Annotated in this window: 105 protein-coding genes and 3 pseudogenes (1 of these 108 cut by a window edge); 48 read left to right on the forward strand and 60 right to left on the reverse strand. The window is 68.2% G+C overall.

Annotated features, from left to right (window positions below; all coding sequences use genetic code 11):
* Positions 1-204: 204 nt before the first annotated feature.
* A complete protein-coding gene (locus ACIBQX_RS40265; RefSeq protein WP_397014671.1) occupies positions 205-1,152 on the reverse strand; it encodes a protein NO VEIN domain-containing protein in 948 nt (315 codons plus the stop codon).
* A gap of 322 nt (positions 1,153-1,474) precedes the next feature.
* Between ACIBQX_RS40265 and ACIBQX_RS40270 the strand changes: the two genes are divergently transcribed.
* Positions 1,475-1,882 carry a very short patch repair endonuclease gene (locus ACIBQX_RS40270; RefSeq protein WP_397014673.1) on the forward strand — a complete coding sequence of 136 codons (408 nt, stop codon included), beginning with the start codon at positions 1,475-1,477 and terminating at the stop codon, positions 1,880-1,882.
* A gap of 426 nt (positions 1,883-2,308) precedes the next feature.
* Here the strand turns inward: ACIBQX_RS40270 and ACIBQX_RS40275 are convergent.
* Both ACIBQX_RS40275 and ACIBQX_RS40280 read right to left on the reverse strand, forming a co-directional pair.
* Positions 2,309-2,461, reverse strand: a pseudogene (locus ACIBQX_RS40275) (transposase); the annotation flags it as partial.
* A 570-nt stretch (positions 2,462-3,031) separates the two neighbouring features.
* Entirely contained in the window at positions 3,032-3,919 is an 888-nt protein-coding gene (locus ACIBQX_RS40280; protein ID WP_397014109.1) for a hypothetical protein, read from the reverse strand.
* An 880-nt stretch (positions 3,920-4,799) separates the two neighbouring features.
* Between ACIBQX_RS40280 and ACIBQX_RS40285 the strand changes: the two genes are divergently transcribed.
* Complete coding sequence (locus ACIBQX_RS40285) at positions 4,800-5,078, forward strand: DEAD/DEAH box helicase family protein (protein ID WP_397014111.1); 279 nt, start codon at positions 4,800-4,802, stop codon at positions 5,076-5,078.
* Positions 5,079-6,046: 968 nt separating this feature from the next.
* On the opposite strand, the gene ACIBQX_RS40290 is transcribed toward ACIBQX_RS40285, so the two are convergent.
* Positions 6,047-6,889 carry a hypothetical protein gene (locus ACIBQX_RS40290; RefSeq protein ID WP_397014113.1) on the reverse strand — a complete coding sequence of 281 codons (843 nt, stop codon included), beginning with the start codon at positions 6,887-6,889 and terminating at the stop codon, positions 6,047-6,049.
* 220 nt (positions 6,890-7,109) lie between these two features.
* On the opposite strand from ACIBQX_RS40290, the gene ACIBQX_RS40295 reads away from it, so the two are divergent.
* Complete coding sequence (locus tag ACIBQX_RS40295) at positions 7,110-7,571, forward strand: hypothetical protein (protein WP_397014115.1); 462 nt, start codon at positions 7,110-7,112, stop codon at positions 7,569-7,571.
* 78 nt (positions 7,572-7,649) lie between these two features.
* On the opposite strand, the gene ACIBQX_RS40300 is transcribed toward ACIBQX_RS40295, so the two are convergent.
* The 11 genes from ACIBQX_RS40300 to ACIBQX_RS40350 form a co-directional block, all read right to left on the reverse strand.
* Positions 7,650-8,123 carry a nucleoside deaminase gene (locus ACIBQX_RS40300; RefSeq protein ID WP_397014117.1) on the reverse strand — a complete coding sequence of 158 codons (474 nt, stop codon included), beginning with the start codon at positions 8,121-8,123 and terminating at the stop codon, positions 7,650-7,652.
* Positions 8,120-9,154, reverse strand: coding sequence for an acetamidase/formamidase family protein (locus tag ACIBQX_RS40305; protein WP_397014119.1), 1,035 nt, complete (start codon positions 9,152-9,154; stop codon positions 8,120-8,122). The genes ACIBQX_RS40300 and ACIBQX_RS40305 overlap by 4 nt, the downstream gene beginning before the upstream one ends.
* Positions 9,151-9,546, reverse strand: coding sequence for a gamma-glutamylcyclotransferase (locus ACIBQX_RS40310; RefSeq protein WP_397014121.1), 396 nt, complete (start codon positions 9,544-9,546; stop codon positions 9,151-9,153). Before ACIBQX_RS40310 ends, ACIBQX_RS40305 begins: the two co-directional genes overlap by 4 nt.
* An 11-nt stretch (positions 9,547-9,557) precedes the next feature.
* Entirely contained in the window at positions 9,558-10,172 is a 615-nt protein-coding gene (locus ACIBQX_RS40315) for a GntR family transcriptional regulator (protein ID WP_397014123.1), read from the reverse strand.
* Entirely contained in the window at positions 10,169-11,008 is an 840-nt protein-coding gene (locus tag ACIBQX_RS40320) for a hypothetical protein (RefSeq protein ID WP_397014125.1), read from the reverse strand. Before ACIBQX_RS40320 ends, ACIBQX_RS40315 begins: the two co-directional genes overlap by 4 nt.
* A complete protein-coding gene (gene allB, locus ACIBQX_RS40325) occupies positions 11,001-12,353 on the reverse strand; it encodes an allantoinase AllB (RefSeq protein WP_397014127.1) in 1,353 nt (450 codons plus the stop codon). Before allB ends, ACIBQX_RS40320 begins: the two co-directional genes overlap by 8 nt.
* A 14-nt stretch (positions 12,354-12,367) precedes the next feature.
* Positions 12,368-13,405 (reverse strand): ABC transporter substrate-binding protein, encoded by a 1,038-nt coding sequence (locus ACIBQX_RS40330; RefSeq protein ID WP_397014129.1) that lies wholly within the window; start codon positions 13,403-13,405, stop codon positions 12,368-12,370.
* Positions 13,402-14,178 carry an ABC transporter permease gene (locus tag ACIBQX_RS40335; RefSeq protein ID WP_397014131.1) on the reverse strand — a complete coding sequence of 259 codons (777 nt, stop codon included), beginning with the start codon at positions 14,176-14,178 and terminating at the stop codon, positions 13,402-13,404. Before ACIBQX_RS40335 ends, ACIBQX_RS40330 begins: the two co-directional genes overlap by 4 nt.
* Positions 14,175-14,909 (reverse strand): ABC transporter permease, encoded by a 735-nt coding sequence (locus ACIBQX_RS40340; protein WP_397014133.1) that lies wholly within the window; start codon positions 14,907-14,909, stop codon positions 14,175-14,177. Before ACIBQX_RS40340 ends, ACIBQX_RS40335 begins: the two co-directional genes overlap by 4 nt.
* A complete protein-coding gene (locus ACIBQX_RS40345) occupies positions 14,906-15,700 on the reverse strand; it encodes an ABC transporter ATP-binding protein (RefSeq protein WP_397014135.1) in 795 nt (264 codons plus the stop codon). Before ACIBQX_RS40345 ends, ACIBQX_RS40340 begins: the two co-directional genes overlap by 4 nt.
* Positions 15,701-16,625: 925 nt before the next feature.
* Entirely contained in the window at positions 16,626-16,856 is a 231-nt protein-coding gene (locus ACIBQX_RS40350; RefSeq protein ID WP_397014137.1) for a hypothetical protein, read from the reverse strand.
* 247 nt (positions 16,857-17,103) lie between these two features.
* On the opposite strand from ACIBQX_RS40350, the gene ACIBQX_RS40355 reads away from it, so the two are divergent.
* Together ACIBQX_RS40355 and ACIBQX_RS40360 are read left to right on the forward strand one after the other, a co-directional pair.
* Positions 17,104-18,165, forward strand: a complete 1,062-nt coding sequence (locus ACIBQX_RS40355; protein ID WP_397014139.1) for a hypothetical protein — start codon at positions 17,104-17,106, stop codon at positions 18,163-18,165.
* Positions 18,166-18,489: 324 nt separating this feature from the next.
* A complete protein-coding gene (locus ACIBQX_RS40360) occupies positions 18,490-21,276 on the forward strand; it encodes a SpoIIE family protein phosphatase (protein ID WP_397014141.1) in 2,787 nt (928 codons plus the stop codon).
* 186 nt (positions 21,277-21,462) lie between these two features.
* Here ACIBQX_RS40360 and ACIBQX_RS40365 read toward each other — a convergent pair whose 3' ends face one another.
* Together ACIBQX_RS40365 and ACIBQX_RS40370 are read right to left on the reverse strand one after the other, a co-directional pair.
* Positions 21,463-23,454, reverse strand: coding sequence for a hypothetical protein (locus ACIBQX_RS40365; RefSeq protein ID WP_397014143.1), 1,992 nt, complete (start codon positions 23,452-23,454; stop codon positions 21,463-21,465).
* Between the two features lie 34 nt (positions 23,455-23,488).
* Positions 23,489-24,220 (reverse strand): response regulator, encoded by a 732-nt coding sequence (locus ACIBQX_RS40370; protein WP_397014145.1) that lies wholly within the window; start codon positions 24,218-24,220, stop codon positions 23,489-23,491.
* A 334-nt stretch (positions 24,221-24,554) separates the two neighbouring features.
* On the opposite strand from ACIBQX_RS40370, the gene ACIBQX_RS40375 reads away from it, so the two are divergent.
* On the forward strand, positions 24,555-25,289 hold the full coding sequence (locus tag ACIBQX_RS40375) for a hypothetical protein (RefSeq protein ID WP_397014147.1): 735 nt from the start codon (positions 24,555-24,557) through the stop codon (positions 25,287-25,289).
* Positions 25,290-25,352: 63 nt separating this feature from the next.
* On the opposite strand, the gene ACIBQX_RS40380 is transcribed toward ACIBQX_RS40375, so the two are convergent.
* The 10 genes from ACIBQX_RS40380 to ACIBQX_RS40425 all read right to left on the reverse strand — a co-directional run bounded on the left by ACIBQX_RS40380 (position 25,353) and on the right by ACIBQX_RS40425 (position 36,181).
* Positions 25,353-26,228 carry a 2-hydroxy-3-oxopropionate reductase gene (locus ACIBQX_RS40380; RefSeq protein WP_397014149.1) on the reverse strand — a complete coding sequence of 292 codons (876 nt, stop codon included), beginning with the start codon at positions 26,226-26,228 and terminating at the stop codon, positions 25,353-25,355.
* Positions 26,225-27,019 carry a hydroxypyruvate isomerase family protein gene (locus tag ACIBQX_RS40385; protein WP_397014151.1) on the reverse strand — a complete coding sequence of 265 codons (795 nt, stop codon included), beginning with the start codon at positions 27,017-27,019 and terminating at the stop codon, positions 26,225-26,227. Before ACIBQX_RS40385 ends, ACIBQX_RS40380 begins: the two co-directional genes overlap by 4 nt.
* Positions 27,016-27,702, reverse strand: coding sequence for a GntR family transcriptional regulator (locus ACIBQX_RS40390; protein WP_397014153.1), 687 nt, complete (start codon positions 27,700-27,702; stop codon positions 27,016-27,018). The genes ACIBQX_RS40385 and ACIBQX_RS40390 overlap by 4 nt, the downstream gene beginning before the upstream one ends.
* Before the next feature lie 48 nt (positions 27,703-27,750).
* Positions 27,751-28,680 (reverse strand): D-2-hydroxyacid dehydrogenase, encoded by a 930-nt coding sequence (locus ACIBQX_RS40395; protein ID WP_397014155.1) that lies wholly within the window; start codon positions 28,678-28,680, stop codon positions 27,751-27,753.
* On the reverse strand, positions 28,677-29,564 hold the full coding sequence (locus tag ACIBQX_RS40400; protein ID WP_397014157.1) for a carbohydrate ABC transporter permease: 888 nt from the start codon (positions 29,562-29,564) through the stop codon (positions 28,677-28,679). The genes ACIBQX_RS40395 and ACIBQX_RS40400 overlap by 4 nt, the downstream gene beginning before the upstream one ends.
* On the reverse strand, positions 29,564-30,454 hold the full coding sequence (locus tag ACIBQX_RS40405) for a carbohydrate ABC transporter permease (RefSeq protein ID WP_397014159.1): 891 nt from the start codon (positions 30,452-30,454) through the stop codon (positions 29,564-29,566). Before ACIBQX_RS40405 ends, ACIBQX_RS40400 begins: the two co-directional genes overlap by 1 nt.
* Before the next feature lie 9 nt (positions 30,455-30,463).
* Positions 30,464-31,750 (reverse strand): ABC transporter substrate-binding protein, encoded by a 1,287-nt coding sequence (locus ACIBQX_RS40410; protein WP_397014161.1) that lies wholly within the window; start codon positions 31,748-31,750, stop codon positions 30,464-30,466.
* On the reverse strand, positions 31,747-33,765 hold the full coding sequence (locus ACIBQX_RS40415; RefSeq protein ID WP_397014163.1) for a beta-galactosidase trimerization domain-containing protein: 2,019 nt from the start codon (positions 33,763-33,765) through the stop codon (positions 31,747-31,749). Before ACIBQX_RS40415 ends, ACIBQX_RS40410 begins: the two co-directional genes overlap by 4 nt.
* Positions 33,762-35,840, reverse strand: coding sequence for a family 10 glycosylhydrolase (locus tag ACIBQX_RS40420; protein WP_397014165.1), 2,079 nt, complete (start codon positions 35,838-35,840; stop codon positions 33,762-33,764). The genes ACIBQX_RS40415 and ACIBQX_RS40420 overlap by 4 nt, the downstream gene beginning before the upstream one ends.
* Positions 35,841-35,983: 143 nt before the next feature.
* The gene (locus ACIBQX_RS40425) at positions 35,984-36,181 is read right to left on the reverse strand and encodes a hypothetical protein (RefSeq protein WP_397014167.1); all 198 of its coding nucleotides are present in this window, start codon (positions 36,179-36,181) and stop codon (positions 35,984-35,986) included.
* An 18-nt stretch (positions 36,182-36,199) separates the two neighbouring features.
* On the opposite strand from ACIBQX_RS40425, the gene ACIBQX_RS40430 reads away from it, so the two are divergent.
* Both ACIBQX_RS40430 and ACIBQX_RS40435 read left to right on the forward strand, forming a co-directional pair.
* Positions 36,200-36,391, forward strand: coding sequence for a hypothetical protein (locus tag ACIBQX_RS40430; RefSeq protein WP_397014169.1), 192 nt, complete (start codon positions 36,200-36,202; stop codon positions 36,389-36,391).
* A 365-nt stretch (positions 36,392-36,756) separates the two neighbouring features.
* Complete coding sequence (locus tag ACIBQX_RS40435; RefSeq protein WP_397014171.1) at positions 36,757-38,076, forward strand: hypothetical protein; 1,320 nt, start codon at positions 36,757-36,759, stop codon at positions 38,074-38,076.
* A 167-nt stretch (positions 38,077-38,243) separates the two neighbouring features.
* Here ACIBQX_RS40435 and ACIBQX_RS40440 read toward each other — a convergent pair whose 3' ends face one another.
* Positions 38,244-39,077 carry a transposase gene (locus tag ACIBQX_RS40440; RefSeq protein WP_397014173.1) on the reverse strand — a complete coding sequence of 278 codons (834 nt, stop codon included), beginning with the start codon at positions 39,075-39,077 and terminating at the stop codon, positions 38,244-38,246.
* Between the two features lie 74 nt (positions 39,078-39,151).
* On the opposite strand from ACIBQX_RS40440, the gene ACIBQX_RS40445 reads away from it, so the two are divergent.
* From ACIBQX_RS40445 to ACIBQX_RS40455, 3 genes are all read left to right on the forward strand, one after another.
* Positions 39,152-39,391, forward strand: coding sequence for a hypothetical protein (locus ACIBQX_RS40445; RefSeq protein WP_397014175.1), 240 nt, complete (start codon positions 39,152-39,154; stop codon positions 39,389-39,391).
* A 2-nt stretch (positions 39,392-39,393) separates the two neighbouring features.
* A complete protein-coding gene (locus tag ACIBQX_RS40450) occupies positions 39,394-39,810 on the forward strand; it encodes a hypothetical protein (protein ID WP_397014177.1) in 417 nt (138 codons plus the stop codon).
* A gap of 673 nt (positions 39,811-40,483) precedes the next feature.
* Complete coding sequence (locus ACIBQX_RS40455; protein WP_397014179.1) at positions 40,484-41,371, forward strand: hypothetical protein; 888 nt, start codon at positions 40,484-40,486, stop codon at positions 41,369-41,371.
* Positions 41,372-41,607: 236 nt separating this feature from the next.
* Here ACIBQX_RS40455 and ACIBQX_RS40460 read toward each other — a convergent pair whose 3' ends face one another.
* Both ACIBQX_RS40460 and ACIBQX_RS40465 read right to left on the reverse strand, forming a co-directional pair.
* Positions 41,608-42,504, reverse strand: a complete 897-nt coding sequence (locus tag ACIBQX_RS40460) for a hypothetical protein (RefSeq protein WP_397014181.1) — start codon at positions 42,502-42,504, stop codon at positions 41,608-41,610.
* 280 nt (positions 42,505-42,784) lie between these two features.
* Positions 42,785-43,648: an NAD(P)-dependent oxidoreductase gene (locus ACIBQX_RS40465; protein WP_397014183.1), complete on the reverse strand. Its 864-nt coding sequence runs from the start codon at positions 43,646-43,648 to the stop codon at positions 42,785-42,787.
* A 577-nt stretch (positions 43,649-44,225) separates the two neighbouring features.
* On the opposite strand from ACIBQX_RS40465, the gene ACIBQX_RS40470 reads away from it, so the two are divergent.
* Together ACIBQX_RS40470 and ACIBQX_RS40475 are read left to right on the forward strand one after the other, a co-directional pair.
* The gene (locus tag ACIBQX_RS40470) at positions 44,226-44,816 is read left to right on the forward strand and encodes a hypothetical protein (RefSeq protein ID WP_397014185.1); all 591 of its coding nucleotides are present in this window, start codon (positions 44,226-44,228) and stop codon (positions 44,814-44,816) included.
* 7 nt (positions 44,817-44,823) lie between these two features.
* On the forward strand, positions 44,824-45,348 hold the full coding sequence (locus ACIBQX_RS40475) for a hypothetical protein (protein ID WP_397014187.1): 525 nt from the start codon (positions 44,824-44,826) through the stop codon (positions 45,346-45,348).
* A gap of 9 nt (positions 45,349-45,357) precedes the next feature.
* Here ACIBQX_RS40475 and ACIBQX_RS40480 read toward each other — a convergent pair whose 3' ends face one another.
* Both ACIBQX_RS40480 and ACIBQX_RS40485 read right to left on the reverse strand, forming a co-directional pair.
* On the reverse strand, positions 45,358-46,020 hold the full coding sequence (locus ACIBQX_RS40480) for a response regulator (RefSeq protein WP_397014189.1): 663 nt from the start codon (positions 46,018-46,020) through the stop codon (positions 45,358-45,360).
* On the reverse strand, positions 46,017-47,132 hold the full coding sequence (locus ACIBQX_RS40485; protein WP_397014191.1) for a sensor histidine kinase: 1,116 nt from the start codon (positions 47,130-47,132) through the stop codon (positions 46,017-46,019). The genes ACIBQX_RS40480 and ACIBQX_RS40485 overlap by 4 nt, the downstream gene beginning before the upstream one ends.
* A gap of 317 nt (positions 47,133-47,449) precedes the next feature.
* Between ACIBQX_RS40485 and ACIBQX_RS40490 the strand changes: the two genes are divergently transcribed.
* Complete coding sequence (locus tag ACIBQX_RS40490; protein WP_397014193.1) at positions 47,450-47,839, forward strand: DUF6223 family protein; 390 nt, start codon at positions 47,450-47,452, stop codon at positions 47,837-47,839.
* A 35-nt stretch (positions 47,840-47,874) separates the two neighbouring features.
* Positions 47,875-48,855, forward strand: a complete 981-nt coding sequence (locus ACIBQX_RS40495) for a TAXI family TRAP transporter solute-binding subunit (RefSeq protein WP_397014195.1) — start codon at positions 47,875-47,877, stop codon at positions 48,853-48,855.
* 33 nt (positions 48,856-48,888) lie between these two features.
* Here the strand turns inward: ACIBQX_RS40495 and ACIBQX_RS40500 are convergent, their stop codons facing one another.
* Together ACIBQX_RS40500 and ACIBQX_RS40505 are read right to left on the reverse strand one after the other, a co-directional pair.
* Positions 48,889-50,295 carry a sensor histidine kinase gene (locus ACIBQX_RS40500; protein ID WP_397014197.1) on the reverse strand — a complete coding sequence of 469 codons (1,407 nt, stop codon included), beginning with the start codon at positions 50,293-50,295 and terminating at the stop codon, positions 48,889-48,891.
* A gap of 7 nt (positions 50,296-50,302) precedes the next feature.
* Positions 50,303-50,986 (reverse strand): response regulator transcription factor, encoded by a 684-nt coding sequence (locus tag ACIBQX_RS40505; protein ID WP_397014199.1) that lies wholly within the window; start codon positions 50,984-50,986, stop codon positions 50,303-50,305.
* Between the two features lie 151 nt (positions 50,987-51,137).
* Between ACIBQX_RS40505 and ACIBQX_RS40510 the strand changes: the two genes are divergently transcribed.
* The 3 genes from ACIBQX_RS40510 to ACIBQX_RS40520 are packed head-to-tail and all read left to right on the forward strand — an operon-like array spanning position 51,138 to position 54,164.
* Complete coding sequence (locus ACIBQX_RS40510) at positions 51,138-52,163, forward strand: tripartite tricarboxylate transporter substrate-binding protein (protein WP_397014201.1); 1,026 nt, start codon at positions 51,138-51,140, stop codon at positions 52,161-52,163.
* Between the two features lies 1 nt (position 52,164).
* Complete coding sequence (locus ACIBQX_RS40515) at positions 52,165-52,626, forward strand: tripartite tricarboxylate transporter TctB family protein (RefSeq protein ID WP_397014203.1); 462 nt, start codon at positions 52,165-52,167, stop codon at positions 52,624-52,626.
* A gap of 32 nt (positions 52,627-52,658) precedes the next feature.
* Positions 52,659-54,164, forward strand: coding sequence for a tripartite tricarboxylate transporter permease (locus ACIBQX_RS40520; protein WP_397014205.1), 1,506 nt, complete (start codon positions 52,659-52,661; stop codon positions 54,162-54,164).
* Positions 54,165-54,192: 28 nt separating this feature from the next.
* On the opposite strand, the gene ACIBQX_RS40525 is transcribed toward ACIBQX_RS40520, so the two are convergent.
* The gene (locus tag ACIBQX_RS40525) at positions 54,193-54,615 is read right to left on the reverse strand and encodes a Rid family hydrolase (RefSeq protein ID WP_397014207.1); all 423 of its coding nucleotides are present in this window, start codon (positions 54,613-54,615) and stop codon (positions 54,193-54,195) included.
* A 92-nt stretch (positions 54,616-54,707) separates the two neighbouring features.
* Here ACIBQX_RS40525 and ACIBQX_RS40530 point away from each other — a divergent pair, with 92 nt between their 5' ends.
* Entirely contained in the window at positions 54,708-55,208 is a 501-nt protein-coding gene (locus ACIBQX_RS40530) for a MarR family winged helix-turn-helix transcriptional regulator (protein WP_397014209.1), read from the forward strand.
* 7 nt (positions 55,209-55,215) lie between these two features.
* Here the strand turns inward: ACIBQX_RS40530 and ACIBQX_RS40535 are convergent, their stop codons facing one another.
* From ACIBQX_RS40535 to ACIBQX_RS40560, 6 genes are all read right to left on the reverse strand, one after another.
* A complete protein-coding gene (locus tag ACIBQX_RS40535; RefSeq protein ID WP_397014211.1) occupies positions 55,216-56,250 on the reverse strand; it encodes a zinc-dependent alcohol dehydrogenase family protein in 1,035 nt (344 codons plus the stop codon).
* 178 nt (positions 56,251-56,428) lie between these two features.
* Positions 56,429-56,731: a hypothetical protein gene (locus ACIBQX_RS40540; RefSeq protein WP_397014213.1), complete on the reverse strand. Its 303-nt coding sequence runs from the start codon at positions 56,729-56,731 to the stop codon at positions 56,429-56,431.
* 2 nt (positions 56,732-56,733) lie between these two features.
* Positions 56,734-57,288, reverse strand: coding sequence for a hypothetical protein (locus ACIBQX_RS40545; protein ID WP_397014214.1), 555 nt, complete (start codon positions 57,286-57,288; stop codon positions 56,734-56,736).
* Positions 57,285-59,087, reverse strand: a complete 1,803-nt coding sequence (locus tag ACIBQX_RS40550) for a hypothetical protein (protein WP_397014216.1) — start codon at positions 59,085-59,087, stop codon at positions 57,285-57,287. Before ACIBQX_RS40550 ends, ACIBQX_RS40545 begins: the two co-directional genes overlap by 4 nt.
* A gap of 539 nt (positions 59,088-59,626) precedes the next feature.
* Positions 59,627-60,220 (reverse strand): LGFP repeat-containing protein, encoded by a 594-nt coding sequence (locus ACIBQX_RS40555; RefSeq protein ID WP_397014218.1) that lies wholly within the window; start codon positions 60,218-60,220, stop codon positions 59,627-59,629.
* A gap of 115 nt (positions 60,221-60,335) precedes the next feature.
* The gene (locus ACIBQX_RS40560; RefSeq protein ID WP_397014220.1) at positions 60,336-60,782 is read right to left on the reverse strand and encodes a nuclear transport factor 2 family protein; all 447 of its coding nucleotides are present in this window, start codon (positions 60,780-60,782) and stop codon (positions 60,336-60,338) included.
* Positions 60,783-61,052: 270 nt separating this feature from the next.
* On the opposite strand from ACIBQX_RS40560, the gene ACIBQX_RS40565 reads away from it, so the two are divergent.
* Positions 61,053-61,532 (forward strand): hypothetical protein, encoded by a 480-nt coding sequence (locus tag ACIBQX_RS40565; RefSeq protein WP_397014222.1) that lies wholly within the window; start codon positions 61,053-61,055, stop codon positions 61,530-61,532.
* Here the strand turns inward: ACIBQX_RS40565 and ACIBQX_RS40570 are convergent.
* A complete protein-coding gene (locus ACIBQX_RS40570) occupies positions 61,484-62,431 on the reverse strand; it encodes an SDR family NAD(P)-dependent oxidoreductase (RefSeq protein WP_397014224.1) in 948 nt (315 codons plus the stop codon). The genes ACIBQX_RS40565 and ACIBQX_RS40570 overlap by 49 nt on opposite strands.
* A 109-nt stretch (positions 62,432-62,540) precedes the next feature.
* Between ACIBQX_RS40570 and ACIBQX_RS40575 the strand changes: the two genes are divergently transcribed.
* The 9 genes from ACIBQX_RS40575 (at position 62,541) to ACIBQX_RS40615 (ending at position 75,620) form a co-directional block, all read left to right on the forward strand.
* A complete protein-coding gene (locus ACIBQX_RS40575; RefSeq protein ID WP_397014226.1) occupies positions 62,541-63,206 on the forward strand; it encodes a TetR/AcrR family transcriptional regulator in 666 nt (221 codons plus the stop codon).
* A gap of 180 nt (positions 63,207-63,386) precedes the next feature.
* Complete coding sequence (locus ACIBQX_RS40580; protein ID WP_397014228.1) at positions 63,387-63,887, forward strand: lamin tail domain-containing protein; 501 nt, start codon at positions 63,387-63,389, stop codon at positions 63,885-63,887.
* Between the two features lie 258 nt (positions 63,888-64,145).
* Positions 64,146-64,853: an SDR family oxidoreductase gene (locus tag ACIBQX_RS40585; protein WP_397014230.1), complete on the forward strand. Its 708-nt coding sequence runs from the start codon at positions 64,146-64,148 to the stop codon at positions 64,851-64,853.
* Between the two features lie 240 nt (positions 64,854-65,093).
* Entirely contained in the window at positions 65,094-67,688 is a 2,595-nt protein-coding gene (locus tag ACIBQX_RS40590) for a glycoside hydrolase family 97 catalytic domain-containing protein (RefSeq protein ID WP_397014232.1), read from the forward strand.
* 124 nt (positions 67,689-67,812) lie between these two features.
* Complete coding sequence (locus ACIBQX_RS40595) at positions 67,813-70,395, forward strand: glycoside hydrolase family 97 catalytic domain-containing protein (RefSeq protein WP_397014234.1); 2,583 nt, start codon at positions 67,813-67,815, stop codon at positions 70,393-70,395.
* A 28-nt stretch (positions 70,396-70,423) separates the two neighbouring features.
* On the forward strand, positions 70,424-71,668 hold the full coding sequence (locus ACIBQX_RS40600) for an ABC transporter substrate-binding protein (protein ID WP_397014236.1): 1,245 nt from the start codon (positions 70,424-70,426) through the stop codon (positions 71,666-71,668).
* A complete protein-coding gene (locus ACIBQX_RS40605; RefSeq protein ID WP_397014238.1) occupies positions 71,665-72,600 on the forward strand; it encodes a carbohydrate ABC transporter permease in 936 nt (311 codons plus the stop codon). Before ACIBQX_RS40600 ends, ACIBQX_RS40605 begins: the two co-directional genes overlap by 4 nt.
* A complete protein-coding gene (locus ACIBQX_RS40610) occupies positions 72,593-73,450 on the forward strand; it encodes a carbohydrate ABC transporter permease (protein WP_397014240.1) in 858 nt (285 codons plus the stop codon). The genes ACIBQX_RS40605 and ACIBQX_RS40610 overlap by 8 nt, the downstream gene beginning before the upstream one ends.
* Positions 73,451-73,460: 10 nt before the next feature.
* Positions 73,461-75,620 carry an alpha-galactosidase gene (locus ACIBQX_RS40615; RefSeq protein ID WP_397014242.1) on the forward strand — a complete coding sequence of 720 codons (2,160 nt, stop codon included), beginning with the start codon at positions 73,461-73,463 and terminating at the stop codon, positions 75,618-75,620.
* Between the two features lie 6 nt (positions 75,621-75,626).
* Here the strand turns inward: ACIBQX_RS40615 and ACIBQX_RS40620 are convergent, their stop codons facing one another.
* The gene (locus ACIBQX_RS40620) at positions 75,627-76,490 is read right to left on the reverse strand and encodes a helix-turn-helix domain-containing protein (protein ID WP_397014244.1); all 864 of its coding nucleotides are present in this window, start codon (positions 76,488-76,490) and stop codon (positions 75,627-75,629) included.
* Positions 76,491-76,614: 124 nt separating this feature from the next.
* On the opposite strand from ACIBQX_RS40620, the gene ACIBQX_RS40625 reads away from it, so the two are divergent.
* The 5 genes from ACIBQX_RS40625 (at position 76,615) to ACIBQX_RS40645 (ending at position 80,926) form a co-directional block, all read left to right on the forward strand.
* Positions 76,615-77,346: an SDR family NAD(P)-dependent oxidoreductase gene (locus ACIBQX_RS40625; RefSeq protein WP_397014246.1), complete on the forward strand. Its 732-nt coding sequence runs from the start codon at positions 76,615-76,617 to the stop codon at positions 77,344-77,346.
* Positions 77,343-78,488: a galactonate dehydratase gene (gene dgoD / locus ACIBQX_RS40630; RefSeq protein ID WP_397014248.1), complete on the forward strand. Its 1,146-nt coding sequence runs from the start codon at positions 77,343-77,345 to the stop codon at positions 78,486-78,488. Before ACIBQX_RS40625 ends, dgoD begins: the two co-directional genes overlap by 4 nt.
* A gap of 122 nt (positions 78,489-78,610) precedes the next feature.
* Positions 78,611-79,309: a hypothetical protein gene (locus ACIBQX_RS40635; protein WP_397014250.1), complete on the forward strand. Its 699-nt coding sequence runs from the start codon at positions 78,611-78,613 to the stop codon at positions 79,307-79,309.
* A gap of 82 nt (positions 79,310-79,391) precedes the next feature.
* The gene (locus tag ACIBQX_RS40640; protein WP_397014675.1) at positions 79,392-79,982 is read left to right on the forward strand and encodes a bifunctional 4-hydroxy-2-oxoglutarate aldolase/2-dehydro-3-deoxy-phosphogluconate aldolase; all 591 of its coding nucleotides are present in this window, start codon (positions 79,392-79,394) and stop codon (positions 79,980-79,982) included.
* Positions 79,979-80,926, forward strand: a complete 948-nt coding sequence (locus ACIBQX_RS40645) for a sugar kinase (RefSeq protein WP_397014252.1) — start codon at positions 79,979-79,981, stop codon at positions 80,924-80,926. The genes ACIBQX_RS40640 and ACIBQX_RS40645 overlap by 4 nt, the downstream gene beginning before the upstream one ends.
* A 6-nt stretch (positions 80,927-80,932) precedes the next feature.
* Here the strand turns inward: ACIBQX_RS40645 and ACIBQX_RS40650 are convergent, their stop codons facing one another.
* Both ACIBQX_RS40650 and ACIBQX_RS40655 read right to left on the reverse strand, forming a co-directional pair.
* Positions 80,933-81,184, reverse strand: coding sequence for a hypothetical protein (locus ACIBQX_RS40650; RefSeq protein WP_397014254.1), 252 nt, complete (start codon positions 81,182-81,184; stop codon positions 80,933-80,935).
* Between the two features lie 38 nt (positions 81,185-81,222).
* A complete protein-coding gene (locus tag ACIBQX_RS40655; RefSeq protein ID WP_397014256.1) occupies positions 81,223-81,441 on the reverse strand; it encodes a hypothetical protein in 219 nt (72 codons plus the stop codon).
* A gap of 95 nt (positions 81,442-81,536) precedes the next feature.
* Here ACIBQX_RS40655 and ACIBQX_RS40660 point away from each other — a divergent pair, with 95 nt between their 5' ends.
* Both ACIBQX_RS40660 and ACIBQX_RS40665 read left to right on the forward strand, forming a co-directional pair.
* Entirely contained in the window at positions 81,537-81,803 is a 267-nt protein-coding gene (locus ACIBQX_RS40660) for a winged helix-turn-helix domain-containing protein (protein ID WP_397014258.1), read from the forward strand.
* Positions 81,804-81,884: 81 nt separating this feature from the next.
* A pseudogene (locus ACIBQX_RS40665) lies at positions 81,885-82,495 on the forward strand (IS5 family transposase); the annotation flags it as partial.
* 15 nt (positions 82,496-82,510) lie between these two features.
* Here the strand turns inward: ACIBQX_RS40665 and ACIBQX_RS40670 are convergent.
* Both ACIBQX_RS40670 and ACIBQX_RS40675 read right to left on the reverse strand, forming a co-directional pair.
* Positions 82,511-82,975: a hypothetical protein gene (locus ACIBQX_RS40670; RefSeq protein WP_397014260.1), complete on the reverse strand. Its 465-nt coding sequence runs from the start codon at positions 82,973-82,975 to the stop codon at positions 82,511-82,513.
* A 436-nt stretch (positions 82,976-83,411) separates the two neighbouring features.
* The gene (locus tag ACIBQX_RS40675; protein WP_397014262.1) at positions 83,412-85,991 is read right to left on the reverse strand and encodes a DUF262 domain-containing protein; all 2,580 of its coding nucleotides are present in this window, start codon (positions 85,989-85,991) and stop codon (positions 83,412-83,414) included.
* 114 nt (positions 85,992-86,105) lie between these two features.
* Between ACIBQX_RS40675 and ACIBQX_RS40680 the strand changes: the two genes are divergently transcribed.
* Positions 86,106-86,252 (forward strand): hypothetical protein, encoded by a 147-nt coding sequence (locus tag ACIBQX_RS40680; protein WP_397014264.1) that lies wholly within the window; start codon positions 86,106-86,108, stop codon positions 86,250-86,252.
* Positions 86,253-86,552: 300 nt separating this feature from the next.
* On the opposite strand, the pseudogene ACIBQX_RS40685 reads toward ACIBQX_RS40680, so the two are convergent.
* Positions 86,553-87,532, reverse strand: a pseudogene (locus ACIBQX_RS40685) (IS5 family transposase).
* A gap of 321 nt (positions 87,533-87,853) precedes the next feature.
* On the opposite strand from ACIBQX_RS40685, the gene ACIBQX_RS40690 reads away from it, so the two are divergent.
* On the forward strand, positions 87,854-89,200 hold the full coding sequence (locus ACIBQX_RS40690) for a competence protein CoiA family protein (protein ID WP_397014266.1): 1,347 nt from the start codon (positions 87,854-87,856) through the stop codon (positions 89,198-89,200).
* A gap of 639 nt (positions 89,201-89,839) precedes the next feature.
* Here the strand turns inward: ACIBQX_RS40690 and ACIBQX_RS40695 are convergent.
* The gene (locus tag ACIBQX_RS40695) at positions 89,840-90,268 is read right to left on the reverse strand and encodes a hypothetical protein (RefSeq protein WP_397014268.1); all 429 of its coding nucleotides are present in this window, start codon (positions 90,266-90,268) and stop codon (positions 89,840-89,842) included.
* A gap of 345 nt (positions 90,269-90,613) precedes the next feature.
* Between ACIBQX_RS40695 and ACIBQX_RS40700 the strand changes: the two genes are divergently transcribed.
* Entirely contained in the window at positions 90,614-90,775 is a 162-nt protein-coding gene (locus tag ACIBQX_RS40700) for a hypothetical protein (RefSeq protein ID WP_397014270.1), read from the forward strand.
* 16 nt (positions 90,776-90,791) lie between these two features.
* Here the strand turns inward: ACIBQX_RS40700 and ACIBQX_RS40705 are convergent, their stop codons facing one another.
* Together ACIBQX_RS40705 and ACIBQX_RS40710 are read right to left on the reverse strand one after the other, a co-directional pair.
* Positions 90,792-93,245: a polysaccharide lyase family 8 super-sandwich domain-containing protein gene (locus ACIBQX_RS40705; RefSeq protein ID WP_397014272.1), complete on the reverse strand. Its 2,454-nt coding sequence runs from the start codon at positions 93,243-93,245 to the stop codon at positions 90,792-90,794.
* Between the two features lie 79 nt (positions 93,246-93,324).
* Positions 93,325-93,921, reverse strand: a complete 597-nt coding sequence (locus ACIBQX_RS40710; RefSeq protein ID WP_397014274.1) for a type II toxin-antitoxin system Phd/YefM family antitoxin — start codon at positions 93,919-93,921, stop codon at positions 93,325-93,327.
* Between the two features lie 80 nt (positions 93,922-94,001).
* On the opposite strand from ACIBQX_RS40710, the gene ACIBQX_RS40715 reads away from it, so the two are divergent.
* From ACIBQX_RS40715 to ACIBQX_RS40730, 4 genes are all read left to right on the forward strand, one after another.
* On the forward strand, positions 94,002-94,376 hold the full coding sequence (locus ACIBQX_RS40715; protein ID WP_397014276.1) for a TraR/DksA family transcriptional regulator: 375 nt from the start codon (positions 94,002-94,004) through the stop codon (positions 94,374-94,376).
* Between the two features lie 54 nt (positions 94,377-94,430).
* Positions 94,431-95,285 (forward strand): alpha/beta fold hydrolase, encoded by an 855-nt coding sequence (locus ACIBQX_RS40720; protein ID WP_397014278.1) that lies wholly within the window; start codon positions 94,431-94,433, stop codon positions 95,283-95,285.
* Positions 95,286-95,408: 123 nt separating this feature from the next.
* A complete protein-coding gene (locus tag ACIBQX_RS40725) occupies positions 95,409-96,428 on the forward strand; it encodes a helix-turn-helix domain-containing protein (RefSeq protein ID WP_397014280.1) in 1,020 nt (339 codons plus the stop codon).
* A gap of 73 nt (positions 96,429-96,501) precedes the next feature.
* Positions 96,502-96,810 carry a hypothetical protein gene (locus ACIBQX_RS40730; RefSeq protein WP_397014282.1) on the forward strand — a complete coding sequence of 103 codons (309 nt, stop codon included), beginning with the start codon at positions 96,502-96,504 and terminating at the stop codon, positions 96,808-96,810.
* A 141-nt stretch (positions 96,811-96,951) separates the two neighbouring features.
* Here ACIBQX_RS40730 and ACIBQX_RS40735 read toward each other — a convergent pair whose 3' ends face one another.
* The 3 genes from ACIBQX_RS40735 to ACIBQX_RS40745 all read right to left on the reverse strand — a co-directional run bounded on the left by ACIBQX_RS40735 (position 96,952) and on the right by ACIBQX_RS40745 (position 102,830).
* Positions 96,952-98,238 (reverse strand): CHAP domain-containing protein, encoded by a 1,287-nt coding sequence (locus ACIBQX_RS40735; RefSeq protein ID WP_397014284.1) that lies wholly within the window; start codon positions 98,236-98,238, stop codon positions 96,952-96,954.
* Positions 98,239-98,260: 22 nt separating this feature from the next.
* A complete protein-coding gene (locus ACIBQX_RS40740) occupies positions 98,261-99,658 on the reverse strand; it encodes a hypothetical protein (protein ID WP_397014286.1) in 1,398 nt (465 codons plus the stop codon).
* Positions 99,659-99,764: 106 nt separating this feature from the next.
* The gene (locus ACIBQX_RS40745; RefSeq protein WP_397014288.1) at positions 99,765-102,830 is read right to left on the reverse strand and encodes a BTAD domain-containing putative transcriptional regulator; all 3,066 of its coding nucleotides are present in this window, start codon (positions 102,828-102,830) and stop codon (positions 99,765-99,767) included.
* Positions 102,831-103,075: 245 nt separating this feature from the next.
* Here ACIBQX_RS40745 and ACIBQX_RS40750 point away from each other — a divergent pair, with 245 nt between their 5' ends.
* Positions 103,076-103,747 carry a M15 family metallopeptidase gene (locus ACIBQX_RS40750; protein WP_397014289.1) on the forward strand — a complete coding sequence of 224 codons (672 nt, stop codon included), beginning with the start codon at positions 103,076-103,078 and terminating at the stop codon, positions 103,745-103,747.
* Between the two features lie 49 nt (positions 103,748-103,796).
* On the opposite strand, the gene ACIBQX_RS40755 is transcribed toward ACIBQX_RS40750, so the two are convergent.
* The 6 genes from ACIBQX_RS40755 to ACIBQX_RS40780 form a co-directional block, all read right to left on the reverse strand.
* Entirely contained in the window at positions 103,797-104,417 is a 621-nt protein-coding gene (locus tag ACIBQX_RS40755; RefSeq protein ID WP_397014290.1) for a response regulator, read from the reverse strand.
* Positions 104,414-105,622: a sensor histidine kinase gene (locus ACIBQX_RS40760; protein WP_397014291.1), complete on the reverse strand. Its 1,209-nt coding sequence runs from the start codon at positions 105,620-105,622 to the stop codon at positions 104,414-104,416. Before ACIBQX_RS40760 ends, ACIBQX_RS40755 begins: the two co-directional genes overlap by 4 nt.
* Positions 105,619-106,143, reverse strand: coding sequence for an ABC transporter permease (locus tag ACIBQX_RS40765; protein ID WP_397014293.1), 525 nt, complete (start codon positions 106,141-106,143; stop codon positions 105,619-105,621). The genes ACIBQX_RS40760 and ACIBQX_RS40765 overlap by 4 nt, the downstream gene beginning before the upstream one ends.
* A 17-nt stretch (positions 106,144-106,160) precedes the next feature.
* Positions 106,161-107,096, reverse strand: a complete 936-nt coding sequence (locus ACIBQX_RS40770) for an ABC transporter ATP-binding protein (protein ID WP_397014295.1) — start codon at positions 107,094-107,096, stop codon at positions 106,161-106,163.
* Between the two features lie 154 nt (positions 107,097-107,250).
* Positions 107,251-107,787, reverse strand: coding sequence for a hypothetical protein (locus ACIBQX_RS40775; protein ID WP_397014297.1), 537 nt, complete (start codon positions 107,785-107,787; stop codon positions 107,251-107,253).
* A gap of 30 nt (positions 107,788-107,817) precedes the next feature.
* The gene (locus tag ACIBQX_RS40780; RefSeq protein ID WP_397014299.1) at positions 107,818-110,184 is read right to left on the reverse strand and encodes an ABC transporter substrate-binding protein; all 2,367 of its coding nucleotides are present in this window, start codon (positions 110,182-110,184) and stop codon (positions 107,818-107,820) included.
* A 364-nt stretch (positions 110,185-110,548) separates the two neighbouring features.
* Between ACIBQX_RS40780 and ACIBQX_RS40785 the strand changes: the two genes are divergently transcribed.
* The 4 genes from ACIBQX_RS40785 to ACIBQX_RS40800 all read left to right on the forward strand — a co-directional run.
* Entirely contained in the window at positions 110,549-111,241 is a 693-nt protein-coding gene (locus ACIBQX_RS40785) for a TetR/AcrR family transcriptional regulator (protein ID WP_397014301.1), read from the forward strand.
* Between the two features lie 102 nt (positions 111,242-111,343).
* Positions 111,344-112,429 carry a PQQ-dependent sugar dehydrogenase gene (locus tag ACIBQX_RS40790; protein WP_397014303.1) on the forward strand — a complete coding sequence of 362 codons (1,086 nt, stop codon included), beginning with the start codon at positions 111,344-111,346 and terminating at the stop codon, positions 112,427-112,429.
* Positions 112,430-112,512: 83 nt separating this feature from the next.
* Positions 112,513-113,022 carry a (2Fe-2S)-binding protein gene (locus ACIBQX_RS40795; RefSeq protein ID WP_397014677.1) on the forward strand — a complete coding sequence of 170 codons (510 nt, stop codon included), beginning with the start codon at positions 112,513-112,515 and terminating at the stop codon, positions 113,020-113,022.
* A 1-nt stretch (position 113,023) separates the two neighbouring features.
* Positions 113,024-113,401: the 5' portion of an FAD binding domain-containing protein gene (locus ACIBQX_RS40800; RefSeq protein ID WP_397014305.1), read on the forward strand. It continues 603 nt past the right edge of the window; 378 of the gene's 981 nt are visible here — the first part of the coding sequence; its start codon is at positions 113,024-113,026; its stop codon lies beyond the right edge, outside the window.

Consider the following 113,401-nt stretch of genomic DNA (forward strand, 5'->3'; position numbering starts at 1 on the left):
CCCAGTCCTCCACCTTGATCACCCTCCAGATTGAACTCTGCAGGGGGTCAGATTTCGGCCGTCGCCTGGGGGTCAGTATTCACGCGCCGTCGACATCTTGCCCGCCACCCACCGCCCAAGCTGGGCGCCGAGGCGCTGACCGCGCTTCTGCCGTTCGCTACGAATCAGAGGTTGGGAAGGGGAGCAATCGTACGCTCAGCGATGCTATTCGGGGAGGGTATAACGGTATCGGGTTGGTTGGAGGGCTTGGTCTGCTGGCTGCCAGTCTGTCCAGCGGCGAAGTCGGCCTCCGTATGTGTGAATGCTGCCATCGGCTTTACGCTCGTAGTTGATCTGGTCGACGACGACAAGGTCGGTCCGGATCGTCCGTGCGTGTGCGACTTCGGCGACGGTGAGTTCCACGTTGTCGACGGTACCGATGGAGCCCTTGACCTCAATGTGAAGTTCTTCGTTGCCTTTGAAAGCCCGAAGGTCATAGGACGCGATGGCGCCAACGTCCATCACGGTGTGGTCGGGGTAGCAGGCCGCCGCGCAGTGCACGGCGTACTGCTCAACCGCGCGTCGTACCAGTGGGTCGGCCTGGTAGCCGGCACCACTCCGCGGGCGCGCTGCTCGTGCTTCGACCTCGAAGGCGGGTCCCTGCTGGGCTCCAAGGCGCAGCTGGCCTGGGAGCACATCTGAAAGCTCGCTGCGAGACTCGGTCGGGCGTGAGAGGTCCGCGGCGAGCCTGGCCGAGTCCGCCAAGCCGTATCCTGGCACGGTCAAGCGCAGGCGGATACGTTTTGTACTGTTGCCACCCTTTACTGCGCCAGCTGCCTGTCCGATCGAGGACTGGGCGGAGCAGAGTTGCAGCCGCAACTCTTCCGCATCGGTACTGGCATCCAACTGAATCGGCGCATCGAACAGTCGACGTTCCTTCTCCTCCAAGGCTCGCGTCACTCTGGAGTCGACCAAGCCCTCCTCAAGCACCGCCCGACGGTCCGCTAGACGGGCCAGCAGCAACCGCAACGCAGGCCGATACTGCACGTTCCGGGCAGCCCGATTGGCCGAGGTCCCAGAGCTGCTCTCCAGAACCAGCGACAGGATGCGCCCACCCGGTTCGGCCTTGACGTCGTACTCGGCATCTAGAACGTGTCCGTCATCATCCATCATGCGCACAGGCCTCAGTCTGCCAAGTACCACCGACACTTACTTGTGATATCGCGACAACCCCGAGGTTCTCGGACTTCACACCGCGTGACCCGATAACGCGGCACTGTCGCAATCTCGCTAACGCCGTTGCTAACCGCTCCTCCGGAGGGTTCTGCGTACTTGGACCGCCCAACATTCTGGAGGGCCGCACAGCGCGTCCTGACCTGACAGCCTGGAAGGCCCTGCTCCTCCGTTGCTTCTGTAGACAACCGTGCCCGAAACGGGGAGGGCATCAGTGGCGCAAAGAATCGCGGACGAGCTGTAGCGTTATGTCGTGGCCACCATGCCTCTTCCCAGTTCGGCCGACGCGTCGGCACGGATGCGCAGGCAACGTCGCAGGGACACTGCCCCTGAGCTCGCCGTCCGGAAGCTGCTGCACGCCCACGGGCTGCGGTATCGAGTGGCCTGGCCAATACCTGGCATGAAACGGCGGACCGTCGACATCGCCTTCACCCGAGCAAAGGTCGCGGTGTTCATAGACGGGTGTTTCTGGCACTCCTGCCCTGAGCACGCCACCCGTCCTGCCGCAAACGACACATGGTGGTCAGAGAAGCTGGCCAAGAACGTCGCTCGCGACGCAGCCACCAACGAGCACCTACATCAGGCAGGATGGCGTGTCATTCGAATATGGGAGCACGAAAAACCATCAGAAGCAGCCACTCGCATCATCAATGAGGTCATTCGGCACTGACGCGCAGGCGGAGCATAAACTACACGTCGCTTTTGCGGTGCAACGGCAGCGAGCATGACCGTCCCAATGCCTATTACACAGTCGCATCGCGCTGGGCATGCACGGGATTATCTTTCCTGCTCGACGAGCCGGGCAGCCTACTTCCGCAGGTCGAACAAGGCAGACCAGCCTTAAAATCCGCGCTCTCCTACAGCAGGGACTGTGTGCCCGCCCGCCTCCTGAGGCCGAAGGCCGACGTATCCCGCTGTGTGGTTCAGGCCCTACCAGCGGACGTAGGCGACTGCGGACCGGCGGGGACCGCTGAGGCGTTTCGGCTACAGGTAGCGCCTGCGGATTGGGACCAGGGTGGGCCCACCAAGGGTAGAGGACAGGGCCGCGGTGATGAGGATGGCGCCGCCGACAGCGAAGGTGGTGGTTGTGTCCACCTGCCCTCAGAACATTAGCGACCCTGCGAAGCCAGCACCTCTGCTCCTTAACCTGCGGGAACACCTCACGCAACGCCGACAAGAACCCGAGCGCGCCATCCCCGATCGCCAGCACTGGCGCTCGCATCCTACGCCGTTTGTGGTCATGGAGCAGATTCATCCTCCTACATCAACAAGCGAACGAACCACATCGCACGTTCGTTTGCTCCTCTCGTCGAAACTACGCTCCCGGATCTCTTGATTTCGCCGAGATCGCCACCTTTACGGTTTTTTCTGTTACCCACAACATATGCGTAATGACTATAGCAGCAAAGGCAACACCGGCGAAGCACACAACGACGGCGACCCTATTCGCACTGGCTTCCCTGTCAATGATTAACGCAAGGAAGGAACAAAGTGTTGTAGCGGCAGTCCATCGCATACTTCTCGTATACGAGTTGAATAGACGTGGCCATTGCCTAGTGCGACGCAGTATTTCGAATCTTGGAGAGCTTGCGAAACTCAACGCGACTGCGACAGTCGCAATTATGAAGCCAAGAAGGCTACCGTGAAGGCTAAGGATCGCTGCATAGATCTCTTTTCGGCGATCCTCTAGAACGCTAAGGATTATAGCGTCAACCGGGGATATCAGCGATAGCCGATACAGAGCAGACGAGGCTAGGGCAAAGACGATGAGTTCACTGGCGAAAGGGGGGACACGCCGACGGACCACCGGTTACACCTCTTAGGGGACATAGTTGGAACCCTCAGAGGACACACTAGCGGACGAGGCCGACAAAAGATCTTCACGCAACTCCACGTAGGCCAAGGTTATCTGACGGTAAGCGTCTTCGCTGTTAAGGTCTCGGGATCGCTCGTTCTGGCGGAGAAATTTCCTCCTGCTAATAAGTTGGTCTTCGAGAAGATTGATCTCATCCGCCCGACCGGTCTCACTATCTACTACCGTCGCTTTGAGCTCCTGAGTCTGGTATCGGAGATCTTGCCTGCGAATGATTCGCCGCAAGAAGGTGATGAGATCGGACTTGAGATCGACTCGTTTGTATGGTTCGGGCTGCAGAGTCAGCCCGACGACCGCGGCGTCGCTTCCGGCAGCGGCAGCATCGAGGGCCTTACCCAGCGACTCATTCGCTTCCTGAATGACTGACGCATACGACCTGCGGACACGAATCGTGAGCTTTCGGACGGACTTTGCCCCTTCTAGCTGCCGTGCAACGTCATTCCGGAGCAGGGCTTCGAGTACGAATGAAGGCGCGGCCCCTGACAACGCATGCGTCATATACGCCGGGAGGCGCTTGGCTCGCGGACCGTAGAAGTTATGCTCAACGCCGATGATTCCGTTGGGGAACAAGCAAATATGGGATGTCTCACAGAGCCCTTCATCATCCCCGAGGTTAAGACGCCGGAGAGTCCCCCGCCTTTCCGACTGGGGGAGCGCATTTCTGCGAATTGTTCCAAGGCGGATTTTAGCTATCTCGCTGGAAGTATCGTCGATCCAGACGCACAAGCTGCTGCCGTCGGCCTGACTCATGTACCGACGGCTGTCGCCTTCGAAGGGAAGATCTTCTATCGCCTTGAGTCCTGCGAGCAGCTCCGCGTCGATGTTCTTAGGCATGCCAGATTCATCGGAGCCAGCGTCTATTCGGTAGAAGTAGACACTGCGCTTGATCGTGGGCAGCTTGGGGCGAGACCGCCGAGGCGGGGATGTCGCGGAGCTCATATGCATAGGATGCCATGAGACAGAAGCCTTTGTACGCATGGCGTAGTTTCATCGGGTATGCTGCAGGCCCCAATATCCCTTTTGTGTCGATCTGGCCCACAGCGTTCCTCTAGGCGCCGTGTTGCTTGCAGAGTTCCTGCGTAGAGCGCCCGGTGGGGTGCTTGTATGCGGGCACCGAACGAGCATCGATGTGTCCATCCAGCTCGAAGATCATTGGGTGCAGGGAACGAATCGAGGTAGGCAAACATCTGGCTGCCCACATGGACACCGCGTCGCCGTGAGCAGTTGACTCTTATGCTTCCCATAGAAGGCGATCTCGTATCTGCAGGCCGTTGCAACGTTCAGGACGTCGCCGCGAATCGGGGCGGCAGCGATCAGGTGGTGGGTGGCCTCATCAGATTCGGGGACAAACGCGGGATGATCTTTCTGATAGCGCGAGCGCCGCAGAGCTTCTACCCAGGTCAGAGCACATAAGGCAGGCGTACAGCCACCGCTCTCCTAAAGCGGGTGCCGCAGGTTCGAATCCTGCCGGGGGCACTCACCCAGATCGGCATTTCAGGCCCCTGACCTGCGGTTTCACAGCCGCAGGTCTTTTACTTTTCGCCCTTGGTAGGCAGCCAACGGTGCCAGCATGCAGCCGGAAGACCATGATCAGGGGACACGCACGGGATGATCTTGATGGCGTTTCCCCAGCTCAGACCCTAATTCTCCGCTACTCGGCCTCCGGTACCCGCTCGGCCATTGGACGAACGCCACGGGTGATCATGCCAAATGCGTGCGGAAACCCATTGAAGGTGCACGCCTACCCGCCAAGTACGTGGTACTCGACTTCGCGCACGTGGACTTCCGCCCGTACTCCTACCAGCGCGAAATCCTCGACGAACTCGACGCCGAGCGGCAGATCCACAACCGGTGGCGCAATCTGGTCGTCATGGCCACCGGCGCCGGCAAGACCGTGGTCGCCGCGCTCGACTACCGGCGACTGCGCGCGACAGGGCAGGCGGAGTCGGTGCTACGTAGGGACGAGGAGACGGGCGGAGCCCCCGCCACTTGACCTTCGGCGCCTTACAGTGGTCAGTCGCTACGCTCGCATGCCGTGAGATGACGGCTCTCGCCCGCCAGGCTTCGGGACAGTGGGCCGAGCAGCAGCGTCAGCCCAGAGAAGACCACGACGGGGCGAGAACCCCCTGAAGGGCCTAGCGCAGCCAGCGGGGGCCGGGAGCGCCGTTCGTCAATCCCATGGTGGCGGCCACGACCACGAGCAGCGAGCACGACGGCCAGGCGAGAGCGAGGACTTAATCGCATGAATCGATTTGCCGACGAATGGATGGTTATGTCCAGAGCCTCATCGCAGAGGCCCGGCAGGAGTGGGTCTACGCGACAACGCTGGGTCCGGCGTGGGGTCCAGGATGGCCGCGACCGATGTGATCAAACTCTTCTCCCAGGCTGAGATTCCCGGTGTGCTTTGGCCGAACAGCAGTCGGGTATCGCCCGGCACCGCGATGCCGGTGGCCACAGGTACCAGTCGACCCACAGCGGGAGTGGACCGATGTTGTACATGGCTCCGGCGTACCCGCCGCCAGCCGCGTTGTTCGGTTGCTCCAGGATGAGCAGGGCGTCGTCCACGGTGGGCGACCATCGACCACGATCAAATCGACATCGCTCCGCACATCGCCGTCGCCACGTCCAAAGGAGCCAGCCAGATACAGCGTCCGGTGCCTGCATCGTGACTGTTTGGGCCACCTCGCGCGCTCACGGGCTGCGGACAGAGCCGCCACGAGGGCGTGGGCCTCCTGGGGATCATAGCGGTGAAGCTATCGGGCGACGCTCGCTGGTGACTGGCAGGAGAGCGGCGCCGCGAGCGCCTGCAAGACTCAGTGCGAGCAGGAACATGGCCGCGCATCTCTTGTTTTGGTCCATGCTGCCAACGTTTTCGTGCGTAGACCTATTTAAGTCGGGGTCCATCAGCGTCTCCATCACCTAGAAATGATTTCAAGCGGTGGCATGAACCTGACTTTTCCGTCAGCGGGCGTGGCGTGATGATGACGTGGTGGGGAAGAGGCGAAAATTATGGTGGGTAGCAGCCGTCGCACTTCTGGTGGCGGCGATCGCCGAGGGTAATTCCACGTTCGGGTGGAACGTCCTGATCGACCCAAGCAATCCGAACGCCAAGTATCTGGGGATCCTCAACCAGACCGTCGGCATCATCGGCGTCTTCAGCAGCATCGCCATCGGGCTGTACCAGATCCGGCTCAGCAGAAGGGCGGGCGGATCCGCCCCGGCCTCTGAAGGGCAGCAGCGACAGGACAGGTCCGGCGAGACCGCCCTCCCGTCCACTCCCGTTCCACGCCGGCAGTCGGGCATCCTTGCGGCCTCGCCGTAGCAGTTCTGACTCGTCGGGAGATCTGCGCCCAGCGGCCGGCTGAGTACCCGAAGAGCCACCTGATTGAGGAGCCTGGTCGATGGCTTGGAGATGGCGACCAGCGCCGTCAGCACGCCGGGCTGGGTCGTCTTGATGAACTCCTCGCCCCACTCCTTACCGAGCCTGCCCGCGCGCTCTGCGTTGGCGTACGCCTCGGCCAGCGGGCCAAGGGCCTCCTTCCCCTCCTTGAGGGTGTCGGGTGGCACTCCCTTGTCCATGGCCGGACCCTTGTTCTTCATCCACTGCATGAACAGCGCGCGGAATTTGTCCGGCCCGAGAGCCGACAGCAACGCGGCAGCGTAGGCAGGGTCGTTCAGTTTCTGCTTGGTCGCCGCCACGGCGGCGGCCACCTTGCGCCAATTCTCCGGCGAGTTCTCGATCTCATACTGCTTGAGCTTCGTGCTGCCCGAACCGGCGCATGTGCTCGTGGGGATTCCGGGCACCGAACCCGGCCACGACGCCGGGCCTGCGGGGAACCGAGATGTGGCTGGCCGTCATCTGGCTGTTCGCGGATCTCGCCGGGGTCTCCGGCGCGCTGGGATATCGGCCGCGCGGTGCGCATCGGCGGCTCGCTTGCATCGAGAGGGTCAGGATCCTTTGCAAGGCTTACGAATTGCCAGGAAATGACGGACTACGAAATCGCCCGGTGACTGATCTCGAAGCGTGCCCGCAGAAGAGCGCAGGGAACGCATCGCGGCCACCGTCGAGGACCGCGGCTTCGTCCACATCGGCGAGCTGTCGAAGTCGCTCGGCATCTCCCGAGTCACCGACCGGGGCGGCGGCACTGTGCGCCCGCTCCAGCACTTCCTCGTCAACCCGCTGGGCACCGGCATCCTGGAGCAAATCAACGCCGACACCGCCTTCCTCGGCTGCGACGGCGTGCACCCGTGCCGGGGCTTCACCAACCTGAACCTGCCCGAGGCGGAGCTGAAGCAGGTCATGATCCGCTCGTCGGCGCGCTGGATCATGGTCACCGACGGCTCGAAGGTGGGCAGGGTCGAACTGGCGCCCCTCTGCGAACTCGACGACGCCGACCTGCTCATCACCGGCGCCTCGGCCGACCGGCAGACCGTCCAGGACTGCCGGGACGCGGGGCTCGACGTCGAAGTGGCCGAAGAGATCTGATCCGCCCGGCTCTTTCCCATCAACAAGAAAGGGAAAGAGCACAAAGGATCTTGGTGATCGGACCCGCGCCGTGCGCTCTCAACGCAACGGGCGCTCCGCGAGCCCCAGGTGCAAGGCGTGCATCTCGTCCGCGAACCGCTCCACCGGGCCCTCGACGAGCACGCCCGGCGCCACCTCCCGCACGGACAGCGGGGCGAGCGGGCCGGGCCCGGTGCGCCAGCGGCCGATCTGGGCCCTGGAGGTCGCGTAGACGATGCGGCCGAGCCCGGCCAGCGCGTGCGCCGCCGCGCACATCGGGCAGTGCTCGCCCGAGGTGTAGACGGTCGTCGCGGCGCGCTGCGCGGGTGACAGGCCAGCCGCGGCCCACCGGGCGATCGCCAGCTCGGGGTGGCGGGTACGGTCGAGGGTGTTCACCTGGTTGCGCTCCTCGTGCAGCACCTGTCCCTCCGGGTCGGCGAGCAGCGCGCCGAACGGCTCGTCGCCGGCGTCGAGCGCCTCGGCGGCCAGGTCCACGCAGCGGCGCAGGAGCCGCAGGTCGGTCTCGGTGATCATGTGAGGCGGCCCGTCCCGTGCGGCTCCCCCGCGATCAGCGACTTGGGGATGCGGCAGTGGACGCCCTGGACGAGATCGACGACCTGGGTGATGGCGAGGTCGCCGGCTCCGCTGAGGTAGAGGTAGGCCTCGTCCGCGCTCATCCCGGTCAGCCCGCTCAGGAGGCGGACGGCCTGGCGCACGCACCCGCGCATGGCCTCGCCGAGGTCCTCGTCCAGGCCGAGCGTGATCCACGCGTCCGGGGTCTCCGCGAGCGGCCAGGCCGGAACGTCGGCGACCGGTGGTGGCGCGGGCGTGAGCGACAGGCGGACGGTGGCCCGCAGTGAGCCCTCCAGCGCGGTGAGCGCGACCTCGCCGTTGCCCTGGGCGAAGTGCGGATCGCCCACGTAGAATCCAGCGCCCTCGCACTGCACGGGCAGGTGGAGGGTGCTGCCCGCAGTCAGCTCGCGCAGGTCGAGGTTGCCGCCGAACGGCCCCGGCGGGATCGTGCCGCGTGCCTCACTGCCGGCCGGGGTGACGCCGCACAGGCCGAGGAACGGCCGGACCTCGATCAGCGCCGTGCCGCCCTGGTGCGGGAAGACGGCGTGCCGGCCGTCGGGGGTCAGCGCGCAGAAGCGGCTGACCAGCGGCTTGCCCGGTAGTTCGCCCGGCAGGGCGCCGCGCCCGTGACGGCTGGAGATCACCCCGTACGGCACGCGCGGCTCGAACCCGAGGAAGTCCACCCGCAGCCAGTCCCCCGGCCGCGCCCCCCGTACCCGCACCGGGCCCAGCACGAGGTGCGGGCCCAGCTCCGGGACGAGCCCGGAGGCGGCGAGCCCGGCCGCCTCCGGCAGTACTCCCCCAGCCGGCACGCCGTACGCCCCGAAGTAGGAGACGGGGTCGCGGCCCTGGTCGGGCATCAGCCCCTCCTGCGACACGGTGTCGAAGACGACCACGTCGCCGTTGTCCACCTCCAGGACCGGCGGGGTGCGTTCGGTGGGCAGCGATCCCCAGGAGACGGTGCCGGGAGCGCAGCCCAGGTGGTGCCTCATCGGGCGGCCCGCTTGGCGAGGTACTCCCGCCAGCCGCCCGGCTCGGTGATCTCGGTGACGCCGGGCAGGCCGGCCGGGTCCGATCGGCAGACCATGCTGAGCGAGCCCCGGCCGTCCTCCAGCTCGATGACGGTCAGCTCCAGTTCGGAGGGTTCCCTGGGCAGGAGCCGTTCGCGCAGGTCGGTGTAGGAGATCTGGTACGTCTCCCCCGGCACGCCCCAGCCTCCCGCGCCGGCCGGCAGCAGTCCCGGGAAGGTGTCGTGGAAGGAGTAGAACCGGTAGCGGGGCGCGGTGCACACCTTCCCGGTGAAGCGGGCCACGGCCAGGGCGTCGTTCAGCTCCCCGCCGCTCATCGCCTGGCCGTTGACGAACATGGTGACGTGCTGGTCCATGAAGGAGGCTCCTAGAGGGTGGAGTTGCCGTGCCCGCGCAGCGCGTGCACGCGTACGGCGCGGACGGCGCGTTCGGCGCCGCCGCTGGACAGGTCGTCGAGCAGGGCCCGGTGCTGGGACACCGGCTCGTGTCCGGACTGCTGGACGTAGTCGTCGGTGGGGTACAGGAACGCCTGGCGTTCCAGGAAACCCGAGGTGATCGTGGAGAAGGCGGCCCGGTTGATCGCCATGTGCAGGTCGAGGTGGGCCATGGAGAACTGCGGGCTCACCATGCCGTGCTCCTCCAGCGCCCGGCCCAAGGGGTCGAGCAGGGCGTACAGCGGCGCCCAGTCCACCTGGCCGACCTTCTCCGCCAGCAAGCGGGCGGCCACCTCGTCGAACGCGACGCGCAGCAGGTGCATCTCGGCCCTGGCCGCGCCGTCGAGTTCGACGACGGTGAGGTGGCCGCGGCGCACCCGCTGGACCAGGCCGTCGCTGGCCAGGCGCTGCAACGCCTCGCGGATGGGGGTGCGGCTCACGCCGAGCTCCTCGGCGATCTGCTCCTCGACCAGGCGGGTGCCGCCGGTGTAGCGGCCGGTGGTGATGCGCTGGCGCAGGTAGCGGTAGACCCGCTCGCGGGCGATCACCGCGCCCGCGCCCCGGCCCGCGCTCTGACCAGGGCGGCGCGGCAGGCGTTGGTCACCCGCTGCATGTACGTGCCGGACATGACGCTCATCCCGGCGCGCAGGGCCAGGCCCTGGAGTGCGGAGGTGCGGTTGTTCAGGTCGAACAGCCGACCGCCCGGCGCGGCGATCGCCTCGAAGGGGAAGGCGAACGGGTTCCGCTCGGAATCCTCGGTCTCGCCCCAGGTCGTGGTGTTGACGATCAGGTCGGCCGGCCGGTCCAGGCCGGCGGGGGCGACGGCCTCGGCGCCGTACGCGCGAGCCCAGGCCGCCAGTGCCGTGGCGTCCCGCGCGCTGCCCACCAGCCGCGCCCGCGGCCAGGCCCGCCGTACGGCGTGCGCGACGGACCCCGCGGAGCCGCCGGAGCCGAGCACCAGCACGGCGGCCGGCTCGTGCCCGACCAGCAGGGTGTCCATCGCCGCCCAGGCCGCCCAGCCGTTGGTGTTGACCCCGGTCAGGCGGTCGCCGTCCCTGACGATCGTGTCGACGACGCCGGTGGCCGCGGCGGCGGGCGTGAGGTCGGTGACCAGCCCTGGCACCGCCTTCTTCCAGGGGCTGAGCACGAGCGCGAGGTCCCAGCCGGCGGCGGCGAGCAGGTCGCCGGGCGACGCGTATGCCGTCGCGCCGGCGACCTCGACCTCCATCCGCTCCATGGCGTCGTGCAGCAGGCGGCCGGACACGGCGTGCGGTGCGGTGGTGCCGATGCCGGCGAGCGAGGCCGTCACCGGGCCGGGGGCGCCGCGGGTCAGGCCGCACTCGGTGAGGCAGCCGTCGACAGCTCGGGCGAGGTTGTCACGCACGGGGCCGCACCTGCCGTCCCACCGGGCCGCCGATAATCCGGCCGCGGTCGAAGACGCGGTGGCCACGCACGTACGTGCCGACGACCGCGCCGATGACCTTCCTGCCTTCGTACGGGGTGACGCCGTGCGCCGACTTCAGCTCCGCGCCCGTGATCACGCCCTCCGCGTGCGGGTCCACCAGCACCAGGTCGGCGTCGGACCCGGGGGTCAGCGCGCCCTTGCCCGGCATCGACCAGCGGCGGGCCGGGGCGTACGAGGCGACCCTGACGATGTCCTCGACGCTCATGCGGCCCTCGGCGGCGGCGGTCAGCAGCAGCGGCAGCATGGTCTCCACCCCGACGAAGCCGCCGTGCGCCCGCCACACGTCCGGCTCGGCCTGCTCGGCGGCGGTGTGCGGGGCGTGGTCGGTGGCGATGACGTCCACGTCGCCCCCGGCCACGCCTTCCCACAGCGCGGCCACGTCCGCGGCCGGGCGGATCGGCGGGTTGAGCTTGATGAGGTTGCCGTGCGTGTCGTACGCCGACTCATCGAAGTGCAGGTGGGCGACCAGCACCTCGACGCTGACGCGGTGCCCCTGGGCGCGCAGGTCGCGGACCCGCTGCAGGCCGGCCCCGGTGGACAGGTGGTGGATGTGCGCCTTGGCGCCAGCCGCGCTCGCCAGCGTGACGAACCTGGTGACGGCCTCGACCTCGACGAACTCCGGCCGGCTGGCCAGGTGGGCGCGCGGATCGGTACGGCCGGCGGCCTTCAGCCGGTCGATGAACAAGCGCAGCAGGTGATCGTTCTCGGCGTGCGCGCCCACCACCAGGCCCGCCGCGGCGGCGGCCTCGAGCCCCTGGTAGATGGAGGCGTCGTCGGGGCAGCGGTTGTCACCGGTGGTCTGGCCCATGAACAGTTTGAAGCCCATGGCGCCCAGCCGGGCCATCTCGGTCATCTCGGCCGCGTTGTCCCGGCCGAGCATGCCGTACAGGCCGAAGTCCACGTACGCCTTGCCGGACACCAAGTCCAGCTTCTCCTGGAAACCCGCGGCGGTGGCCACCGGCGGGACCGTGTTGGGCATGTCCACGACCGTGGTGACGCCGCCCGCGGCGGCGGCCCTGGTGCCGCTGGCGAAATCCTCCTTCTCGGTCATGCCCGGCTCGCGGAAGTGGACGTGCACGTCCACCAGGCCCGGCAGGACCAGCAGGCCGGCGGCGTCCACGACGGGCACGCCTGGGGCCGCGAGCCGGTCGCCGACCGCGACGACCCGGCCGCCGGCGACCGCGACGTCGTGGCGATGACGGCCGTCGTGGGAGACGACGGTACCGCCGGTGATGACAAAGTCCACGCTGTCCGTGGTGCTCATGGTGGTTCTCTCTCTCAGTTCTGGCCGGTCACGGCCAGATCGGGGTCTTCTTGGTAGATCTCGCGGATGGGGCCGAGGTCGAACAGCCGGTCCGCGGTGAGCCGCAGGCCGCCGGCGTTGATCGCCTCGACGTTGCGCGCCGCCTGCTCGTCGGTGATCGCGATGAGCTGCTGGCCGGCCTGCCCGTTGCGGATGAGGTCGTTGCCCGCCTCGCAGCAGTCCAGGGTGGCGGCGGGGTCGAGCTTGAGGTCCTTGCCGTACTCGCCGACGGTCAGGTCGGTCGCGTAGCGCGGGTCGGCGAGCACGTCCCGCCAGCCCTTGATCTCGGCGCGCAGAAACGCCTTGACCTTGTCCCTGTGGCCGTCGAGGTTCTCCTGCGTGGTGATGTACGTCTGCCCGACCAGTGGGAAGCCGACGTCGGCCAGCAGCATCGTGGTGATGTCGTGGCCCAGGTGCCTCAGGTCGATGACCTGGCTGTTGATGAAGCCGAGATATCCGTCGATCTCGCCCTTCGTCATGCCGATGGGGTTGCCCTGGACCGGCACGGTCTTGATGCGGGACTGGTCGAGCCCGAGCGCCGCCAGGAACGTCCGCCACACCGGCTCGCTGGAGGAGGCGCAGCCGATGGTCTTGCCGTACAGGTCCTCGGGGGTCTTGATCGGTTTGGCGGTCATCGACATCACGCAGCCGGCGTAACGGGTGTAGACCGCGCCGATGATCTTCAAGGGGGCTCCCTTGGCGACCGCCGCGCCGACGATCGGCACCTGGGAGACACCGGCGAACGTGCGGCCCAGCACGTCGGACTCGATAGGCGGCGCCGTGGGCCCGCCCGCGACCAGCTCGCTGCCGCCGAACCCCTCCGCCCGGTAGTAACCCTTCTTGTCGGCCACGTAGCTGCCGGCGAACTGGGTGTTCTTGATCCAGGCGAGCCGCTGGGTGGCGATCCCGTGTCTGGCGCCCGCGGCGGCGGGCTCGTCGCCGCCGCCGCAACCGGCCAGCACCAACGGGGACGCCGCGGCGGCCATGAGGAACCGGCGCCGGGGAATGATCATGACGAACTCCTGAGACGGGATTGGACCAGGGTCTCGACGAGGGCGAGCACCTGGTAGACGGCGACGCAGACCACGGTGAGCACGACGACCGACGCCCACAGGCGGTCGAACTGGAACTCGTTGGCGTCGCGCATCATCTGCCCGCCGAGACCGGCGCCGGAGGCCAGCCACTGGGCGAGCAGCGCGCCGACGATCGCGGTCGTGACGGAGATGCGCGCGGCGGTGAACCAGGTCGGCACCGCGTGCGGCAGCGCGACCTTGGTGAAGGCGGTCCAGGCCGTTCCGCCGTACGCGCGGCACAGGTCGAGCCCTGCCGCGGGGGCGGACCGGACGCCGTGCAGCATGGTCAGCAGGGCGGGCACGAGGACGATCGCCGCGCCGATGGCGGCGGTGCCCGCCTCCTCCCGGCCGAAGACCAGCACGACGATCGGGGCGACCGTGACCATCGGGATCGCCCGCAGCGAGGCCAGGGCCGGCAGGAACATCCTCTCGGCGACGCCGGAGAAGGAGAACAGCACTGTGATCGCCGTGGACAGGCCGAGGCCGGCGGCGAAGCCCAGGCCGGCGTCCGCCAGGGTGCGGCCGAGCAGCGGCCACATGGCGGCCCGGTTGGCCGCGCTCGTCAGGTAGGTCCACACGTCCGTCGGCGTCTTGGCCACGAACGGGCTGACGTCCACCACGGCGAGGAACACGGTCCACACCACGACGACGGCGGCGACGGTGCCGACCAGGACGAGCAGCCCGCCGGCCGCCCGCCGTACGAGGGCGCTCACCGCGACGCCTCCGTCCACGGGGTGGCCACGCGCTCGACGGCGGCCACGGCAAGGAAGGCCAGGACGGTCATCAGGCTCGACACCAGCGTGATACCCCAGGTGCGGACGACGTCCGCGCCCTGCTGGGCGACCATCAGTGCGGCGCCCAGGCCGCGCTCCTGGCCCATGAACTCGCCGATGATGGTGCCGAGCACTGCGGCCGGCACCGCGATCTTCAGCGCGGTGAGCACGCTCGGCAGCGCCGAGAGCAACTGCACCTTGCGCAACACGGCCAGCCGGCCGCCGCCGTAGGCGCGCACCAGGTCCTCGCTGGTCCTGTCGGACAGGCGCAGCCCGTTCACGGTGCTGACCAGCGTGGTGAAGAAGACCGACACGCCCGCCATGACCACGCACGCCGTCGGACCGTTGAAGACCGCGGCCAGGATCGGCGCGATCGCCACCAGCGGGATGCAGGCGGAGGCGATCCCGACCTGGAGGACGAGCTTCTCCAACCAGGGCAGCACGATCACCAGCGCGGCGCAGCCGATCGCGGCCAGGTTGCCCCACAGGTAGCCGAGCAGGGCCGAGCCGAGCGTGGCCGGCACGTGCGCGGTGTAGAAGGAGAGGCCGTCGGCGGCCACTCCCGCGACGATCTCCGTGGGCGGCGCGATACCCGGCCCGAGCAGCCCGAGCCCGCCCAGCACCTGCCAGGCCAGCACGATCACCGCGGCGCCGGCGAACCGGGCGGTCATCCCGGGCCTCCCGCGTAGACCGCCTCGCCGAACAGGATCGCCGACAGGCGGTCCACGTACGCGTGGAACTCCGGCGTGCGCGCCAGCTCGGGCGGGCGCGGCCTGGGCAGGTCGATGGTCACGACCTCCCTGACCCGGCCCGGCCTGGCACTCATCACCACGACCGTGTCGGACAGGAATACCGCCTCGGCGATGCTGTGCGTCACCATCAGCGTCGTCGCCGGCCGCTCGGTCCAGATCCGTAGCAGCTCGCCGTTCAGGTTCTGCCTGGTCATGTCGTCCAAGGCGCCGAACGGCTCGTCTAGCAGCAGCACCCGCGGCCGGACGACCAGGGCGCGGGCTATCGCCACCCGCTGACGCATGCCGCCGGAGAGCTGGTCGGGCCGCGCGTTCTCGAATCCCGACAGCCCCACCAGGTCGATCAGCTCCTGGACGAGGTCCTCGTCCGCCGCTCCCTTGCCGATCTCCAGCGGCAGCCGGACGTTCGTCCTGACCGAGCGCCACGGCAGCAGCGCGCTGTCCTGGAAGGCGATGCCCAGGTGGTGCCGCCCGCGCATCTCGGCCGGAGTCTCCCCGTGCACCAGCACCACACCGGAGGTCGGCTCCTCCAGCCCGGCCAGAATCCGCAGGATCGTGCTCTTCCCGCACCCGGACGGCCCCAGCAGGGAGACGAACTCCCCCTCGCCGGAGCTGATGCCGACCCCGTCGAGCGCCACCACCTCGCGACGGCGCGTCGTGAACGTCTTGGTGAGTCTCTCGATGTGGATGCCGGGCGCTGTCGATGCGTCCATGCGTGCTCCTCGATCTCTTGGATCCGAACTTGGATCCAAAGGCGTGTCCCCGAACGTAGGAGCGAGGTGTTACGTCCCTGGAACGGCAGGGGCTTCCCGTGCGTTACCGGTTGCGCACTCCGGCGGTCACCGCCACGGTCAGGCGCCTCACCCGGCCGGTCCTGCACATGTGGGGCCGTGCTCTCCGGACGCCGGCTCACAGCCCCATCCCGCTCGGCCCGTCCCCGCCTGGCACGGTGCCGCCCTCGAGGACGCTCCCGCCTCGGGCGCCATCCTGGACCTAACCGAAAATTCCACGTCAGCCGGGGACCCGACCGACCTGCTTGGCGACGTGGGAAGCCCGCATCTCTTCGTGTGCCGGCAGTGCTCGTCGCTGGCTGCGGGCCGGCCCACCGTCACGCGTTCCCGATTGTCACCGATGGTCGGTGACGACTAGTTTCGTGCCACCAAGTGGCGTGGCCCTCCCTGGAGGGGGTTGAAGGTGGACGGCTCGCACACTGCCTTCCGGCTGGAGCCGGGCTCAACGGGATTCGACTCGCCGAGGCCAGTGACCGATCCCAAGGTGTGTCGTGCCGCTTGGTAAGCCGCGGCCCGGGCTGCCCAGGGGCAGGTCGCGGATTTCGTGAAACGGCAGTATCCGCAGAATTTCACAGCACCACGCTCAACGACCGCGATGGAGCGCATGTTGTGCTGTTCCACGCCCAGTATCCGCTGATCGCCTTCGTGGACGGTCGACGCCACTACTACACCGACGGGTTCCAGGACGCGCCCGCCTGAGCGAGCTCCCTCAACGACTTCGGCTTCACCGTCCTGAGTGCGTCGCTGCTCCTGTCACCGCTGTCGGAGGTGAACACTACTGCTCTGTCCGCCGCGGAGTGGGATCAGATCAAGTACTGGAAGCCGGATAACGTCGGCGCGACGCTCTTCAACTCGTGGGATTGACGGTCGGCCGTTCAGGAGGTTCTCCAGCCGCCGCACCGACGTGAGTGCCCGTTCGGGAGGCAGCCGAGCGAAAGGACGAGATCGCCGACAGGCCCACGCGTACGTCCTCGACCGACACGTCCGCACGTACGGCGCCACTGCGGCGGGCGCGCTTGACGAGCTGGGCCAGCGCTTGCGCCCGCGCGCGCCGGTCGTCGGCGAACGCGGTCCCCATCGTCTACGGTCCGGGACCGGCGGAGCGGGCGCGGGCGTCCCGTCAGCTGTCTTCGCGCAGTGAGGCCGGCGACACGCGTGATCCCGCCGACGGCCCGGCGAACTCGGCTGACGTCGGTACGACAACAGCCGTGACAAGTTCGACGGAAACCGTGGCCTCATCGGCCGGTCGGATGTCACCTTGGTGTACTGCCTGGCCACGTCGACCCTCGGGTACGCCGGCCCCGGACCGATCGGTTGGAGGCGCTGTGAACAGCGACGGAATGTTCCACATCGACGAGTCCGGCCACCTTCTCGCAATGCGTCCGGCGCCGTACGAAGCCGAAGAGGTGCTCCAGGAATTGCTGGCCACTCACCCGGACCTTCTGGCCGGCGGCCAGATGACGCCCGACGCCCCTCGCCGCTGGCTGCTGATCCGGCGGGAGGCCGGCGTCCCGGACCGTGACGGAGGAGGCGGACGGTGGAGTCTCGACCACCTCTTCGTCGACCAGGACGGCATCCCCACCGTGGTCGAGGTCAAGCGCGCCAGTGACAGCCGTATCCGCCGCGAGGTCGTCGGCCAGATGCTCGACTACGCCGCCAACGGCGTCCTCTACTGGCCCGTGCCCGGCCTGCAGGCGCTGTTCGAGCAGACGCAGCGCGAGTACGGCCGCGATCCTCAGGAGATGATCGCCCAGCTCTGCGAGGACGACGCGGTCACTGTGGAGACCTTCTTCGCCAAGGTGGGCGACAACCTGCGAGCAGGCAAGATCCGCATGGTCTTCGTCGCCGATGCCGTGCCCGACCATCTCCGCCGCATCGTGGAGTTCCTCAACGAGCAGATGAATCCCGCAGAGGTCCTCGCGGTGGAGATCAAGCAGTACGTCGCCGAGTCCCACGGATGGCGGACGCTCGCCCCGACAGTGTACGGACGCACCGCGGCCACCTCCGCCAAGTCCGCCGTTGCGCGGCCAAGCCTGAGCGAGCTTCGCGCCAACGCGGACGAAGACGTCCGCACGCTCTGGACCCTGCTTGAGCGGTGGGCTGACGAGGAGGGGCGGCTGCTGTCCCACACCGCTGCGGGCGTCATCGTCTCGGGCCGGAACGACCTGCGCATCGCTCAGCTCTATCCCAAGAATCGAGCGCTGTGCATCAACCTTGACCCGTTTCGAGGACGGGGAGACACGGAACTCGCCGAAGCCTGCCTGGCGACCCTGCGCACGATGACGGGCAAGACGCTGACCCCGGCTTATCCGTTCTTTCCCGCCCCCGATGCCGTCGCCAAGTGGGACGAGGTCGTCAAGATCCTGGATCAACTCGCCACCGCGTAAGTCGTTGAGAGCACCTCCCGATCCAGAGAACGTCCGCCCCCAGGGCCCTGGCAGAGAGGGTGCGGCGTTCCTCGCGGCCGTGGCCGCGCTCACGGCGGCGGCCGTCTCGGCCAGCGGATCCAACCTGTGTACGGCACGGAAGGCGTCCGACTTTTCGGGTTCTTTGTAATGATTTCGCGGCTTATATACGAAATATAGGATCTAGGGCCGCAATATGGGACGGAGGCGAGAAGCGATGCTAGAAGGTGCCTAAGTGCCAATTCTGTGCAAAGGAGGGCCGGAGTCATTGAGACGATCCTTGCGAGATTTCTCAGAGGCGAGCCGGTGGGCGAGAAAGTACCTCATGCCATCCTGAACTCCTGGCGCCGCTGCCAGGCCACCGGCCTCGACCCCGACAAGCTGGACTTCGCCGACCCCGTCGAACTGGACCTCGACAACGAGCTCGTCCAGATGGCCCACCCGGTGATCGAACACTACCGCCCCGTACTCAGCGACACGAAGGCGGTCCTGATCCTCCTGGACGAGCAGGCGAGGCTGCTCCTGCGCTGCGAGGGCGACGCGCAACTGGCGCGAGCGTACGACCGGGCGAAGGCCATCCCCGGCGTGTGCTACTCCGAAGACCTGCTCGGAACCACCGCGGGCGGCACCGCGCTGCTGGCCAGACGGCCGGTCCGGGTCGCGGGCAGCGAGCACCACGCCCGGCGCCTGTACCCCTTCACCGCCACCGGCGTCCCGATCCTGGACCCACTGACCGGCCACGCGCGCGGTGTGCTGACGATCTCCTGTCGCAACGAGAACGAGCATCCGGCGATGGGCCGCCTCGCCCGCGAGATCGCCAGGGCCATCGAGCAGCGGTTCCTGGAGCGGAGCACCGCACGCGAGCGCACCTTGTTCGAGGCGTACCTGCGCACCGGGGACGTCCCCCGCCTCCGGCCGCCTGAGGAGACCGGCCCGCTGCTCCGCGAGCTGACCGGGACCGATCACCTCCTGCTGGAGGAGAAGGCCGCCGAGCTGATCGCGTACGGCAAGCGGGCGGCCGTCGAGGTCGCCCTGTCCCACGGCCGGGTGGCCACCCTGCGGTCGCTGCCGAGAACCGAGCCCGTCGGCGTGGTCGGCGTCGTGGCCCAGGTGAGGATCGAGGGCGGGCCGTGGCGGGAACTCGCCGACGCCTCCGTCCAGCCGGAGCCGGCCCTGCTCGAACGTCCGTCGCGTCCGCTACCGGCGGCGGTGAACACCGGGAACCGACCGGTACCAGCAGCGATGAACACCACGAACCGACCGGTACCAGCAGCGGTGGACACCACGAACCAGCCGGCACTGGCAGCGATGAATACGCCGGTGCCGGCGGCGTCGCCCGGCCCCGAGCCGAAGCCGCACACAGGCACCGACCCCTGGCTGTTCCTGTTCGGCGAGCCCGAGGTCGGCAGGATCGCGGCCACGGCGCGTAAGCGGCTGCGGCTGATGTACGAGGCCATGGCGGAGATCGGCCAGACCCTGGACGTGGCGCGGACGGCCGAGGAGCTCGCCGAGGTGGCCCTCCCCGAGTTCGCCGACATGGTCACGGTGGACCTGCACGACTACGTGACGTCCGGCCAGGAGCCCAGCCCGGAGACCATGGGACTGCGGCGGACGGCGGTCAAGGGAATGCAGCAGCAGACCCTCTCCGTCGCAGCCGGGGAGCCGGTCCACTACCTCGCCTCCTCCGCCCAGGCCCGGTGCCTGTCCGAGGAACAGACGTCGCGATGGCCGGACCCACGCAATCCGGGGCCCGAGACGCCGTGGACGGTGGACCTGGCACCCGCGGCCGGATTCCCCGCAGGCGTCGCCGTCCCGCTGCTGGCGCACGGCAGGGTGCTGGGAGTGGCGACCTTCCTGCGCGCCGCCCCGTCCGGCTCCTTCGACGACGACGAGCTGTGGCTGGCCGAGGAGCTGGCCTCGCGGACCGCGCTGAGCATGGACAACGCCCGCCGCTTCGCCCGGGAGCACGCCATGGTGCTCGCCCTGCGTCGCAGCATGACCCCCTGGGACGTCCCCGAGAGCAGCGCCGTGGAGGTGGCGCACCGCTGCGTGCCCGCGATGACCGGCGCCCGGGGCGACTGGCACGACGTCATCCCCCTGTCGGGGGCTCGGGTCGCCCTGGTGGTGGGCGACGTCGCGGGCCGCGACCTGCACGCCGCGGGCGCCATGGCGCGCCTGCGCACCACCGTCGGCAACTTCGCCGCGCTCGACATGCCGCCCGAGGACATCCTCGGCTACCTCGACGATCTGGTACGCAGCCTGGACCACGGGAAGGCAGGCGAGGGCGAGCGGACGGACCGGACCCACGGCCGCGCCACCGGCACGACCTGCGCGTACGCCGTCTACGACCCCACCTCCCAGCGCTGCGCCATCGCCTCGGCCGGACATCCGGCGCCCGCGGTCGTCCGGCCGGACGGCAGCGTGGAGTTCCTGGACCTGCCGCTGGGGCCGCCGCTCGGACGCGGCGGCTCGGTGTTCGAGACGGCCGAGGTGGACCTGCCTGAGGGAAGCAGCCTCGTGCTCTACACCAGGGGGCTGATCGGCGAGAGCGACGGCAGGAAACGGCGCCTGCGCCAGGCCCTGGCCGGCCCCGGCCGTACGGCGGAGCAGACCTGCGCCGCGGTGCTGGACGCCGTGCCGCCGGCCCACCTGGCGGATGAGTTCACCCTGCTGGTGGCCCGGACCAGCGCCACCCCGGCCGACCACGTCGCCTGCTGGGATGTGTCGCCTGATCCGGCGATGGTCGCCCAGGTGCGCGCCGAGGTCGACCGGCTCCTGGCCGCCTGGGACATGGAGGAGCTCGGCTTCAGCGCCGAACTGGTCTTCAGCGAGCTGGTGACCAACGCCATCCGGTACGGCAGGGAGCCCATCAAGGCGCGGCTGCTGCTGGACAACAGCCTGATCTGCGAGGTCTCCGACGCCGGCGAGACCTCCCCGCGCCCCCGCCGCGCCGCCGACACCGACGAGGGCGGGCGCGGGCTGTACCTGGTGGCGCAGCTCGCCGAGCGCTGGGGCACCCGCTACACCCGCCGCGGCAAGGTCATCTGGGCCGAGCTGTCCCTCACCGATCGCGATCGGCTCATCGAGTCATGACCTAGCGGGCCACGACCGGCGTCTCACCCGGAGGCGGCACGGTCCGGCCGTCACTCCTCCAGGGCTCCCCATGACCGCGTCCTCATGCACACGCCTGTGGTCACCACCGTCCCCCTGGTCACGTACAAAACTCCCGATCTGGGGTCGGCACCCTGCAAGGACCGCCGCAAACGGGGGCGGGCGTGATCAGGGTTTGCGCTTCTTCCGGCGGCCTCGGGCTCCCGGCGGCCGGGTGGGGACGAGGCGGAGGGGATGACGGGCGGTCCTACGGAGCGGCTCGGCCACCAGCTCGCGCAGCTCCCGCAATCCCACGACATCGGGGTGCCCCGACGCGAGGACCGCCTCCACGAACTCGTACGCGTCCCCCATCCCCTTGAGCTGCTCGACAAGCCCCTCAGGCCCCGCGAGCTCCAGCACTGACAGGAAGTTCTCCGCTCCCATCAGCAGGCTCTCCCGCTCGCTCAACGACCCGGGCTCCATCTCTCCGGCATCGATGAGCTGCGTCCATACGGCGGGTCCGAGGATCGGGTCGTGACGCAGGTCGTGCAGAAGCCGCCGTTCGGGCAGGGCGTCGGCCAGAACGCGCAGCATCGCCCCCGTCCTCGTACGGAACGGGCAGTCCCGCGCGGCCTGCAGCAACATCTCGACGTCCTGCCCCGGGCGGGCCAGCCACCCCTGGAGCTCCGCGACGGCGTCCTTGGGCGGATAGTGCTGGGCGAGCACCCCGAGCAGTTCGGCCGGTGGGGCGGTGGCCAGTTCGCCGACGAGGGGAGCGTCGCGGCCTTCGGCGAGGAGGCGGTCGCGGACGCCGCGGACGCCGAGCGAGGTGAGGCGGACCAGCGAGAGGTCGGGCTCGGCGAGGGCGGTGCGCAGGCGGGTGACCGCGTCCGGCGGCAAGGGCTGGTCGCCGTGATCGAGATCGCTCGCGTAGAGGGGGTCGGCGCTGCCTCGGGTGAGCTCCACGGCCCCGAGATCGGACAGGACCTCGAACATGCGCCCCAGGTCCCGAGCGGCCTCGCGGCGCCAGAGATCACGCAGGTGCTCTTCCTCCTGGTCGAGGATGAAGTACTCCTGGCAGGCCAGCCACACCGTCTCTTCGAGCCGGACCACCGGCATCTCGTCCAGCCCGTACATGGAGTTGAGCACGTCCGGGAGGATCTCGTGAAAGATGTCGGCCAGGATGGGCTCGGGCCGCCACGTCGCGACGGGCACGGTGACCGCACGGCCCAGCTCCGGCAGCACCTCGAACGCGCGCCGCCACAGCGCCTCCGGGTCGCGCAGCAGGGGTGCGGCCTTGGCCACGCGGAAGAGCCGGCCCTTGCTGGTGCGGGTCAGGCGCAGCTTCTTGGCCCAGGCGAGCAGCAGGTTGAGCTGGGGCAGATCGGTGGCGCTGCGGACGCGCAGCCGGTCCTCACCGGTGCCCAGCAGGGCCGACGCGTCGAGGGCGTCGGCGACGCGGAGGTTGCCCGCGTCGGTGAGGGCGCGGCCGTCCTTGCCCACCCAATGGGCCAGGGTGATGAGACGCTGGACGGTCTGGCTGCGCGCGGCGGCCTCCGTCAGCTCGGGGGCGGGGGGCAGGGAGACAGGCGGCTGGGGGAAGGCGCGTTCCTCGCCGATGCCGCCGTTCACGAAGCGGTTCTGCATGATCTTGTCGAGCACCTGCTCGTCGTACGGAACGCGACCGGCGTCGAGATCGCGCTTGAACCGCTCGAACGCCCCCGGAACGGTCAGATCGACGCCCTGGTGGAGAGCCGTGTGCGCCCAGAAGGTCGCCAGCCCTCGCAGCGTGGGATCGTCGAGCGCGGCCGCGTACTCCGCCAGCGCCCCGGCGATGATCTCCTCCGCTTCTGCGAACGTGGCGCCGCGCGGGTCGCGAAGGCCCGTGACATCGAGATAGCGCAGGTACGTGCGCAGCACCTCCGGGGCGAGGTCGAGCTCCTTCCGCGGGGCCGTCACCTTGTACGGCACGTACCGCAGCAGGAAGAACCTGATGCGCGCACCGTCCCAGTAAGTCAGCCGGCCGTCACGGCTCTCGTGCCGCGCGTCGACGGCGGCGGAGAGCAGCAGGCCATCGACCGGATGCCCGCGCTCCTCGGCCCAGGTGACACACCGCCGGATCAGCAGATCCTTGGCGGCCTCGAACTCCTCGAACTCTTCAGGCTCGAACCAGGTACGCACGGTCCAAGCCTCCCATCCTTACCGGGTCACCGTCTCACCTGTCAGACGGGAGTCTCCGGCGGCCCAGGCGATGAGAAGGGTGCAGGCCCTCTCGCGACCGGCGTGACTTCACCGGCTGCTCGGCTTGACCAGGCCGGAGTCGTAGGACAGGACGACCGCCTGGGCTGCGGCTGGCGAGTCCCAGCTTGGCCATGAGCCGGTTGAGGTGCGTTTTGACCGTGCCCTCGCTGACCGACAGCCGCTTGGCGATCTCCTTGTTGGACAGCGCGCAGCCTACGAGGCGCAGCACCTCGGTCTCCCGGGCGGTCAGGCGGCCGAGCTCCGGGGAAGGGACGGCCGCCGGCGGGTCGACGAAGGCTTCGATCAGCCGTCTGGTGGCGCTGGGCGCGAGCAGGATGTCGCCGGAGGCGACCGTGTGGATCGCGGCGATGAGGCGCTCGGGCGGCGTGTCCTTGAGCAGGAAGCCGCCCGCGCCCAGCCGCAGCGCGTTGTAGACGTACTCGTCCAGGTCGAAGGTCGTCAGGATGAGGACCTTGGGCGCCGTCGGCTCGGCGGCGGCCAGGATCTGTTCGGTGGCGGTGAGGCCGTCCATCCCCGGCATGCGGATGTCCATGAGAACGACGTCGGGTTTGAGTGTGGCGGCGAGCCGTACCGCTTGCTCACCGTCTTCGGCCTCGCCCACCACGGTCAGTCCCGCCGCGCGCAGGAGTGCCGCCAGGCCCGCGCGGATGAGCACCTGATCGTCGACCACCAGCACACTGATCATGGACCTGTTTCGCTCGACCTCGCCGGGTGGGAGCAGCGGAAGACCGCCAGCACCTCGAAGCCGCCTTGCGGCAACGGGCCCGCCTTGAGGGTGCCCTGATAGAGCCTGACACGCTCAGTCATGCCGATCAAGCCGTTGCCGTCCGGTCCCGGCTCCGGCCGCGCGGAGGCGACGCCGGGGCCGTCGCATCCACAACGCGGGGCACTCGAAGTACTGGGCGACCTTCTCCCTCAGCAAGAAGCACACCGTCGAGTACTGGGTGCAGTACTACAAGTGATCCACTGCAGTGGTGGCTCCGGGTTCCGCCGTCAGGTTGCCGAATCCGGAGCCATGCGTGGTCGTAAGCGGAGCCAGGGCTCAGCCGCGTGGCGCGTACATGATCACCAGGAGCGCCGATCACCACCCCGACCCCTTCACGCCGCCGCATCCGGAGCAAGCACGCAAGCAACGCGTACACGCGTCCTTGTTCCGGATCGCCGAACGGCATGCGGCCACCGACGAGCAGCGCAGCCGGCAGACCCATCCATCGGCCGTCGGCCCGCACGAGGCCGTCAGGCTCGTGTCGTTCCTGCTCAGCGGGGTCGCAAAGCTGGATGACGGCGAGCCGGAGGTGGACCACGCCGACATCACCGCGGCGTTGAGCCTCGTCCCACTGGTCCGCGGGGAGCTGGACGCGCTGGAGGCCGGGCTCCTGCAGATGGCGCGTGGCCGCGGCATGACCTGGCAGGAGATCGCCTTCGGGCTTGGGCTGGGCACCGCGCACCCCTACCCGCTCTCGATCCCGCAGTGGGAGGTCGAGACCACCCGCTGGTCGGTCACCGAGTCGCCGGTCTCGATCCGTCGCTGTTCCTCGCCGGCAAGTCCGTCCTGGTCGACCTGGCCGGGATCCTTCCGAACGACCTCGGTGCCACGCGCGCCCAGCCGATGGACGGCCTGCCTCATGCGATTCTGGTCCGACCGACGGCTACGCGGCCTGGGCGGCGGACACCGCTCCCGGCTTGGACGCCCTCATCGGCAATCCGTGCTGGCCCCTCATGGGGTAGGTCCGCGGAGAGACAGGCCCGTATAGGCGACAGAGAATTCGCAGCTCGCCCCGCCGCGAGAGCACCCAACCGACGCTCGGCCGCGCCCGTTACGACGTCCCGGACAGCCGCTCGACGCCGCGCAGTAGCGCGGAGTGGTCGAGCGCGCCGTCGCCGGTCGCGTTCGCCGAGGCCACCAGTTGGGCGACGAGCGCACCGAGCGGCAGCACGACGCCGGCCTCGCGGGCGGCGGAGGTGACGATGCCCATGTCCTTGTGGTGCAGGGCGATGCGGAAGCCGGGCTCGAAGGAGTGGGCGAGCATGTTGGCGCGCTTCTGCGTCAGCACGGCCGAGCCGGCCAGGCCGCCGCCGAGCACCTCGAGCGCCGCCTCCAGATTCACCCCGTACGCCCGCAGGAACACCACGGCCTCGGCCAGCGCCTCGATGTTGGCGGCGACGATGAGCTGGTTGGCCGCCTTGACCGTCTGGCCGGAGCCGCTCGGCCCGACGTGGACAACCGTCTTGCCGACCACGTCGAAGATCGGCGTGGCGGCGTCGAAGTCGGCGCTCTCGCCGCCCACCATGATCGACAGTGCGGCGTTCCTGGCGCCGGCCTCGCCGCCCGAGACGGGAGCGTCGAGGTAGCGCAGGCCGCGCCGGGCGGCCTCGTCCGCCAGCTCGCGGGTGATGTCGGGGCGGATCGAGGAGAAGTCGATGATCAGCGTGCCGGCGGCGGCGTGTGCGAAGACGCCGTCGTCGCCGGTCAGCACGTCCTGGACGTCGAGAGAGTCGGGGACCATGAGGGCGACGACCTCGGCGCCCGTCACGGCGTCGGCGATGGACGGGGCCACTCGGCCGCCGGCCTCGGCCAGCGGCTTGGTCTTCTCGGGCGAGCGGTTGTAGCCGGTCACGCTGTGCCCGGCCTTGACGAGGTGGACGGCCATGGGGCTGCCCATGATGCCGAGGCCGATGAAGGCTATGGTCACGTTGATCCTTCCGCGCGTCGTTCGCGTGGTAGCCAGTCGAAGGCGCCCGGGCCTTCGACGCGGTATTCGAGGCCGATGTATCCGTCGTATCCGGTGGCGTACACGTCGTCGATCCACTGCTGGATCGGCAGCGTGCCGTCGCCGGGCGCACCCCGGCCAGGGGCGTCGGCGATCTGTACGTGGGCGATGCGCGGCGCGTACCGCTCGATGACGGCCGGTACGTCGTCACCGTTGGTGGCCAGGTGGTAGAAGTCGGCCAGCAGCCCGAGAGCGGGCACGTCACCCAGCCGGTCGAGCACGGCCACGGCGTCCGCGGCCGTCAGCAGCGGGTAGCGCGGCGCGCCGCTGACCGGCTCCAGCAGCACGGTGCCGCGCACACCGCGCGCGCAGGCCGCCAGCATCTCGGCGGCCAGGTCGTCCTGCTCCCTGGGGTCGGCCCCTTCCACGCGGTTGCCGTAGAGGGCGTTGAACATCTCGCAGCCGAGCCGTTCCCCTATGGAGGCCGCCACGGGGATGTTGTCGAGCAGTTCGCGTGAGCGTCCGGGCCACGACACCAGGCCGCGGTCGCCGGCCGGCATGTCGCCGGCGAAGAAGTTGAGCCCGGTCAGCCGTACCCCGGAGTCGTCGACGGCGCGTACGAACGCGTCCACCTCGCGGTCGGTGGGCTCCGCGACCGGCCACGGCCACCAGAATTCGACCGACGTGAACCCGTCGGCCGCCGCCGCGGCAGGACGAGACAGCAGGGGCAGGTCCGTGTAGAGGATCGAGCAGTTGACGGTCCACCTGGTCAAGCGGGGGTCCCTTCCGACTGTTCGCGGCGGAGCTGGCCGACCAGGCGTTCCTGGGCTTGGTCCAGATGATGGGCGAGGCACTGCTGCGCCCGCTCGGGATCCCCGTCGCTGATCGCCTTGAGTATGTCGTCGTGTTCGTGCACCACGTTCGTCGGGTTGGTGGTGCGGTGGGCCTGGAACTGGCCCATGGTGAGGTGCACCTCCCCGAGGATCACCTCGTGCATCCTCGACAGCCGGCGGCTCCCGACGGCGGCGACCAGCGCGGAATGGAAGGCGATGTCGGCCTCCACCTGGTTGGCGAAGGCCATGTCACCGGCCGCGGCCTTCATCGACGCCTGCGCGCGCACGGCCGCGGGTGGCACGGTGGCCGTGCGGGCGAGCGCCGCGACCGCCGCGCGTTCGACGGTCTCGCGGCTGAAGTAGAGGTCGCGGATCTCGTCCTCGTCCAGTTTCGGGACCACGGCGGTCTTGTGCGTGGTACGGCGCAGCAGCCCGAGCGCGGTGAGCCGCTCCAGGCACGCCTTCGCGGTGGGGCGCGCGACGCTGTATTCGCTGGCGATGCGGACCTCGGTGAGCTTCTCCCCGGGGGCGATTTCGCCGTTGACGATGCGTTTGCGTACCGACTCGTAGAGCGCTTCCGTCAGAGACGACGGTCCGAGGGGAAAGCTGTTCTGGCTGTCCACTGAATCCCTTCAAGATCCCCGAAATCGTCAGACAAGTATACCGCCTCATTAATATCCGGCGGTCTTGTCCACGACATTCCGCAGCGGCTCTCCGCGGGTGAATCTGGCCACATTGTCGAGCAGGATGTCGAACCCCCTACGGGTGGTCTCCTGCGTGGTGGCGCCGTTGTGCGGGGTGACGATGATGTTCGGCAACGACCAGAACGGGCTGTCCTGGGGAAGCGGCTCCACGCTGTGCGCGTCCAGCCCCGCCCCTGCGATCTCGCCCCGCCGCAACGCGTCGAGCAGAGCCTCGTCGTCGGCGATCCCGCCGCGCGAGACGCAGACGAAGCACGCCGTACGTTTCATCGCCGCGAACGCCTCCCGGCCGAACTGCCCCGCGGTGGCCGCCGTGAGCGGCGCGGTGACCACCACGAAGTCCGACTCGGCGAGGAAGCGCGGGAACTCGTCCTGGCCGAGCAGTTCGTCCACGCCGGGCGCGGGCGTCCCGGACCTGCGGCGCATGCCGAGCACCCGCATGTGGAACGCCTTGGCCTTGGCCGCCAGGTCGAGGCCGGCGTTGCCCAGCCCGTACAGGCCGACCGTCCGGCCCGCCAGCTCGCCGTGGACGTGGCGGTCCCAGCGGCGCTCGGCCTGGGCGCGCAGCCAGCGCGGCGCGTCCCGGCTCAGCATGAGCAGCAGCATCATCGCGTGCTCGGCCAGCGGGATCGCGCCGTTGCCGGCGGAGGAGGTGAGCGTCACGTCGCTCGCGAGCAGCCCGTCCGACAGGACCGCGTCCACGCCCGCCGCCGGGCTGTGCACCCAGCGCAGCCTGCGGGCCCCGGCCAGCAGCGGGTCCGGCACGTGGCCGACGACCGCGTCCGCGAGCTCGATCACGGGGGGCAGGTCGGTCGTGAACTCGACGCGCGCACCGGTGGCTGCCCGTCGGATGCGGTCGCGGGCCAGGTCGTCGTGGCCGCCGGTGACGATGATTCTCATTTGAGTCCCGTGGTGGCGATGCCGCGAATGAGCTGTTTCTGGGCCACGGCGAAGAAGATGAGCACGGGCAGCAGCGACACGAGCGACATCGCGAACAGCATGCCCACGCCGCTCTGCGACTCCGAGTCCACCATGGAGTTGAGCGCCACCGGCACCGTGAACATCTTCGGAGACGTGAGATAGATCAGCGGCACGAAGAAGTCGTTCCAGGTCCAGATGAAGGTGAAGATCGTGGTGGTCACGAGCGCGGGCCGCATGAGCGGCAGGACCACGTACCAGAAGGTGCGGAAGGGACCCGCGCCGTCGATCCAGGCCGCGCGGTCGAGATCGCGCGGGATGGTCCTGATGAACTGCACCATCAGGTAGATGAAGAACGCGTCGGTGGCCAGGAACTTCGGGACGAGCAGCGGGAAGTACGTGTTCACCAGGTCGAACTGGGAGAAGAAGATGTACTGCGGGATCACCAGCACGTGCATCGGCAGCATCACAGAGACCAGCGTGATGGCGAGATAGAGCTTCCGCATCCTGAAGTCCAGCCTGGCCAGCGCGAACGCGGTCAGCGAGCAGGAGAAGAGGTTGCCGATGATCGAGCCGACGGTGACGACCAGCGAGTTGAGGAAGAAGACGGTGAAGGGGCGGTTGAGCGCGTTCCACCCCTCTACGAAGTTGTCGAAGGTGATCTCGCTGGGGATGATGCCGGGCTCGGTCAGGATCAGGTGGTCGGGCTTGAGCGAGCTGGCGATCATCCAGACCAGCGGATAGAGCATCAGCAGCACGAAGGCGCCGAGGCCGAGGTGCTTGAGCACGTCACGGCGGCCGCGCCGGCGTGCGGCGGCCTTGGCCGGGGTACGCGCGGACTCGAGCGAGGTGGTCGCGGTCGTCATCAGTCGTCTCCGTAGAAGACCCAGTATTTCGACAGGACGAAGTGCACGGCCGTTATCAGGGCGATCGCGCCCATCAGCACCCAGGCCAGTGCCGAGGCGTAGCCCATGTCGAAGTTCATGAAGCCCTGCTGGTAGATGTAGAGCGTGTAGAACAGCGTCGAGTTGGCGGGGCCGCCGGTGCCGCCGCTGATGACGTGGGCCTGGGTGAAGGTCTGGAACGCGCCGATCGTCTGCAGGATCAGGTTGAAGAAGATGATCGGGGTGATCAGCGGGATCGTGACGCGGGTGAACTGCCGCACCACCCCGGCGCCGTCCACCTTGGCGGCCTCGTACAGTTCCTCAGGGACCTGGCGGAGGCCGGCCAGGAAGATGACCATCGGCGAGCCGAACGTCCACACGTTCAGGACGATCAGCGTGGACAGCGACAGGCTGGGGTTCTGCAGCCAGCTCCCGAGCTCCAGCCCGAACAGGGACAGCCCTCGGTCGACGAGGCCGTCGTCGCCGAAGATCTGCCGCCACAGGATCGCCACTGCCACGCTCGTGCCGAGCAGCGAGGGCAGGTAGAAGGCGCTGCGGTAGAAGGCCAGGCCGCGCAGGCCGCGGTCGAGGATCAGGGCGAGCAGCAGCGCGAAGCCCAGTTGTAGCGGGATGGAGACCAGGACGTAAACCGCCGTGACCCGGACGGCGGCCCAGAAGTACTCGTCCTGGAACATCCGCTCGAAGTTCTCCAGACCGTTGAACTCCGGGGTGCTGAGGATGTTGTAGTCGGTGAAGGCCAGGTAGAGGGAGGCGAGCAGCGGCACCGCCGTGACCAGCGCCAGACCGAGCCACCAGGGGATGAGGAACACGTGCGCGGCGCGGCCCTGGTTGAGGAGGCTGCGTTTTGCCACGACGCGCTCCTAACGGGACCGTGAGATGCCGGCCTGGATCTCGTCCAGGAGCCGTTTCGCTCCGTCGGCCGTGCTGAGCCGGCCGAGCGCTATCTCCTCCGCGGCCCTGGACATGGCCGTCCGCCAGGTGTTCGTGCCGGGGGGCGCCTCGAAGCGGGGGCGGCGCTCGGCCTCGCGGCCGGCCTGCACGAGGGTGAGCATCTCCTTCTCGTCGCCGCTCGCGGAGTCGAGCGACTGCTTGAAGACCTTGGGGTTGACCGGCGCGCCCATGGTCATGCCGACGGTCTTGAGCATCGCGGGGTCGTTGGTGTTGTAGTTGACGATCTTGCCGGCGGCCTCGACCTTGTCGTCGTCGATACCTTGATATATCGCCATTCGCGGGAAGTAGAGGAACTGGTGCCCGGCCTGGGCGTCCTTGGCCACGGGCATCGCGCGCAGCTTGAACCGGTAGTCGGGGAACATCTTCGCCTCGTCGATGATGTGGTTGGAGTTGCCCACGTTGGCCAGTACCTTCTTGCCGACCAGGGCCCAGTCGGGGCCGATGCCCTCCTGCTCGCTGAGCGACAGCACGGCGCCCGCCTTGAGCAGCTTGTCCCACCAGTCGAACCAGGCGCGCACGCTGTCCGCGGTGAAGCCGGGCTTACCGTCCTGGGTCCAGAGCTGCTCGCCACGCTGTCGTAGCCACGACTCGAACGGCAGGTCGGCGTCGGGCTCGTACGGCATGCCCTTGCGCTTGTTCGGGTTGTCCTTGGCATACTCGATGAGGAAGGCCGCCCAGGCGTCCCAGTCGGCGCCGGCGGGCGGGAGCTCCACCTCGTCTTCCTGGGCGAACGTCTCGTTGTAGCGCAGGGTGGGGACGAAGATGCCGAACGGCATGGTGTTGAGCTGTCCGCCGAGCTTGTACGACTCCAGGTCCTCCTTGGAGTAGTCGGCCAGGCTCAGGGTCGGGATGTCGTCGAGGCGCCGGTAGAGCTTGTTCTTGTGGTAGGTGAGCACCTGCGGCGAGGCGATCCAGAAGATGTCGGCCACGTCACGGGCGGAGATCTGCGTGGTCATGCGCTCCTGGAAGGCGGCGTAGTCGGCGAACTCCGGCTCGATCTGGACGCCCGGGTTCTTGGCGGCGAACTCCTTGAGGGCCTTCGTGTAGTTCTGCTGCCTGATGTTGTTGCCCCACCAGGCGTACCGCAGTGACGCACCGCCGCTGCCGGAGTCGCCGCCGCACGCCGTGAGGAAAGCCCCCACAGCCCCGGCCCCCGCCAGTTTCAGGAATCCCCGCCGATCGAGTCCGCTCATCATGATTCTCCCATCGTTCTCACAGGGGACCGGCTGCCCTGGTGATGACCTAGTGTCCATTTGTCTGACGAGACCGTCAATAGCTCATGTGTACTTGTTTGACAATTTGCTACCAGCACTTCGTAGAGGCCGAGCTCGGGCAGCCGCACCCGGTTGCCTTCGACCTCCAGCGCGTGGCCCGCGACCAGGGCCCGCACCTGCCACTCCCCGGGCCACGGCAGGTCGAGCCAGGACTCGCCGATCGGCACCGGGCGGCGGAAGCGCTGGTCGGCGTCGCCCGAGCGGTTGAGCAGGTGGATCACGCGCGCCGCCCCTGATCGCGCGGGGACGATCTCCACCTGTTCCGGCAGTCCGGTCTCCACCGCGAGGTCCGGGCCGGCACGGTCGGCGAACAGGTCGCGGTGCGCGCTCAGCCCGGTCTGCCGGTAGCCGCGGCCGACCGTCCACGGCATCAACATGCCCTTACCTTGGCCGTAGGGGGCGCTCAGCCAGCCCGGATGGCCGCTCTCACGGTGGCCGTGGCACTTCTCCGGCGGGCCGTACCTAGCCCTGGACAGCGCGAACAGGCCCGCCTCCGCCTTCTCGTCGGACTCGACCACGTGGAAGGCCCCGATGACCGGCACCATGCCCCTGTCACCGCGCAGATGCAGCGAGCGCACGGACTCCTCGCTCTCCATGCTCGCCAGGCGGCGCACCGCGGGCAGGCAATCGAGCTGCACCTCGTCCACGTCGAAGCCACTCGAACCGGTCGCCAGCACCGACCCGCCCGCCGCCACGTAGGCGTCCAGCACGCGGGCCGACCGGAGCGGGCCGAGGTCCGGCAGCACGATCAGCCGGTAGCGGGACAGATCGGTCACCGGCAGCTTGTCCTCGGGCAGGACGTCGAAGGGGATGTGTCGCTCCAGCAGCGCCAGGTACAGCCCCTGGAACTCGCTGGTCGCGGGGCGTCCGTCCTTCAGCGGGTCGGGCCGGACCAGCAGCGTGCGCGCCTCGGAGACGAGGTCCCGGTAGACGTCGGCGTGGTCGCGGTGGAAGCGGGTGATCTCCGCCGCGATCTCCAGGCACTCATACGGGCTGTCGTCCGGCGTCCCCATGATGTAGGTGGACGGGATCGCGCCTCGCGAGATGGCCTGCAGCAGATACTGCGCGAAGTGGTGCGGTTCCTCCCCCGCCATCCGGTACGGCATGTCCACGAACCCCACCGAGTTGACCAGCACCGGAACGTCCGGCCGGTACGATTTCGCCGCGCTGACGTGCTCGCTGGTGCGGTGGTGCCAGAGCGGCCGGCCGACGGCGTTGTTCGCCTCGTGGAAGACGATGTCGGCGTGCTCGCCCAGGATCAGCGCGGCCTGCGGTCTCCGCCGGGCGATCTCGGCGCGGATCCGGGAGTTGAGATCCTCGATCGTGTCCTGCGCGAACGTGCGCCACCTGAGGTATCCGGGCGAGTCCGGCCCCTCGGGCAGCTCCTCCCCGAACCGGCGGGTGCACGCCAGGCAGTGGCAGACCCCCCAGTACTTACGGCTGTAGTCCACCTCGTTGAACGACATCCAGTTGAGGAAGAACCCGTCGACCTCGTACCTGTCGAGCACCTCGCCGATGACCTCGAACAGCTTGACCTGGTAGTAGTCGCCGCTCGGGCAGACGCTGGCCAGCCCGTTGTAGACCTGGCGAGCGCCGTCGGGGGCCACGAAGCACCACTCGGGATGTTCCTCGGCCCGCCGGTGGTCGATCTTGGAGAAGTCCATCCTGGCCAGCACCCGCACGCCTCTTCGGCGGGCCGCGGCGACCGCGTCGCCGACCAGGTCGCCAGACGGGCGCTCGGCCAGCCGCGGATTGCGCGTCTGGAAATCCAGGCCGGTCGGATAGTTGGACAGGATGCCGCCGACGCTGATCAGCCAGGCATTCGCCCCGAACTCCTCCAGGTAGTCGAGCACCCGCTCCACGTCGAGCCCGGCGTCCACCTCACGGAGGTTGGTCTGGAACATCTGGAACGGCTCGCGCCACCACGCCCCGCTCACGACCGCTCCCAGGTGAGGTGGACGACCTCGATGAGCCCCACGTTCGCCAGTTCCACCTCGACCCGGCCGTCGCATACCACCGTGGCGGCCTCGGCGTCCGCGACCAGCAGGCGCGCCGTGGCCCCCCGGGCGCCGGGCGGCAGCGCGACCGACACCGTCTGGGGCGGCAGCGGGATGGTCTCCCTGATGGCGCCGCGCATGGCCATCGGGTTGGTGAGGTTCACGACGGTCACCGCGACGCCGTGCTCGTCCCGGCGTACGGCGAGGTCGGCCAGGCCGGGCCCGCGTACCGTGGCCTCGGGCTCGCCGCCGAGCGCCCACCGCACCGCGTTGGCGATCAGGAGGCCGTGGTCGGCCTGGAGGGCCTCCCAGAAGATCGCGCCGATGTCGAACGGGATGTAGACGACCCGCCCAGGCCCCTCCCTGGTGATCACTGCGGGGGCGTCCGGCGCCTGCCTGGGGTACAGCTCCTCCATCGGCAGGTCGGGGAAGTCGGGCACGAACCGGAACGGCACCCGCGTGCCCGGCCTGGCCTCGACGCGCAGCAGGTGGCTGCCGCCGATGATCCGTTCGGCGCCCCCGAAGCCGGCGTTCACCGGGTGCTCGCCGGTAAGGGCGATGTAATTGTTCTTCACCGGGCCCCTGACGGGCGCGGTCAGGTCGACGCCGAACACGTCGGCGAGGCCGAAGCCGTCGCGCAGGTCGCCGTGCTCGTCGTACAGGGAGGACTGGTGCGCGGCCACCAGGCCGCCGCCCGCGGCGACGTACTCGCGGATCACCTGGCACTCCGCGTCGCCGAGCTGCTCGGCGTTGGCCAGCACCAGCACCTTGTACGGCCGCAGCCGCTCGGCGGACAGCGCCTGGTCGGCGATGAACTCGAACGGGATCCGGGCCTCGACCAGCGCCTGGTAGAACCCGTTCTCGTCGGGGAAGGTGTGCGCCGCCCCCGTCCTGAGCTGCCCGGCCCTGCTGGGGTCGAGCAGCGCGACCTCGGCGGTGACCGCCGTCTCCGACAGCACCGGCTCCAGCCGCGCGTGCAGGCTGAACGCCTCCACCACCGCCGGCACCCACCGCGGGTCGGAGACGGTGGCGTTGAACTTGGTGAACCACGGGAACGCGCCCTGCGCGAACCCGTCCACGATCCACGTCCGCACCTCCTCGGGCGGGGCCACCGAGTCCTTCCACCGGTGCTGGTGGTGCTCGGGGCCGACTGAGGTGATGAGCCCGATCGGCCGGTCGGGGTACAGGCCGCGGCTGCGCTTGGCCACCCGCCCCGCCGCCCACGGAGCCTCGATCCCCGAGCGGCCCTGCTTGTCCACCACGAACATCGGGTAGACCCGCCGCACCAGCTCGGGCTCGAGGTCGCGGGCCGCGAACATGCCCAGGTTGGGGATGAAGCGGGCGTGCGGCCGCACGTCCTTGACCGCCGTGTCCCAGATCGAGACCAGCTCGCTGAGCTTGCGCCGCCGCCAGGCCACGTACGCGGGCCAGGCGGGGTCGGACGGGTCGTGCTCGCGTTTGGGCAGCTCGAACCCGGTGTCGTCGCGGAACGAGCGCTGCGCGGCCTCACTGTGGGAGATGCCGGCGTAGCCCTCCCACCGATTGGCGAAGATCGCGTCGACGTCGTACTCGCGCACGATCTCGCGGGCCACCTCGGTGATGAACTCGCGGTGGTAGTCGGTGAAGGAGCAGGTGAGCCAGATGTCCGGGTACGCCCAGTGCTCGATGGCCGCCCCCTGCGCGTCGCGCGCCAGCCATTCGGGATGCGCCTCGGCCGCGTCGGCGTGCACGGCGTGGGGGTCCACCCTGGCCATGACGTGCATGTCCAATCCCCTGGCGGCCTCGACCAGGGCGCCGAAGGGGTCAGTGTCACCGAGGTAGGTGCTGCGGTGGTGGAACGGGATGCGGGTCGGATAGTAGGCGATGTAGCCGCCGGCGCTGATGCAGGCCGCGTTGGACCTGCTGTCACGCATCACCGAGGTCCAGAAGTCGACATCGAGATGCGCCGGGTCGTCCTCGGCCAGCGTCAGTTGCGTCCAGCGGGTCGCCGTACGCGGCCAGTCGGGTGTTCGCATTGTGACGCACCTCTCGTCGAAATGATCGTTAGACGAGAAATATTGTTATACAAGAATGCAAGAAAGACAAGGTAAGCCGACCGCCTTCCGGTGGATGACCATGCAGTGCCTTACGCCCGGCTGGAGGACGTCTCAGTCGCGCCTCAGGAACGGGCTGCGGCTCGTAGATCTGTGGTGATCGGGCCGACGGAGGTCGTCAGTCCCTCCAGGGTGAGTTTGAGCGTGGGTGCGATGGTGCCGCCGAAGCCGGCCCGTGCCTGCGCGGCTCCCGCACCTAGGAGATCGCCGCCCTGGTGGGACCGGTAGTTGGCGAAGCTGATCACCTGGAGGTCCGGCAGCACCAGCCAGGCGTAGGCTGGATGCGGCCCAAGCTGACCACCGTGGCACTGCCCCACTACGAGCTGGGTCGCAAGGCCGTGGACGTGCTGTTCACCGACATCGACCGCGATCGTTCCGACCCCGACCGGGTGGGCGAGGTGCATCGGGTCCGAATGCCCGTCCGCAGCCGCGAATCCGTCGCACCGTCGGCCACCGCGGAGTCGCTCGACTGAGCGCCCTCGTCCAGCATGTGAGTCGCTCGACCGAGCACCCTCCACCCCCATGGAGTCGCTCGACCGAGCAACCGCGCTCGCCATCAGCAAGGGCGAGGGTCCTCCACCGGTCGGTCACGCCGGCGATTCCTGAGGCCGTAATCGAGCCTTGACACGGGTGAGGCCGATCGTAATAGTACAGCTAACCCGATTTAGCGTCACTGTAACCAGAGTGGGCTCCAGCGATCCACGGCCCATCCTCCACTGCCTACGTGAGCAGCATCCCCACCCGTCGTGAGCAGGCACCACTGTCACACGTTACTAAATCGATTTAGCACAGTGGGTCACGCGTACGACGCGGCCCACGGCCGGAAAGGAAGTACCGCATGCGTATCCGCAGATGGGTCGGGGCGGTGGCCTCGGCCCTGGCCATGGTCGCCTCGGGCCTGGTCTCCGCCGGGCCCGCCGACGCAAGCAGCGGCCCCGATGCCGGAATCCGCAGCATCACTCCCATCACCACGGTCTACACCTACGGGCAGAAAGTGTCCGCGGTAGCGGTCGAGTACGGCCAGAACGTCAACCCACGGGAACTGGACGCCTCCACCTTCTCGGTCCAGGACACCCTCTACAACTTCCGGTTCAATCCCATCGAGGACCTGCCCAAGCTGACCGACCGCAAGGTCACCCGCGCCTACACCAACGACGCCGCCACCATCCGGGCCGATCACCGTTCGGCGCCGGGCCGGTACGTCATCGTCGAGCTCGACCCCGAGCAGAACGCCGGCTGGACGGTGATCACCTCCAAGTGTCCGAACGGCCGGTGCGCGGTGCGGGTGAACCCGGATCTGCCCACGCGGGTGGTCCAGCGCAAGAACGTCCACGGACAGCCCGGGCATGGCCTCGGCAGGGGGCCGCTGCTGGCCAAGGGGACCCCGAACATCTCCAGAAAGGTGACCGAGAAGCCGGTCAACCTCCTCGTCGACGAGTTCCGCTACGGCTCCTACCTGTCCAACGGGATGGTGCTGCCGTACCACTACCACCTGCCGAAGAACTACGACCCGGCCAAGACGTACCCGCTGATGGTCGTGCTGCCCGGGCACGGCATGGGATGGGACGGGGACAATCTGACGGTCCAGGTGGCCGCGGACATTCCCGCCACGGCCTGGCTGCAGCAGAAGTGGACCGGCGGCACCGAGGACGTCATCGTGCTCGCCCCGCAGCACCAGCGCGTGGGCGGCGCGGCCGAGGCCGATCTCCTGGTCAAGCTGCTCGACCAGTTCCTCAAGGACTACGCCGTCGACAAGCGGCGGGTCTACGCCACCACCGTCTCCTACGGCTCCCAACTGCTGTGGCACGCCTTCGCCAAGCGTCCGGACCTGTTCGCCGGCGGACTGGTGACCGGCGGCTTCGCGGTCAACGCCGAGCAGGCGGCGGCCATCGCCGCCGCGGAGGTCCCACTCTGGGTCACCCACGGTGTACACGACCACCTGCTGAACATCGACCTCGCCCGCACCACTCGGAAACTGCTGCAGGACGCCTACACCGCACGCGGCAAGACTCCCGAGGAGATCGGGACCCTCATGCGCTACACCGAGTACGAGGACGCGGCGTTCGCACTGCCGGACTACCACGCGGCCTACGGACCCACCTACGAGGACGCCGCCATCCTCCAGTGGCTACTGAGCCGGACCAGACCGCGAATCTGACGCACACGATGGCCCCTCGCCGAGACCATGGTGAGGGGTCATCGTCAGATCGCACAGGCGATGGGTGACAATCAGGGAGCACAGCACTCCTGTCAGTGATTCACTCTGATCAACTGTCTTACAGGGCGAGACGGGCGGAGTGGGGTCATGACAGCGGCGCAGCCTGGTCACATGGTCGGCGGACGGTATCGCCTGATCACCGAGCTGGGGTCCGGCGGGTTCGGACGGGTCTGGCGTGCACAGGACGCGTCTTCGTCGATGGCCGTGATCGCTGCTTTGACCTTGAGGTCCAGTTTGGCGGTGATGGAGAAGCGGGTGTCGTTCTCGCGGCAGGCGGCGATGACCTGCGCGCTGTAGAAGGCGCTGTCGCCGCGCAGCATCAGGGTGCCTGAACAGCCCGTCTGCCGGGCGGTGGTGATCGATTCGCGGATCAGGGGTGCGGCGCCGCGGGCGGAGCCGGCGCTGCCGCCACGTAACCGGGTGGCGGCGAGCACGGGGGCGGCCAGCGGCGTGGACAGGGTGACGGCCAGCACGTTCAGGCCACGCACCAGGACGCTCTTACCCTGGATTTTCGTGTGCCCGAAGCCGCTGCCCTGCTTGGCGTAGCCGTAGGTGCGCCGCTGCATCGAGTCGATGTCCAGAAAGGCCAGCACCCGGTTGCCGGGCAGCAGCGGCGTGTGCTCGGCCAGCGCCGGGAGCAGGAGCCGGGCGACCTTGTCCAGTTGGCGGACGTTGCCCCAGGTGAAAGCGCGCAGGAACGAGCCGAGGGTAGAGGGCGCGCGCACGCCGTCGAAGAGTTTGTCCATCCCGCCATGACGCAGCATGTCCAGGTCGTCGATGCTGTCGGCGCCGCAAGCCATCCCGGCCACGATCGTGGTGACCTTCGCCGCCGCGTTGGCCCCCTCAGCAGCGCCCAGGGCCACGTGCTCGCCGGCCAGACGCTCCAGGCCCGCACGCTCGGCCAGTCGCAGCACCGGAGCCAGCCCGCCGTAGGCGATCACGTGCTCATCGTCGAAGATCGCATGCTTTTTGTCAGCGGCGTGGGAGAATCGCACTTACGAGGTGCCCTTTGACTGTGACGGTTGGAAGCGTAGAGAACTCCCATCCTCCCAGTTCGGAGGGCTTCATCTATGAGATAGACGACTGGGGCAACGGTACGCCTGTGAAACACACGGGGCGCGTCAAGTATCCGCTGCCCGAGCAGGAGATCATCTTTACCAAGATCAATCTTGGGCAGATCAGAGGGGCTTGGAAACTAGGCAGGTACGACGAGCCGGACACATGGATCCCGAACCCGAACTACGTACCGAGGTGAGCATGTACAGGCTCGAACTGGTCAGGCTCGCAGACGAGTCGCGGCTGCCATGCGTGGTGACCTTGCGGGATATCGAAGAGGATGACATATGCGAACTCCGCCTCGATCGGCAGGACGCTCCGCCTCTGGTATTCCGATCGCCCGTGGATTTCGAGGACACCCTGATCGAGTTGCGGAAAGAGCTTGAGCGCCAAGGTCTTCTCCTGCTGTGCAACAGGTATCGCCGGAACGCGTTCGTCTCCTCGATGGCCCGCCAGATGAGCACCGGCCTGTCGTGCTATCTGGTGAGCCCGGGAAAGCCGGTGGATCCCAAGAAGCTCGCTGATTCCCTTGGCCCAGCTCCCAGGGAGGACGTGGTCCTCGCCGAGGAAGGCGCGAAGTACATCGACGAATGGATCGCCGGCTTCGACGACGACTAGTTAGACCAGCGCGCCATCATGGACGCGGTCGCCCACGGCGCCGACAGGGCCCTGACGTTCGCCACAGTCATGGTGAACGCCACGCCGCTGCCCTCCGCCAGCAACGAAGCGGTCTAGGTCCTTGGCGACCCGCGTGATCGATTTACCTGCCCCCGCACGATGCGCACCGCGCCCATAAACGGCATCAGGTATGCGGGATGACCAGCACACCAGCCACGGTCATATGGAATCGAGCACCGCAAAAAATAGCATTTCCGGAAGGGGGTAGAGCAAGACATTATCGATGGCTATTGACGGCTCTCCTTCCCCTCGTCCACACTCCTGATGGATTGTCGAACGGCGTCGGCTCGCGCGTTATCGGAATTCACCGTTACAGCAATTGAGCGAATATCCGAACCGATGCGGAGCAACACCGGAACGCCTAAGAGAGGGAGGATAAATGCGATTACCGACAGCCGTACGGCGGGGATCGGGAAACGCTCCACAAAGGAGCTGGTGGTCCGTTTTCGCGGCGGCTCTACTGGTCTGCGCCATCGTCCCGGTTATCGGGTCACCCGCCTGGGCCCGGACTGCAACCACCGGATACGCCTACGTCTGGGCAGACCAGCCCACAACGTCCTCCTACACTCCCGCCGCCGCCTACAGCGCCAACTCTACGAACGCCACCAACACCGTGACCCGCACCGACGTGGGGCGCTACAGCGTCACCATGCCCAATCTCGGGCTCAACGGGGGGATCGCCCATGTGACCAGTGTGGGTTTCGACGCAACGACCTGCAACGTGCAGGACTGGGTCCCCTCCGGGACCGCCCAACTGGTCCGCGTGCAATGCTTCGACCCCGGCGGGGTGTTCGCGGACTCGATGTTCACCGTCTCCTTCGTCAACCTGGCGAGCGCGCAGCGCCACCTCGCCTACGTCTGGGCGGACCAGCCCAGCGCAACCACCTACACGCCCAGCTCGGCGCACCAGTTCAACTCCACGGGGGCCACCAACACGGTGAACCGGGTGGGCCCCGGCTACTACAGCGTCCATCTGCCCGGCATGAAGGACGCCGTGGGCTACCTCCAGGTGACCGCGCAGAACACCACCGCCGGCCGGTGCAAGGCCCACTCGCAAGGCCCGTCGCAGGACTCCGACGCCATGGTCGTGGCCATCTTCTGCACGAACCTCAACGGATCCATGACGGACACCGCTTTCACCTTTTCCTACAGCAGGAACGCCGGTTTCACCGACACGTTGCCGGCGGCGTACGCCCTTCCCAACCAGATCGACGCGGTCACCCCGTACGCCCCCACGCACCGGTTCAACTCCACCGGAGCCACCAATACCGCCACCAGGTTGGCGCCGGGGATCTACCGGCTCGCCACACCCAACATGCCCCTGGACGGCGGTCACGTCCAAGCCGTCGCGTACGGGCCGGGCGGCGACGGATTCTCGAACTACTGCAAGGTGATGTTCTGGACGCCGGACTACATGCCGGGCAGCGGCCTCTACGTCGCCTGCTTCACCGTGGACGGCGCCCCGGCCAACGGCTCGTTCAACGCCGTCTTCCTCGAGTGAGGGCATGAGGTCGTAGGCTGCGGCTCCCCTAGATGCGACTCCGTCGAGAGCCGTGCGTTGCCGACATCGTCATGGGAGGAGGGGAGTTCGCCCGCGCGATCTCCCCTCCTCCCGGCGTTCAGCTCGTGATCACCCAGTCCGGTGCAGGAGACGCGTGGACGCCGGGTGGAGTTTGTAAGAGCACGAGTCCACCAGGCGGCCGTTCGGGCGGCGCCAAAGCCCTTCGACAGCAGGCTCTAACCGGTGGCCGAGACCCGCCTGGCCGCTGCCAGGACCGCGGCGGCGGCCAGGGCGGTGAGGGACGCCAGGAGGGTGGCGGCGGCCAGAGTAAGGGCGTCGGGGTGGATCAAGGGCTGAGCACGCAGGGCCTGCCAGGTGACCAGGGCGATCAGGCCGGTGTAGCCCGCGGCTGCCACGCCGATCAGGCGAGCGCGGATCCGGTCGTCACGTAAGAGGGGATAGCGAGCCGCCAGCGCGGCCAGGAGCAGAGCGGCGATCAGCATGACCTGCAGGCCGTGCAGGCCGACGAAATGGGGGATCCTCAGGTCGCCGCCGGTGGTGCTCCACTGTGTCAGCGGGAGGCCGGGGCCGCCGTCGGGTACGCCCACGCTGTGACCGCTGCTCAGGAATACCCTCTCACCGCTGGTGGTCAGCGCGGTCTCCGCCTTCTCCTGTATGGGGATGAGGAAGCCCAGGGCCATGCCGGCGACGGCCAGGGCCAGGCCTGTGTGGATCGCCCGGCTCATCGCACGGTCGGCGTGGACCCGCTGAAAGGCCAGGATGATGGCGAGCGCGAGGTTGGCCAGCATGATGAAGAGCACGGCATTGCCGAAGATGACCAGCATGATCTTCTCGGCCGCAGCGGTGGACTTGTGGAAATGGCTGAAGGTGCCGCGGGCGGCCTGGATCGCGACGATGACCGTGTCGACGAACCCGGTGACGGCGAAGACGGTGGCCAGCCCGGAGGTCCACCTCCTGCCTCGGTGAGGCAGGGACAGCATCCAGGCGAGGGTGGTTCCGTAGACGGCCATCGACACCGCGAACTTGAACGGCTTGAGCCAGACGGGGGCGCCAAGAAGCACCCGGTCGTCGAGCACGAGCCCGACCGCCGAGACGACCAGCAGAAACAGCATCGAGGCGACCATCAGCATCAGCGGTCGATGCCACCCCATCACTCGGCGACCCGACGCACCAAGAACACTGGACACGGAACCTCCTGGAAACGACCGGAGCCATGGCCCAGACTCCCGGTCGCCGGCCGCGGCCACATTGCCGCACGCCCCCCTTGTCACAGGGAGGTCAGCCCTACCGCCGCGGCGTGTGCTCGCCGTGGTCGCCACCCGTGCGCCGCCGATGAACAGGTCTCGGTACGGTTTCAGCCCCATCGAACCTGTTTCGCCGTGGGCACGCCGTTCATCCTCTACGCACCACTTCCGCGATCGACGCCCAGTCGTGGTCGGCCATGCCCTGGTCGATCGCGGTCTGGAACGTCCGCTGCAGGGCGGACATGGTAGGCAGTTGCAGTCCGATCTTGTCGGCGGCGGCCGCGGCCAGGTTGAGGTCCTTGTCGCCCAGGACGGTGCGGAAACCGGCCGGCAGATACGCACGGTCCGCGATCGCCTTGCCGTAGCCCTCGTACACCGGCCCCGTCAGCAGGGTCTCCGTGATGAGCTCGTGCAGATGGTACGGGTCGATTCCGTGCCGTTCCGCCAGGGTGAAGCCCTCGGCCATGGCCTCCAGCGCGTGGATGATCAGCAGGTTCATGGTGATCTTCACGATGTTGGCCTGCCACGGCTGTTCGCCCACCCTCCAGGTACGCCGGCCGAGCGTCGAGAACACCGGCTCCAGGGACTCGATCATCCCGCTGTCACCGGCGGCGAGCAGGTTCAGCTGTCCCGCCTCCGCGGCGGACGGACGCCCCAGCACCGGGACGCCCAGATAGCCGATGCCGGCGGCCTCGTGCCGCTCGGCCATGACGCGACCGGCGTCGACGGAGATCGTCGACATGCTGACGTGGATGCCGTCCGGGCCCGCCGCGGCGAGCACCGCGTCGTCGAAGACGGCGGCGACGGCGGCGTCGTCGGCCAGCATCGACAGCACCGGCCCGGCGGCGAACAGGTCGGCGACGGACGCGGCGCGCTCGGCGCCCAGCGCGACGAGTTCGTCGACGGCCGCGGGAGACCGGTTCCAGACCGTGACGCCGTGTCCCTCCGCGAGCAGGCGGCGGACCATGCTCTTCCCCATGTTGCCGAGACCGGCGAAAGACACTCGTGCCATGCGATGCTCCTTCCTGATCCTTCAACATCAAAGGGCCAGGTACGCGGCCCGCTCTGGGCGTACCCAGCGGCAGCGAGCAGCACCGAAGGGCCGTTCCCGGTCAAGGGCAGGAAGCCCTGGGTTAGGTGTACTGGCCACGGCCGGCGCGCGGCACATCGCCGATCCGAACCTGACGGTCTGCCTCAAGAAGGGCGCCGACCGAAGCCGAATGACAGCTTTGCCGGAAACCGGATGCTTCCTATTAATCCCGGCAACACTGTGGGCTTTTGTTATGGATGGCCGATAAAAGTACGCCCATAACCCTGCGAGGGCGGCAGTTGATAACTCTGCAAACGCCTGTTGATCGGACCGCTGAGCTGGCGCGTGTAGACGAAATGTAGCTGGAATGAAGCCCGCGAGCACTGAAGCACACGAGGCGGCACAGCACAAGAGGTTGCTTGCCATTCATCAGCGTGAGTAACTGTCGGTCAACGCCCGGCAGAGCCGGGAAGAAGATCCATGAGCTGCACGGACGGGTGCCGCGACCAACGATCCCCGCCCGTGGAGCACCCTTCGATGCAAAGGGAGCCTACCTGCAATGTTGCTGAAACGCACGCTCTGCGCATCCGTGCTCATGGCGCCACTCACGGCGCTGGGCGCGACTCCGGCCTTCGCCGACGATCCTCACCCTCTTCCCGACAATCCCGACATCGTCATCGGCTACGAGAACGAGACGGAGACTTTCCGCGCCAAAGTCACCCCTCCCCTGGTGACCATGGCCTGCCGGCCGGGAAATGTCTCCTACCGGGTCTCCAGTTACAGCAACAGCCACAAGGCGGTTGGCCCGACGCAGTCCAATCACAACGGGACTTCCCGCGCCGCGACATCGACCTTCAGCGCCACCGTCTCGGGAACCATCTCGATCGCCTGGAACGTCTCCGGCAGCCTGAAGGTGGACAGGCTCGTCGCGGGCGCCGAGGTGGCCACGGGCGTCAACCTGTCCGCCAGCCTGACGGCCTCGTTGGGCAACAGCATCGCGGTCCCGACGCCGCCCCGCAGAACGACCACCGCCACGTACGGCGTCTGGCGCAAGAAGACCAAGGGCAGCTACCACGTCTGCCCCCAGAAACCGAGAAAAGTGACCGCGTGGACTCCGTGGCGCGTCGGCTGGTACGTCAAGCAAAGGTGATCTCAACATGACAATCCGACGGGTGGCGCTTCTCCTGATGTCCACCGGCCTCTTGACGGTGGCCTGCACGGCCGGAACACCGGCCGACCCGGTCACGGAGCCGCGAGGCGCCACCTCGTCGGCCGCCCCGACTGAGCCTCCCACCGTGGTCCCCACCCAGACCCCCACCGAGAGCCCCACTGGGACCCCTGCCGAGACCACCGTGGCCACGCCATCAGCCGAACCTTCACGACTCCGCCTACCGGGCATGGACGCCGGCACGAAGACCGTCCTCAAGGCGGGGCCGAGGAAAGGGTCCATGGTCGTCGGGGATGTCCCACCCGGCAAGGACGAACTATGGGTCCTGTTCAAGTGCCGTGGACAGGGCAAGGCGGAGATCATCCTGGAGCCGGGCATCAACATGCCCTTCACCTGCCTCGACGACGTGATCAGCCCCATCATGAACCGCCTCGACCTCGGCGACCGAAAGACCCTGACGGTACGCGTCCAGGCCCCGGACACGGTCGAGTGGGCTCTTCGCGTCACTCGCTGAACGGCGATGTCAGGAGCTACGCGGCACGACCAGGCCGGATTCGTACGCCAGGATCACCAGCTGGGCTCGGTCACGGGCATGCAGCTTGGCCATGGCCCGGTTGACGTGGGTCTTCGCGGTCATCGGGCTGATCAGCATCCGGTCCGCGATCTGGTCGTTGGACAGGCCCTGGGCGACCAGGGCGACGGTCTCGCGTTCGCGGTTGGTCAGCTCTTCCAGGCCCCTGCCGGTGCCCATGGTGAGCGGCTGGGTGACGTACCTGTTGATGAGTTTGCGGGTGATCGACGGGGCGAGCAGCGCGTCACCGCGCGCGGCGACGCGCACGGCGTGCAGGAGGTCTTCGGGCACGATGTCCTTGACCAGGAATCCGGCCGCGCCGGCGCGCAGCGCGTTGAAGACGTATTCGTCGAAGCCGTAGTTGGTCAGGATGACGACGTGGACGGCGGCCAGGGCCGGGTCGGCCGCGATGCGCCGGGTCGCCTCGATGCCGTCGACGACCGGCATCTGGATGTCGACGAGCGCGACGTCAGGCAGATGTTGCCTGGCCAGCGCCACGCCCTGCAGCCCGTCACCGGCCTCGGCCACCACCTCGATGTCGTCCTCGAGGTCGAGAAGCGCGCGGAATCCGCTGCGGATGAGCGGCTGGTCGTCGACCAGCAGGACCCGGATCACGACGTCCGGTCCACGGGGAGTTCGGCCTGGACGGTGAAGCCGCCCTCGTCGCGCGGCTCCGCACGCAGGCGGCCGCCGAGTGCGGTGACGCGTTCGCGCATCCCGAGCAGCCCGACGCCGGGCACCGGGGCGGTGTCCGGGCCGGCCTTGCCGTCGTCGTCGATGCGGATCGCGAGGGCGTCCGGTCGGCAGTCGATCCGGACGGACGCGGTAGCGGCGGCGGCATGGCGGGCGACGTTGGTGAGCGACTCCTGAACGATCCGGTAGACGGTCCGGCCCACCGCGGCCGGCACGTCGTGTGTCTGGCCCTCGATCGTCAGCGTCGCGTCCAAGCCGATGGCACGCGCGCGTTCCACCAGTTCGGGGACGTGGTCGAGCCCGCGTGGCGGGGTCGTGTCGTCGTCGCGCAGTGCCTGCAGGGTGGCGCGCAGCTCCCGGGTCGCCTCCCGCCCGGCCGCCTGAATCGCCAGCAGGGCCTCGGGGACCTGTTCGCCACGCCTGCGGGCCACGTGGACGGCGACTTCGGCCTGCACCTTGATGATCGAGATCTGATGGGTGAGCGAATCGTGCAGTTCGCGCGCGATGTGCAGCCGCTCCTCGTCGGCGCGGCGGCGCGCGGTCTCCTCCCGGGTGCGCTCGGCCTCCTCCGCCCGCCGCTCGGCCTGCCGCAGCGCTTCGCCCGCGGCGCCGGCCGCGACCAGCCAGGCGATCTCCAGAGCACCTCGGGCCTGCGCGAACGCCTCGCCCGTGTCGTGCAGGCCCGAGGCCAGGGCCGCGAGCGGGAGGGCGGCCAGCATGGTCACGCTCGCGGCCACCGTGATGACGCGATGCCCGGCCCGTACGGCGGCGTAGACCGCGAACAGGTACGCGACGGCGGGCACATCGAAACCGGCCGCCTGGTAACCCACCGCGCACAGCCCGGTGACGATCAGGACAGGGACCGGAGCCCGGCGGCGCGCGGCCAGCGCCAGGCCGCCCGCCGCCAGCAGCGCGTAGCCGAGCGGGCCGAGGTCCGTGCCGGAGCTCTGCCCGGACAGCCCGGTGACCAGCAGGACCGCCGTCACGCATGCGGCGATCGCGCAGTCGACGACCCCGGCCCGTCCTGTGCTCATGCGCGCACCTTAGCCGCATGCCCGCGCGGGCGAATCCTGCGGACGGATGACGGGCCGGATACCGCACCCGCGGTACGTCGGCGGATCATGCGGCGTTCGCGGCAGCCGGCTACGGCGTCGGCGGCAGCCCGAATCACCCACGTCCGCCGGACGACCGGCGACGGTTCCGCGGACATGCTCAGGTGCAGTCCCCTAGCCCCCAGTCCCCCCGAACCTTCAGACCCTCAGACCCCCAGCCCACCAGCAGTACAGAAGTCAGCAGCACAGCAGTCAGCAGTCAGCAGTCCAGTCCAGTCCAGTCGCAGGAGGAGAGCCTCATGTCAGTCAAATCCGTGCTTGTCGCAGTCGGTGCCGGACCGGTGGTCGCGCACGTCCTCGCGCAGCCGGACCCGGTCAGTGCCTACTCCATGACCGCCGGCCGCCTCTGGTCCCTGGTGGCCGCGGGGCTGGGGCTGGCCGGCGCGGTGATCGGCGGGCTGGGCCTGGCCCGTGCCGCCCGGCGTACCGGCCCCGGCCGAAGGGGAGCCGTCGCGGCCCTGGTGGCGGGGCTGGCCGGCGCGGTCATCGGCGCGCTGGTCGTGGCCGCCGCCGAGGGTGGCCCCGGCACCGGCTACGGCATCGTCGGGGGCTACCTGGCCCTGGCGGTGGGGCTGATCTCCATGGCCCTCGGCGGGCTGGCTCTGGCCCGCTCGCGCCGCACCGGCTGAGGCGCGACCCCTTCGCCAGTCCGTATCATCTCGGCATGGTGCTGCTGAAACCGGAGCCCTGGCTCAGTCGGCGGGCGGTGCTCCTGGCCGCCGGCGGGTTGCTCGCCGGTTGCTCCCAGCGGTCCGAGGTCGGCGAGGTCCGTCTGCGGCTGGCCACCGGGCCGGCGGGGGCGGTGTACCGGCGCATCGGCGGTTCGCTGGCCGAGCACATCTCCGAGCAGGTGCCGGGCGCCACGGTGAGCACCGTGCCGAGCGGGGCGTCCACCGACAACATCCGGATGCTGCGGGCCGGCGAGGTGCATCTCGGGCTGACGAGCCTGGACGCGCTGATCACGTCCGACGGCAGCGCGCCCGAGGGGCTGTCGGCGATCTGCCGGCTCTATGACAGTCACCTGCATCTCGTGGTGATGGCCGGTTCGGCGATCGACGCGTTCGGGGACCTCAAGGGCAAGCGCGTCTCCCTCGGCGCCCGCGACTCGGGCACGGAGTTCACGTCGCTGCGGGTCCTGGAGCTCGGTCTGCTGGACGCCGACGGCCGCTACCTCAGCCAGGCCGCGTCGGCGGCGGCCCTGCGCGCCGGTGAGATCGACGCGATGTTCTCCCTGACCGGCGTCCCGACCCCCGCCATCACGGACCTGGCGCAGCGACACCTGATCCGGCTGATCCCGTTGGAGGAGCAGGCGGACGGGCTCTTCATCGCGTTCCCCGGCCCCTACACGCCGGCCATGATCCCCGCGACCGCCTACTCCGGCGTCCCGGCCACCCGCACCGTCGCGGTGCCGAACGTGCTGCTCGCGCGCAGCGACCTGCCCGACGATCTGGTGTACGCCGTCACCGACACGATCTTCACGCACACCGGTACGATCGCGTCCGCCTGGCACGACGAGACCGGGGCCGAAGCCGTTCCCGAAGCGGTTCCGGAGGCATGGCACATCAATGTCCGCACCGGGATCTCCACCGCGTCGATCCCGCTCCATCCGGGCGCGGCCGCCTGGTTCCGCGACCGCAAGCACTGACAGCACTGACGGCACTGGCCCCGCGCCGGGTCCTCAGTCGGGAGCCACCGGTAGGACGACCACCGCGGCGAATCCGTGCCCGGAGCCGTCCGGACGCGGCAGCCCCTCCTCCAGCCGAAGCTCGCCCCCGGCCGCCCCGACCAGGTCGGCGCAGATGGCCAGCCCCAGGCCGGTGCCGGACACGTTCTGGTGCCGCGGCGACCGCCAGAACCGCTGCAGCGCCTGGGCCCGCTCGGACGCGTCGATCCCCCGGCCGTCGTCCCGCACAGAGATCATGACCACGCCCGGACCGTCGGGGACCCGGGCGGACACCTCCACCACCTCCGCGTCCGACAGCCGCAGCGCGTTGCTGATCAGCTCGTCCAGGATGCTGCCCAGTCCGCCCGTCGGCTCCAGCAACCGCAGCCCCGGCGGCACGTCGACCGCCAGGGTCTGCCCGGCCGTCGCCGTCAGCGCCCGCCACCGGTCCACCCGGGTCGCCAGCACCGCGTCGAGATCCACCGGCGACGCCGTCCGGATACTCTCCATCCGGGCGCTGGCCTGCAGCGCGTTCAGCAGCCGCTGCATCGCCTTCAGCTCGTCGACGGCGACGTCGTACATCTGCCGCCCGTCGCCGGCCGCGCGCAGATGCGGCTCCAGGCTCTCCACGGCGAGCCGGAGGCTGGTCAGCGGGTTGCGCAACTGGTGCGACGCGTCGGACACGAACGCCCGCTGCCGCTGCACGGCGTTCTCGACCGCGTCCATCATGGTGTTGAACGACCCCGCCAGCCGGCGCAGCTCGACCGGGCCCGCCTCGGCGTCCGCCCGGATGGTGAGGTCGCCCTGGGAGATCCGCGAGCTCGCCGCGTCCAGCTCCCGCACCGGCCGCAGCACCCACGCCGACACCGGCCAGGCCACGGCCACCAGCGCGATCAACGGCAGCAGGCCGAGCGCGGCGAGCCAGGCCCACAGGACGAGGATGCGCCGGCGGGTCTTCGACAGGTCGGAGATCGTCACGACGGCGCCGATGACCTCGCTGTCGCGGCCCACCGGCTCCGCGACGACGAGCGCGGAGTCACCCCACGGCGCCCAATCGCCGGACGGCTCGGGCCTCGTTCCGGCCAGGGCGGCGGTCACGATCCGGGGCAGCGCCGACTCGTCCCGCGCCGCCCGCTGGTACGCGCCTCCCGGTCCGAGCAGCACCGTGCCGGAGGTGTCGATCACCGCGACGGGGATGCCGTACAGCTCGTGGTAACGCGCCAGCTCCTGCTGGAGCGCCTCGATCCGCCCGGTGGACAGCGCCGTCTCGGCCAGCGACGCGAACCGGCCGACGTCGTTGAGCCGGTCGACGTACGTCTCCTGCATCTCCCGCTCGGCCACGGTCACGCTGAGCGGGACCCCGAGCGCCGCGACGAGCAGCACCGCGAGGGGCACCAGGACGATGAGCAGGCGACGGTGCACGGCTGCGTCAGCCGATCAGCTCCGGCCGGTCGGCCAGGAGCCGATAGCCGACCCCGTGGATCGTGCGGATGAGCACGGCCGGCCCGAGCTTGTTCCGTAACGCGGCGATGTGGGTGTCGAGGGTGCGGCTGGAGGACTCCCAGGTCGCGCCCCAGATCTGGTCGAGGATGACGTCGCGGCTGACCACGTTCGGCGCCCGCCTGGCCAGCAGCAGGAGCAGCTCGAACTCCTTGCGGGTCAGCGTCACGGGCGTGGTGTCGACGGTGACCTCGCGGGTGCCGACGCCGATCCGCATCGGGCCGAGGACCAGCGGCTCGTCCGGGTGGCTCAGCGCCCGGGCCGCCCGGGTGCGCCGCAGGACGGCGTCGATCCGGGCCAGCAGCTCCGGGACGCCGAACGGCTTCACGATGTAGTCGTCGGCGCCGGCGCGCAGGCCGCGGACCCGTTCGTGCTCCTCCGAGCGCGCGGTCACGGCGATGACGGCGGTCTCCGGGCGGTCACGCAGCTTGCGGATCACGTCGAGCCCGTCGCCGTCGGGCAGCCCCAGGTCGACGAGGACCACATCGGACGGGGCGGCACGCACGGCCTCGGCGGCGGTGGCGAGGCGGTGGACCTCGAAGCCCGCCTGGACCAGGACGCTCACCAGACCCCGCGCGACGCGGTCGTCATCCTCGATGATGGTGATCCGCATACCGGATTGTACGACCCGGATCGACGCGTGCGTCACCCCTGCAGTTCTTGGGATTTCTCTGACGTTCAGCGCATTCCTTGGGATTCCTCTGACACTATCCGCGCCGCCGCCAGCCCAGACTTAGGCCGCGCACACACGAGGAGGCCGCGATATGAGAACGCCCAGCAGGTACGGGACCACCGCGCGGATGATCACCGCGATCGGCGTGGTGTCGCTCGTCGCCGCCTGTGCCGGAAACGGCGGCACGACAGGCGCGGGCCCCACCGGCGAAGGTTACCCGGACCAGAACATCACGTTCGTCGTGCCGTTCAGCGCGGGCGGCCCGACGGACACCGTCACCCGCATGATCGCCGCGCCGATGGCCGCCAAGCTCGGCGGCAAGGTCGTCGTCCAGAACGTCGAGGGCGCGGGCGGCACGGTCGGCGCCGGCGAGGTCGCGCGGGCCGATCCCGACGGCTACACCGTGCTCATGCACCACATCGGCATGTCGACGGCGCCCTCCCTGTACCAGAACCTGGGCTTCAAGCCGCTGGAGAACTTCGAGATGGTCGGGCTCGTCACCGAGGTGCCGATGACCGTCATCGCCCGCAAGGACTTCGCGCCCGCGACGCTCCAGGACCTCGTGACCCACGTCAAGGCGAACGCCGCCAAGGTCACGATGGCCAACGCCGGCATCGGCGCCGCGTCCCACCTGTGCGGCCTGCTGTTCCAGACCGCCGCCGGGGTCAAGCTCCAGGAGGTCCCGTACGAGGGCACCGGCCCCGCGCTGACCGACCTCGTCGGCGGCCAGGTCGACTTCATGTGCGACCAGACGACCAACACCAGCGGCCAGATCGCCGCGGGCGAGGTGAAGGCGTACGCGGTCACCACGCCGGAGCGGGTGAAGAGCCTGCCTGACCTGCCCACCACGACCGAGGCGGGGCTGCCCAAGCTCCAGGTCAGCGTGTGGCACGGCCTCTACGTCCCGAAGGGCACGCCGCAGGACGTCGTCCAGAAGCTGTCGGAGGCGCTGAAGGTGGCGCTGGCCGACCAGAAGGTCATCGACCAGATGGCCAAGCTCGGCACCGCGCCGGTCCCGGCCGAGGACGCGACGCCGGAGGCGCACCGTACCAAGCTCGAAGAGCAGCTCGTCACCTGGGCGAAGGTCATCGCCGACGCCGGTGTGAAGGCCTCCTGACGTGGAGCGCCGCCGATCCTTCCCGGACGTCCTGGCCGGGGGGCTCTTCATCCTGATCGGTGGCGCGTTCGTGGTGGGGTCGCTCGGCTACGAGCTGGGCACCCTGCTGCGGATGGGCCCCGGCGCCTTTCCCCTGTTGGTCGGCACGCTCGTGGCCGGCCTGGGGCTGGCGATCGTCGTCAAGGGACTCGTCGCCGGCGAGGTGATCACGTTCGGGCCGATCCCCTGGCGCGCGGTCGCCGTCATCGTGGTCGCCGTCCTGTTCTTCGGATTCACCGTACGGGGCCTCGGATTCATCCCGACGTCGGCGGTGACCGCCCTGCTGACCACGCTGGCCAGCACCCGCGTACGACCGCTCATGGCCCTGGCCGTGACCGCCGGGCTGACCCTGGCGAGCACGCTCATCTTCGTCGTCGGACTGCAGCTGCGGATCCCGCTCTGGGGCCCTTGGCTGGGGTTCTGACACGGCATCTGACACGGCATCCGGATTGAGGCATGGAACTTCTCGACAACCTCGCGCTGGGCTTCTCGACCGCCCTCCTCATCCAGAACGTCCTCTACTGCTTCCTAGGAGTGCTGCTCGGGACGGCGGTGGGCGTGCTGCCCGGCATCGGGCCGACGGCGACGGTGGCGATGCTGCTGCCGATCACGTTCAGCTTCGAGCCGGTGACGGCGCTGATCATGCTGGCCGGCATCTATTACGGCGCGCAGTACGGCGGCTCGACGACCGCCATCCTGATCAATCTGCCGGGTGAGTCGTCGGCGGCGGTCACCGCGCTGGACGGGCACGAGATGGCCCGGCAGGGCCGGGCCGGCGCGGCGCTGGCCGCCGCCGCGGTCGGCTCCTTCATCGCGGGTACGATCGCCACCGTCGTGCTGGCCGTCGCGGCTCCGCCGCTGGCCCGCGTCGCGTTGCAGTTCGGGGCGGCCGACTACTTCTCGCTGGTGCTGCTCGGCCTGATCGTGTCGATCGCGCTGGCGCGCGGCACGGCGCTCAAGGCCCTGGCCATGATATTCCTCGGCGTCCTGTTCGGCACGGTCGGCCAGGACATCTACACCGGCACGCCCCGGTACACGTTCGACCAGCGCGAGCTGTACGGCGGCATCGACTTCGTGTCGGTCGCCGTCGGCATGTTCGGGGTGGCCGAGATCCTGCGCAACCTGGAGAACGAGCAGACCCGCACGGCGATCGTGAGCAAGGTGAAGAACCTCTGGCCGACCCGCGAGGACCGGCGCCGCATCGTCGGCCCGATCCTGCGGGGCACCGGCCTCGGCGCCGCGCTCGGCATCCTGCCCGGCGGCGGCCACGTGCTGGCCTCGTTCACCTCCTACGCCGTCGAGAAGCGGATCTCCAAGCGGCAGCAGGAGTTCGGGCACGGCGCGATCGAGGGCGTCGCCGGCCCCGAGTCGGCCAACAACGCCGCCGCGCAGACGTCGTTCATCCCGCTGCTCACCCTGGGCCTGCCCGCCCACCCGGTGATGGCGCTGATGGTCGGCGCGTTCATCGTCCACGGCATCACCCCCGGCCCGAACGTCATCACCGACGAACCGGAGCTGTTCTGGGGCTTGATCGCGTCGATGTGGGTCGGCAACGTGCTCCTCGTGCTGCTGAACCTGCCGCTGATCGGCATCTGGGTCCGCATGCTGCGCATTCCGTACCAGGTGCTGTTCCCGATGATCATCCTGTTCGCCTCGATCGGCACGTACTCCCTGGGGTTCAACGCCTACGACGTCTACGCGATCGTGTTCTTCGGGATCCTGGGCTACATTCTGATCAAGTGCGGCTGCGAGCCGGCGCCGCTGCTGCTCGGCTTCGTCCTCGGCCCCCTGCTGGAGGAGAACCTGCGGCGGGCGCTCATCATCGAGCGCGGCGACGCGTCGGTCTTCTTCACCCGCCCGATCTCCGCGGTCCTCCTGGCCCTGGCCGCGGCGGCCCTGGTCGTCGCCGTCCTCCCGGCGATCCGCAAGCGCCGCGAAACCGTGTTCACCGAGGAGGAGTAGGAGGCTTCGCGGACATGTGGTGGGCCGGTCAGTCTCCGTGGCCGGTGATGGCGGTGACCCGGATCTCGACGCGCATGTTCGGGGCGCCGAGGACCGGCACGCCGGTCTCGGTCCAGATGGGTGCGCGGTCGCCCATGCGCTTGCGGAACTGCTCCACCATGACGCGGTTGTGGACCTCACCGATGAAGTCGGCGGAAGTGGGGATGTGGTACGAGTTCACGGCGATGACGTCACGCCAGGTGGCGCCGGCCTCGGCGAGGGTTCGTTCGACGTTTTCGAAGGCCTGAACGATCTCGTCCTCGAGGGACTCGGGGAAGTTCCAGTCATCGTCCCATCCGCCTTGACCCGAGGTCTCGACGCGGTCGCCGACTCGAACCGCCTGGCTGTAGTGCATGTTGGCTAGCTGTGTCTCGCCGTATCCAGGTGTGGCGAAGAACTCCGGCTCACTCATGCCGATCCCCTCAGGTTGACTTCATGCTTGAAGTGAACGTATCAGGCTTTCACTTCACGCGTAAAGTCACGAACGCTCGGTAGGGTGAACCCATGGCCATCGCCGCGACCCCGAACCCCGGTGGGAATTCTCCCGAGGAGACGTTGTGGCTGACCTCGGACGAGAAGGATGCCTGGACCGGGCTGGTCTCCCTGGTCCTCCTGCTGCCGGGGCGGCTGGAGTCGCCGCTGCAGCAGGAGTCCGGCCTGACCCTGTTCGAGTACCTGACGCTCAGCCACATCTCCGAGGCCCCGGAGCGCCGCCTGCGGATGAGCGAGCTCGCCTACCTGGCCAACGGCTCCCTCTCGCGCCTGTCCAACGTCGTCAAGCGGTTCGAGCAGCGGGGCTGGGTGGAGCGTTCGCCCGACCCCGACGACGGCCGCTACACCATCGCCGCCCTCACCGACCTCGGCTTCGAGGTGGTGGCCGCCGCCGCGCCCACACACGTGCGCGCGGTGCGGCAGTTCGTGCTCGACCCGCTCACCGCCGCCGACCAGCAGGCGCTGGCGCGCATCGCCGCCAAGCTGCGGGTACGGCCCGTCGACCTGGCCTAGCATTACATCAGGGCTCGATGAGGACCTTCAGGGCGGCGCGGTCGTTCATCGCACGGTAGCCGTCGGGCACCTGCTCCAGGGTGACCGCACGGTCGAACACGCGGCCCGGCTCCAGGGTGCCGTCCAGGACCTCGGGCAGCAGCTCCTCGATGTAGGCGCGGGCCGGGGCGACGCCGCCGGTGACGGTGAGGTTGCGGAAGAACTCGCCGAAGCCCATCGGCATCTCCTCGTACTGGGGAGCGCCCACCCGGCTGATCGTGCCGCCGTCGCGGGCCACGGCGAACGCCGTCTCGATCGCCTGCCTGGTGCCGACGCACTCCAGCACGGTGCGGGTGCCGTCGCCACCGGTCAGCTCCCGTACCCGCTCGATGCCCTCCTCGCCGCGGTCGGCGACGATGTCCGTGGCGCCGAAGTCGCGGCCCAGCTGAGTACGCTCCCGGTGGCGGCCCATGAGGATGATCTGCTCGGCGCCCAGCCGTCTGGCGGCCAGGACCGCCGACAGTCCCACCGCGCCGTCGCCGATCACCGTCACCGACGCGCCCTGGTCGACGCCGGCGGTCACGGCGCTGTGGTGGCCGGTGCAGAACACGTCCGACAGGGTGAGCAGAGACGGCAGCAGCTCGGAATCCTCGCCGACGGGCAGCTTGACCAGCGTCCCCTGGGCCTGCGGGACGCGTACGGCCTCGCCCTGACCGCCGTCCACGCCGTCGGCCCCCCACAGGCCGCCGTGCCGGCAGGAGGTCTGCAGGCCCTCGCGGCAGAAGTCGCAGGTGTTGTCCGACCAGACGAACGGCGCCAGCACGACGTCCCCGCGCCGCAGCCCGGACACCTGCCCGCCGAGGTCCTCCACGACGCCGAGGAACTCGTGCCCGATCCGCTCACCCTCCTCGGTGGCCGGCCGGGACTTGTACGGCCACAGGTCGCTGCCACAGATGCACGAGCGGAGCACGCGTACCAAGGCGTCGGTGGGCTCCCGCAGGACCGGGTCGGGCACGTCCTCCACGCGCACGTCGCCGGCGCCGTAGATCAAGGTTGCACGCATGAGAGCCTTCCGTCCTTCGGGTAGTCATCGTTGGACTACCCACGGCCGGTCGAGGCTGGGTGACCGGTGTACCTGGTCGAGGCCCGTTATCGGTAAATATGCCCATCAGGCCGGCTGGCAAGGAACCCGCCCGCCCACGTCGGCGCAGTCGCCTCTCCGAAGGGCTGTTACGGCGTTCTCAGGGCAGCCCGTACCTCCTCTTGATCGCTGCTGCCTCCTCCTCGGTCACCTCGATCGGTGTACGGCCCAGCGCCGCCCGCAACTCCCCGACGATCCTGTCCTCCGACGCCCGCACGCGGGATCGCAGCTGGGCGAACTGGTCTCCGAACAGCTTCGCCGTCGGCCCGGTCCACACGGTTCCGCTCTGGAACTGCCGGTAGGGCGTCTCGATGCCGCCGTCGATCTCCTCGATCAGCGGCTCGACCACGCGCAAGGCGTTGCGCAGAGCCTCGTGCAGGGGATTGGACACCAGAGCCGCCATGGTCAGTCCTTCGCAGTACGGGGAGCGCTCGCGTCAGTGATCAGTTTGGGGGCGATCAGCTTCATCAACGCGATCACATCGGCCGCGCTGTCCCGTCCTTCCACTCCCTTCGACATTCCGACGAACAGCTGCGCCTCTCCTCTCACCAGCACGGCACCTGCCTGGTTCTTCTCAACCGTTCCGCCTTGGGTGTAGAAGCCGATCCCGCCGGGGACGATCTCGGGCAGCGGCTTGTCCCCGGCTTTGATCTGGGCCTTGACCCACTCCTCTCCGCCTTCAGGAGTCAGGTCGACGTCGATCAGCTTCTTCCTGCCCGTCGGCTGGTAGATGGCACATCCGCCCACGCCCACCCCATCGCCGAATTCAAGGTCGAAATCACCGCGCGCAATCGGTTGGCGCACGCCCGTCATCAACTCCACAGCGTGCAGTGGAATGTGGTCGCAGATGTAGGGAGGCGCGGCGACTGCCGGCAGCGGTGTCCTGTCAACGGGAGGCTTCTGGGTGCTTGTGCAACCAGCCAGCACCAGAGCCAGGCCCAGAGCGGTGGCAATTCTCATTTGTGCTCGCTGAAGGCGCGGTCGTAGGCATCGACCAGCTCCCTTTTCGTTTCCTTCCATATCGTGCCCTCGTGGTCGTCCTCCGCCCACTGCTCGTAGGCGTCGAAGTGCGGATGCTGGGTAGCGTTCTCAGGTGTCATCTCCCCCAGCGTCATCAAGGTCCCGTCGGCTTTGAGAAAGCCCAGGGAACGGCGAGTCTCCTGGCCGAAGAGCCCGTGGTCGAACATGGCCTGGGCCATGAGTTGGGTCGCCAGGAACTCTGAGCTGGCCTTCGTCATGTTTGCTTCGTACGTCGCCTGGTTTTGGTTGACCTCGGTCTTGGCGCTGTCCTCGATCAGGCTGGTCCAGGCGCCCACGACGCCGGCTGTAATGGGCCACCCGACCTTCTGCGGAATCGCCAGCCCGGTGTTGACCACCGCCATGATCTCCTTCATCTTCCGCTCCTGGGCTGCATCCAATTTCTGGCCCTCAGCTATACGAGCGAGCCCCGTCGCGTCGGTGATCAGGCCGAACCCTGCGCCCGCCTCCTTCGCAGCGGCTACGAAGCTCTTGCGGTCGCCGCTCGCGGCACTGTGGTCGAGCAGTCTCTTTGACCACACGGTTTGGGCTGCCATCAGCATCGAAACGTTCTTCGGGTCTTCCTCGAACGCCTCCTCCATGACCACCCGTACGTCTTCTGTGCGTAACTGCGCACCCCACGGCTCGTTCGGCGGCCAGTGCGCGGGGTTGATGGTGCGCACGCGAGCCCCGCTGAGCCCTGATTTCTTCGAGACGTAGGCGACATCAGGAATATAGGCGGCAAGGATGAGCGCGGTCGTGCTGGCCGGAATGGCCGATTCACCGCCCTTGTTGATCCGCTCACGCTGCAACTCGACGAACTCCGAGGCTAGTTTGGCTGATAAGAAACCGCGGGACGGATTCTGCTCCGTGCCGTCGCGGTCTCTGAAGACTGTGGTGGCCGCCTCCACCGCCTTGCCCACCACTTCCTTGCCGTTCATTGTGGGCCGTTCGAGGAGGAAGTGTTTGAGGGCCGTAGGGTCCTTGGCGAAGAAGTCCTGGGCGACGGCGGGGTTGCGGGCCAGTGCCGTCATCATGTCCACTATCGGGTCCTGGTGGAAATCACGTAAGACCGTTCCGCCCTGAGCCGGTGTTTTACGATCGTGGGCGTCGATGGCCCTGGCCGCCTGCAGCAGGAAACCCGCGTCGAACGAGCCGTACTTGATCGCCTTGGCGAGGGCCTCGTGATCCGAGGGTTTGGAGACGGCGATGAACTCCTCGCGCCAGCCGGCATCCAACCGAGGGCTGGCCGTACCGAGAGCCTTGCTGAGCGCGACCTGGAGACGGTGGAGCTCCTTGTCACCCCTCACTGTTCTGGCCATGACAGCCCGGTACGTGGTCGGGCCCAGCGCGTGCATGAGCATCGTGGCGAAAGCGGGATCGCCAATCCGTCTCTCCAACTCCGAGAGGACCTTCTTGTCGATCTTGCCGGTTTTCGCGGTTTCGGCCAGGCGATTCGCGGCGGCGTAGACGTCGGTGTCGCTGGATGAGCGGTTGTAGAGGGCCTCGTCGAAGGGGACCATGCCGGCGGCATCGGCACCCCACGTTGTGGTCAGCGACTGGACGGTCGTATTGCGCCGGCGTAACTCTGGGCGTTTGGAGCTGATGAAGTTGCCCATCTCGCGAAGAGCCGCCAGGGCGGAGACGTCGAAATCAAGCCGGCTCAGAGCCTCCCGGATGCGTGGCTCGTGAGCACGGATCGTGGACTCGACCCTGCCGAGGTCACGCTCGAAACGGTCCATTTCCGCAGGGGTGATGCCGGAGTAGTTCCAGTTAGGAGGGGCGGGTGTCAGGGATGGTTTTGCTGTGGTCTGCGCTGGTGGCGGTGTGGGCTGGTCAGAGGGCCGGCCCGGCGTCGGTAACGGGGTGGGGGTTGGCTGGGCGTAGTTCCCTGGGGGCTGGTCGGACTTAGCCTGTGGCGGTGGGGTTGGGAGGGCGTCGGGTACCGGGTGGCTCATGATGCGCCTCCGCCGACGCGAACAACCGGCCTGATTCCGATCCCAGCGCGCCGCCTCGATGGAGGCTCGTAGCGTAATAGCATGGTCATTCCTGGCTTTGGGGACGCGCCGTCGCCAGGATGTACGGGAAAATCGCTCTTGGGGTTCGCGTCCGGGAACGCGAGGTCGGCGAACTCCCCATGGCCACTCCCCCGAGGATGTGGGTTATAAGGCAGGAGTCAAGCACACCGGCCAATCCCGGGTAAACGCTCTACGCGTCTCTATAAACAACCGGAATTAGACTCGCGTAATATCAGACGGCTCGGAATGCGCATTACTGCGCGTCAGTAGGGGACCTTGACGGAGGTCGCGATGCTCCAGGGGCCGCAGTCGGAGCTGAAGGTGCCCCGGTCGCAGCCCTGGACGACGAAGGCGGCCCTGACGAGCCCGCCGTGGCCGTTGGAGGTGATGCAGGTGTCGCCGTCGCACGTGGGGTCGATGGAGTAGGCACCGCTCCACGGGGTCAGCCGGGCGACTTTCACCTGGGTGGCCTTGCCGCCGTCGACGCTCCAGCGGACGTTGAAGAAGTCCCAGTCGCGCCCGAGGCCGCTCCAGCGGAAGACGGCCTTGCCTTTGGTGTAGTAGGCGCGGACCAGCGTGCCGCCGCCGAGGTTCGGGGACCAGACGATCTTGCCGTTGCGGAAGGTCTGGTACGAGCCGCGCTGGTTGGCGTAGCCGTACTCCTTGGTGGTCGGGCAGCCGTAGACGCTCCGCTCGCCGCCGTTGGAGCGCCACAGGTCGCCGACGAGGCTGCCGGCCGGCGCCACCAGGGCGGGGTCGCAGGCGGCGGCGCTCGCGGGGGCGGCGCCGATCGTGAGGGCCGTGGCGGCCGTGCCGAGAGCGGTGACGAGGCCGAGGAGGGTGCGCTTGTGCGGCATCGGAGTGATCCTTTCCGGTGTTGGTTTCCGCACTCTGTGTAATACGAACCACTTGAAAGGGGGCGACGGCGGATTGCGGCCCACTTGCCGGACGCTTTCCGCCGCCCCCGCTCGATCAGTGCAGACTCCCGGACGCCGTGCCCGCCAGCGGAGTGTCGTCGGTGTATCTGACCTCGTAGACGCGCTCCGCGAACCTCCAGCCGTCCGAGGTTCGCTGGTACCGGTCGTGGTAGATGGAGTAGTTCTGGTGCGAGCTTCCGTCGCGGAAGCGGCCGAACTCCGCGACGTATGCGCGGCCGATCGCGGTGTCGCCGTCAACCTGGATGGTGCCGGGGTGCGTGTTCTGCACGAAGTACTCCCAGAGGCTCTGCAGTCGCTCGATCCCGGCGCGGATCTCCTCCCGGCTGCCGAAGTCGACGTTGGCGTCGGGGATCCGCCACACGCCGTCCGGGGTGAACAGCGCCGCGAATCGGTCGTAGTCGCGCATCATCCCGGCGTCGGTGAACTCGCCGCGCAGCGCCTCGATCTCAACGCGATCAGCGATGTCCTGAAAATTGCTCATCAGTGCTCCCCTTGTCCCATCGAACATCCGGCCAGCCGGTGATGGACCCGAAGCGGCCCCAGGCTACGAAGGCGCGATGTTCATGGGTTCCCCGGCGTTCGTCTCAGCAGTACGACGACGCAGCCCCTCGAAAGGTGAGGCCACGCGGCAGCGATATCCCCATGACGACGCGCCTCAGGGCCGGTAAGGTCGTGATCTTCGGCTGGCGTCGGCTGCCGGAGTTTCGCAGGGTGGACACCCTTCAAGGGCTGGGTGGAGCCGATTGGCGACATGAGCGAGGTGGGTCGCTCGCTCGCTTTCGGTGATTGGCAGCAGTGGCCTGCCGAGCAGGCCGCCGCCGTTCGGGGGTTTCTGCACTCATGGTGGGAGCACAGCCTCACCACGCCCGATATCGCCGTACCCGCGTACGAAGTGCTCACGCTGTGCGTCGAGGCGTCCGGTACGCTCGCGCCCTGGCTCGACGCCTGGGAGTCGCTGAGCGACCCGGTGGCCGACCGGCGGCTGGCCGAGATCGTCGCTCGCTGGGGGCCCGACCTGCTGGAGAACCAGTTTCCCTGGCACACCCGGAATGACGAGCAAGCCCAGCGCGCGGAGCTGACCGCCTGGCTGGTACGCCACGCTCCCGCCCGCTTGCGTGCTGCCGGCGCACCGGAGCAACTGCTCCCCGGCGGCGACGAGCCGGCGCCTCCTGCCAGCGCGGCCTACATCGTGATGGCCGATCCGGAGGGAAACGGGCTCTGCTTGGGCTGAACGACGGGGAACTTCACCCCGGTGAGGTCTTCGGAGACGGCCCACAGCCGCTGCTGGACGGCTATCTCGTACGACTCCGGGCTGGAGGTGACCAGCCGGGGGTGGCCCATGATCTCGTTGCGTCCGCCGGGACCGTAGTACTGGCCGCCGAGCGCGGCGGGGTCGGTGGCGGCGCGCAGGGTCGGCAGCGCGCCCATCGCCGGCGTCTGGGTGATCAGCGGCGCGAGCCAGGTGAGCGGAAGCCGGAGGGCCGCGGGGGTGTTGCGGGCGAGCTCGGTGCTGGACATGCCGGGGTGCGCGGCCACCGCGACGGTGGTGCCGTGCGTGGCGAGCCGGCGCTGCAGCTCGTACGTGAACATCAGGTTGGCCAGCTTGGACTGTCCATAGGCGGCGACCCGGCTGTACGACCGTTCCCACTGCAGGTCGTCGAAGTGGATCGCGGCCCGGATGCGGTGGCCGGTGCTGCTGACCGTCACCACGCGCGAGCCGGGCACCGGCAGCATCAGGTCCAGCAGCAGCCCGGTGAGCGCGAAGTGGCCGAGGTGGTTGGTGCCGAACTGCATCTCGAAGCCGTCCCGGGTGGTCTGCTTCGGGGTGTACATCACGCCGGCGTTGTTGATCAGCAGGTCGAGCCGGTCGAGCCGGGATCGCAGCGCCGCCGCCGCGGTGCGGACGGAGTCGAGCGAGGTCAGGTCCAGCGCCTGTACGGTCACGTCGCCGTTCATGCGGGCCGCGGCCTGCTCGCCCTTCTCGACGTTGCGCACGGCGAGCACCACGGACGCCCCGCGCTCGGCGAGCGCCTTGGCGGTCTCGTACCCCAGTCCGGTGTTGGCCCCGGTCACCACGGCCACCCGCCCGCGCTGGTCCGGGATGTTCGCCGTCGTCCACTTCACGCTCATGTCAGGCTCCCAACTAACTAACGTACCGAAGGTATCTTGTACCGACGACGTTAAAGTACTTCCGGTACGTTGTCAACGTACCGGAGGTACTTAAGTTAGGCTGGCGATCGTGACGTTCCAGCGGGCGCGAACTGAAGAGCAGCGGGAGATCCGCCGACGGGCGATCCTCGACATGGCGTCGGCGATGCTCGACGAGATGCCCGTGGCCGCGGTCACCCTGAACGAGCTCAGCCGCCGGGTAGGCCTGGCGAAGCCGAACGTGCTGCGCTACTTCGAGTCCCGCGAGGCGGTGCTGCTCGCACTGCTGGACCACTTTTTGCAGGAGTGGCTGACGGAACTGGCAGGCGAGTTGGCCGCCGGCATCGACGAAAACCTCCCCATGGCGGAGCGAGCGGCAGCGGTGGCCGAGATCCTCAGCCGCTCACTCTCCGGCCGAGTGGTGCTGTGCGACCTTTTCGGCGCACAGGGCAGCGTCCTGGAGCACAACGTCTCCGTCGAGGTCGTAGCACGCTACAAGCGCGCCTCCCTGGACCGCCTGACAACCATGACCGCCCTGATCCAGAAGTACCTGCCGGAGCTGGGCGAGAACGCAACACTGTTCAGCCTGCAAACCATGGTCATGGCCGGCGCGCTGTCGGCGTACAGCACACCCCCGCCCAGCCTGCAGGCCGCCTACCAGGCCGAGCCCGACCTGGCCCGCTTCCACTTGGAGCTGAAGGACTCCTTGAAGCAGGCCCTGACCGCAACCCTCCTGGGCGTGCTCCCCCGCCGCTGACCCGCGTTGCGCTGGACAGGCCCGAACCTCTGTATTTCTCGCGCCCGGACGGTGGACCATGGGACTCGACAAGCCTCACTTGACGAGATACTCGTCGGCCGCGTCGGTGTGAATCTGTCAGAGGCCGAATCGATACAGGAACGGTCCATATTCAGCGCGGCAATATGGTCCATTCTCATCATGTCTTCCACTCCTGGAGTTTCTCCGCGTGTTCGATCTCTCCTGACAGCCGCCGTGCTGGCCGCCGGCGTGGTCGTCGCCGTCTCCCCGCCGGCCCACGCGGCAGCCCCGGCCGTCCAGATCACCAAGATCGACTACGACTCCCCCGGCTCGCCCGACAGCGGGCAGAACAACAGCCTGAACGGCGAGTACGTCCAGCTCAAGAACATGACCAAGAAGGCCGTCAGCCTCAGGGGCTGGACCATGCGCGACAAGACGAGCCGATCTGACCACGTCTACACGTTCGGCGCGTTCACCCTCAAGGCCGGGAAGACGGTCACCTTACGGACCGGCCGGGGCAAGAACACCTCCACCGTTCGCTACTGGGGCAGGAGTGGCGGCGGGACCTTCGCCTACATCTGGAACCAGAGCTCGGACACCGCGTACCTGCGGAACGTGGCCGGCAAGCTGGTGGACTCCTGCTCGTACAACTCGTCGCGGGACGACTACAAGATCTGCTGACCTCGGCCCACGCACATCCGGCCCCCGGTGCTCGCCGAGGGCCGGACGGACAGCGGCTGGCCGGCTGCGCATGCACCCCCGGCCCTCGCGGCTGCTTGACCCGGGCCGGTACCGATCGACTTCGCACGCTCACCCCGTTTTCTCGGCCAACTCTCCGATACGCATGTACCCGCCCTTCCAGTGACCCTGCTCACAGGGCTTGCCTCTCACATCAATGTCAGGATTTAGCGTTGCGGCAGGTCCTACCAGGGAGAAAACATGAAGATTTCCGGTTCTGTCGCACTCGTCACCGGCGCCAACCGCGGCATCGGGCGGCACTTCGCCCGGCTGCTGCTTGAGCAGGGCGCGAGCAAGGTGTACGCGACCGCGCGCACCCCCGAGTCCATCGACATCCCCGGTGTCGAGACGCTGCGGCTCGACATCACCGACCCGGCGTCGATCGCCGCCGCGGCCTCGGTCGCGACCGACGTCGACCTGCTGGTCAACAATGCCGGCATCGCGACCTTCACCAACCTCGTCACCGGTGACCTGGACAAGATCCGGCTGGAGATGGACACCCACTTCTACGGCACTCTCGGCATGATCCGGGCCTTCGCCCCGGTGCTCGGCGCCAACGGCGGCGGCGCGATCGTCAACATGCTCTCCGCGCTGTCGTGGTTCTCCTACGACGGCGCCAACTCCTACGGCACCGCCAAGGCCGCCGCGTGGAGCCTCACCAACGGCGTGCGACTCGAACTCGCCCAGCAGAAGACGCTGGTGACCGGTGTACACCTGGGTCTGGCCGACACCGACATGGCGGCCGGCGCCGACGGCCCCAAGGCCGACCCGGCCGACGTGGTCCGCGCGACGCTCGACGCTGTCGAGGCCGGCAAGCTGGAGGTCGTCATCGACGACTGGAGCGCCCACGTCAAGGCGTCCCTGTCCCGCGATCCGCTCGAGTTCTACGGCCAGTCCCTGGCGAGCTGACGAGCTGACGAGCTGACGACGGGAGGCCGGTGGGGAGGACACAGACCCTCCCCACCGGATGTCTCACTCGATGCCGAGGCCGGCTTCGGCATCGTCGGCTTGGCCTGCGACGGATAGTCGGATCGTCCAGTCAGTCCACCGGTTCCACCATTCTCACCGCCTCCGGGCTGGGCTCATAGTTACTTCACCTGAGCGGATCCCCCCTCGTGAAGTCCAGCCCTCGTTCTCACCGGAGGCGCAATGCCGCATCGAACCGGCCCCCTGGCCGCCGTGCTGATCCTGTCCGCGTTACTCCTCAGCCTCCTCACCGCTCCCCCCGCGCTGGCGCTGACGACCCGCGCCGTGAGCTCGCCGGACGGGCAGCTCGCCGTCACCGTCACCGAGCAGCCCCAGGGAGCGCTGACCTTCGCGGTGACGGCGGGGAGCACCTCGATCTTCGGGGACTCGCCCCTGGGCATCGCCACCTCGGCAGTCGACCTGCGCTCCGGGCTGGAGTTCGTGACGGAGTCCCGCAGGGAGATCGACACGACGTACGAACTGCCCGCCGGCACCAAGCCGTCCTACCGCGACCACGCGCACGAGCTGGTGCTGACGTACGCCAAAGCGGGACAACAGCTGGAGCTGGTGATCCGGGCCTACGACGACGGCGTCGCCTACCGCTACCGGCTGCCGGGCAGCGGCGCGGTGTCGATCACGGACGAGGTCAGCGGGTGGCGTCTGCCGGCGACGACCGGCGGCTGGGCCGCCCCCTGGAACGGGAACTACGAGCAGGACTACACCTACCGCGACGCCGCCCAGCTGAACTCCGCCACCGACCTCACCATGCCGCTGCTGGCGTCGATCGACGACAACGCCTACTTCACCGTGCTCACCGAGGCCGAGGTGGTGAACGCGAACGCCTCCTACGTGCCGTCCCTGCTGGCGGGCAGCGGCGCCGGCGACGGGCTGCTGAGCCTCAGGCGGACGCCGGACCAGGCGTTCCCGGTCTCGGCGACGTACCCGTTCCAGACGCCGTGGCGGGTGGCGATCATCGCGAAGGGCGTGGACCCGCTCTACAACTCGGACCTGGTGCAGCACCTGAACCCGCCCGCGACGACCGACGCCTCCTGGGTGCGCCCGGGGCGGGCCGCGTGGTCCTGGTACGCCGACGGGGACAGCGCCGCCGACCTCGACAAGCAGAAGGAGTACGTGGACTTCGCCGAGTCGATGGGCTTCGAGTACGTGACCATGGACTGCTGCTACGACCGGACGAAGGACCTGCCGGCCATCGCGGAGTACGCGAAACGGCACGGGGTGGACATGTTCGCCTGGGTGAACGCCGAGCCGTTCGCCGATCCGGCCGTCGCGGACGCGCTGATGGCCGAGCACAAGGGGTACGGCATCAAGGGTCTCAAGGTGGACTTCTTCCTCAAGGACTCGCTGGAGGCGATGGGCTGGTACCAGTCGATCGGCAAGGCCGCGGGTGACCACGAGATGATGATCACCTTCCATGGCAACACCAAGCCGGGCGGCGAGAACCGTACCTGGCCGTGGCTGGTGACCACGGAGGCGGTGGCCGGGACCGAGCACTACCTGTACCCGCCGCCCACGACGGCCCGCCAGGACGTCACCTACCCGTTCATCCGGAACATGCTCGGCGGCATGGACTACACGCCGGCGATGATCTCGGAGAACGCGTCGATCCTCACGCAGGGGCACACGCTGGCGCAGGCCGTCGTGTACACCTCCGCGATGGTCAACTACGCGGACTCGGCGGCGGCGTACGAGCAGTGGGACGGCCGTCACCTGATGCGCGCGCTGCCGACGACGTGGGACGAGACGAAGGTCGTCGAAGGGTTCCCCGGAGATCACATCACGGTCGCCCGGCGCTCCGGCGGTGACTGGTTCGTCGGCGCGATGACGTCGCCGGCCAGGACCGCGACGGTTCCGCTGACGTTCCTCGACGCGGGTACGTACACCGCGACGATCTTCGCCGACGACGGCTCGGGACGGCTCACCACGTCCACCCGGAGCGTCACGAAGGCGACCACGCTCTCGCTGCCGATGATCGCCACCGGTGGGGTCTCCGTGCACCTGTCGAAGACCCCGCTGCCGGCGATCGGGTCGGGGGACACGCGGTACGAGGCGGAGAGCGCGTCCAACACGTTCAGCGGTTCGGCGGTGATCCACGACTGCAAGGGATGCTCCGGCGGGAAGAAGGCCGGCGGTCTCGGGTTCAGCGGTTCGGTACGGTTCAACGACGTGCTGGCCGCGACCGCGGGCGAGCACCGGCTGACCTTCACCTACACCTCGGGCGACCCGCGGTCGTTCGAGATACGGGTCAACGGCGCCACCGTCTCGACGGAGAACCTGAAGGACTCCGGCGGCTGGGAGCACGTCGGCAAGTGGTCGCTCGACGTGCCGCTCAACGCGGGCGCGAACACCATCACCTTCCTGAACGAAGACGACTACACCCCCGACGTCGACGCGCTGACGATCGCGCGCACGGTGCAGGCCGAGGCGCCGGCCAACACCCGCCAGGGCGGCGCCCACGTGGCGCGGTGCTCGGGGTGCGAAGGCGGCGCAGGGGTGTCCGGGGGATCGCTCAAGGTGCCCGTCGACGCCGTCTCGCCCGGCAACAAGACAGTGCGGATCCACTACGCGTCCGCGACCGCCGGCTCGATCAAGGTGGCGGTGAACGGCGGATCGGCCGTCACCGTACCGCTGCACGCGACGGGCGGCGCCGACACGCCCGCGACCGTGACCGTCGGGCTGCCGCTGAAGTCCGGCGCGAACACGATCGTCCTCGAGAAGGCCTCCGACGTAACCGTCGACTCGGTCGACCTGGTGCTGTGACCCGAGTGGTGTGGGCGGCGCGACGCGGTGCCGCCCGCACCGTCGGATCGTCCATGCCCTCCCTGTGAAAGCCCATGTCAAAGAGGATTAACCGCCCGATAGCGTCATCGATGTGGAGAACGTGGTGACCGACAGAGAAATCGACGCCCAGGTCGAGAACCCCGGCACGGGAGTGCGGCTGACCGTCACCCGGCAGGGTGCGGACGTCCTGGTGGTCCCGCTCGGGCTGGAGCTCGACGGCCGGCGACTGGGGACGGACGCGGAGCTCGTACGCGGGTCGGAGCGGACGATCCGGGACCGGTTCCGCGCCCGCTCGGGCAAGGCGGTCAGCGAGCACGGCTACGAGCATCGTGAGATCGTGTACGACTTCCGCGAGGCCGGCGTCGCCTGGCAGGTGATCCTCCGGGTGGCGCGGGACGGCGTGGCGATCCGCTACGCCCTGCCCGCGCTGGACGGGACCGCCCGCGTCACCGGCGACCGGACCGCCGTCGCGCTGCCCGCCGGGGTGCGGAGCTGGGTGCTCGACTACCAGACCTGGTACGAGACGCCCCGCTTCGGGGCCGACGGCGGCGAGTTGCCGAGCGGCGCGTACGGGTTGCCGTACCTGGCCCGGCTGGACGCGACGACGCACCTGCTGATCACCGAATCGGGGATCGACGGCCGGTTCTCCGGAGCACACGTCGAGACGGGCGAACCCGACGCGGACGGCACGGACGGCGGGCTGACGTTGCGGTTCGTCCTCGCCGACGACAGCGTGGAGGTCACTCGCGGTGTCGTCACGCCGTGGCGGGTCCTCCTCGTCGGGACATTGGCAGAGCTGGTGTCGTCGCTGCTCGTGGACGAGCTCGCGCCCGCGGCCTCCCCCGAGCTGGAGGAGGCGGACTGGGTCCGGCCTGGGCGGGGCGCCTGGTCGTGGTGGTCGGACTTCTACTCGGGCGCGCAGCTCGCCAAGCAGCGCCACTTCGTCGACGTGGCCGCCGCCCTGGGGTGGGAGCACCTGCTCATCGACTGCGGGTGGGAGGAGACCTGGGTGCCGGAGATCGTCTCCTACGCCAGCAGCCGGGGCATCCAGGTACATCTGTGGACGATCTGGCGCGACCTGAACAGCCCGGAAGCCCTCCGCAAGCTGGCGCTCTGGCGGTCCTGTGGCGTCGCCGGGATCAAGGTCGACTTCATGGAGTCGGAGTCGAAGGACCGGTACCGCTGGTACGACACGATCCTCACGGAGACGGCCCGGCTCGGGCTCATGGTCAACTTCCACGGCTCGGTGATCCCGCGCGGGTGGGGGCGGACGTTCCCGCAGGTGATCGGGTACGAAGCGATCCGGGGCGCCGAGTACTACGTGTTCTTCGAGGACCAGGCGCTCACCGCCGCGCACAACGTCATCCAGCCGTTCACCCGCAACATCGTCGGCGGCATGGACGCCACCCCGGTCGCGTTCGGCGCCCCGAACCGTACGACCAGCGACGGGCACGAGCTGGGGTTGTCGGTGGCGTTCGAATGCGGGATCACCCACTTCGCCGACCACGTGGACGCGTACGTGAGCCGCCCGCTCGCGGCCCGGTTCCTGGCGGAGCTGGCGCCGAGCTGGGAGGAGACGATCCTGCTGACGGGCGACCCCGACAGCCACGCGGTCCTGGCCCGCCGCGCCGGCGACCGCTGGTTCGTGGGCGGCATCGCCACCGGTGCCCGCCGCACGATCCACGTACCACTCGACGCCCTTGGACTGTCACCGGACGCCCAGGTGTGGATCGTCGGCGACCCGCCGGAATCTGCGGCGACCGACGAGTTCCCCGCGACCCGCGCCGCGCAGACGGCCACGACGGGCGAGACAGCCGCGACCGGACTGGCGGAGACTGCCGCGACCGGACTCGCGGAGACCGCCACGATCGCCGGGGAGGCGATCGACGTCGAGGTTGCGCGCGACGGCGGTTTCGTCGCCATCGTGGCGCCGGCCGGCACCGACCTGTTCCGGGCCACGCCCCGGCCGCGTCATACCGCGCCGACCGTACACCCGGCCGTCGCCGAGGTCGGCGCTGACGGAACCGCGACGATCACGACCGACGCCGATGCCCAGCTGCGCCTTCCCCCCGGCTGGTCAGCCGACCGCATCGACCCAACCGACCGCGCGGGCGAGGTCCGCTGGGCCGTTCGGCCCGCCCCCTCGCTGGGGACCGGGCGGCTGGGGGTGGTGACGGTCGAGCGGGACGGCGATGGGCGGGTGCCCGTCGTGGCGCACGCGCGGGTCGTGCGACCGTTGGAGCCCGGCCGCCACGCCCTGTCGGACCTGCCGATGGTCGCCTTCGTCAACGAGGACGGCCCCGTCGAGCGCGACCAATCGAACGGCGCGGGCAACCCCGGCGACGGCCGCCCCATGCGGGTGGCGGGCCAGGGCTACGACCGCGGCCTCGGTACGGCGCCGTACTCGGAAGCGCACTTCCACCTCGGCGGGCACGCGGAGACGTTCACCGGCGCGGTGGGAGTGGACGACGAGTCGACCGGCAGCGCCAGGGTCGGCGTCGTCGGCGACGGCCGCGAGCTGTTCACCGCCGTCGTCGAGGCCGGCAAGCCCGCCACGGACTTCACCGTGAACGTCCGGGATGTCCAGACCCTGTGCCTGCGCAGCGAGGCGGCCACCCCGGACGACCACGGCGTGCACGTCGACTGGGTCGGCCCGGCCCTGCACGTCACATCCACCAGCCGATGACAACGCACAGCACGACCAGAGGAACACCATGAAAAGCACGTGGAAGGCGGCCCTGGCGATGGCCACGGCGGCGACGCTGCTCACGGCCTGCGCCGGCGAGACAGGGTCCGGCCCGAACGAGAAGGTCACGCTCACCTACGCCAACTGGAGCGAGGACCAGACTCCCGCGATGGAGCAGATCGCCGCGGAGTTCCAGAAGGCGAACCCGAACATCACCGTCAAGGTCCAGACGCTGCCCTGGACGGAGTACTGGTCGACGCTGCAGGTCGGCGCCGCGGGCGGAACCGCGCCGGACGCGTTCTGGATGCTCGCCGACCACTTCCGCGAGTACGCCAAGGGCGGCCAGCTGCTGGACCTGTCGGACACCGGCCTGGACATGAGCGTCTACCCCAAGGCCGTCACCGACGCCTACACCTACGAGGGCAAGACCTTCGCCCTGCCGAAGGACTTCGACACCAACGGCATCTGGTACAACAAGGCGCTGTTCGACGCCGCGAAGGTCCCCTACCCGGACGACACCTGGACCTGGCAGGACGCGCAGGACGCCGCCGAAAAGCTGACCGACAAGGCCAAGGGCGTGTGGGGCATCGCCGCGCCGATCGACCCGCAGGGCGGCTACTACAACACGATCCTGCAGGCCGGCGGCCAGATCATCAAAGCCGGCGGCACCGCCTCGGACTTCGCGAGCCCGGCGAGTGTCGCGGGCCTGAAGTTTTGGACCGACCTGCAGGCGGCCGGCTCGTCGCCGACGCTGAAGCAGCTGTCGGACACCGAGGCCGTCTCGATGTTCGAGAACCAGAAGGTCGCCATGTACTTCTCCGGCGCGTACTGGGCCTTCCGCTTCCACAACAGCCCCGCGCTGAAGGGCAAGGTCGACGTCGCGCCGCTGCCGCAGGGCGTCAAGCGCGCGACCGTGACCAGCGGCATCGGCAACGCCGGGTACGCGGGCACCAAGCATCCCGAGGAGCTGAAGAAGTTCCTGGCCTTCCTGGGCGGGACCAAGGCCGCCGAGATCCAGGCCGCCACCGGCACGGTGCTGCCCGCGTACCAGGGGACGCAGCAGCCGTGGCTGGACTCGATGCCCGAGTTCAAGCTGCAGGTGTTCATCGACGCCATCGAGTACGGCGTGCCGCTGCCGATCGCCGGGAACACGGCGGAGTGGCAGGGCCTGGCCGCCGAGCACCTGGCTCCCGCGTGGGACGGCAAGAAGCCCGTACAGGAGGCGGCCCAGGAGTATCAGGCGGCCGTCGACAAGGTTCTCGCGAAGCAATGACGGTCACGACCACGAAGCCCGTGCGGGCGCGGCGGCCGGCCGGCCGCCGCGCCCGTGTCAGCGAGCCGGGCGGCTGGTGGGCGGCCGCGTTCATCGCCCCCGCGCTGATCGGGCTGGCGGCCCTCTACCTGTGGCCGTTCCTGTCCACCATGATCAAGAGCTTCCAGGACGTGCCGGCGTTCGGCCCCGCCACCTTCGTGGGACTGGACAACTACGCGACCCTGATCGGTGATGCGGACGTCTGGAAGGCGTTCGGCAACTCCGCCCTCTACACGGCGATCATCCTGCTCGGCATCCCCCTGTCCATCATGCTGGCGGCGCTGATCGAGCAGGTCGGCCGGGGGCGCACGGTCTACCGGGTGCTGTTCTTCCTGCCGGTGGTCACTCTGCCGGTGGCGATCGGCATGGTCTGGCGGTTCATCTACAACGGCGACTTCGGCCTGCTGAACACGGTGCTGTCGTGGTTCGGCGTGGCCGGCCAGTACTGGGTGGCCGACGCCCGGTTCACGATCTACGCCTTCGGCGTGGCCGGCATCTGGATGGGCCTCGGCATCAACCTGATCATCCTCGGCGCCGGACTCCAGGCCATCCCGAAGGAGCTGTACGAGGCCTCCGCACTCGACGGCGCGGGCCGCGTACGGCAGTTCTGGCACATCACCGTGCCGCTGCTCAGCCCGAGCATCTTCTTCGTGACGATCCTGAACGTGATCGCCGCCCTGCAGATGTTCGACCTGATCTTCGTCATGTTGCGCGGGGTGAACAACACGGCCCTCGCCGACTCCAAGACGATCGTGTACCTGTTCTACGAGAAGGCGTTCGTGCAGTTCGACCAGGGTTACGGCGCCGCGATCGCGATCGTGCTGCTCATGGTGATCATGGTCGCCACGGCTCTGCAGTTCCGCCTTCAGAAATCGTGGGTGTTCTATGGCTGAGACCGCCGCCCGTCCCCGCCCGCGCCGTCGGCGGCGTGGGCGTACGACCTGGCCGATCCACGTCATTCTCATCGTCGCGGTCGTCATCATGGTGGTGCCGTTCGTCTGGCAGATCCTCACCCTGTTCAAGTCGGCGGCCGAGGCGACCAGGGTCCCGCCGACGATGCTGCCGGAGAGCCTCGGCCTGGGCTCGTTCGCCACGTTCTTCACGACCGTGCCGTTCTGGTCGATGTTCGGGGTGTCGGTCGGCGCGCTGGTGCTGCGGGTCGGGGGCCAGCTCGCGGTGGCGGCGCTCGCCGGGTACGCCTTCGCCCGCATGCGGTTCCGGGGGCGTGACGCGCTGTTCGGGGTGTTCATCGTCATGCTGATGGTGCCGAGCCAGCTGTTCCTGATCGGGCAGTACGGGCTGATCCGCGACCTGGGGCTGCTGGACACCCTGCCGGCGCTCGCCATCCCCGGCCTGTTCTCGGCGTTCGGCACCTTCCTGATGCGTCAGGCCTTCATGACCATGCCGAAGGGGTACGAGGAGGCGGCGCGGCTCGACGGCGCCAACACCTTCCAGGTGTTCTGGTACGTCATGCTGCCGATGGCCAGGCCGATGCTCGCCGCGCTCGCCGTGCTGACCGGCCTCTACTCGTGGAACGACCTGCTCTGGCCGCTGATCGTCTCACCTTCAGGGGAGAACCGGCCGCTGCCGGTCGGCCTCGCGGGGCTGCAGGGACAATTCGGTACGGACTACCCGACGTTGATGGCGGGGGCGTTCGTCTGCTCCATCCCGCTGGTGATCGTCTTTCTACTGCTGCAGCGGCAGTTCTTCGCGGGCATCGCGAACAGCGGCCTCAAGGGATGAGGGGAAGACAGTGACGGACACAATCGACGAAGCGGTGGAACTGCGTACACCGGTTCATCTGCGCGCGGGAGGCACCAGCGTCGTCGTCGCCGTCGACGGCGGCCGGCTCCCGCGCATCCTGCACTGGGGAGCGGACCTCGGCCCGCTGGGGGACGACGCCCTGGCGGACCTGCACCGGGCCGCGCTCCCGGCCATCGGCGACAGCGCGGTCACCTACCCGCAGCCCGTCCCCGTCCTCCCGCAGCTGGCCGAGGGCTGGCTCGGGCGGCCCGGACTGGTCGGCGACAGCGACGGCCGCCGCTGGGCGCCGAAGTTCCGGCACGCGACGTACCGGCTCGACGACGGGCCCGTGCTGCGCTGTACGGCGCGCGACCCGGAGTACGGCCTGACCGCCGACATCGAGATCCAGGTCCTCGCCGCCGGCGGGCTGGTACGCCAGCGGGCCCGGATCACCAACGACGGCGCTTCGCCGTACCGGGTCGGCGGTCTTGAGCTGGCCCTGCCGGTGCCGCAGGAGGCGTCGGAGATCCTCGACCTGACCGGGCGGTGGGCGCTCGAACGGGTGCCGCAGCGGCGGCCGTTCCACGTCGGGGAGTGGGTACGGGCCTCGCGCGGCGGCAAGCCGGGCCTGGAGCACACGCTGCTGCTGGTGGCCGGTGAGGAGGGGTTCGGGTTCCGGGAGGGGGCGGTGTGGGCCACCCATCTGGCCTGGAGCGGGAACCAGGTGCTCGCCGCCGAGCGGACCCCCGCCGGGACCAGGCACCTGGCGGCGGGAGAGGTGTTACTCGCGGACGAGGTGGTGCTGGGGCAGGGCGAGTCCTACCAGAGCCCGTGGCAGTACGGGTCCTGGGGAGTGGGGCTGGACGAGCTGGCCTCGCGGTTCCACCGGTGGCTTCGGTCGCGGCCCTCGCATCCTCGCTCGCCCCGGCCTGTGGTGCTGAACACCTGGGAGGCCGTCTACTTCCGGCACGACCTGGCGACTCTGGTCGCGCTCGCCGAGCGTGGGGCGGAGGCCGGGGCCGAGCGGTTCGTGCTGGACGACGGGTGGTTCCTGGGGCGGCGGGATGACACCAGCTCACTGGGTGACTGGAGCGTTGACCCGGCTGTGTGGCCGGACGGGCTTGAGCCGCTGGTCGCCCGGGTGCGCGAGCTCGGGATGGAGTTCGGGCTGTGGTTCGAGCCGGAGATGGTGAACCTGGACTCCGCGTTGGCTCGCGTACATCCTGAGTGGGTTTTCGACGCCGGGCACGGGCCTGGGCCGTCCTCCCGCTACCAGCATGTGCTCGACCTCGGGCATCCCGGTGCTTATCGCTATCTGCTGGAACGGATGAGCGCGCTGGTCGGTTCGCTGGGGATCGACTACATCAAGTGGGATCACAACCGGTACCTGACCGACGCCGGGCATGGGGCCGATGGGCGGGCGGGGGTGCGTCGGCAGGTTCTGCAGGTGTATCGGCTGATGGCGGAGCTCAAGGCGGCGCATCCGGGGCTGGAGATCGAGTCGTGTGCCAGTGGTGGCGGGCGGATCGACCTGGGGGTGCTGGAGTACGCCGACCGGTTGTGGCCGAGTGACTGCAACGATCCGCATGAGCGGCTGGAGATCCAGCGGTGGACCGGGCTGCTGGTGCCGCCGGAGATGCAGGGCACGCACATCGGAGCCGAGGAGACGCACACCACCCATCGGACGCATCCGCTCGACTACCGCGCGGAAAAGGCGCTGTGGGGGCACCTCGGCGTCGAGGTGAACCTGCTCACCATGGATGACGAGGCCCGGGGGGCGGTCGCGCGGTGGATCGCGTTCCACAAGGAGCATCGGGCGTTGCTGCACTCGGGTGCGGTGGTGCACGCCGACCTCGCCGACGCCGGGCTGCGGCTTGAGGGTGTCGTGGCGGATGATCGGAGCGAGGCGCTGTACGCGTTCAGCGTCGTGGAGCGGTCGGCGACCTGGCCGCCCGGGCGGATTCGGCTGCCTGGGCTGGACGACGACCTGGTGTACACCGTTTCAGCTGTGTATCCGGGTTCGCCGCCGAGCATGGTGCTGCCGCCGTGGCAACGCGACGGTGTCACCCTGCCTGGGCGGGTGCTGCGGCTCGTCGGGGTTGAGGCACCGTCGCTGGACGTCGACCGGTCGGTGCTGATCCGCGTCGTCAGCCCACCGGCGGGTTCGTGACCGAACTCAGCCCTTGGCGCGGTTGCGGTACTCGGTGGGGCTGGATTCGTGCATGCGCTTGAAGTGGCGGGAGAAGTAGAACGGGTCGGGGTAGCCGACTTCGCGGGCGATCGTGGCGACGGTCGCGTCCGTCGTGTCGAGCAGGTGACGGGCCTGGGCCATCCGCAGTGCCGTGTGGTGCGCGAGCACCCCTCCCCCGGTCGCGCGCCGGAACATCGCGCTCAGATGGGACGGGGAGACGCCGACCAGCGCCGCCAGATCGGCGACCCGGACCGTGCTGTCCAGGCGCTTGGCGAGGTAGGCCATCGCCCGCTGCAACGGGTCGCCGGGGGCCGGCATGGCGCGGTCGACGACGATCTGCGTGAGCAGCTTCCACGCCGCGCCGGCCGCCCCCATCAGGCTGGCCGGTGAATGGTCGCGTTCGAGGATGGCGACGATCTCGTCCAGCAGCGCGACCGCCCGGTCCAGACGGCGGATGGGGATCACCGGCCTGGACGCGCTCGCGCCGATCTCGTCGACCAGCTCGGCCAGGTCGCTGCCGCGTAGGTGACACCACCAGATCGTCCAGGGGGTGTCGGCGGACGCGCCGTAGGAGTGCGGGTGGCCGCGCGGGATCACCAGGGCCGAGTTGGACCCTACGCGGTGCTGGGCGCCGCCGATGCTCGCCCAGCCGGTGCCGGCCGCGCAGAGGATGAGAATGGTCTCCTCGGTGCCGTTCGGCCTTGTCATCAGATGGTCCGCAGCGTTCGGATAGTAGCCGCAGTCGGTGACCATGAGGCGTCTGGTCACCGGGCGGGCGTGCGCCTCGGCGACGACCCGGCGTGGCACGACGGTCAGGCGCTGGTTACGGAAGCCTTCCTGGATCGGCATCAGCTCATTATGGCAGATGCCGTCGGATCGTCCAGGTGGTGCCGCGCAATGGACATTCCTCGTGGCCGGTCCTCGCCTGTTGACTGTGAACGACGACTTAGCGGCATTTTGGGGGATGTAGATCATGGGACGGGGATTGCTGGCCGGGAAGGTGGCCGTGGTGACCGGCACCGCCTCCGGCATCGGCGCCGCGGTGGTGGACCGGTTTCTCGCTGAGGGCGCACAGGTGATCGCGGTCGATCTGGCCGAGCAGGTGGCCGAGCGGCCCGGGATGCTGGTGATCACCGGGGATGTGGCCGATGCCCGGACCTGGCGGCGGGTCGCGGAGGTGGCGCGGGCCGAGTTCGGGCGGCTGGACGTGCTGCACAGCAATGCCAGCGTGGTGACCCGGGCTCCCGCGCACGAGCTGGCCGAGGCCGACTGGGATCGACAGCTCGCGGTCAACCTCACGGCGACGTACCTGGCTGTTCATGCCTGTGTCGGGCTGCTGCGGGACAGCTCGGGGGCCATCGTGCTCAGCTCCTCGGTGCATGCTCTGGCCGGGCTGCCCGCGCATCCCGCGTATGCCGCGGCCAAGGGCGGGCTGGTGTCGCTCGGGCGGCAGCTCGCCGTCGAGTACGGGCCCGAAGTTCGAGTCAACACCGTGCTGCCTGGGCCGATTCTCACGCCCGCCTGGGACGGCATCGGGGAGGAGGACCGGCGGCGCAGTGTGGCCGGGACCGCCGCCGCGCGGTTCGGGCGGCCCGAGGAGGTGGCGGCCGCGGTGACCTTTCTCGCCTGCGCGGAGAGCTCGTACGTCACCGGGGCCTGTCTTGTTGTGGACGGTGGGTGGAGTGCTGTGAAGGATTCGGCATGAAGATCGCCAGGATTGAGACGTTTCTGGTGGCGCCCCGGTGGTTGTTCTGCCGGGTGGAGACCGATGACGGGGTCGTCGGGTGGGGCGAGCCGGTCGTGGAGGGGCGGGCGGAGGTCGTACGGACTGCTGTGCAGGTGCTCGGTGAGTCCCTCATCGGGCGGGACCCACTGCGCATCGAGGATCACTGGCAGGTGATGGCCAAGGGTGGGTTCTACCGTGGCGGGCCGGTGCTCTCCAGTGCGCTCGCGGGGCTGGATCAGGCGCTTTGGGATATTGCGGGCAAGGTGTTCGGGGCTCCGGTGCATGTGCTGCTCGGGGGGCCGGTGCGGGATCGGGCTCGGATGTACGCGTGGGTGGGGGGTGACGAGCCCGGGGAGCTTGCGGAGCAGATCAGTGCTCGGGTCGAGGCTGGGTTCACCGCCGTCAAGATGAACGCCGGGGGGCGGATGGCCGCTCTTGGCAGTGCTGCCGATGTGGCTCAGGTTGTTGAGCGGGTGGCGTTGGCCAGGGAGTTGCTCGGGGCGGGGCGGGATGTGGCCGTCGACTTTCATGGGCGGGTCACGGCTGCTGGGGCTCGGCGGATTCTGCCGCTCATCGCCGAGTTTCAGCCGATGTTCGCTGAGGAGCCTGTGCTGCCTGATCGGCCGCAGGTGTTGCGGGACGTGGTGACCTGTAGCAGCGTTCCGATCGCTACTGGGGAGCGGTTGTACTCGCGGTGGGACTTCCGGCCGGTGCTGGAGGCGGGGGTCGCGGTGGTGCAGCCCGATCTGTCGCATGCGGGTGGGATCTCGGAGACTCGGCGGATCGCGGCGCTGGCCGAGGTGTGGGATGCGCAGCTCGCGCCGCACTGTCCGCTCGGGCCTATCGCGCTCGCGGCCAGCCTGCAGGTGGCCTTCGCTACGCCGAACTTTCTGATTCAGGAGCATTCGATCGGCATTCATTACCACCAGGGGGACGATCTGCTCGACTACCTGATCGATCCTGAGGTGTTCCGGTTCACCGATGGGCACGCCGCTCGGCCGCTCGGGGCGGGGCTCGGGGTGGAGGTCGATGAGGCGGCTGTGCGGCGGGCGGATCAGGCCGGGCATGCCTGGCGGAACCCGGTGTGGCGGCATGCCGACGGGGGGTTCGCCGAATGGTGACGGTTCCGCTGCGTGCCCGTTTCGACCTGGAGTGCGGCGGTAGGTGGACCTCGTTGGCCGGCGGCGGGCGGGAGTGGCTGTGGGCGCGGCCCGATCCCGCTCGGGCTGCCGTCGTACCCGGCGTGGAGTTCGTTGACGTGGGTGGAGTGGAGGAGTGCCTGCCCACGGTGCGCGGGCTGCCCGATCACGGCGACGTATGGAGTCGGCCCTGGAACGGCTCGGCGGGCGAAAGCCTCGTACAGGGGAAGGACTTCTCGCTGCGGCGCAGGATCACTGAGGAGGGCGGGGCGGTGGTGGGCGAATATCGCCTTTCTGCCGATCCTGGGTATTCGTTCGTGTGGGCCGCGCATGCGTTGCTCGACCTTGGCGACGATGCCCGGCTCATCGCTCCCCCGGCGACTCCGACGAGGGTGTTTCCCGAGGCCGCAGGGATGCTCGGCTACCCCTGGCCGGCCGGTGCCCGCTATCTGGAGGGGCGCTGGCCCGACCCGCTGGGCCTGCCGCTCGACCGGTTCGGTCCGTGTGACGGCAGCGCGGTCGGGGCCGTGCTCCGGTGTGGTGCCGTCCAGGTGGTTGACGGTTCCGACGTGCTGCGTTTGCGGGTGGAGGCGCCCGAGGGAGTGCCGGTGTCCACTGCCCTGTGGCGCAACCTCGGCGGCTTCCCGGCGGAGGCGCCGTACCGCAGTATCGGGGTGGAGCCTATGCTGGGCGCGGTATTCGACCTGGTAGAGGCGGGGCCGGGAGACGCGGCGGTGGTCCCGGCCTCTGGTGAGTTGATGTGGCGGCTGATAGTGGCCGCAGAACGGATGAGCGATGACTGAACACCCCTTGGACGAAGCGCGAACCGTACATTCCGCCGAAGCGCAAGACACACGCGCTGCGCGAGATGCCCGTTTCGTGGAGATGCTGGCCGAGCGGCGCGTGGTCGCCATCGTGCGTGGCCGGGACGCGGGCGCCGCCCTCCGTACGGTGATCACCCTGTTCGAGGAGGGCATCGACCTGGTGGAGGTGTCGCTGGTCACCGAGAACGCGCTGGACGTCATCCGGCAGGCCCGCGCGACCCTCGGCGACTCGGCGGACCTCGGCGCGGGAACCGTCCTCACCACCGACGACGCCACCGCGTCGGAGGAGGCAGGGGCCTCCTACCTGGTCACCCCCGCCGTCACCGAGGCCGTGTCGTACGGCCGGCTGCCCGTGCTCGCGGGTGCGTTTACCCCCACCGAGGTCGTCGCCGCGCTCGGCGCGGGAGCCACCGCCATCAAGCTGTTCCCCGCCTTCCAGGGCGGAGAGAAGTACCTGCGCGCGCTCCGCGACCCCTTCCCTGACGTGCCGTTCGTCCCGGTCGGCGGAGTCAGCACCGAGGCGGCGGTCGAGTACCTGCGGGCCGGGGCGGTCGCGGTCGGCGTGGGCTCGCCGCTGGTGGGCGACGCCGCCGACGGCGGCAGTCTCTCCGCACTCAAGGAGCGCATCCGAGCCTTCAAGGGCCTGCTGTGACCTCCCCGGTGATCGACGTCGCCACCTTCGGGGAGACGATGGCGGCCCTGCGAGCGGACGGTCCGGTCAGGCTCGGCGGCGCGATGCGGCTCTCGGCCGCGGGCGCCGAGTCCACCGTCGCGATCGGCCTGGCCCGGCTCGGCCACCGGTCCCGCTGGACCGGGCTCGTCGGTGACGACGAGACCGGAGAGCTCGTCCTGCGTACCCTTCGCGCCGAAGGCGTCGACGTGGCCCACGCCCGTACCGACCTTCGTGGGCCTACTGGGCTGATGCTGCTCGAACAGCGGATCGGCGATCTGACCAGGGTGATCTACCACCGGGCCGGGTCGGCCGCCTCCTTCCTCTCTCCTGAGGACGTCCTGCCCGCGCTCGATCCGCCGCCGAAGATCCTGCACGTCACCGGGATCACGCCCGCGCTCGGACCCGGTCCGGCGAAGGCCGTACGGGCGGCGGTGGAGTGTGGGGCGCGGGTCTGCCTCGACGTCAACTACCGTTCGCGGCTTTGGGGGCGGGAGCAGGCGGCGCAGGCGCTTCGGGCGCTGGTGCCGTACCTCACGGTGGCCGTCGCGTCCGACGACGAGCTCGACCTTCTCGCGCCGGCCTCGGCGACGACTGAGGAGGACAGGGTGACGGCGCTGCTCGCGGCCGGGGTGGCGGAGGTCGTGGTCAAGCGCGGCTCGGCCGGGGCCAGCGCGTACACCGCTGAGCAGACGGCGCACCGCCCCGCACGTCCGGTGCGGGTCGCGGACGTCGTCGGAGCCGGGGACGCCTTCGTCGCCGGCTATCTGTCGGGCCTGCTCGACGACCTCGACCTCACCGGCCGCCTCGACCGGGCCACCGCCACCGGGGCCTTCGCCGTCGCCTCGTCCGGCGACTGGGAAGGTCTTCCTACGCGGCTGGAGCTGGCCCTTCTCGACTCCCTGCCGGGCTCCACCCTGCGCTGAATGGGTTCACCGTGCATGACCGCCCAGGATCCGCCACCACAGGTCTTCAGCGGCGCGGACGGACAGCCAGGTGCTCTCGTCCGTGATGGTCGGGGATTCGCCGGTGCTGCGGCGGACGAATCCCAGTCCGCCTGCCGCGCACAGCTCGTAGATCGGGCTTGCGCAGACACAGGTGTGCGCTCGGACTCGCACCCGGTCTGTACGGGGAAGGCTGGGTTCCCATTCGACCAGTTCGGTCTGGGCTTGGGCGGCAGCCACGTGAAGTCCCCGGTAATCACCACGAGAGCGCGGGCAGGTCACGCCATCACCGCCATGCGCGCTTGGTCCTGGAGCACCGCCGCGATGGTCGCGAGGTCGTCGGCGCTGACCGTCTGGTGCAGTCCTCCGGCTATGTCGGCGTAACTGAGCTGGGCACCACGCCGGGTGGCGTAGAACACGCCCTCGTCACTGACGAAGAACGACCAGCCGGGGAACATGACGCGCAGCGCGTCGAGGTCGTAACCAAGCATCACCATGCGTCCAAGGTAGCCATCCTGTACAACCCTGTCCATGCCATTCCAAGACATGGGCTGCAACGAGGTGTATGCGCAGGTATTTCTATGGTTAGACAGTGATTGAGTTCGAGCCAGATCGCTTCAGGTGGGAGCAGATCACCGACACGCTCCGCCAGCGGATCACCGACGGCACCTACCCGCCCAAGCACCTACTGTCCGAAGTGCAGCTCATGCAGGAGTTCGGCGTAGCCCGAGGCACCCTCCGCAAGGCCATGCAACGCCTCCGCGACGAAAAACTGATCTACACCATCCCCAACCTGGGCAGCTTCGTCGGCCAACGCACCGAACCCAGCCCCACCACCGACAAGCCAGCCAGCGACTGACCCAGTCGAGGTGAAGCAGCCCAGCAGATGCCAGCGCCTTAACCACTTGCAGGTTCGTAGCGCGAGTCACCACGCCTGATCCGGGCGCACCATCACGCCGCTGGCTCGCCCCGGCTGGTGGAGGTGCGGCAAAAAGGGGGACGCCGCCGGGACAAACCGGGGCGATCCGGTGCTGGCGGCGCTGGCCGCCCGGCTGGTGGAGGTGGTCAGGCTGGGGAGTGCTCAGGCCGTTCCCGGGGCGGGTTCACCATCAAGATCCATCTATCGGCGGACGGCTGCTGCCGGGTGTTGTCGCTGGTCCTGACGCCGGACCAGTACGGCGACAGCCCGCAGTTCCGGCGCGTACTGGAGGCCACCCGGATACCCCGGCTGAGGCCCGGACGCCCGCGCACCCGGCCCGACAGTCTGGCTGCGGACAAGGCGTACTCCTCCCGCGCCAACCGCGCCGCCGCAAGTTCCGCCACACCATCCCCGAACTCCGCGATCAACGCACCCACCGCCGCCGCCGCGGCTCAGCCGGAGGACGGCCCACCGGCTTCGACGCCGAACGCTACAAAGCGCACAACGTCGTCGAACGAGCTATCAACCGACTTAAGAACTTCCGGGCCGTGGCCACCCGCTACGACAAACGCGTCCACCTCTTCCTCGGCACCATCACCCTGGCCGCCCTGATCATCTGGCTCCGCACCTGATCCAAGAAACAGCTCTTAGTCGCACGAGTCACAAGCCCCGGTTGAAGGAAGCTGCATGAAGCAGCGGGGGCAGATCTGAGTCGGCTTCTCCGGGCGTACGCGTCGACGCTCGATGGCCGCTTGATGGCGTGGAGCGAATGCAGGAACGCCCCCATCAGGCGGCAGGGTCGCGCCGAAGTGGCGGTAGCACTCCAGTCGTGAGCGAGCGGCGTGCAGCTCGCGATCTAGAACGTCCTCCACTGGCGGCTCTCCGGCAACGTCAAGAACCTCCTTGTCGCGCTCGCCTACCATGCCGTCATCGGTGTGTACCACCAGTGCGGTGAGCGGCGGATCGCCGCGGCGGTGAGCTTCCCGAACCACCTTACCCAGGACAGGACCGATCCAGTTCTGGAGAAGAGACCTGGTGCGGATACCTGTGCTCTCCTGGAGCTTCTCGGCAAGCTCCTTGTAGGTAATGACTGCGTGATACGTGTGCGCCACACCAACGAGTAGGGGGTAGGCCTCACGGGCCCAAATCTTTCGGGCCTCTGCCGCAGCCATGGGAGTGCCGTCAGATACGCGCCAATAGCTATGTTGCGACATGCCTAGTTTCCGAGTCCCATCGTGGGTCTAGCCGTACAGTGGGTGATCGACGCCCTCAGTGTCATCCTTCCGTACGCTGCGCGTGTGCGCCATGAATTTGCTTGAGCTGACATTTATGTCGAATCATAATAGTTCAGCTATATCGAGTAGATCGAACCGGCCTCGAAGGTACGAAGGCCGGGCGCATCCGGACCTGGCTGACATCAGGGACCTCTACGCCACCAGTCCGAGCGTTGCAAATATTGTCGCGGCTAAAAGGCCTCCTGCGCATATTGCCATCCGCCAGGCCCTCGGGCAGTTACTCAAGCACGTCCCCCACCTGCGGGACTACGTATTAGTCCTTCTCAATCGATAGGGGCAGGAGTCCGGACTCCTCGTGGAGCCAATCTTGGGCACGACGGTAGAACCATTCGAGGATCCCACCCATTGTGTGGGCTCCTTGATCTACCAGCAGGTCCATCGAGAACGACGGCCGCAGACCGAGCTTGACCTCGGACAGCTGAACGCCATCGATGGTGTTTAGCCTGGTGAGCAGCTCGCGCCGCAGGTCGAGGGCGTCAAAGGGCGGGCGGCTGCTGAGATACTGAAAGACAACCTCCACTGTGCCGCTCAGCGGGTAGAAGGCCACCGGCCACAGATTGTGCCCTGAGACGCTGGCCTTGTCCCAGACGAGCGGGAAGCAGCTTGTATCTGTGCCGGTACCGTACGACAACGTCCCGCCCAGGCGCGTCCAGATCTTCAGCAGACTCTCAACGTACTCCGCAGTCCTTTGGTCCTGATTTTCCCGCAGAAGGGCTTGAAAGCGCAGAGCGCGCTCTTCCTCGCTGGACCCCTTCGTCAAGGGTGGGACGCCGGTCTGCGGTAGGTCCATACCGAGAAGCTCAGCAAGATCCGCAGCATAGAGGCGCTGCGACTGATCGGCTCGACCCTTACTGTCGAAATGCACGCCCTCGGCCTTGAGAACGTCGACAGGGTCGTCTGTGCGCCCGTCAAGCCAGTGGAAGTTCGGAGCGAGTGTGCCGTTCGCACTCAATGCACGGTAGGCGTTGGGGACATCGGTCCGGGCAGCGACGTAGCTTCCTACCGCTCGGGGATGAGTACCGATGAGTTCGGCCAGCTCGCCGTAGGTGGTCCAGCTGCCGGCGGGGAGTACCGTGAGCGCCGCACGCAGCAGAGCCCACTCGCGGCGATCATCGACCAGAGCCCGGCTGTTGGACAGTGGAGCCGGCCACAGCTGTATGGCTCGGGCGGCGAGATCGCTGGCCCGGGTGAGAATCTGTTCTTTGCCCCAACGTAGCGTCTCGGCGATCTCCCGGTTCATCTGCAGTGCGCTGTTGTCGAGGATCTGCTGTTTACGCTCAAAGGGGTGGTTGGAGAGCTTGGCGTTCTCCGCCGACAGCGTGAGGTTGCCCAGCGTGTGCAGTAGCAGTTGGTGGAGTTCCTCGGCGCTGCTTTCGTCACTGACTTCATCGGCCAGTTGGTCGAGCCAGGGTTTGGTCGCGGTCTGGGGCATGACGTGCTCGACGGTGAGCTTGGCCTTGGTGAAGTCGACTGGTTCCTTGGCGCCGTAGCTCTCTTCGAGTCTGCGGAGGATGAAGAAGCGCTGGGCCGGACGCCCTGACCAGTAGAAGGGCCGGTGCTGGATTGCGTCTCGCATGGTCTCGTCCGAAGGCCAGTAACGCCGTTCCCCGGATAGATAGCGATGGACGGCCTCGGCGACCGGCCGGTCACTCTCGAGCTCCTTGGGGGCCGCATTGAAGATCCGGTTCAGGTTGTTGGTGCTTTTGTCGCAGATCATGCGGCGGACCAGGAAGCTCTCGACGTATCCGAGGGCTGTGACGACCTGGTCGGGCGTCGTAAGTTTGCGATCGAGGAGATCAAGCAGATGTAGGACGAGTGCGTACGAGGTCTGCCCGCCCCAAGCATGTAGCCTGGTCAGCGACTCGGCCAGCGGTCCAGCAAGCTGTTCAGGGTGAAGGATCTGGTCGAGCAGACGCGCCCGTCTGTACAAGTCGGCTATTTCAGCGCGGAGACTCTCCTCACCGCCCGTGCGGACGACCTCGTCCAAGCGCACCTGCTGGTAGCGGTAGATCTCCGTCTGCTTGATCTTGTCCGATCCGCGGATCACGAGATCGAGCCATACGAGCAGTTCCAGGCCGTCCGGGCCGAGCAGCTTCTGCAGAGGCAGCCACAGTTGCTCGTAGACGTCCTCGCCGTGCTTGGGCAGCAACATGAATACGTAGTTGCGCAGCAGATCGGTCTGGGTGAGCCGGACGCCGGTGTTGTTCAGCGACTCGAAGATCCGATAGACGTTGTCGCCTTTCTCTGCGGTGATCTCCACGATGGAGAGCTTGTCGCAGAGCACAGATTCGACCCGCTCGATCTGTTCGGCATCGGCGTCGAGGCCGACCAGGGCCGCCTTGAAGAAACGATAAGCGTTTCCGACCTTGTCGGGGCCACCTGCTGTTGGACTGCGGTCGATACAGGCCCTGAACGCCTCCCGATCAGCCTGGGTCGGTAGGAGGCGGTAGTGATCCTTCCCGGTATGGAACTCGTTTACCAGGTACTGCCGGTGGATCCGGTCAGCTCCGCGCTCATCGAACTGCGCTATGTGGTCACGTAGAGCGCAGAAGACGAGCATAAGAGTCGTCAGGCGCTGCTGACCGTCCACGACCAGCCAGCGATTGACCTTCCTTCCGCCCGCCGAAACCTCACCTGGAGCCAAGACGACCGAGCCGAGGAAGTGAGCACTTCGCTCTTCCCCGTTGGCCAGAGCCTCGGCATGCTCAAGGACGTCGTCCCACAGCAGACGCAGATCTTTCTGGTCCCATCTGTACGTCCGCTGGTATAGGGGCACCTGGAACTGCTTTTGCCCCTCAAGGAGAGACATCACGCTACTCTCGTGCACCTGCATCCTTCGCTCCTGGGACGTTGGCCGAGTCCAGGCGAGCTATTGCGCCGGTCCGACCGAGAAGTCCGCCTGCAAGATGGCGGTCAATCACGAAACGAGATCGTGCATACTCGCTTCGTGATTCTCGCTGCAGTCCGTGCGATCCTCAAGGCGATCCTCGATATTGCCAGCCGCCATACCAAACTCGACCCGAGTGCGCGCTGGCTACGCGGCTTCAGCGAGATTCCGTCGGCGAAGAACCGGTTCAGCGCAGGGTGGCGGTGAAGGTGCGGCTGTAGGCGTGGCGGGTCGTCGCCTGGACCAGGGTGCCGTCCGGTATGCGCCGTCCTGCCCCGCAGCCAGCACCACGATCTCGTCGTCGAGCAGGAACCAGGGCTTCGTCGCGCGAGCGTTACGGTGGGCGACGAACCCCCGTCAAAGAGGAACCCGCTTCCTGGCAAGCGTAGGCGCATCGTCGGACTGCACCATGCCGTACGCGCCGTATGTCCGCTTAAAAGGCATCCCTTGCGCGGGGGAAGTACACGTTGGCCAAACACCTTTAGGGCCTGTACGGACTTCGGATCTTCAGATGGGTTGAAGGCTTCGGATCCACAAGATGGCTCCGCGTAGATGAAGGCCGGCGAGGTAGCTGTCGGGAGTCTTGTCGAAGCGGAAGGCCAGCCCGCGCCACTCTTTAATCCGATTGATGCACCGTTCTGCTGTATTGCGCTGCTTGTAGAGATCTGGATCATGGTTGACCGGGCGGCCGCCACGGGAGCCGCGTTTCTTGCGGTTGGCCGCCTGGTCGCTCTTCTCGGGAATGACGGCCTTGATGCCGCGTCGGCGCAGATAGGCGCGGTTGCCGCGGGAGGAATAGGCCTTGTCGGCGGCCACTGCGGCCGGGCGGGTGCGCGGGCGTCCGACCGGCAGGCGGATCTTGATGCGGGACAAGACGGCGCGAAACTGCGGGCTGTCTCCCGCTTGGCCCGGGGTGAGGACGAAGGAGAGCGGTCGGCATCGCCGGTCGGCGGACAGGTGGACCTTGCTGGTCAGTCCACCCCGAGAGCGGCCCAGCCTGGCTGCCGTCAGCCGTATTCGGCGCCGCCGTCGTAACCGCCGGTGTTCATCCCCGTCTTCGCCGGGTTCGGCGCTTTGGGCTTTTTGCCCCTTTGACGCAGCCCTTTTTCCTGTTCGGTGGCCTCCTCCAGCGCCTTTATCAGCTCGCCGTCGATGACCATTCCGGCGGCGTGGTGGTGGGCGCGGGCCGTGGTGGAGTCCACGCTGACCAGGTCAAGGTCGGCCTGCCCTTGGGCAGCGGCCTCAGCGATCACGGCCTGCATCAGCTGCTCGAAGATGCCGGCGGTGGCCCACGATCGGAACCTGTCGTAGACGGTGGACCAGGGCCCGTACTCGGCGGGCAGGTCCCGCCACGGACTGCCGATACGAAACCGCCACATCACCGCATTGAACTGCTGCCGTAGATCCGGGATCGGGCCTCGCTCCCCCAAGGGCAGGTGAGGCTCGATCAAGGACCATTCGTCATCGGTGAGGTCTCCACGCGCCATAGCGATGGCCTACCAGGACCGGAAACCACAGCGCAGGCAATCCCTCTGATCTCAACTCCGTACAGGCCCTAAGGCCAGATCCTCGTGGCGTTCGACGCGCTGCTCGCACTGGAGAAGGCAAGAACGAAAACCTTGGAGAGGGAGCGTTCCATCCATGCTCCTATTGCGATACTTTCAGCGAGAGTGCGAGGTGATGTCAGCGTGCAGGAAGATAAGCGAAGAGTCCAGACTGCCGTTCTTGACGGATCGGGCTCCTACGATCCGCTCCTAATGCCCCTCGACCGAACTGAAGCTCTCCGGTTCCGGGCACACCATGATCGTATGGGCAACACGTTCTGGTGCGGAACGCACCTGGGCGGCTGCGGCAAGCAGTTGATGGACCGGATCGGCCAGGTCAAGGTTCCACATTTCGCGCATTACGCTGACCGAGCCACTCACGCCTGCCAGCGGGTCAACCTCGGCGTTGACTCTGCAGATCACCTCTACATCCATCAGGAGCTGTCGAAGTGGCTCAAGGGCCGTAGCATGAATCCCATCGGAGCCCCTGTCATCGACAATGACTTCACCTCAGGCGGGGCCTGCACTGCACTGATCGTCGCTCCGCCTGGACAGCTTCCTCTGGTTGCCGTCCAACTGGTTGGTGACGAGCACAGCTGGTTTGACAGGGACAGGCAGCTCCGTATCAAAGGCCGGGCCGTTCAGTGGATCTTCGGCATGAAGTCCCGTGCGTCGTATGCCGCGCTCGATCGAGACGGGTATGCCTTGCGTATTCGTTGCGAAACCCAAGCGGGTACGCGAAAGATCTCTGTCGCAGTCCAGCTCCCGGGACGACCGGTCGAATGGGAGGCCATCTCCGGTTGGCAGCTGACCCAATCCGGAATCTCCACAACTGACATTGACCGTGTTCGCCGGTCGCCGCACACGGGCTCGTTTGGCCCCCTTCAATTGAGCGATAGAGAAGAGAGTACAGTTGTCGGTTTCCCTCTCGATGTTTCCGGACTTCTGATCACTCCGAAGGAATCAAGGACGCGGCCTTGGCAGCATTTAGGTGATGGTGAAAGGGAAGGTCACTCACTGGCGGTCAAGGTGCAAACGCCCGCTGGAACCGTCATTGGCGACTCCGCTGTCGTACTTCCGTGCGCCTATGCGGAGCTGGCTATCGGCCAGCCGTATCAGATCCTGGGACCGGCCTCGGTACGAGCCAATGTAGACCCCGAGCGGCTGACACCTAATTGGATCATTGACTCCGGTGGGCTGGCGCTCGCTCCGGCGATACGAACCCCGCTACTTGCCACACAGGTCGGCAGCAGTCCACGGGTGCACGCAAGGCAGCATGCAATCAAGACTGACCAGGAAGAGTCCGCGCTACCTGAAGCCCCAGAGGCGCCTACGATCTCTACGTCCGATGATCAGTCGACCGCTCAACTCGATCGCCGAGAGGAGATGCGCATCCGTGAATCCGCCGCAAAAGCGATCACGCGACTTGAGCAGGCACGTAGCGTCGGCAACAGGACCAGAGGGCGCGAGCTTCTCGACCAGCTCGGAAAACTGCTCAAATCGGCACCCTCAGACAAATTTGGCTACGAACTTCGCCAGTGTGCCGAGTACAGCGCGTGGCTGACTCCCACCCGCAAGAACAGCAGGATTCAGCCCGGCCGCCGGAGATAGCCGGGAATCTTATGAGGCGCACCGTAGCCGGTATTACTCAGGGGTGTCACCGATCAAGGTAACCACCCTCATCGCTGATCCGGCTTCTGATCAGCTTGCATGCGAGGTTATCGGGGAATGCACACCTTGCACGGCGTCTTACCTTCCGCGTCGGTCTCCGCAATGTTCACGCTCCTGATGTAGCGGATGTCGAACCCCCAGGACTTCCCCGCCTTGGCGCCCAGCTTTGAAGCCCTAACAGTCAGCGGTGGCGTGGTAACGGTCGCTGGCATCGGTGGTGATGAATTCCCTCATGTTGTTTCCCTACGCGATGGGCCTGGCGGCCGGGTCCACATGAGATCTCGCTCGTGCTGAAATATTTCGGTCCAAGGTGACGAATTCTGCGGTTCCAGCGACAGCCGCGTAGTCTGCCGTCTTCCGCTTGATACGTACTTTCAATCAGCCAGCGAGAGCCGCCCCGCGTCACCAATGCACATCGCGATCCGCACAATAGTAATGTCGGCAGGCATATCAGCATTCTTTCGAGATTGTCGATGAAGGAATCTTGATACATCGGCCCGGGCGAACGGTCATACTGCACAGATCGGCCGCAGTCTGCGCTGCAAGCAAGAACGGCGTGCTCTGGGTCCTGCGTTCAAGTTAGTAGATGCGGTACTTCTTGCCGCAGTTGTCGAACTTGCCGGCCCAGCAGGTGTAGGTGTAGACCTTGCCGATCCCGTGGCCGCTCCAGGAGCCGACCTTCTTGCCGTCCCAGGCGTGGTTGAACTTGTGCCAGGAGCCGTTCTGGTACACCTCGAACCACACCCAGCCCTTCTTGCCACCGAACTTGTCCACCCCGTACCACTTCGTGAACACCTTGCCGTGGCTCTTCCACGTCTTGCCGAAGGTGTACGCCTTGTGGTCGCCGGAGAAGAACTTCCCCCACTTGACGACAGTGGCGGTGCTTGCGGTCGTGCCGGCCGTGGTGCCGGCCTGAGTCTGCGTGGCCGCCTGAGCGGCGGGAGCCACGGCCAGACCGGTGACGGCCATCGAACCGGCCAGAGCGGCGATCGCGAGAATCTTACGCATTTCGGGTTCCTCCCCCAGTAGGTGCTGCTTTCCGACAGCACGAACGCTACGGAGAACCCCAGCAATCAACTGTGGAGGAATCCACACACCCCATGTGATCGGCGCCACACGCCAGAGCAGTCCCTGGGACCCGACCGTGACTCCGCCCGGCTGTCGGTGCCGTCTGCTGAGATGAGCCCCGACATTCACCGACCCACATGGAGCGCCGAGTGGACCACAGCGGCTGGGCCAGCCTTCCGCCACCGAAGAGCAAACTGGCCGCGCTGGAGGACAAGCTGGAGGTACGGCTCCCGCCCTCCTTAGGACGGCGAATAGGAGGCTTACGAGCTGTTCTCCCGGCGAGCCATGGGTCCGGAGCGCCACGACTCCTTCTACGACCTGATGGCGACGTGGCGTCCGATCAGTGCGGACCACATCGCACCCGTCGTCCTGATGGCCGATCCTCGGATCGCCAAGCTGATCGCTCCCGAGCGAGCGCGGGAGATTCTGACCATGCGGCGGGGCTGACCAGCGGAGATCTGGGTCAGCGCAGGGTGGCGGTGAAGGTGCGGCCGTAGGCGTGGCGGGTCGTCGCCTGGACCAGCGTGCCGCCCGGTACGCGCCGTACCGTCACCCCTTCGTCAGCTGAGTCGAGCCTGAGGCGAGCACCATGAAGCACGACACTGACCCGGTCCCGTCCCATCGTGGGATCGGACAGGGCGACGACCGTGCGCTTCCCGTATCGGACGATGACTGAGGCGGGGCCGTCGATGAGAAGCCGCTCGGCGTGGCGTGGACCAGCGGTGAAGACGTTGGCGGCGACGATCCCAAGGTGTCGGTGCTTGATCGCCTGCGCGTGCCGATCGTTGGCCAGGACGACCAGCGGCCCGTCCGCGTAGCCGCGCATACGGCTCTCGGTCGCGTTCGGGACCAGGGCGTAAGCGAGCGCAGGGGTGCGGTGGATGACCGAGGCGGTGAAGACGTTCTTGGTCACGTTGGTGTCGGGGTTGGACGTACGGACGACTCTGCGGCTGCGGGTCACCAGCTCCAGCCCAGCCTGAACCGCCTGCCTGGTGAGGAAGGCGTAGCCGACCGAGGTGCCTCGGGTGCCGTTGGCATAGCGGAGCCAGCGTGGCGGCGCGGTTTCCCCCGCCTGCCACCCCCGGCCGTTCCAGCCCTCGCCGGTGAGCGTGACCGCGTCACCAGGGGCGGCGATGCGGCTGTCCACGGTGGTCACCGCGTCGCGCCCGCCCTGGCCGGAGACGTCCGCGGCCAGCACCACGATCTCGTCGTCGAACATGAACCAGGACTTCGTCGCGCGAGCGTTCCGGTAGGCGACGAAGTCGTCGGGCAGGATGCCGGCCTGCTTGGCGGTGTAGGCGGCGTCGTCCGACTGCACCATGCCGGCCGCGCCGTACGCGCCGAGCGTCGCGCCGCCGGAGAACACGTTCCCCGCGCGAGGGAAGTACACGTAGGTGTTCTGGGACTCGGACGAGGAGGTGAAATGAAGCGGATGGTCCGGGTTCTCGTACCAGGCCCGCCCGTACAACTCAGGCACCGTCCGCCGCTCCTCCACCGGCGCGGTGACCCCCGCCAGCCGGTACGGCGACACGGCGGTGTAGTAGTCGACGCCGAAGGCCTCGCGCTGGTCCTCCCCCGCCAGGTAGAGGTAGTAGGCACCGTCACCCTGGAACCAGGGCATCAGGTTCTCGCCGTTCATGTACTCGTACTTGCTGATCCGCTCGGAGCTACGCGCCAGCGCGAAGGCATAGCCGGGGCGCCGGTGCACAGTCCTGTCCATGGCGTTGAACGCCACACTGCGCGAAGCCGGGTTCAAATCAGCGGCCGGAATGCCGGCGTCAGCCCGGATGGCCGCATACCGAGCGATACTGACCGGAGACACAAAGGCCCCCGTATCAGCCTCAGGCAAGTGCTTGACGTACTTCTTCAAGGCGAGAGCCGCCGCGTCATCGACATGGTCGGCCAGGTCGGCGATGGCCTCCACGATCACCCCGACATCGGCGTACCCGGTGTTCGTGCGCGAGACCGCCCGCCCCTTGACGATCTCCATCATCCAGCCCTCGAAGATCAACGGGGCGAAGCCGTCGGTGATCCACCGGTGCACCACCCCGCCCAGCTCGGACACCCCACCGAGCATCTTGAGCGTCTGCACGACCCGGGTCAGCAGGGCCCGCCCGTACGACCCGGTATAGGCGACCGAGTGATGCTGGATGAACGAGCCGTCACGGTAGTACCCGTCGGTGACCCCATGCTGGAGGTCGTACGGGTCGATCATGGCGAAGACGGTGGCCTGGTCCGCGATGGCCTTGGTAACCCGGGCGTCATCGCCGGTGAGCGCCCCCTGCAGGATCCGGTTGGCGGTGATGTCCGCCAGGTTCGCCCCGGTATGGAAGCGCGAGTCAAGGTCGACGTCGCCGTCCTTGCCGTTGCGCAGGTAGGCGTCCATCGAGGCGATGTACGTAGCCGTCAGGTCCCCCGGCGCGGGCAGCAGCACCAGCGTCCTGCTGACATGCGTGGGAATGCCGATCTCCCAGCTGTGCCAGTTCCCGTAATACCCCGCCGCCTGGTCCCCGAAGTACCGCTCGTGCAACCACCGCAGCCCGTCCACGACCCGCCCCTGCACAGCGGCGTCATCGACGAGCTCACCGCCGGGCGTGCGCGTCGCGAGCGCGATCTCGTACAGATATTGGTACGCCAGCCGCAGGTTGGCGTCGTTGACCCCCAGACTCAGCCCGGCGAACAGCTCGCCGTCGCCCGCCTGATCCATGGCGGCCAGCCGCTGACGGGCGGTGCGGACGATCGCCGCGAGCTTGCCGGCGACCTCAGGCCGCGCGTTGACCTCCGGAGTCCCGGCGAAGATCGCCACGGTGTTGGCCAGCAGCCGCCCCGGATCGATCCCGGCAGCGGCAGGCGTGGGGAAGGCCGCGGCGAGCAGGCCGGCGGCGGGGAGCAGGGAGAGAACCTGGCGACGGGACATGTGCGGCACGGCGGCGGCTCCAGGCCGTTGAGGGGTACGCCGCGCTCACGATACATGATCTACTTCGGCCGGCCCAGGATCAGTCTTCCGACGTGGACGCGCCCTCCTCCACGTAGCCCTCGGCGGTGAGGTCGAGGCTGCGGTCGTTCACATAGGCATCGATGTCCCGCATGCTGGCGCCCGTGTCGGTGCGGGTCCGGGTGGTGCCGTTCACGGTGGACGTCTCGGTGATGTCGAGCCCCTTGACGGTGAAGACGACGGTGTCCTGTTCGCCCTGCTCGTTGGTGCGGGTGAACCTGACGACCTGGCCGAGCTGCGCGTAGAGGAGCTCGGCGGCGTCGCCGTCCATGGACACCAGCTCACCGTCGTCACTGACCTCGATCAGCTCGTCATCGTCGTGATCCTTGATGCGACCGATGACGGCGCGTACGTCCTCGACACTCGCACCGGTCTGCTCCGCGATGATGGCCACACTGGTCAGGGTGATGGCGACGTCCGGCGGGGTCTCGACGCGATCCAGCGGGACGACGGCCGCGACGCGCCGCCCGTTCCGGGTCAGGTACGTGATGTCGCCGGCGCGCTCGGCCCGGTCGACCAGATCGGTCAACTGGACGCGGGCTTCGTCGAGACCGACCTCGTCACCGCTCGGCTCATTCAAGCCGTACTTGAATCTCACATGATCCATGGTTACCCAAAATGAGCGCCGGTGCGTTGCCCGCTACCCGCTGTTCTCTTTCCAGCGGGTAGAGGACCACCATGACGACCGAACGCCTGTCCCCGTCGGAGCGGGCGACCATACAAGAGCTGCTCGACGCCGACCGGAAGCAGACCACGGCCCGCGTCGCGATGTTGCGCCGCGACCTGGACGAGATCGCCGCCTCCACGACGCTGACCGGCGCCGACGACGAGCACGACCCCGAGGGATCGTCCACCGCCTTCGAGCGGGCCCATGCCCAATCCCTCCTGGACCAGGCGCTGAACCATCTCGCCGAGCTGGACATGGCCGTCGAGCGGTTGCGCGACGGCGACTACGGGATCTGCGTGAAATGCGGGCGGCGCATCCCCATCGAACGCCTGATGATCCTGCCCGCCGCCAGAACCTGCGTCACCTGCGCCTCCCGCCGCCGATGACTTTCGCCGCGTCCGCTGGTCTACTTCACCATCATGGAGAAAGGAAGCGACCCGATGACCCACACCCTTGAGGTGCCCGGCGGCATCCTGCACTACGACGTACGCGAGGCCGAGGGGACCACCGAGCCGCCCCTGCTGCTGATCGGCTCCCCCATGGACGCCACCGGATTCACCGGCCTGGCCGCGCGCTTCGCCGATCGTACGGTGGTCACCTACGACCCGCGCGGGATCGGCCGGAGCGAGCGCACCGACGGCGCGAGCGAGTCCACGCCCGAGCTGCACGCCGACGACCTGCACCGGCTGATCGACGCGCTCGGCGGCGGACCGGTGGACATCTTCGCCAGCAGCGGAGGCGCCGTCAACGGCCTCGCGCTGGTGGCCGTACATCCTGAGCAGGTGCGTACGCTCGTCGCTCACGAGCCGCCGGCCGCCAAGACGCTGCCGGACCGGGAGCAGGCGCTGGCCGCGATAGCGGACATCCGCCGGACGTACGAGCGGGACGGTTTCGGGCCGGCGATGGTGAAGTTCATCGCGGTCACCAGCATGCGCGGCGACATTCCCGCCGATTTCGCCGAGCTGCCCATGCAGAGCCCGGCCGAGATGGGCATGCCGGCGGAGGACGACGGCTCCCGCAACGACCCGCTGTTCGGGCAGAACCTCATCACCTGCACCCACTACGAGCCCGACTTCGAAGCGCTGCGCGCGGCCTCGACCCGTGTCGTCATCGCCGTCGGCGCCGAATCGGAGGGGGAGATGGCCCACCGCTCAGGCGTGGCGGTCGCCGGACGACTCGGCGTCGAGCCGGTCACCTTCCCCAGTCACCACGGCGGTTTCATGGACGGTGAGTTCGGTATGAAGGGCGACCCGGACGGCTTCGCCGCCGCCTTGCGCAAGATCCTGGCCGCGTAGACCTGGATGCCGCGCGGGCCCCTCGTTCGGAGGTTAGCCTGGTCGTGGCGCCGCTATGGCAGCCGGCTGGGGGCCTGGCGCCTGCGGTCACCGCAGGCTTCGTTCCGGGGGAGGGAAGAAGCCGTGCCATCCGTCTCAGTTCTGCAGCTCGACGACGTGCCGGCGCGGGAGCGATTCGACTTCTGGTGGCAGGCCGTCGCCGAATCGGTGGTGTCGGTGGACGCCACCAGCGATCGAGCCGGGGACTTCTGGGCTGAGATGCGTACCCTCGATCTCGGCATGGTTCAGCTCTCCCAGGTCCGCTGCGTATCCTTCGACGCGCGCAGAGGCGCGAGTCACATCCGGCGTTCCGATGCGGACCTCTATCAATTGGCTGTGACCGTCCAAGGCCGATCAGGCCTGTGCCAGAACCAACGGGACACCCGCCTGGAGCCCGGCGATCTGGTGCTCTACGACACCGCTCGCAGCTTCCTCGCCTGGACGGTGAGCGAAGGGCCGAACGCCGCCCCTTCTCAGGGACGTCGCGGCGAGGTAGCCGAGGGGATGATTCTCCGGTTTCCCCACCAGGCTCTGCCGCTTCCCGTCGCCATGGTCGAGCCTCTGCTAGCGGTACCGTTACCGGGACGCGACGGTGTCGGCTCGTTACTCGCCGGACTGCTCCATCGCCTCATCGCTCAGCCCGAGTGGTCGGCCTGTGACCTCACGCGGCTGTCCACCATCCTTCTGGACCTGGTCGCGGCTCTGCTGGGCCAGCGGCTTGACGAGGACGCCTCTGCGTTCCAAGCCGATCCCCATCATGTGCTGATCCTTCGCATCAAGGCCTTCATCGAGGAACGGCTGGGCGATCCGGAGCTGACTCCGTCGATCATCGCCGCCGGCCACTACATATCCGTACGCCAACTGCACAAGCTCTTCCAGAACGCCGAGCTCACTGTCGGAGGATGGATTCGCGAGCGCCGGCTCGAACGCTGCCGCCGCGACCTGGCCAACCCCCTCATGGCTCACCTTCCTGTCGGGACCATCGCCACTCATTGGGGATTCGCCAGCCAATCTCATTTCAACCGCGTTTTCCAGCAGGCTTACGACGCCTCCCCCGCGATGTACAGGCGTCTGGTTCGCGAACACGGGAGTTCGGCGCCCTGACCCTTGCGCTCAGGGGCAAAGCTCGTGCGCTCGCAGGCAACTGCGAAATGACGGCCCATGCGAGGGTCGAGTCATGAGATTTCGTAAAGCTCTCAAGGTCGCCGGGGTCGGCGCGCTGATGGCCGGCGCGATACTCCTACCGGCGACCGCCGCGCACGCGTATCCCTCTGGTTGCAGCGACCTTTATCGAGACAACGCCTACTGGTACAACTGCACCAAGGGGACGGGATCATTCCGCGCCGTCGTGCGCTGCTACAGAATCGGCCATTCGACATACGCGACCAGGTACGGCGTCTGGGAGCGGGTCGGCGAGGGCCCGTCCAGAGCCCAGTGCCTGTCCAGTGAAGAGACCTCGTCCGGTTACGGAGAACGCAGAGACTAGAAGTTCGCGCATGCGGCCGACCCGGACGCCTTCGCCACCACCCTGTGCCAGGTGCCGGCCGATGGGAGCGCATCACCACGGTCGCGACAGCGGGCCCGTGGCCGTCATGGTCTGACGGTCACGGGCCCGCTGGTCGGTCGGTCAGCGCCAGTTGCCGGCGAGGGGGATGTCGTCGGTGTTGCCGAAGGCGAAGCCGATCTCGGCGTCGCCGGGGGTGTTGTCGTTGCGCAGCAGGAAGAACCTGGTCTCCGGCCGGTACACGCCGATCGTGGTGTACCGATCACCGTTCCAATTGCCGGTCAGCGGCAGATCGCCATAATTGCCGAACTGCACCGCGCGGGGATTCGACGTCGAAACATCCGAGTTCACCAGATAGAACGTGGCATTGGTGGGCCGGTAAACGCTCACCGAATCGTCGCCGTCACCGTCCCAGTCACCCACCACCGGCAGGTCCTCGTCGTTGTTACCGAAATGCACCACCCGGTCAGCCGGACCCGCCCAGTTGCTGTTACGCAGATAGAACGTCGAATTACTCGGCCGATACACCCCGACCGTGTCAACACCGTCCCCGTCCCAGTCACCCGCGATCGGCACATCACCCGGATTACCGAACACGAACCCGATCTCCGCATCACCCCGCGTATTCGAGTTCCGCATGTAGAAGAACCGAGTCTCCGGACGATAAACACCGATCGTCGTCGTCCCATTACCGTCCCAGTCACCCACCAGCGGCTTGTCCCCGAGACTGCCGAACTGCACCGTGATATCCGCCGGACCCGCCCAGTTGTTGTCCCGCAGATAGAACGTCCCGTTCTCCGGCCGGTACACGCCCGCGGTGGCGGAGGTGACGGAGAGCACGCCGGGCGGCGACACGTAGCCGGAGATCAGCACGTCGCGGGCGCCTGCTCGGGCAGTGGCGGGGTTGATGGACCGCTTCGCCACGCGGTTGTTGTAGTTGCCGTCGATCGTGGTGATCGTGCCGTCGCCGTGGACCGTGTGGACGATGGACACGTGGCCGCCGGTGCCGGAGCCGGGCTCGCCGTACACCACGATGTCGCCCGGTAGTGGCTTGCCGCCGCTGGAGCGGCGTTTGAACAGGCCTCGGTCGGCGCCCCAGGAGCCGATCGCGGTCGCCACGTACGTGGTGCGCGGTCCACCGGCCACTCCGGCGCGCTCCCAGACCCAGGTGGCGAACATCGCGCACCAGTCAGCGCATAACGGGCCGTACTTCTGGCACTGGTTGCCATCGCCGGTGGTGCCCACCTCGGCGTTCGCGGTGGCCGCGATGACGCCGCGACTCGGTGCGGCGTTCGCCGCCGCCGCCTGCGGAACGGCCAGTTCGTATGCGGCGGTGCCACCCAGGGCCACGGCCACACTGAGCATGAGGGCGGCGATGCGGCTCGCCGGCCTTCGGTACGTCGTCAACATGTTGGACTCCATTTCAGGTACGTCAGCGCCAGTCGCCGACGAGGGGGATGTCGTTGGAGTTGCCGAAGGCGAAGCCGATCGTGGCATCGCCGGGGGTGTTGTCGTTGCGCAGCAGGAAGAACCTGGTCTCCGGCCGGTACACGCCGATCGTGGTGTACCGATCACCGTTCCAATTGCCGGTCAGCGGCAGATCGCCATAATTGCCGAACTGCACCGCGCGGGGATTCGACGTCGAAACATCCGAGTTCACCAGATAGAACGTGGCGTTGCCGGGCCGGTAAACGCTCACCGAATCGTCGCCGTCACCGTCCCAGTCACCCACCACCGGCAGGTCCTCGTCGTTGTTACCGAAATGCACCACCCGGTCAGCCGGACCCGCCCAGTTGCTGTTACGCAGATAGAACGTCGAATTACTCGGCCGATACACCCCGACCGTGTCAACACCGTCCCCGTCCCAGTCACCCGCGATCGGCACATCACCCGGATTACCGAACACGAACCCGATCTCCGCATCACCCCGCGTATTCGAGTTCCGCATGTAGAAGAACCGAGTCTCCGGACGATAAACACCGATCGTCGTCGTCCCATTACCGTCCCAGTCACCCACCAGCGGCTTGTCCCCGAGACTGCCGAACTGCACCGTGATATCCGCCGGACCCGCCCAGTTGTTGTCCCGCAAATAGAACGTCCCGTTCTCCGGCCGATAGACCCCGGCCGTGTCCACGCCGGCCCTGGACCACATCCGGTTGGCGATGATGACCGCGTCACTGGCCTGCTCGGCGTAGCGGTCCCGGTACTCCGCCGCGGGCCGCTGCACGTCCGCCGCGACCGTGCCGATCGGGGCGGTGTTCCAGGACCCGTTGGGGTAGAGGCGCTGCATCTCGTTGAGGAACGTGGTGGTCGCGGTCGCGGGGTTGGTCCGTGCGGCGTAGCTGCCCCATATTTCGCGTTGCTGGTACAGACCGACCGAGTCACGGTCACCACCATCGAGATTGGCGATGCTGGTCTCGACGATCACCGTGGCGATGGCGATCGCGGCGGCCCGCTGGTTGAAGCCCCGGTTGCGGACCTCCTGCACCACGGCCCGCGCGCAGGAGGTGTTGTACGCGGTCATGTGGCCGCGCATCTTCTTGGTCAGGAGCGGATTGAGCGCGGCGGCCATGGCGCCGTCGGCGGCCGTCGGGCCCCCGGACACACACGGCAGCGCGGCGAGTGCGGCGACAGCCTGAGGCGATAAATCCGCCGGGTCCGTCGGTTCCTTCGGATCCGCTGTCGCGACCCCCGCCGACATGAGCGCGGCAGTGGCGGCGGCGGTGAAGACGATGACGGCCTTGCGAAGCGTCGGTTGGAAATTCCACGTGCACGTGCCCATGAGTTCCTCCGTGGTCTGGACCGGCGCCTGTCGCGCCATGCCGACCACGGTTCATCCGGCCTCTTCAGCTTCGCTGCACCGCGACTGTAGGGGTGGGTAGTCCGGCTGTAGACGTGCTGCTTCACACGCCGGTCCGCGCGTGAACGGGCAGCTTTCACGCGCCAGGCTGCGTGGCCAGTTCCAGCTGTTCGCGGCTGCCGTATCGCCGGAAGGTCGCGACCGCCGACGCGTGGAGCTCGGCAGCCGTGTCGAGGTCGCCGTGTCGGCGGCAGACCTCGGCCCGGTCCCGGTCGGTGCGGGCGCAGAACAGATCCAGGCCCATCGCGGCCCACTGCTCGCGCGCGGCGTCGAGGTGGGTCGCGGCCTGGTCCAGCTCCCCTGCGGCCAGGTGCAGCTCGCCGATGGTGCGGGTGGTCAACGCCGTGCCGAAGCGGTCGCCGAGAGCCACGCACACCGCGAGCGCCTGCCGCAGGGTCTCGGCCGCGAGTGCGTACTCGCCCTGCCGGATCTGGACCTTCGCCAGACACTGCAGGCCGTACGCGGTGAGCAGTTGATCATTGCCCTCCCGCAGCACGGCGATCGCCTCCAGGGCGAGACGCTCGGCCGGTCCGAGGTCGCCTCGCGCCCGGTGCACCATCGCCATCGAGCGCAGGGTGAGACCCTCGCCGCGGCGGTCGCCGATCCGGCGATAGGCCGCCAGCGCCTGGTCCAGCGCCGCGTCCGCGCGAGCGAAGTCGCCCACCTCGCGGTTCACGTACCCGATGCCGTACGAGCACTCGGCCAGGCCGGCCTGGTCGTCCAGCTCGGCGCAGAGGTGGCCGGCCTGTTCGAAGAGCTCGAGCGCGTCCCGGAATCGGCCCCGCTCACGGTGGGCGGTGGCGATCCCGATCAGACAGTCAGCCTGTCCCCGCAGGTCGCCCTGTTCGCGGAACATCGCCAGCGCCTGACCGTAGAACACGGCGGCGTCGTCGAGACGGTCCTGTTCGTAACGGAGCAGGCCGAGCCCGCGAAGCAGGCTCGCCTCGCTCGCCCGGTCGCCCGCCGACCGCGCCGCCTCAAGGGCGGCGTCATGGGTACGCCACCACGCGTCGAAGGCGTTGCGCAGCCGGAACGACGACAGCAGCAGCATGCTCAGCCGGCACGCGAGCCGATGCAGACCGAATCGACTGGCCAGCTCCACGGTCTGGACGAGCAGCCACCGTTCCTGCTCCAGCCAGGTCTGCACGTCGGCCGGCGATCCGGCGGCGTCGCCCGGGGCGCGGGTGCCCAGATCGGTGAGGAGGTTCAGCAGGTATCGCGCCAGCCGCTCGATCGCCTGGCACTGGTCCGCCGGTCCTTCCTCCGCGTCGGCGCGTTCCCTGGCGAAGAGCCGGATGAGATCGTGCATGCCATAGCGCACCTGCCCGCCGAGGTCTACCCCGATCGCGTCCACGAGCTGCGCGTCGGCCAGCCGCTCGACGATGTGCTCGGCCCTGGCCTCGGGGTGGTCGAGCAGCGGGGCGAGCAGCCAGGGCGGGAACTCTCCGACGGCGACCACGCCGAGCCGGCGGAATGCCAGTCGAAGCGGATCGGGCAGGCTGGCATAGCTCAGGTGCAGGCTGGCCCGGACCTCCAGATCACCGGCCACCAGCTCATCCAGGCGGCGATGCTCGTCACGCAGCCGGGCCGCCAGCACGCTCAGCGGCCACCGCTGCCGCACCGCCAGCCGGGCGCCGACCGTGCGGACCGCCAGGGGCAGCCCGCCGGACAGCCGCGCGATCTCCGCGGCGGCCTCGGGCTCGGCGGCCACCCGTGCCGCCCCGACGAGCTGCGCCAGCAGCCGTAGCGCGTCGTCGGGCTCCAGCACGTCCAGGCCGAGGCTGCCGTCGAGGTCCAGGCCCGCCAGCGCCGCGCGGCTGGTCAGCAGCGTGGCGCTGCCGCCGTGCGCCGGTAACAGCGGCCGGATCTGGTCCTCCGGCCCGGCGTTGTCGAGCACGATCAGGATGCGCCGTCCCGCGATCCGGCTGCGGAACAGGCCGCTGAGCTCCTCGACAGGGTCGGGCAGCCGGGATGCCGGTTCGCCCAGCGCACGCAGGAACGCGCCGAGGATCTCCTTGGTCTCCTCGGGCCCGGTGCCGCGGAAGGCCGCGTACAACTGACCGTCCACGAAGACGTCGCGAACCGCGTGCGCGGCCGCGATCGCCAGGGCGGTCTTGCCGCTGCCGGCCTTCCCGGAGATCGCGCAGCAGACCTGCCGCTCGGCCGTCATCGCGCTCAGCAGGATGGTTCGCAACTCCGTCAGCTCGTCGTCGCGCCCCACCAGGTCGCCGCCCGCCGGAGGCAACTGGCGTGGCACCTGGGGCACCTGCAGCGGCACACTGGTCGTCGTCGCTCGGTCGAGCTGCGGGCTTTCCACCGACACGGCGGCGAGCCCGGCCGACGGCTCGGGACGGGTGATGGCCAGGTCCTCAGCCAACGGGGCTTCCAGGGCGGGGTCGGCGGTCAGGATGGCCTGATGCATCCGGCGCAGCTCCTGGCCGGGGTCGATGCCCAGCTCGGCCTGGAGCACCTCGCGCGCCTCGCGATAGGCCTCCAGCGCGTCGGCCTGCCGGCCAAGCCGGAACAGGGCCAGCATCTGCTGGGCGCGCAAGCCCTCCCGCAAGGGGTATCTCTTGACGAGCGTGGCCAGTTCGGCCGCCAGCGGTCCTGACCGGCCGAGCCGTAACTCCGCGCTGATGCGTTCCTCGAGAACGTAGAGCCGCAGCTCCTCCAGGCCGTCGGCGGCCTGTCTCAGCACGGGCGTCAGCAGGCCGTTCAGCGCTGGTCCCCGCCAGATCGCCAGCGCGTCCCTCAGCAGTTGCGCCGCCTCGTGGTGGCGCCCGGCGGCGGCGGCCGCCCTGCCCTTGGCCGCCAGCGCCTCGAACCGGTTGATGTCGATGTGCTCGTGATCAACCTCGAACAGGTAGCCGGGTGCGCGGGTGACGATGGTCTCGCGGTCGCCGACGTGGAGCACTCTGCGGAGGTTCGACACATATGTCTGTACGAGAGCCGCCGCGGTCGCCGGTGGGGCATCGCCCCACACCGCGTCGACCAGACTCGATATCGACACGACCCGGTTGGCGTGCAGCAACCCGGCCGCGAGAAGGGCTGTCGGCTTGCCGGCGGTCAATTCGAGTTGCCGGCCATCGAGCCACACTTCGGGCGAGCCCAGCAGGCGGAACTCCACCCAATTCCTCCGCATTCCTATCAGGATATCCGCATAGGTAGCAGTGTGGCTTGATGATGCTCGTATATCAACGCCTCCAAAATACCGATTTAGGCGGCATAACGGTTGAATTCGGTCATGGGTTTCACCAGAGTGTCAAGGAGCCCGGCCGACTTCGTCGCGCTGGGCGAGGGCGGCGCCGCTGCAGGGAAACTAGAGCGATTCTCCAGGACCCCAGGTCAGGTTATGACTAGTCCGAATTGAGCTGGTTGGAGGATCTGGTGGCTGACCTTGTGCTGCTCGCTGATGAGCGGATTTCCTCGGTGCGCGTGCATGAATGCGATGAGCCGCTGGTAGACCTGCGAGAGGTCGGCGAGATCGAGATGGACGGTCGACAGGCCGACCTCGACGGAGCGTATGCCCGGGTGCGGCTCGGCGCGCTGCAGCGGTTGCGGCTCGCTCAAGCCTCCTTGCCCGGCGGGTACCGACTCGTTGTGGTGGAGGGATATCGGCCGCCGGCGCTGCAGGAGAGGTACTTCGCGGACCGGGTCGCCTTCCTGCGCGAGCGGCACCCGGATTGGTCGGCGGCGGAGGCACACCGTCAGGCGAGCCGCTACATATCGCCGCCGGCGGTGGCTCCCCATACGACGGGAGGCGCGGTCGATCTGACGCTACGCGGTCCGGACGGCCGGCTGTGCTGGATGGGCACGGAGGTCAATGACTCGCCGGAGGAGAGCCAGGACGCCTGCTATACCGACGCGGAGAACATCTCAGCCGAGGCAGCCGCCAACCGGGCGATACTACGCGGTGTGCTGGCCGGAGCCGGGTTCGTCAATTACCCCACCGAGTGGTGGCACTGGTCAACCGGAGACAGATACTGGGCGTTCACCGTCGGCGCGACACACGCTCACTATGGCCCGCTGGTCGAGATGGGCGGTGACCTCGATCCGTGACGTCACCCGGCCAGGATCCTGGCCGGGTCGGCCGCCGTCAGCGGGGGCGTCACGTGAGCAGGCGACGGCGGTAGCCCTCGGCCACCGCCGAGGCTCGATCACGAACGCCGAGTTTGTCGTAGATGTGTTGCAGATGGGTCTTGATGCTCGCTTCGCCGATGAACAACGCTGTAGCGGCCTCTCGATTCGAGCTGCCGTTCGCGACCAATTGCAGTACCTCCTTCTCTCGATCGGTCAGTGTGCCGGCGCGGGGCCTGCGAACCTGCCCCATCAGGTGCTGCGTCACCGACGGCGCGAGCACCGACTCGCCACGCGCTGCTGCACGGACGGCTCGCATCAGTTCGTCGGGCAGAGCATCCTTCAGGAGATATCCGATCGCACCCGCCTCGATCGCCGGCAGTACGTCGCTCTCGCTGTCGAAGGTGGTCAGGATCAGCACTCGGGCACCCGGGGCCCACTCGCGCAGCGCCGCGGTCGCGGCGACGCCGTCCATCCCGGGCATCCGAAGGTCCATGAGCACGACATCCGCGGCCAGCAGCTTCGCACGTTCGATGCCCTCGGCGCCGTCCCCGGCCTCACCGACCACAACGATGTCCTCGGCGTCCGCAAAGGTGTCACGAAGACCGCCCCTCACGATCGGATGGTCGTCGACAATCACCAGTCGAATCATCGGTTGGTCTCCCCCTTTGCTCTCGCGCCCCCGGGGGCGATCGCCGGAACGCGCGCACTGACGGATGTCCCTTCATCCGGTGCGCTCTGCACCTCTATGTGACCGCCGACCCCTCTGATGCGCTGGCGCATGCTCGTCAGGCCGAAGCCGGTGCCGACCCCTTCCGCGAACCCGCGTCCATCATCCCGCACGTCCAACAGCACCTCGGTGCCCGTGTACGACAGCGTGACACCGACGCGCGAGGCCTCCGCGTGCTTCGCCACGTTGGTCAGCGACTCCTGCGCGACCCGGAAGAGCGACACCTCGATCGCCGGGCTCAGTGGCTCTCGGGTGCCGGTGACCTCCACCTGCGCACTGATCCCCTGGTCCTCCGACCATCGCTCGGTCAACGTGCGCAGCGCGTCGGGGAGGTGCGCTCGCCCGAGTTCCTGGGGAGCGAGCGCCCGCACGGACCGTCTGGCCTCGGTCAGGCTGCTGCGCGCGAGCCGAAGCGCACGCGCGACGTGCTCTTCCGGCTCGCCCCGCACACTCGCGGAACGCTCCGCCGCCTGGAGCTGCGTGATGATGCCGGCGAGACCCTGGGCCAGCGTGTCGTGGATTTCGCCGGCCAATCGCTGCCGCTCATCCTGCGCCCCGGATTCGCGGGCCTGGGCGACCAGTTGCGCATGGAGCCCGGCGTTCTCGTGCAGTGCCGCCTCGAGTCGCTCGACGAGTTCCTCCCGCTTGCGTTCCTCTGGTTCACTGCGCGCCGTCAGCAGGATGCCCACCCCGATCGCCGCGGTCTGCACGGTGACGATCAGGATGAACTCCGCGAGCATGTCTGGGGTCGGGTTAGCCCACACGCGCATCGCCGAGCCGTTGAGGGTCACGGAGGTGGCCAGGACTCCAAGCACCCCCAACGGCCACGGCCTGAGCAAGTACGCGTGGAAGAAGCCCGCAATGGTGAAGACGAGGAAGATATCGGAGTACGTCATGAGGGTGACGCACAGCGCCAGCAGCCCGACGAAGAAGATGCCCGCCGGCACGGGCCGGAGCGTCCTCCTCTTGATGGGCAGCGTGTGACCGAACAGCACCCACAGCACCGAGACCGCGACCAGCCCGAGGACGGATGCGCCCCCGGGCCAGAAGACTTCACCGGAGGCCGGAAGCACCCACGAGAAATAGATCGCCGTCGAGATCGTCAGCAGCAGCCACGGTGTGATCAACTGCAGCAGTTCGTTGCGCTGATGTTCTTCGGCGGAGCCTTCCTACTGCTCGTGCGGGCCACGGCCGCGGAGATCATGCCGAGCCCGAGCAGTGTCGCATAGCCGACGACCAAGGCGACGACGAACTCCAGGGGCCGCTCGGGCGGCGCGATATCCAGCACCGCCCACGCGAGGAAGATCATGAGTGTCGCGGAGACGACCACGGAGGCGAACGCGACGATCATCTGCGCGAGCAGGACACTCCGTGGATGCGCAGGAGTGGTCGACAGCCTGCGCAGGATGCCGCGCTCCCGATACGTCGCGATCACCGCCGGGACGTGCTGCACGGCGATCATCACCATCCCGAACACCAGTGCGGTCGGCGCCCAGATGTCGATGGACCGGAGCCCGCCGGTTTCCGGCGACGACTCTCTGAGCGCCGGGATGGCACCCAGCCCGAGCAGGAGTCCCACCGGGAACAGCACACCGAACATGACGGTGGCAGAGTCTCGAAGGAAGAGTCTCGTCTCGATCTTGACCATCTTCAGGAGAGCACGCATCAGTCAACCCTTCTCGCGGAGAGTTCTGGGGTCTCCGGGGCGCGTCCCGTAAAGGCCACGAACGCGTCGTCGAGGTTGCGCTGGTCGACGCGGAGATCCTCCGCCACGACCTGCGCCCTGGCGAGAGCCCCTGCGACGCTGCTCAGGAGCCGTCCGCTGCCGGTGACCAGCCAGCGGCCCTCGGTGATCTCGACATTGGTCACGTCGGGAAGCTCGGTCAGGACACTCTTGTCCAGCGGTTGACTCACGCGGAACCGGACCTGCTGCACCGCGCTCGACTGCGCGATCAGCCCTGCGGGCGTATCCACTGCTGCAACGCGGCCACCATCGATGACGGCGATCCGGTCGCTGAGGCGCTCCGCTTCATCCATGAAGTGCGTGACAAGAAGAATCGTGACGCCCGTGTCACGAACCCGCTCAATGAGGCTCCAGGTGTCGCGCCTCGCCTGCGGGTCCAGTCCCGTCGTGAGCTCGTCGAGAATCGCGACCTTCGGATTGCCGACCAGAGCGAGCGCGATCGAAAGCCGCTGCTTCTGCCCGCCTGAGAGAGCCTTGTACTGCGTGTTGCGCTTCTCGGTGAGACCAAGGAGCTCCATGAGCTCGCGCCAGTCGGCGGGGTTCCGGTAGAAGGAGCTGTAGAGCTCGAGGGCTTCGGCGACCTTGATCGCGTCTGGGAAGCTGCTCTCCTGCAGTTGCACACCGAGTCGCTCACGCACCTCCGCCCGGTCCTTGATCGGGTCGAGTCCCAGCACCGAGATCGAGCCCGCGTCGGGCGTTCTCAGGCCGGCGATGCTCTCGACGGTTGTCGTCTTGCCGGCGCCGTTGGGCCCGATGATGCCGAAGATCTCCCCCTCTTCGACGGTGAAAGAGACGTCGTCGACGGCAACGTGCTGCCCGTAGCGCTTGTGCAGATTTCGTACTTCCAATGCGGACATGCTGCGAAGTTACGGGCGCACCGCACCCCGCCACATCGACCGTAGCGTCTGAGCTTGGGTTGATTCGCGCCTCCACCGTTCGGTGGATCTACAGCACCTCGCGCAGCGCGGTGGCCACCGGCGCGCCATCGTCGCTCTGTCGCTGAGCACCTTCTCAGAAGGGCCAGAAGATCAGCAGCAGGGTGAGGCCGAGGCTCAAGGCCATGAAGGCCGGTGTCCTGGGGTCGCGGGCGGCCTCGCGGCGTGCGGAGATCACCAGTGCGGTCAGCATGGCCAGCGCGCCCAGCAGGTGCAGGCCGTACCAGACGGGGATCGGGACCGTGTCCGGGAAGTTGTCGGCCGAGCCGTGGCCGGTGAGGCTGCCGAGCAGGCTCAGGCCCAGGCCGAGCAGCGCGAACGCGTACCGGAACCGGCCGAGCAGGGCCCAGACGACGGTTCCCAGCACGAGCAGGGAGGAGAGCTGGGCGTGCAGTTGCCGGAAGAGCAGGCCATGGGGCGCGTCGAAGCTCATCGTCAGAAGGGAGTCGTAGGCCTTGGTCATCATGGTGCCGCGGAGCGGCTCGTAGGTACCGGTGTAGGGCACCAGCTCGCCGCTGGGCGTGTAGTGGAAGGCCAGGAAGCCGCCGGTGAGCAGGACCAGCAGGAAGCAGTAGATCAGCATCTCGCCCACCAACTGCCTCGCCCGTTCCATTCGGCATATTTCACCATAAGTACGTGCCGGTCAGGGGGCCGTGCAGTCGGGGTAGTCCTGATCCGGCACACACCTCAGGTGCGGGGTGATGCCGTCCTTCCCCGGCGTCACCGACATCAGCCACAGCGGGCGCCGCAACGCGTCGTGGTCGACGGCGTCCTCGGAGAAGGCGATCGTCCCGGTCGCGCCTTCGATGTCGAGGCCGCGCAGGTTGTAGTGAACGCCTGACCGCAGAACGCTGCCGCCCCCCTGCGCCTGGAATTTCGCGAAAGCCTCGGTCACGGCCAGCGTCATGTCATAGGCGAGTCGCGCGCGGTCCAGCGCGAGCGGTATGGACCCGCCCACCTTGCTTCTGTACTCCTTCTCGAAGGTCTGCCCATGAGGGGTCCGCCTCGCGGACGTGCTGCTGCTCTGCCGGAGATCCATGAGGGCCACGAAACGCACGTTGAGGCCGTGCTCCGACCCGTTCTCCCTGGCTCGCTGGATTTTCTCGGACAGTATGTTGGTGACGTCGTCGCCCGTGAGAAGGACCACGTCGTTCTTCACGCAGTGGCTGCTCCAGGAATCATTGAGAGTCAGAAAGTCGGCCGCGCGTCCGGTGAAGTACAGAACCTTCTCGTCTCCTTCACAGGCTTTCCGCACCGCGACCTGGAGGCTCTGCCCGTCATGGAAGTCGTACATCTTGTAACGGCCCGTATAGACACTGCTGAAGCGGTCGGCCAGGTCATTGCTGTACAGCTCCTTGGCGTCCTTCTGCCAGATCACCGCCACCGGCGGGTCAGGGGGCAGTTCGGTGCCGGCGTGGCCCGGTAGGCCCAGCCTGAGCCAGTGCGCGGTGACCATGGCCTGGACGGCGTTGCTGGGCGGCAGGCGGAAGAAGTAGGGGGATCGGCTTTCGCCGAGCATCGCCACCCTGTCCGCGGTGGCCGTCGAGCTGATCATAGGGATCTGCGCCGCACCCATCAGCTCGATCGCTCGCTGCACCTCCACCCGGCTCCAGCCGAGTCCGACCACGGCGGCGATGGAGTCATCCCGCTCCGCCCGGCGCACGATATGGCCGGCCGCGATCTCCGCGTGCGCGTGGTCCTGCCCCGAATTGGCGAACTCGACGTACATCTTCCACGCATGGTTCTGCTCGTTGTGGGCGCTCTGCCGGGCGAGGACGCCGACGAGCTCCGCGGCGGCGCCCACGAGCTGCCTGCCGTGGTCGGGGCCTCCTTTGACGGTGAGCGCGCCGAAGTAGACGATGCGGAAGACCTTGTCGCCGGGCCTGATCTCCTGATTGAGCTCGACGATCCGCTCCAGGATGGGTCGCAGCGCCGGGTCGAAGTCGTCGGAGGAATCGGTCAGCCCGATGCACTGGTCGTCCGTGCTGACCAGCGGCGTTTCGCAGGCGCTGAAGGCGGCCCAGCCCGGCACCGCGAAGGGCGCCAGGGCCACCAGCCCCGTGACCACCCAATGCGCGAGGGCGGGCCGCCGGGACGTCACCAGCGGCTTCGGCCGGGGCTGATCGGCGGGCCCGTCGTCCCTGACGGAGAAGTACGGGCAGAAGGGGGTGTGCCCGGCCTGGTCCCGCCACCTGCCGTAGACGTCCTCCAGGCTCTCCCCGCCGGCGGCGAACCGTACCGGAGAGTGCGCGTGAGCGTCGAGTTCGGCCGACAGTTCGGGGGCGGCGGCCACGACCAGCAGCGGGGCCTTCTCGCCGGTCCGCACGACGATGTCGTGCATGGCCGTGATCAGTTCCCAGCCTGCGGTGCCGGGCCGCACGTCATGGAGGATGAGCACGCTGTACGAGCTCCGCGCCCAGCCGGGCCAGAACGGCCTGCGGCGATAGGCGATGCGCAGGTCCTGGAGAAAGGCGTGCACGAGCAGCCGGTTGGTCAGGTCAGGCTTCGTGTTGACCTGCTCGCTGATCTTCCGCATGTAACCGGCGAGATGATCCCGGGGTCCGCGCCGGATATAAGGCTGCTTGCGGAACCAGCTGTATTTGAAGGTTCCGCTCGACCACCAGCGGGACAGGATGGTGGCCGACATGTAGGCGATGACGACGCTCCCGACGAGCACCCCCAGCATCGGAAGTCCTGCCGTGTCGGCGAGCGCGGTCAGGACCGCCGTCATGAAGGCGGTGCCGATGGCGGAGGCGACGACGAAGCGCATCTTGTATTCGAGTCGCGCCTGCCAGGAGTGCCATGGCGTCCGTTTCTTGAGCCAGCTTTTCAGCTGCTCGTCGAAGGCGTCATCCCGTTCCCGGACAGAACCGTCTCTGGCGGCGCCCGCATTCCCTTTCTGGATGGCCCACAGCACGATCTGCGTGAGGGGGAAGCGTGGCGCGGGAAGACGGGACCCGGGGACTCTTCGCCCCAGGTCGCCGGATGCGCCCGCCACCAGGTCGATCAATTCATGGAGGTCCCCGGGGTCTTTCTTGATGTCGGCATGCGGGACACGCGTGTCGAATAACTCGCTCAGGGCCTGCGCCTCGCCGGCGGCATCCCTACCACCAAGAACCACAATAGGCGGAAATTTCTCCCGCTGCCAGAAATGTGGCCTTCTAAGCATTTTAGGAGCAAGAGTCCGGAATTGGGAACTCATCGCTTCTCCCTGGGTCTCGGGCGATATGGATCTTCATCGGGTTGATATCGCCCTGTGCACTCTGGCTGGGAATTATAAAACGCCTTGTCGCGCCCAATAATGGATTCACCGTGAAGACCCCTCGGCCGCGTGGCGATGACAGTGATGTTCCAATCGCGTTATCGTTGCTACCATGGAGCGAGATCTCACGCGTGAGCGGATCATCAAGGCGGCCTCCGACCTGCTCACCAAGGGCGGACGCGACGCGGTGTCGACCCGGGCGGTGTGCGCCGCGGCGGGGGTGCAGTCGCCGACGCTCTATCGGCTCTTCGGCGACAAGCACGGACTGCTCGACGCGGTGGCCAGCCATGAGTTCGAGAGCTACCTGGCCGGCAAGACGGCCCTGGCCGAGACCGACGACCCGGTCGAGGACCTGCGGCACGGCTGGGACCTGCACGTCAGCTTCGGCGTCGCCAACCCGGCCTGCTACTCGCTGGTCTTCGGCGAGGCGCGGCCGGGCACCGAATCGCCGGCCGCCCGGAAGGCCGCCGCCGTGCTGGCGGCGAGGATCCGGCGCATCGCCGAGGCGGGCCGGTTGCGGGTCAGCGAGGAGCGCGCGGCGCATCTGGTCCACGCCACGGGCAGCGGCATGACGTTCACCCTGATCTCGCTGCCGGAGGAGCGGCGCGACCCGGCGCTGTCCGTCATGGCGCGCGAGGCGATCATCGCCACGATCACCACCGGCGAGTCCCCCACCGCTGAGGACGGCCCGACCGGCATCGCAGTGGCCCTGCGCGCGATCGCCCCCAAGCTGACCATGCTCTCCCCCGCCGAGCGCGCCCTGCTGACCGAGTGGATGGACCGCATCGCCGCATCCGAGGGGTGACGCCCCCTGCTTTAGCAATGACAACAACTAGGTGTTGCCAACGCCACCATGACGCCGTTACTGTCATGGTGTTGTCACTGCTACCACCGAAGAGGTGGAACCATGAGCCTGAAAGCGCATACCGTGGCCGCCCTCGCCACGTTGACCCTCATCACCGGCTGCTCGGCCACGGCGTCCAGCGCCCCCGCACAGCCGGTGCTCGGGCGGATCACCGAGCTGGCGTCCGGGCTGGACATGCCGTGGGGGCTGGCGTTCCTGCCTGACGGTTCGGCGCTGGTCTCCGGTCGCGCCTCCGGCCGGATTCATCGCATCCCCGCCGAGGGCGGCACCCCGGTGCTGGTCGGCGAGGTGCCCGAGGTCGCCCAGAGCGCCGAGGGCGGGCTGCTCGGGCTCGCCGCCTCACCCCGCTTCGCCGACGATCGCACCGTCTACGCGTACGTGTCGTCGTCGCCGACGAACCGGGTCGTGGCCCTGCGCGTCGCCGAGGACCTGGGATCGCTGCGCCAGGAGCGGATCGTGCTGGACGGCATCGGCACGGCGAACCGGCACCACGGCGGTCGCCTGCGCTTCGGCCCTGACGGGAACCTGTGGATCGCGACCGGCGACGCCTTCGACCCACCGGTCGCGCCCAGGCGCGACAACCTCAACGGCAAGGTGCTGCGGATCAGGCCGGACGGGTCGATCCCCGAGGACAACCCCTTCGACACCCCGGTCTACTCCTACGGCCACCGCAACGTCCAGGGCCTGACCGTGGGCCCCGACGGCACGATGTACGCCTCCGAGCTGGGCCTCAACGACTGGGACGAGGTCAACGTCATCCGCGTCGGCGAGGACTACGGCTGGCCGGAGGCCGAGGGCCCGGACGGCGAAGGGGGCACCCGGCCGCTGTTCTGGCTGCCGCCGGCCGAGGCGTCACCGTCCGGCATCGCCTACGCCGACGGCGCGCTGTGGATGGCCGGGCTGCGCGGGCAGCGGCTGTGGCGGCTGCCGGTCGAGGGCGGAGAACGTACCGGAGAGCCCGTCGCGTTCCTCACCGAGCAGTACGGACGCCTGCGCACCGTGGAGGTCGCGCCCGACGGGGCGCTCTGGGTGACCACGTCCAACACCGATCAGGCGACGCTCGGCGGCACCCCCTCCCGCGAGGGTGACGACCGCATCCTGCGCATCGAACCCCTTCCCGTGAGGTGAACATCGTGGAGAACTCCGACCCCACCCGGCGTACCGTGATCAAGGTGGGCGCGGCCGTCGCCGCCGTCGCGGCGGCACCGGCCTTGCCGGGCGCGGCAGAGGCCGAGCCCGTCACCAGCGTCACGGACACGGCGCCGGTATCCCTGAAGGTCAACGGCACGGCACACAAGCTGGAGCTCGAACCCCGCGTCACCCTGCTCGACGCGCTGCGCGAGCGGATCGGCCTGACCGGCACCAAGAAGGGCTGCGACCGCGGCGAATGCGGCGCCTGCACGGTCCTGGTGGACGGGCGGCGGATCAAGTCGTGCCTGACCCTGGCCGTCATGCAGCAGGGCCGCGAGATCACCACCGTGGAGGGCCTGGCCCGTGGCGACGCGCTGCATCCGATGCAGGCGGCCTTCATCAGGAACGACGGGTTCCAGTGCGGCTTCTGCACCCCCGGCCAGATCATGTCGGCCGTCGCCTGCGTCAACGAGGGGCACGCCGGGTCCGACGACGAGATCCGCGAATGGATGAGCGGCAACATCTGCCGGTGCAGCTGCTACCCGAACATCGTCGCCTCCGTCCGCCAAGCAGCCAAGGAGATGACCTGATATGGACGCGTTCGCCTACACTCGCGCCGACCGGTCCGAGCGCGCGGTCCGCCTCGCCGCGGACCCCGGAGCGCGTTACATCGCCGGGGGCACCGACCTGCTCAACCTGATGAAGGACGGCGTGCAACGGCACGACCACCTGATCGACATCAACGCGCTGCCCCTGGCCGGCGTCCGCGAGACCAACAGCAGGATCGAGCTCGGGGCGATGAGCCGGATGAGCGACGTCGCCCTGCACCAGGCCGTACGCCGCAGGCTGCCGGTCCTGTCGCAGGCGCTGCTCGCCGGCGCCTCACCGCAGGTGCGCAACATGGCCACGCTCGGCGGCAACCTGCTGCAACGAACACGATGCTGGTACTTCCGGGACCCCACCATGCCG

It is taken from the genome of Nonomuraea sp. NPDC049714, from assembly GCF_044465295.1.
In the GTDB taxonomy this organism is placed as follows: Bacteria; Actinomycetota; Actinomycetes; order Streptosporangiales; family Streptosporangiaceae; genus Nonomuraea.

Excerpts from the sequence above, each read along its gene's own strand:
- ACIBQX_RS40410 (WP_397014161.1), bottom strand. The coding sequence starts at position 31,750 with ATGATGAGCGGACTCGATCGGCGGGGATTCCTGAAACTGGCGGGGGCC.
- ACIBQX_RS40560 (WP_397014220.1), bottom strand. The coding sequence starts at position 60,782 with ATGAGCAATTTTCAGGACATCGCTGATCGCGTTGAGATCGAGGCGCTG.
- ACIBQX_RS40525 (WP_397014207.1), bottom strand. The coding sequence starts at position 54,615 with ATGAGTGAGCCGGAGTTCTTCGCCACACCTGGATACGGCGAGACACAG.
- ACIBQX_RS40580 (WP_397014228.1), top strand. The coding sequence starts at position 63,387 with ATGTCTTCCACTCCTGGAGTTTCTCCGCGTGTTCGATCTCTCCTGACA.
- ACIBQX_RS40345 (WP_397014135.1), bottom strand. The coding sequence starts at position 15,700 with ATGGACGCATCGACAGCGCCCGGCATCCACATCGAGAGACTCACCAAG.
- ACIBQX_RS40550 (WP_397014216.1), bottom strand. The coding sequence starts at position 59,087 with ATGGACCGTTTCGAGCGTGACCTCGGCAGGGTCGAGTCCACGATCCGT.
- ACIBQX_RS40695 (WP_397014268.1), bottom strand. The coding sequence starts at position 90,268 with ATGCGTAAGATTCTCGCGATCGCCGCTCTGGCCGGTTCGATGGCCGTC.
- allB (WP_397014127.1), bottom strand. The coding sequence starts at position 12,353 with ATGAGCACCACGGACAGCGTGGACTTTGTCATCACCGGCGGTACCGTC.
- ACIBQX_RS40625 (WP_397014246.1), top strand. The coding sequence starts at position 76,615 with ATGGGACGGGGATTGCTGGCCGGGAAGGTGGCCGTGGTGACCGGCACC.
- ACIBQX_RS40270 (WP_397014673.1), top strand. The coding sequence starts at position 1,475 with ATGCCTCTTCCCAGTTCGGCCGACGCGTCGGCACGGATGCGCAGGCAA.
- ACIBQX_RS40770 (WP_397014295.1), bottom strand. The coding sequence starts at position 107,096 with ATGTCCGCATTGGAAGTACGAAATCTGCACAAGCGCTACGGGCAGCAC.
- ACIBQX_RS40690 (WP_397014266.1), top strand. The coding sequence starts at position 87,854 with ATGGGCAACACGTTCTGGTGCGGAACGCACCTGGGCGGCTGCGGCAAG.
- ACIBQX_RS40765 (WP_397014293.1), bottom strand. The coding sequence starts at position 106,143 with ATGGTCAAGATCGAGACGAGACTCTTCCTTCGAGACTCTGCCACCGTC.
- ACIBQX_RS40605 (WP_397014238.1), top strand. The coding sequence starts at position 71,665 with ATGACGGTCACGACCACGAAGCCCGTGCGGGCGCGGCGGCCGGCCGGC.
- ACIBQX_RS40675 (WP_397014262.1), bottom strand. The coding sequence starts at position 85,991 with ATGCAGGTGCACGAGAGTAGCGTGATGTCTCTCCTTGAGGGGCAAAAG.
- ACIBQX_RS40585 (WP_397014230.1), top strand. The coding sequence starts at position 64,146 with ATGAAGATTTCCGGTTCTGTCGCACTCGTCACCGGCGCCAACCGCGGC.
- ACIBQX_RS40310 (WP_397014121.1), bottom strand. The coding sequence starts at position 9,546 with ATGGACCAGCACGTCACCATGTTCGTCAACGGCCAGGCGATGAGCGGC.
- ACIBQX_RS40775 (WP_397014297.1), bottom strand. The coding sequence starts at position 107,787 with ATGGAACGGGCGAGGCAGTTGGTGGGCGAGATGCTGATCTACTGCTTC.
- ACIBQX_RS40300 (WP_397014117.1), bottom strand. The coding sequence starts at position 8,123 with ATGATCACCGAGACCGACCTGCGGCTCCTGCGCCGCTGCGTGGACCTG.
- ACIBQX_RS40620 (WP_397014244.1), bottom strand. The coding sequence starts at position 76,490 with ATGCCGATCCAGGAAGGCTTCCGTAACCAGCGCCTGACCGTCGTGCCA.
- ACIBQX_RS40610 (WP_397014240.1), top strand. The coding sequence starts at position 72,593 with ATGGCTGAGACCGCCGCCCGTCCCCGCCCGCGCCGTCGGCGGCGTGGG.
- ACIBQX_RS40395 (WP_397014155.1), bottom strand. The coding sequence starts at position 28,680 with ATGAGAATCATCGTCACCGGCGGCCACGACGACCTGGCCCGCGACCGC.
- ACIBQX_RS40330 (WP_397014129.1), bottom strand. The coding sequence starts at position 13,405 with ATGATCATTCCCCGGCGCCGGTTCCTCATGGCCGCCGCGGCGTCCCCG.
- ACIBQX_RS40370 (WP_397014145.1), bottom strand. The coding sequence starts at position 24,220 with ATGATCAGTGTGCTGGTGGTCGACGATCAGGTGCTCATCCGCGCGGGC.
- ACIBQX_RS40465 (WP_397014183.1), bottom strand. The coding sequence starts at position 43,648 with ATGGCACGAGTGTCTTTCGCCGGTCTCGGCAACATGGGGAAGAGCATG.
- ACIBQX_RS40745 (WP_397014288.1), bottom strand. The coding sequence starts at position 102,830 with ATGCGGAGGAATTGGGTGGAGTTCCGCCTGCTGGGCTCGCCCGAAGTG.
- ACIBQX_RS40340 (WP_397014133.1), bottom strand. The coding sequence starts at position 14,909 with ATGACCGCCCGGTTCGCCGGCGCCGCGGTGATCGTGCTGGCCTGGCAG.
- dgoD (WP_397014248.1), top strand. The coding sequence starts at position 77,343 with ATGAAGATCGCCAGGATTGAGACGTTTCTGGTGGCGCCCCGGTGGTTG.
- ACIBQX_RS40495 (WP_397014195.1), top strand. The coding sequence starts at position 47,875 with ATGGTGCTGCTGAAACCGGAGCCCTGGCTCAGTCGGCGGGCGGTGCTC.
- ACIBQX_RS40600 (WP_397014236.1), top strand. The coding sequence starts at position 70,424 with ATGAAAAGCACGTGGAAGGCGGCCCTGGCGATGGCCACGGCGGCGACG.
- ACIBQX_RS40755 (WP_397014290.1), bottom strand. The coding sequence starts at position 104,417 with ATGATTCGACTGGTGATTGTCGACGACCATCCGATCGTGAGGGGCGGT.
- ACIBQX_RS40590 (WP_397014232.1), top strand. The coding sequence starts at position 65,094 with ATGCCGCATCGAACCGGCCCCCTGGCCGCCGTGCTGATCCTGTCCGCG.
- ACIBQX_RS40655 (WP_397014256.1), bottom strand. The coding sequence starts at position 81,441 with ATGGTGATGCTTGGTTACGACCTCGACGCGCTGCGCGTCATGTTCCCC.
- ACIBQX_RS40720 (WP_397014278.1), top strand. The coding sequence starts at position 94,431 with ATGACCCACACCCTTGAGGTGCCCGGCGGCATCCTGCACTACGACGTA.
- ACIBQX_RS40435 (WP_397014171.1), top strand. The coding sequence starts at position 36,757 with ATGCGTATCCGCAGATGGGTCGGGGCGGTGGCCTCGGCCCTGGCCATG.
- ACIBQX_RS40565 (WP_397014222.1), top strand. The coding sequence starts at position 61,053 with ATGAGCGAGGTGGGTCGCTCGCTCGCTTTCGGTGATTGGCAGCAGTGG.
- ACIBQX_RS40555 (WP_397014218.1), bottom strand. The coding sequence starts at position 60,220 with ATGCCGCACAAGCGCACCCTCCTCGGCCTCGTCACCGCTCTCGGCACG.
- ACIBQX_RS40420 (WP_397014165.1), bottom strand. The coding sequence starts at position 35,840 with ATGCGAACACCCGACTGGCCGCGTACGGCGACCCGCTGGACGCAACTG.
- ACIBQX_RS40545 (WP_397014214.1), bottom strand. The coding sequence starts at position 57,288 with ATGAGAATTGCCACCGCTCTGGGCCTGGCTCTGGTGCTGGCTGGTTGC.
- ACIBQX_RS40430 (WP_397014169.1), top strand. The coding sequence starts at position 36,200 with ATGCGGCCCAAGCTGACCACCGTGGCACTGCCCCACTACGAGCTGGGT.
- ACIBQX_RS40640 (WP_397014675.1), top strand. The coding sequence starts at position 79,392 with ATGCTGGCCGAGCGGCGCGTGGTCGCCATCGTGCGTGGCCGGGACGCG.
- ACIBQX_RS40470 (WP_397014185.1), top strand. The coding sequence starts at position 44,226 with ATGTTGCTGAAACGCACGCTCTGCGCATCCGTGCTCATGGCGCCACTC.
- ACIBQX_RS40705 (WP_397014272.1), bottom strand. The coding sequence starts at position 93,245 with ATGTCCCGTCGCCAGGTTCTCTCCCTGCTCCCCGCCGCCGGCCTGCTC.
- ACIBQX_RS40305 (WP_397014119.1), bottom strand. The coding sequence starts at position 9,154 with ATGAGGCACCACCTGGGCTGCGCTCCCGGCACCGTCTCCTGGGGATCG.
- ACIBQX_RS40280 (WP_397014109.1), bottom strand. The coding sequence starts at position 3,919 with ATGCCTAAGAACATCGACGCGGAGCTGCTCGCAGGACTCAAGGCGATA.
- ACIBQX_RS40735 (WP_397014284.1), bottom strand. The coding sequence starts at position 98,238 with ATGTTGACGACGTACCGAAGGCCGGCGAGCCGCATCGCCGCCCTCATG.
- ACIBQX_RS40535 (WP_397014211.1), bottom strand. The coding sequence starts at position 56,250 with ATGCGTGCAACCTTGATCTACGGCGCCGGCGACGTGCGCGTGGAGGAC.
- ACIBQX_RS40530 (WP_397014209.1), top strand. The coding sequence starts at position 54,708 with ATGGCCATCGCCGCGACCCCGAACCCCGGTGGGAATTCTCCCGAGGAG.
- ACIBQX_RS40265 (WP_397014671.1), bottom strand. The coding sequence starts at position 1,152 with ATGATGGATGATGACGGACACGTTCTAGATGCCGAGTACGACGTCAAG.
- ACIBQX_RS40715 (WP_397014276.1), top strand. The coding sequence starts at position 94,002 with ATGACGACCGAACGCCTGTCCCCGTCGGAGCGGGCGACCATACAAGAG.
- ACIBQX_RS40520 (WP_397014205.1), top strand. The coding sequence starts at position 52,659 with ATGGAACTTCTCGACAACCTCGCGCTGGGCTTCTCGACCGCCCTCCTC.
- ACIBQX_RS40505 (WP_397014199.1), bottom strand. The coding sequence starts at position 50,986 with ATGCGGATCACCATCATCGAGGATGACGACCGCGTCGCGCGGGGTCTG.
- ACIBQX_RS40475 (WP_397014187.1), top strand. The coding sequence starts at position 44,824 with ATGACAATCCGACGGGTGGCGCTTCTCCTGATGTCCACCGGCCTCTTG.
- ACIBQX_RS40400 (WP_397014157.1), bottom strand. The coding sequence starts at position 29,564 with ATGACGACCGCGACCACCTCGCTCGAGTCCGCGCGTACCCCGGCCAAG.
- ACIBQX_RS40350 (WP_397014137.1), bottom strand. The coding sequence starts at position 16,856 with ATGGGGACCGCGTTCGCCGACGACCGGCGCGCGCGGGCGCAAGCGCTG.
- ACIBQX_RS40730 (WP_397014282.1), top strand. The coding sequence starts at position 96,502 with ATGAGATTTCGTAAAGCTCTCAAGGTCGCCGGGGTCGGCGCGCTGATG.
- ACIBQX_RS40485 (WP_397014191.1), bottom strand. The coding sequence starts at position 47,132 with ATGAGCACAGGACGGGCCGGGGTCGTCGACTGCGCGATCGCCGCATGC.
- ACIBQX_RS40490 (WP_397014193.1), top strand. The coding sequence starts at position 47,450 with ATGTCAGTCAAATCCGTGCTTGTCGCAGTCGGTGCCGGACCGGTGGTC.
- ACIBQX_RS40460 (WP_397014181.1), bottom strand. The coding sequence starts at position 42,504 with ATGCTGTTTCTGCTGGTCGTCTCGGCGGTCGGGCTCGTGCTCGACGAC.
- ACIBQX_RS40450 (WP_397014177.1), top strand. The coding sequence starts at position 39,394 with ATGTACAGGCTCGAACTGGTCAGGCTCGCAGACGAGTCGCGGCTGCCA.
- ACIBQX_RS40570 (WP_397014224.1), bottom strand. The coding sequence starts at position 62,431 with ATGAGCGTGAAGTGGACGACGGCGAACATCCCGGACCAGCGCGGGCGG.
- ACIBQX_RS40700 (WP_397014270.1), top strand. The coding sequence starts at position 90,614 with ATGGGTCCGGAGCGCCACGACTCCTTCTACGACCTGATGGCGACGTGG.
- ACIBQX_RS40540 (WP_397014213.1), bottom strand. The coding sequence starts at position 56,731 with ATGGCGGCTCTGGTGTCCAATCCCCTGCACGAGGCTCTGCGCAACGCC.
- ACIBQX_RS40785 (WP_397014301.1), top strand. The coding sequence starts at position 110,549 with ATGGAGCGAGATCTCACGCGTGAGCGGATCATCAAGGCGGCCTCCGAC.
- ACIBQX_RS40510 (WP_397014201.1), top strand. The coding sequence starts at position 51,138 with ATGAGAACGCCCAGCAGGTACGGGACCACCGCGCGGATGATCACCGCG.
- ACIBQX_RS40790 (WP_397014303.1), top strand. The coding sequence starts at position 111,344 with ATGAGCCTGAAAGCGCATACCGTGGCCGCCCTCGCCACGTTGACCCTC.